Genomic DNA, 115,343 nt, shown 5'->3' with positions numbered 1-115,343 from the left:
AAAGTTCATAATGTTTCCAGCTTGAGCCATATACGAATTCAGGCTGCAGACTGTGTATACGCGCGACTAGCTATCAGGGTTGTTAGCTACTAAATGTATCATAATAGGGACTAAGAAAATGAATGAGCTACTCATCAAAGCTTATGTTAAGGGGTTAAATGGGGCCGAACGTGTCCATAACTACTTTAAAGATGAGCGAGGCGTGACAGCTGTAGAATATGCAATTGTACTCGCTGGCGTTGCAGCTGTGGTTGCGGTGATCTTCGGTAGAGGTGGTACTGTAGAGAATTTGTTAAAAAGCATCTTCTCAACGGTATCGGAACAGGTCATGAGCTCAATTACTTCATAATAAGCATTGAGCTAATGCGGGCAGAAAATATTCTGTCCGCACAGTTTAATAAAGTGAATATTAATAAAATGGTGTGAAAACATCATTTTTTATGTGTAAGCAAAATATGGTAATCCCTTTGTAGGCTTCGCAATCAGCAAAGTCCGTGCGGTAGCTATGTCCTAAATAAATGTATATCATGTACGTATTCCTCAATATACATTTACTTCTATTATAGAACTTAATTCTTATATTCAATTTTCCCATAATATGCGGACGATGATGGCATCATAAATCATAGTTTGCGTCATATAAATTATGACGTCACACATATTAGCCTGATAACGTTGAGGATATCAATGAGCAAAAAATACTCATTAATAATTAATATTGCCATGATCGTTATTGGTATCATTGGTATGCTTTTTTATTATATGGCGAGCAAGAAACCCCAGTACAAGCCCAGTCAGGTGCAGAAAGTTGTTCAAACAAAAGTTATCGAAGCGCCTACGGAAAGTATTACCGTCGCCGTTGCGAAGAAAAATCTGCAAAAAGGGACGCGATTAACCTCTGGGGATTTTCAACTCGAAACCCTCAAGATAAAAGAGGGGGGGAATGAAAAAAGTACACTTTCTGTGGGCGATATTGATAACTGGATGCTGAAAAGTGATATTTCAGAAGGCGCAAAAATTCCCCAGGCAATTTTAGTTAAGCCAGGTAGCGAAGAATATATAAAAATGTCAGCAAAACCTGGAAGTATAGTCTACGGATTCTCTATTAAAAAAAATGATAGCTATCTCTTCAACAATGCGCAAGCTGGCGGCGGAGTAGATATTTATCTGGCCTATAATTTGAGAGTAACAAAAGACGAATCCGGAGAGATAAAGACCACGCCAGTAACAGATGCAACGGATCATATTAATGGTCGGCATTTTAAAATGTTAATGAAAAATAAGAAGATACTGTCCATTCAAACAGTTACATCGAAAGTTAAAGCAGTAGTAAATGAACAAAACCCCATGATAAATGAAGGATATGTTTTAGTGGAGCTTACGCCTGCAGAAGTGATAATGCTAAAAGGTTTAGAGGATGCGAAACTGTATATTTTCCCTACGAGTGAAAATATTGCTGAATTTGATCCTGCTCATTCTGTCTTAGTGGGGGATGAAGGTCAGTGGCCGATTGATAATAGAAATATTTTATCGACAGCGGTTCAAAGTGCGACAACGATTCAAAATGACAGTGAGTTTATAAGAGAGTTTCGCGGTGAGAATAGTGCTAACAGTTCGATAAATAGCAAATAGCGCTAAAAGTATTAATAATACGGATGCTTAAAAATAAGGATAGATTTATGTCGAAAACAGCAAAAGTGCTCGTTTTATTTTGTTTATGTCCATTATTACTATCGTCTGCCTTTGGAGAAGATTTAACACTGAAGGAAGGGCAAGCAAAAAATATTTCATCGCAGCAGAAAATAGAGACTGTTTTCATCTCAAACCCAGAAGTTGCAGATTACAAAGTCATTGATAATAAAAAAATTGTCCTGTTCGCCAAGCAACCAGGTGTGGCTGATCTAACGATTTACGGAGTGAAAGGTAAAGTATTAAAAAAAATCAGCGTTGCCGTTGATGAAATTGGAAGCTCCCTGGCCCAAAAGGTGAATAAAAAATACCCTGGCACCAAAATTAGCATTGAGCGCTACATGAGTAAAGATAAGGCAACTTATATTATTCAGGGTGAAGTGGCGACAGAAGAATTAAGAGATGAGATCTATAACACTGTTGGTAGTCTTGTTGGCAGTGATAAAAAAGAAGAAGACGTCACCTGGAATGAAAACTCGCAAGGCGGCGGCACGGGCGGCACCAAGATCGACCATTTAAGTAAAAAAAGATGGGACAATATCATCGATCGCATGACTGTACTATCATCGCCGCAACAGGTTAATGTGAAGTTAACCGTTGTTGAAGTGACTAAGCAATTCACCGATGCGTTGGGCATTGAATGGAGCAGCTTAACACTTGACAGTATCATCAACGGTGGGAGTACAGCAAACAGCGCGGGAGTCTTCAGCTTAATAGGCTTTAAAGGCGGATTTGATGCAGGAAACATTAGTACTGTTATCAACGCCGTCAAAAACGACAGCATTGCGAAAGTGTTAGCACAACCGAATTTAACCGTTCTCTCAGGAGAGTATGCCAGCTTTTTGGTAGGAGGGGAGATTCCAATTGTTGTCGACAGTGGTGGCAACAGTACGGCATCTGTGGAGTATAAGGAATACGGCATACGTCTTAATATTGGCGCAAAGGTGAATCGCACTGATAAAATCCGTCTTTTCATATCTAACGAATTAAGTAATGTTACAGGGAGCTACACTTACAACTCCTATGCTATCCCGACCATTAACACCAGAAGAACACAATCCACAATAGAATTAGCCGATGGAGATAGTTTTGTCATCGGTGGATTACTGACTGAAACTGACCGAGAGTCTTTATCTAAAGTGCCGTATGCCGGCGATATCCCAATCCTTGGGGCTTTTGCCCGCAGCTCACAGACTGAAAGAGAGAAGAGTGAGCTGGTCGTATTCGCAACTGTAAAATTAGTAAAACCATTTTCAGCAGAAAATAGCTATAAAATCCCCACTCCCCAATACCATAAAACTTCAGTAGACAAACTTTTTTTCAATGTCGGCGTTGCTGATGAACATACTAATAGACTAGAAGAAGACGCAAGAAGTTTCATTTCACGCGGTGGATTTATCCGATAAGGAACGGGAGGGGAAATGCTGGATCTTACTAAAATTAACAAAAGAAATATTGAAAATAAAAATAACAATTCCACCATTGGAACTGTTGCTGTCATCTCATCACGTAGTCATGTTTCTGCTGGGGTAATGACCCAAATACGCGTGAACGGCTGCCATGACATTATCCAGGTAAATAAATTTTTCAATGATATTATCGATGATAAAGAATTAACATCGTCAGAGTATCTCATCGTTGATATTGAAGATTTTAACGATGTAGACGCTATACAGCAAAAGATAAAATATCTCTTTCCAGCTGCAACGAAAAAAATATTTATTGGTGATGTTGATTCAATTACCTTCAGCAATGAGATGAAGCGAATTGGGGCTGTATATTTGCATCTTGATTCACAAATTACATTGCTCGGTGTAACATTGAAGAATTTTGAAACTGATGTTACAAGTGTGAGCTATACACAACGCATCAGTATCCTGGGCTGCAAAGGGGGAAGTGGAACTTCTTTTGTCGCATACCAGTTTTTTAGATCAATTTGTGGATTAAGTCATTTACCTGTATTGCTTGTTCAGGGGCATACAGGCACACCCGATCTTGATCTCATATCAGATACCGCTCTACAACATGACGGTGTAATATCTTATATTGACGCAAATCGCGGAATGAAGATTGCAACTGATGAAGAGCAATGGCAGTTTGATTCGGACGAATACAAAAATTATAATATTGTTGTTTTTGACCATAACGTTACAACACAGGTGAGAGATAAACTTGCCTACATTGTCCCTGGTTCCGATTTTATCTTTATTGTTGTAACCAGAGAACTCTCATCAGTACGCAATGCCCGTCTTATCATTGATGAATTAGAAAGAACAACCACCACGTCAGACAATCAGAAGAAAAATTCAAAAAACATTATCATTCTGAATGAAAATCATCATTCAAGGCCGAATGAGTTGAATAAGGAAGATATAGAAAATTACCTGGGTAAGAAAATTGACATTGTACACCCTTACATTAAAGATGTAAAAAAGACTGATAACAAATCAGAACTTTATTTCTTTACGGCCAAAATGTTGGGTAAAAATATGAAAGGTGAGAAACCTGATGGCAATAAGAAAGGTCTATCACTATTTTCAATATTTAATAAGAAGAAAAATAATTAATGACCAGGTTATCATCGTGGCTATCCCTCGTCAAGGCACTATATTAATCATGGGCCTTATATGAATAAATCAATTTCCTTTATCTATTTCAGACAAGAAGTACTTAAAAACATAGATCTGGAACAAATTGAAAGTATCAAAGAAAACCGTGCGGAACTCATTAACGAAGTTAATACGGTTATTCGTAATGTTATTAATAACAATCGCACAGAGAATTATCTCTCTGCACCGGAGCGACAGGAGCTGTGTGAGTTAGTTGTTGATGAAATTACTGGCTATGGTCCATTGCGCGAGTTAATGGAAGATGAGTCGATTAGCGATATATTGGTCAACGGCCCGGATCGTATCTTTGTAGAACGTAAAGGTCGCCTGGAACTCTCTGATAAGCAGTTCATCAATAATGAGCAGTTAACAGATATTGCCCGACGTTTGGTGGGTAAAGTAGGAAGGCGAATTGATGACGCGCAACCGCTTGTGGATGCGCGTATGCCTGATGGTAGCCGACTCAACGTAGTTATTTCTCCAATATCTATTGATGGCACTTCAATGTCCATTCGTAAATTTGGTAAGGGAAATATAACTCTGGGAGAGCTAATCAAATATGGCAGTATGAATGAAATGATGGCTAATTTCCTGGTAATTGCAAGTCGCTGTAGAGTCAATATCATTGTCTCCGGGGGGACAGGCTCGGGTAAAACAACTCTACTAAATGCGATGTCCCAATATGTTGACGAAACTGAACGTGTCTTGACACTTGAAGATGCAGCGGAACTTCGTTTACAACAAGCACATGTATTAAGACTAGAAACGCGATTGGCAGGTTCAGAAAACCAAGGGCAAATCACGATGCGAAATTTGGTTATCAACTCACTTCGTATGCGCCCGGATCGTATTATTATTGGGGAATGCCGCGGACCAGAAGCCTTCGAAATGCTGCAGGCAATGAACACCGGACATGATGGTTCTATGTCAACGCTGCATGCAAATAACCCGCGTGATGCATTAGCTCGTCTTGAGAGCATGGTAATGATGGCCAATTCAGCATTACCCCTAGTAGCAATACGGAGAAATATTTCAACTGCTGTGAATATCATTGTTCAAGCTTCACGTCTTCCCGATGGGTCCAGAAAAGTAATAAATATATCCGAAGTCATGGGGATGGAAGGTGAGAATATTATTCTACAGGATATCTTTTCTTATGCTGCTAATCCTGAAAGAGATAATAATGGTATGATCACGGGTACATTTACATGTAACGGTCTTTTGCAGCGGTCAGCAGTTTATCGGCAAGCTTTAATTCATGGTTATCTTGATCCGTTACGGCAACTATTTGGGAATAAAGTCTCATGATAATGGCAATGATTTTTATTGTTATCTCTATTTGTGGCGTTCTTCAAATATATTTATCGTTAAAAAAAACGAAAGAAATAAAAGGAAAAATACTCTCAACGAACATCATTGCCAGCCAGGAAGTAGCAAATAAAAAACAACCATTCAAAGATTCAATGGCAGGAGTTTTTATTTTTATTGAAAAGCTTCATGCTAATCTAATTGGAAAAAAAAACGAGCACATTTTTAAGCATGTAGCGATAATACTGGTGGCATGTGCCGCAGCATTATATGTAAACATGGAATATCTGAATTTCAGCAATGTCGTAATAACAAATATAACGTTACTTGCTACCATCTATATTTTGTATATGCGACAAGTAAAAAAGTACCGGCGAGAGTTTGAGAGGGATTTCTCCGAGGCACTCAATATAATTAATAGCGCGGTACGAGTAGGGCGCCCGGTATTGCAGGGCTTTGAAGAATGCTCGCGGGTGATAGACAGCGATTTCGGAAGAGAGTTCAAACGTATTCTCATGCGACTGGATATCGGAGATGATCCTGAGCGCATATTTATGGATTCTTACGAAAAATTTCCCTATAGTGAATATTTTTCATTCGTTATTACGGTACTTATAAATATGAAAGGCGGAGGGCAAGTTAGCGAAGTGATGTCTCGCCTGACAATGTTAATCTCAGCAAGTAAGACGTTGGACAGAAAAAAAATCGCAATGACTGCTGAGGCAAGAATGTCGGTTAAAGTACTTGTCATTATTCCTGTCTTTTTTTTCTTTTTCTTGAAATTTGTGGCACCAGATAACTTTGAAATTCTTATTGGAACAGATGCAGGGAAATATATTCTTTATTACGCATTAACAAGTATATTAATAGGGCTATTTATCGTTTGGTCTATGATGAATAAGGTTGGGTGAAATGATATATATTATTTCTTTTATTGTTTTTCTGACTGGAATGAGAAGTATATTACTCCTTATTTATCGCAAGCAGCGAGCTAATAAAGTTAAGAAGTTAATCAATTTTTCTAAAGTAGATAGTAATAAAAAGAATATATTAACATATGGAACAAATTTGATAGAGACGCAACTGGATAAAACATTCAAGAAAAATAGTAAACTTGTTTCAATTTCATCTGAGTTAGATAAGAATGTTAAAGTTAAGGCATTTTTATTTGTTGTGATAGCTTCACCAGTGCTCATAGCGAATTATATGGGATGGATGAAGCTTGATAATCAGGTGCTAATGATTGCACTGTTAGCTATACTCGGAGTGATTGTTATCGTACCTTCGAGAGTGCAAACAGCTATTTCTCAGCGGCGATTTAGAAGAATATCTAATGACATTCCTTACTGTATAGATCTTTTAGCCGTATGCATCCAGTCAGGTATGACAGTCGAAGCTTCGCTTGCTTATATTTCTCATAAGATGGAAGTGATCAATAAAGATCTGTCTTCGTTGCTTATCCGCACTGTTTTGAGAGCTGATGTTAGTGGCATTAACGCTGCACTTGAACAACTTTCAGGTGAAGTGGTTAATGAAGAAGTAAGAATGATGTGTTCAGCATTATTGCAGAGCACAAAATTTGGCTCGTCGATATATGCTGTACTTATAGATTTATCTAAAGAAATTAGACAGATGCAATTACTTGCAATGGAAGAAAAAGTTGCAGCACTTTCTGCAAAGATGACATTCCCAATGATTGCTTTTATTCTCTTTCCCCTGATCGCAATTGTTGCCGGTCCGGGCCTGATTAAGATGACTTCGACATGGTAAAAAGATTATTACCCCTATTAATGCTTGCTGTGCTATCTGGCTGTACAGGTGGACCTACGAATGCATCTGATGAAGAACAAAAGGAATATATCCTAACTCAACTGAATGATTATCAAGGGCTTATTGAGATATACAGAAATAAACTCAGTGTTAAAGATAATGATGATGAACGATATTATCTATCACAGCTATATAATAAAATTGGCGACTATAACTCATCAAATATTTATCTGGCACCATTGGTAGAAAAAAAAGGAAGTAAAGAATATTTACTGCTTAAGACACAGAATCTGCTTGAGTTAGGAAAGGAAAATGAAGCCCAGACCATTCTAAATGAAATGCTTGCACATGATGACTCAAACGGGGAATTATGGAATTTACAGGGTATTTTACTGGCTCAAACAGGAGACTATCTTAAGGCAACGTTATCTTTTGAAAAAGCAAGAGGGCTTTTTTATGATGAAGAGGTCGTCGTCAATAATCTGGCCATGATGGCTATTCTGCAAGGAGATTATATTACGGCAAGAAATTATCTTCTCCCTCTGTATTCCAGGAAAGAATATAAACCACAAACTGCGTATAACCTAGCCTATGCTCTGGTAAAATCCGATGATTATGAGAGTGCGAAAAAAATTATTATTGATGATAAACTCTCAACATCACAACCTGATGCGCTAATTGCATCTTTGGCAAAATTATCACCGCGAGAACATTTTAAAATAGAAGGACAAAAAAAGATGTTGCAGTGACTGCAAGCACAAGCGTTGGCCTAAATCAAAATAAGCCCCTGACAATACCTGTATCGGATATGCAGAATAATATAAAATCTGATGATTCCTCTCAACTGGTGAACAGTGGAATATCACAGAATTGTACATTTGATAAAAGTATATCTGATGCTGTCCTTCCTTTTGCTGGAGAAATACCACATGCTAAATTAATAGCCAATGTGACATCTGCCAGTATTTCGGGTGGAGATAGAATTGCTCTTTATTCTGCCTATCCACTTAATTATAGTGTGATGCCAAAACGTTATGACAATATAGTCGAAATAGAGATATTTAACGCTCAGCCTATGAAACGTATTTATGATTCGCTCCTCGCAAATATACAAAAACGGCAGAATATTAAAAAAATAGAAATCATGAATAATGGCAATGGGAATTCGAAACTGCAAATAGTAACTAACAAATGTATTACAACTAAAAATGTTTCACGTTTATCAGTTAACGGTCAATATAAAGAGAAAATAATAGTTGATATTAACTATTAGCATATTGCTTACTTAATCTACTCGCTTATGCTTGCGAGGCTGTAGATTGTCTGTCCTGGATATTTAAGAGTTAATAGTCATAGTGCACTCTTTTACTGTCAATATTATTGGGGTAAAGAGTGAATGGAGCGAGTATGGAACATAAAATTAATAATTTGCTTGATACCTTATCTGGGATTGATGGAGTTCTGGGCGTTGCTTTAATAGATAACACAATTAAAGAAATCGTACACAGCAAAAATATCAATGATAGGTTTGGTTTTTTGAGTACAGGTATGAGTGATATTATCAGGGCGAATATAAAATTCAGTAAACTCTCTGCGCAACAAAAGACTATGGAAGATATATTAATTACCTATAGTGATGATATATTTCTTTTAAAACAAGTTCCTGAAGCAGCAAAATATTTTATTTTTATTCGTATTGCGCGTGATGCAAATATTGCATTAACTCGCCTGCGATTAAATGAAAAATTTTCTAATTTGTCTGTGCAATAATCTTTAAAAGTTATTGTTGCATACAGTCCAGGTAATTTGCTTTATCGGAAAGCAAATTGGTGTTGAAAAATTTACGATGGTTAATGACGATGGATAAAATTATGTTACCGTTTGGTATGAATGACGTTGAGTCTGACCCCTCCGAGCCAGAATTAGAAGCGCATGATCAATCCGATTCGATGGAACAGCATAGCGATACAGATGTTAATACTATATCTGATTTGTTGATCAATGAATTAAAAGCCGAGCTTGAACGCTTCTCTGAGGGGAATGCAGTATTAAAAAATTTGCTCATATCTACTGCAGATGGCTTTGAAATTGCCTCTCTTCTTACGGCAGGCTATGAACTCCATATTCGAAAAGTATCAGCATTAACCAGTTCCCTGCTGGGGATCAGCTCTGCGATGTTAACTGAAGTGGGGGGCGGTGAGCAAAATGCCGTTTTTATGGAGAGCGACCAAAACATGATTCTTTTTAATCGCATCCCGGCCGCACAGAAGATGTTATGTTTGATGGCAATAACATCAAAAGATGAGTCAATAGGTCAAATTTTCTGGCGTGTAAGGCAGCTTTCGGAAAATATAATTGAGATTTGTAATAAACATTTATAAACACGGTGAGGTAATGTAATGAATAGTTCGTTTAGCTTTGAAGCCGCAGTAGGCTTGTGCGCTTCTGATTTTATCAGCGGTTTTATTTCAGCGAAGCCTGTCATTGAATCGCGTGAGAATATTACGGTAAATCGAATTTCACAGCTTCATGAGATGGTATCACAGATCAGAAAAGACCTTTTAGATAAAATGTCTGATGAACCTGTCGAGAGAATAGATTATTGCCTAAAGAAGGCTATTCATCTTACTCGTGCTGATATTACCTGTGGTGTTATTGCAATTGAACCGATTCTTTGCGATCGTGACACGCTGATCCGTGACACAATTAGTAACTATTTCAGTATGATATGGTCTCTTTTCGAAAAACACGACATTCGACTCGTTAAGAATGAAAGCATTACAGTTTGTCACCAGCAAATTTCTTCAGCAGAAGTAGCTATTAAACATCAGGATGTGGTTATTCCTGTGTATCACAAAATGAAGAGTGCTAAGAAGAAAAAGGGTAAAAGGTGATTTCTCTTTTTTATCTTGTCTGAAAACAAATTGTCATGGTATGAACTAATGATCTTATTGCAGAGAGGTTTGATAGTATTAATTGCCATTCAATTGATATATTGCTGTTATACGGACATTTTTGAGAGGAAAATTAGAAATAAAGTGGTTTTTACTATTTTGCTTCTCTCGCTTCTTCTCTCATTCGTCGTACAAGATATTAATATAAAAATTCCTCTCTCTATTATGATTGTTGGTTTTTTCATAAATCTTTTAGGGGTAATAGGTGCCGGGGATATAAAACTAATCGCATCTTTATCTTTTAGCATTCCAGCCAGTCAATTTATTGACTTTGCAGTTTTTGTCAGTTTACCCGGCGTATTTTGTGCGCTTTCAATCTTATTGTTCACTCGATGTGTACTACATCATAATGAAACCTCTGTCCCATTTGGTGTTGCGATTACTATTGGTTATATCATGACCATGTGGAGGTTTGTTTATTAAAATGTCAAGACTCAGAAGATTATTTGCAGAGGAAGATGGTGCTGCAGCAATCGAATTTGCATTTGTTATCGTACCATTCATTGTTTCTATTCTTTTTATAATGGAGTTGTGCCGTGTAATTTTTATCATGGCTTCTCTGGACGCTCTCCTGGCAAATAGTGGGAATGCGTCAGCAAATATACAGGATCCCTCAAATCCGGATGTGGTACATGAGTATTTTCAAAATGCAATCAATGAAAGTGCCAACGGGTGGGCTTTATTGACTTTAGGTAAAGAGGTTGAAATAAAGACTGAAATAGCTTCATGTGGTTATGACCACAATGAAAAGGAACCATTTGTTAATTGTAGTGAACTGAGTAACACGAAAAATCCAATTTCCATATATAAAATTGAAGTTCCCTATGAACCGCTATTTTTTGTGTTCCCTGTTGATATTATGCAGGAAAAAATGACTCGACGAATTGTCTATATACAAGAGGCCAATATTGACAGAAGCTTTAAGGATGGTTATTAACGGGAGCGATGTTTGCGCTTTGTGAATCAGTGAACTATTTAGCAAATAATAAACGCTTGCATTAATAATTCTTCTGGTGCAGAAGGTGCGAAAATACTTAGAGCAAGTTTTCATACGTATCATGATAACAATAAATAAAAACAGTTTTACCTATAAATTAGACATAGTCACTCTTGTTAAGTGAATCCTCTATATACAGGATGTTGCGATGAAACGTTACGGTTTATGGAAAAGATTATATTCTGAGAAAGGAACCTCAAGCATCGAGTTTGCTTTTTATTTACTGATTTTCGCTTTGATGTGCGGATTCCTGATTGATATGAGTTTTTCACTCATTAAAAAAAGCCATATGGAGCGCGTTAATTATTCATTAACAATGATTTTTCGTGAGCGAAACGGTCTGTTTGGTGGCGGTAACGCTTCCGATATTAGCAAAAGCGATCTGGATACCTTAAAAGCAACGCTGGACGAGATGTTGCGCCAAAAAGATGGTTCCGTCGAGCCCTATCAGCTCGGTATACAAATTCTACAGCCTACAGCCCAACAATGTAGTATTCAAAGTAGTCCCCTAAATAATTGCCCAAGCTCGCATCCCGTTAAACCAGACGGGCCACTTTCAAGATATACATCAACCTCTTTTAATACCATGTTCATTGAGGGTTGTGATGTTACACGTAAGTATTCCCGTCGTGAGGATCTTGCGAAGCTTTCGGTCTGGGGTCATCGCCCGGATAGATCTCCTGACGCTGATCAAGATTGGTTTCCGGTTTATGAAGTGATTTTGTGTGTTCCCGGAGCAGAAAGTTATTTTAATCGAGCTTTGGGCATCTTTAATAAGGACCTCGGTAGTCTTTATATTCGAAATGTCGCGCTGCCGCGGTAAACAAAGCTATCATTTCTGCTGGTAACTCAGGTAGATATAAAATGAAATATTTAATCAAACGATTTTTGTTATTCATTATTTGCAGGGAAGGCGCTGTAACAATAAGTTATGCGCTTATGTTGCCTACGCTTATCGGTTTCTTTTCATTAGCAATTGATGGGGCTCGATTTATCACTGAGCGGTCTCGTTTATCAGATGCTATTAATCAGGGCGTCTATTCAATTGCGATGTCATATGACAGTGACGATAAAAATGCAGATGCTGAAAAAACAGTAATGTATTTATCTTATTATCTCCCTGGTGAGGAAATAGACAAAAACAAAGTCTATATAAATGTTGATAAAGAAAAGGATAAAAATGGTAAGGTGGTGTCGACAGATTTTTCCTTAGATTCTGATATCATCACCCATCCGTTACTTTCTTTATACAAAGAGGGTTATAGTGGTTTTCATTCGAACATAACTTTGCATGGCGAGCGGTCGTCGGGTCATATCCGCAAATCACTTGAAGATCTTTCCGTCCCTGCAGATTATACGTTTGTACTCGACTTTTCAGGTTCTATGAATAGTAGTTCAGCAGAGAGAGGCTACACTCGTATTGAATTATTAAAAAAAGTGTTTACCGATCTTGGTAACCGAATATTCGATAATGACAATGGTAGTACGATTGGTATTGTACCGTTCTCTACGGGAATTCCTGCCGTATTAGACAAGACGAATTACGCAAGTACGACAAGTAAAGAGGTTGGGTGTACTTATATTGGAAAGCTTCAGGATAAGTATTCAGGGTTAGACTGGAGTTTTTGGTATAACAAACAACCACCGGAACGCACGACAGGTAATACCTTTATAAACAATACAGACGCCTATCTTAATAGTTATTATAAGGATGTAATCGCGAAAGCCAATGGTTATACGACAACCTCTGCGGAGACATGGTTAATTGATGAGGGGTATTGTAGAAAAGATAGTGGCAAGTTAACCTGTGATGCAGACCCTAGTTCTGATATTCATAACCCAGATAATTATGAGGAATTTACCAATAACTTTAATAAGTTTAATTTGCTAACAGCATCAGTAAGTAAATATAATTCTATCGCTAATATTGAAACAATGGATTACGAAGGTACTGTTGCAGACGATTATCTATTTACTGATGATAATGTTGTGACTTTTATTAATTATCTTAATGGTCCCTCTCAGTATTCTTCCGATCATGTTATTCCTTTTGAGTCTCTTTGCGCCTACGCTACTTCGGGGACCCATGATCATGCAAATGTCGCTAAATTTATCAGAACCATCGAAAAGCCCAATTACTATCTGGTGGAGCTTACAGATAACCGTTCCATAATAGACAATTTTAACAACATGGGACCTCCAGGTGGGGGGACGGATAGTATTAGTGGATTATTAAGAGCTGTACCACTCATAACCAAAGGCAAAAATGACGTTAAAATGATATTTGTCATCTCTGATGGTGAGGATGATACCTATTCAAAGAAAAATAGAAAGACACTAATGGATACATATCATCTCTGTGATGTAATCAGAAACGGTCTTAAAAAATATCCTGCTGGAACGACGACGACAGATGTGGAAATATATTATATCTCTTTAATAAGTAATGGTTCTGATTTAGACTGGCAAAACTCTTGTGTCGGTCCTGGACACGCTTTTATAGCAACTAATTACGATGCGCTTTATGATGTCATTGCCGGAGCGATGGCAAGAGAAACGACCCGCTATGTAAACCCGGATGAATAGTCAAAATTCCCGTAGTGCAAATAAACGTCGCTACATTTTTCTCTATTTTCTGAAAGGGTTTGAGAATGTTTGACTTGCCCGCTATTACGGCACAATGCGGTGCGGAAGTGTACACTGAGGCTATACATCGAATTATCAGCGTTGAGTCTTCTTTTAACCCTTATGCCATAGGCGTGGTGGGGGGAAGACTGGCTCGTCAGCCTGTAAATAAGGAAGAGGCTATTGTTACAGCTCGCTATCTTGCTAACGCTGGTTGGAATTTTTCAATGGGGCTGGCGCAGATAAACCGGTATAATTTGTCCAGATATGCCCTTGATTATGAAACTGTATTTGAACCATGTTCAAACCTCCGCGCTGCGGCTTCTATTTATCAGGAATGTTACGATCGCGCGTTAAAAGTATCTGATGCGGAAACCGCCCGGCTGAAAGCGTTCTCCTGTTACTACAGTGGTAACTTTAGTCGGGGTTTCATTGCAGATGCTGGAGGAAGTTCCAGCTATGTGCAACGGATTGCAAATGTGAAGATGGATAATCAGGCAATCAATAACGTGCTGCCTATACCTGTGTTAGGGAACGGAGGTAAGGATAGCCATACTGCTTCGAGCCAACACAAAGGAACACGAGGTAAGTCGAATAAGAATACTGTTGATTCACGACGTATGCGAAGCCTTAATTCTCATCATGATGCAGCTCAGGGAATTAAACAGCTTAGAGGTGATTAATGGGTAATGCGTGGATTTCAGAACAATTTTTAATTCTTTTTTGAGAAAATCAGTAACTCTTGCCTGGATTGTATCTTACCTATTCAATCTGCTCATCATTTAAATGGAAGTATATTATTACAAGCATGTTTTAGTTCTATTGTTTGCCATTTTTTTTTAGTCTGATGAATATTATGCGTATGACCTTTTGGAAGGGCGGTTTATATTCATGTGTCGATGGTGCATTATAATGCTGGCAATTTTTTCTGGTTATTTCCTTTTTTATGCTTATAATGTATTTCATACGGTGAGCCTCTGAATGTTGCAAAAACACACTAATTTGCTATCTGGTGTTTTTATATATGAATGAATTAAAAATAGTGTTCGTGGGTCCAACAGGGGCTGGTAAAACGACAGCCATAAATGCAGTTAGTGAAATATCTGTTGTGAGCACGGAGGTTATGCGTTCCTCATTAGATACGGAGTCTTTGAATAGTCAGCTGGTTCCAAAGAAGACAGTCACTGTTGGCATTGATTATGGTGAGTTTAGCTTTAATAATGATACCCGTGTGAGACTCTATGGTGTCCCTGGTCAGATGAGGTTCGAGTTTCTCTGGGAGTTTATGAGTAAAGGATCAAGAGGCACTGTAATACTTTTTGATATTACCAGCAAGACATTTACAGATGAAATTAATTTTTTCATCAATAGGTTTCGTGATGTGTTGTTGACCAGTAAATGTATTGTAGGAATTAGTAAGTATAGTGAGTCTTATTCCGATAGAGTCATTGAAATATTAGATTTAATTAATGATTCAAATGTTCCTGTTATTGCTGTTGATATCAGGAATAAGGAGGATGTACTGAAGTTATTGGCGTTGTTGATCGAGTAGTTTTATTGGAATTAATCTATTTTTTTATAAAGGACTTATCATGAGTAATATTTCTGAATCATTAAATTCGCTGATGCAGGTTTCTGGTGCGATCGTCGCTTCTGTTGTTGACTCTAATAGCGGTATGATGCTAGGTCAGGCTGGCTCAGGCATTAACCTGGAACTGGCTTCTGCAGGTAACACCGAAGTAGTGCGTGCAAAAATGAAAACGATGGAAACCCTTAAGCTCAACGATAAAATTGATGATATTCTGATTACATTAGGTAAACAGTATCATATTATTTGCCCTATTGATAAGAATCCAGGGCTTTTTATCTATTTTGTTCTTGATAAGGCGAAAGCTAACTTAGCCCTGGCTCGTCACCATGTAAAAGAAGTTGAGTCCCAGTTAGTTGTATGATTATTGATTGAGTAAAGAGTTTTGTCATTGTCATACTATGTCAATGACTGTAGGCTCAACAAATTCATTAATACCCTACCGGCATTTTGCTTGTAGGGTATTTTATTGTTTTATGTTTATAAAAACATTCATTATGAATAATATACTTATGGGAAACAGTTGATAAATAATTTTCTATGACGTCAGCATTTCTAATGCCTGAGATTTAAAAGGATGCGGTTTATTATGGAAATGGGGAATGAGAGTTGGTCTTTTTTAGCAGCATTGCTTTATTTGTCTGCTTTCTTTTTTTTCTTTAAAAGCCACAGTCGAGGTATCGCCGGCTCGATCATTGCTACCTGTTTTATCCTTATTACAATAATTTTTAGTTTATTGACAGGGTGCTATTTAGTCGCTAATTGGTTTACGGGTATAGGTTTTGATGATTCTGTTTTCTACCATCTTCGATTCGGAGTCGAAGGGGGAGATTTTAGTGATTTTTACTTTTTAATATTTTACTTCTTATTGTCGCAAGCTATTTTTGCAGTTCTTATTATTATCTATTTGAGGTCTTTTTTAAAAAGCAAAAATACCAAATTCAAAATTGTGCCGGTGGTTGAAGGCGTGATAATGGTGTTATGCGCATTCTTTTGTACTCCTGCAACCTCAAATTTAATTTCGTATTCGTTGACATCGCAATCCTCAGGTGATTTTTCTGATTATTTTATAAAGCCGCAAGTCATATCATCGACTCAAAAGCCTAAGAATATCATTTATTTTTATCTGGAGAGTCTGGAAGGGAATTATATGGATGAAAGTCTTTTCCCTGGATTACTTCCTGAGTTGCATAAAATTGAAAAGGATAGCGTTACATTCACTAACATTGGTCAAACTATTGGTAGCAGTTGGACAATGGCCGGAATGGTTTCCAGTCAATGCGGTTTGCCGTTATTATCTGTGTTCACCAATGATAATTTCCAGATGAATAATTTTATGCCCAATGCTGTATGTTTAGGGGATATTTTAAAATCGAAAGGCTATCACCTGGAGTTTATGGGCGGAGCCGAAACTGAATTCGCAGGAAAAGGGCAGTTTTATAAGGATCATGGTTTTTCTGATGTGAAAGGTAGGAAAGAGTTTATTGATCAACATGTGGCCAAAGATTACATAAACAACTGGGGGCTGTATGATGATACCCTTTACGAACAATTACTGACGCGCGTTGCTTCTTTGCGACAGACCCAGGCGCCCTGGGGACTCTTTTCAATCAATATCGGAACCCATCAGCCGGAAGGGTATCTGGCACATGAATGCGCGACTATGAAGTATGGTGATGGTAATGATCATCTGCTGAATGCGGCGCATTGTACCGATTTCCTTATTGGTAAAGTGTATCAGTCCTTGAAGAAGAAAGGTCTTCTGGATGATACGTTACTGGTTTTTGGTTCAGATCATCTCGCTCCAGTAATGGTAAAGACACTAGAGACGTTGAAGAAGAAGGAACGCCATAATTTATTGATGATCACTGGCGCGGGTATCAAACCAACTCAAAATCCTCGTCATGGTACAACTCTTGATGTTTCTCCGACCATTCTCAATTATCTGAACTATGGTTCTCACCCTGTAGGGCTTGGCCGTGATTTAAATGGCAATATGGCGACGATCGCGGAAAATTTCTCGGGGCAAATGTTCCTGGACAGAAAACTACTTTCCTGGCGAACGACTATTGATATGGCATTCTGGGGTTACCCTGATATTAATGGCAGCGTTGAAATTGATTCCCACAAAAAGCAAGTTAAGGTAGGCGATAAGTCATTTAAGATCCCTTCTCTTATCCGTTACACGAAAACCGGTAAAATAGAAGATGTTGTCTTTAGCAGCGATAATATCATCTCTGTCGGGAATAACAGCTATCTTCCCGCATTTTTCCTTGTGAACCTTATTAGCAACAATCAAATGTTTTTGTGGATAGATACTTGTCGTGAGTTATCAACACTGAATCCTGAGTTGCGTAGTTTTGGCAATCAGTATTGCTATTACAATGGTTCTCTGGCTTCCGTTCATTCGACATCAGGTCTTATTTCTAAAACACCCATGGCAGTTAAGGTCAATCTGAATGAAGATAATGCTTATTCTTCCTCACGAGCGAATGATTTACGTAATGCGTTGAAGGATAAAAATCTAATGGTCTGGACAGAGACGCTGTTAAAATCTGAAAAAACACATAGTTTTCCGCCTGTTAATATCATGTCTGCCGGACATCATTCACTTATTCAGCCTTCAATACTTGCTAACCGCTTTCTGGAAGGCGATGGTTTGTTTTTGACCCGTTTTACCTATACAAATCTCCCTTCGGTGGGGGTTACCATCTACCCGGAAGTCATTGGAAAACTGGCGGTTTGCGATAAAAAACAGGGGGGAATCTCCCTTTCCCGGATGATTAAAGATGCCTCGCCTGCAAAAGGAAAAACGAATCTGTTTTATGCCATTATGGGTAATGTTGATCCGGAGTGTTCAAAAGGGGTTGCTAACCGCATTGATCTCGATTTGCCTCAGTTCGCTGCATTGACTGCGGAGAAGCCTTATATCGCTATTCTTGATGATAATCTGAGGCCTCTTACTGAGAACGCTGGTCGTCCTGATCAGTCTATAGCCATACAGGTCAAGTTTAATGATGATGAATAACCGCACGAGTCCGCGTAATGCTTGAGCCGTTTACCGCGTCAAGCTACATGATACGCCTGCGTTGACTGCTTTAAGACGAGGCGTATTGATACCTTCTACGCGATATGGTCTGTTCTCGTTGGGTTTAGCTCATCATGCCGGAACTGATTTGATGGGCTACTCAACAGGCCGACCTTTCAGGAGTTTACGGATCCACAGTCGATTCGGGTTCAGTGCAGCCAGTGTCAATTTGTCGAGGGGAAGAGGTTCACTGCTCATTTGGGAAGCCAGAATTTCAGCTGCAAGTGGCCCAGAACAAAGTCCGCGAGCACCCAGGGCACCAATCATATACAGGTCCGGATAATATGGGGCTAAAACGGCATCTTTAGTCTGTTCATTGAGTGTTGCATAGCATGAAAGCGTCGACGCGTAGTCCGGAACGCTTCCTACCATCGGTAAATGATCGCGGGTGGCACAACGCACGCCGCAGCGAGCATCTTTGTCGTTCACATCGACTTCTTTGGCCCAGTCTACCGCCGGGAAGCAGTCAATCAGGCGCTGCCTATTTTGCTGCTGATCGTCTTCCCGATACTGCGTCTCTTCGCTGCCGCGATGGTAGCTGGCGCCGATACAGTGTTGTTGATTCGTCGGATTTTGCGGCGTCAGATAACCGTCATAGCACAGCACCTGACGGATCCCGGAAAGCGCTGGCGTCGTCGGAATATGACTGACCTGGCCGGCGACAGCGTAGACGGGTAACGGCTGCGTTTGGGCAAAATGGTTAATCTGATGACCATTGGCCAGCACTACCGCGGCATGTTCTGCGTGACTGCCGTGCGTAAAGTGCAGATCCCAGCCGGAAGCTGAACGGTGAAGAGCTGCCAGAGAGTGTTGGTAATGGCAGCGTAGCCCCTGCTTTTCCGCGAGTTTCAGCACGGCAGCGGTCAGTTGCGCCGGGCACAGCCAACCGCCTTGCGGATAGGTTATGCCACCGCACCCAGTGTCTACCCCGGTAAGTTTTTGTGCCTGGGTAATATCCACCGCACTTGCCAGCGCAGACGGCAATGCCAGCGACAGCATTTGTTGGATCTTGTGCTGGCTCTTGTCGTCATAGCCAAACTGCGTGACGCCACACCAGTCATGATCAAATTCTACGGGCAGGGCGTCATACAAGCGACGGGCAAAGGTAAATGCCGCCGGGAAGAAAAGGGTGAGCGCCGAGTCGTGCTTGCTGAGCAGGGGATAAAGTGCTCCCTGACGGTTGCCGGATGCGCCCAGGGCGGGGGCGTCATCGGCACAATAGAGTGTCACTTGCCAGCCCCGGCGTAACAACGAAAGCGAAAGCAGTGCACTGGCGATCCCGCCGCCAATGATTGCGACGTCACGTTTTTCGCTTCCCTGACGAGCAAACCACGGCGTTGAGGACGGGATTTTCAGCGTCTGTTCCATGGTTCCGCGCAGCATTTCGCGCTTGCGGCCAAAACCTTTGCATTTCTGCATAGTAAAGCCGGCATCCTGCAAACCACGACGAACAAATCCCGCAGATGTAAAGGTTGCCAGCGTACCGCCAGGACGAGCCAGACGCGCCATGGCGTTAAACAGATTTTGCGTCCACATGTCCGGATTTTTGGCCGGGGCGAAGCCGTCGAGAAACCAGGCGTCAACTTTTTGATTCAGGCTGTCGTCGAGTTGATCGGTGAGTTCATTAATATCGCCAAACCAGAGGTCGAGCGTGACGCGTCCTTCTTCCAGCAGCAGGCGGTGGCAACCCGCCAGCGGCAACGGCCACTGGGCCTGAAGTGGCCCGGCAAATTCGGCCAACTCCGGCCAGTGCTGATGCGCCGCTGTGAGATCGTCACGACTCAACGGAAATTTTTCAAAACTGATGAAATGTAATCTTTGTAGCGTAGCATCGGGCTGAGTGGCGCGAAATGCGGCGAACGCCTGCCAGAGCGTGAGAAAGTTCAGACCCGTGCCGAAGCCGCTCTCAGCCACCACAAACAACGGGCGAGGATGTTCCACAAAGCGTTCAGCGATCCGGTTGCCTCCGAGGAAGACATAGCGCGTCTCTTCCAGACCGTTGTCGTTGGAAAAGTAGACGTCGTCAAAATCTCGGGAAACAGGTGTACCCTCAGCGTTGAATTCGAGGTTGGCGGGTTGTATAGCGTATTGTTTCACGTAAGTTACTCGTCTGACAGGCAGTGTCACGATATTAGCGATGTGTGCCAGGCGGCGCAAATTTCAGTATAAATTGGCTGATCGGACTTGTTCGGCGTACAAGTGTACGCTATTGTGCCAATCGAAACTTACTATAGTGCGACTGACAGAGGTATTGAATGAAACGTGCAGTGATTACTGGCTTGGGCATTGTTTCCAGCATCGGTAATAACCAGCAGGAAGTCCTGGCATCTCTGCGTGAAGGACGTTCAGGGATCACTTTTTCTGAAGAGTTTAAAGATGCGGGAATGCGCAGCCACGTATGGGGTAACGTCAAACTGGACACCACTGGTTTGATCGACCGTAAAGTGGTGCGTTTCATGAACGATGCCTCTATTTATGCCTATCTCTCCATGCGTGAAGCTATCGCAGACGCTGGTCTGAGCGAAGAGGTTTATCAGAATAACCCGCGCGTTGGCCTGATTGCAGGTTCCGGTGGATCGTCTAAAGCGCAGGTTTTCGGTGCTGACGCCATGCGCAGCCCGCGTGGTCTGAAAGCAGTTGGCCCGTATGTGGTCACCAAAGCGATGGGCTCTGCCGTTTCGGCCTGCCTCGCTACACCGTTTAAAATCCATGGCGTAAACTATTCGATTAGCTCGGCCTGTGCGACGTCTTCTCACTGCATCGGCAATGCGGTTGAACAAATTCAACTGGGTAAACAGGACATCGTATTTGCGGGCGGCGGCGAAGAGCTGGGCTGGGAAATGGCCTGTGAGTTCGACGCGATGGGCGCACTGTCCACCAAATATAACGATCAGCCTGCTAAAGCTTCCCGTACCTATGACGCGCACCGTGATGGTTTTGTTATCGCGGGTGGCGGCGGTATGGTGGTGGTTGAAGAACTGGAACACGCCCTGGCGCGTGGCGCGCATATCTACGCGGAAATCGTGGGCTACGGCGCGACCTCTGATGGCGCGGATATGGTGGCTCCGTCCGGCGAAGGCGCAGTGCGCTGCATGCAGATGGCGATGCACGGTGTAGATACGCCGATCGACTATCTGAACTCCCACGGTACTTCAACGCCGGTGGGCGACGTGAAAGAGCTGGGCGCGATTCGCGAAGTGTTTGGCGATAAGAGTCCTGCGATCTCTGCGACCAAAGCGATGACAGGTCACTCTCTTGGCGCCGCGGGCGTACAGGAAGCAATTTACTCTCTGTTGATGCTGGAGCATGGCTTTATTGCACCGAGCATCAATATCGAAGAGATGGACGAGCAGGCTGCAGGCCTGAACATCGTGACCGAAACTGTCGATTGCGAACTGAACACCGTTATGTCTAACAGCTTCGGTTTCGGCGGTACTAACGCCACGCTGGTGATGCGTAAGCTGAAAGCGTAAGACAATTATTGACGGAAAAGGGAGCCATAAGGCTCCCTTTTTACTTTTTAAGCGGTTCGTATTCCGGCGCAATTTCTGCTGACCACGCCCTGGCACGGGCAATGGCACCGGCGCTGTAAATGGGATGTTCAAACTGGTTTCCGACATCCCTGACACGATAGATTTTCCAGTGTTTTTCTTCCCAACGCGTATAGACCTCCAGTTGAACGGGCGCTATGTTGGCGGGTCCACCCAGTTTGACATCCACTTTTTCGCCGCCGAGGAAGGGACGTGCTTGTCCAACCTGTAACAGTGGGATCCACTCAGGGGCATAATCCTGCACATACATAAAGTAGTCTGAGTCGACGATGTCTTGCTCATAATAGCTATCGATCAACGTCAGGCGATCGATAACCTCTTTAGTAACATAACGTTGCATTACCCCGCGGGTATCGTGAGGCTTATCTGGTGCATCGATAAATGCCGCCATCCACGCGAGATAGAATTGTTTAACGTCTTCTGTGCTGTCGTGCCGGGGCGTGGAGCAACTGCAAAGCAGCAGGACAAGTGCTAAAAAAGAGAAGGCTCTCATCGCTATTTCCTGTAGATGATATAGGCCGGTTTTGCCGCCCGGTAACCAGGGCCTGCCCACATGTCGCGTTGTCTGAAATCTGAGTACCACTCTGAACCGTCGTAAATCGCCATATGACCGCTGGGGTTTCCACCGGAATAGGGTTGAATCACGATGACATCACCCGCCTGAGGAGACTCATAGGCACCAATCGGGACAAAACCGGCGTTTTTTAGCATTGGGCCATAATCCTTGGCGTGGTTAGTGTTGCCAAGTAAGACGCCTCCCGCCAGGATCGCTTTACGGGTAAATTCTGCGCAGCGGCTTTGTGAATGCGCGCCTGCATGAGATTTTGCATAACTCACGGCGGCTGTTTTATCCCAACTCATAATAACCTCTGTTAGTGATACGCGTAATAAATTACGAGAAGCATTAACAATATCTATTCGGTCAGGCGTAACTTTTAATGCTATTTTTATCCGTAAGGTTTTTTTTATTTATTAGTCATTCTCGCGGGTGATTAAATATATCTGAAATATACGCTCATATTATTTTTTAAGGCACTCGGTGGCAGATTCTGTCGGCTGGTTGATATAACGGGTTGGCCAAATTTTTTCTGGCGTGGTTTCCAGCGCGTTAGCGATAATTTGTTCGGCGCGAGGCCAGCTACGAGTAAAGACGTTACGCAGCGAGTCTGGTGATAAACCTGCTGCGCGTGAAAGTTCCCTGAGTGTTATTCCCTTTTTTTCGAGTGCGCTTTTAATATCTGCACGATGCCAGTCTTGGCTTTTTTCTCTCATTCTGTAATCCTACGAAGATGTGTTATCGGCGCCGATATTTTTTACGGTTTTAAATGACTGTGACAAAAGAAGGTGTTTTTCTTTTGTCGGATTATTTTCCCACAATAACCCTGAAATTTCGCGCAAAAAAGAAAATTTATTATTATTTCATTGGGGAAAGGAACGAAACGATGTCTAAAGAATGGCTCACGGTACAGGAATGTATTGGTCTGCCGGGTTTTCCCGGTAGCGTTCCCGCTGTTCGTAGTCGACTCAACATCCTGAGTACGGGTAAAGAAGGCGTTAAGCGCAAACGCAGAAAATCGAAGGCATGGGAATACCATATTTCGATTCTCCCCGTGTATGTTCGTCCTTATGTTGCAGACAGCGACCCGGAATCTGCGCGAAATGATGCCTCGGCCTGGGAAGCGGAACCGAAAGAGATTTGGGATATGATGTTCAGACTCCTGACGCCTGAACAGCAGCAGCAGGTGACTTATCTGTTTGGCACGAAAGGGATTGGAGCGGTCCTTCCTTCGCTTTTCGACAATAATCCCCCGTACTGAGCACACGGTACGGTTTGCGGTTGACAACATTAGTCACTCGCAGGCAGACTTCAGGCCCATCATTATCTTCCGGATAATGCGTAAGCGTTTGACGTTATCCAACGCACCTTAATCCTGACGGTCAGGTGGAGGGGGCGTGGCGTTTCCTCGCCTTACTCTGCATTCTGGAGTAACGCATGACAGCAGTAACCCATAAAGAAAAAACATCTGCAGCGAACACATCGCTTTTTCGTATCGCGTTTGCGGTCTTTTTGACCTACATGACGGTCGGCCTGCCGCTACCCGTCATTCCACTTTTTGTTCATCATGAACTGGGCTATGGCAATACGATGGTCGGTATCGCCGTGGGGATTCAGTTTCTCGCAACCGTCTTAACGCGCGGCTATGCCGGGCGACTCGCCGATCAGTACGGCGCCAAGCGTTCTGCGCTGCAGGGCATGTTTGCCTGCGCGCTGGCGGGCGGCGCGTGGCTACTGGCAGCACTCTTACCCGTTTCTGTACCGTTCAAATTCGCGTTATTAATCGTCGGACGGCTGATCCTCGGCTTTGGGGAAAGCCAGTTACTGACCGGAACCCTGACCTGGGGACTGGGTCTGGTGGGGCCGGCACGTTCCGGTAAAGTGATGTCGTGGAATGGGATGGCAATTTACGGTGCGCTGGCGGCAGGGGCGCCGCTGGGTCTGCTGATCCACAGCCATTTGGGGTTTGCGGGTCTTGCGGGCACGGCAATGGTGTTACCGCTGCTGGCATGGGCGTTTAACGGAACGGTGCGTAAAGTACCGGCACATGCGGGCGAGCGTCCCTCACTGTGGAGCGTAGTAGGGCTTATCTGGAAACCGGGTCTGGGCCTCGCGCTGCAAGGCGTGGGATTTGCCGTGATTGGCACCTTTATCTCTCTCTATTTTGCCAGCCACGGTTGGGCGATGGCGGGCTTTACGCTGACTGCGTTTGGCGGAGCCTTTGTGATCATGCGCGTGCTGTTTGGCTGGATGCCGGACCGCTTTGGCGGGGTCAGGGTGGCTATCGCTTCTCTGCTGATCGAGACCGTTGGGCTGGTCTTGCTCTGGCTGGCGCCGACGGCCTGGTTTGCGCTGCTCGGTGCGGCATTAACCGGAGCGGGGTGTTCGCTGATCTTCCCGGCGCTGGGCGTGGAGGTAGTGAAATGCGTACCGTCACAGGTCCGCGGGACCGCGCTAGGGGGGTATGCCGCATTTCAGGATATCTCTTACGCGGTCACTGGCCCGCTGGCGGGGTTGCTTGCCACGTCCTGTGGCTATCCATCCGTGTTTCTTGCCGGTGCGATTTCAGCGGTGCTGGGGATTGTGGTGACGCTACTGTCGTTTCGCCGGCGCTAGATGACCAGCCAGAAAATCAATAACGCGACCAGCAGGGCGATAAACAGCAGTCCTGGACGCGCGGTGAACGAGCGCAGCGTATCGATAACCGGTGTAAACGGACTATAAATCGGTTGAATGTGGCGGGGATCGTTTAATTCCCGATCGCGCTCGACGCGGCGCAGGAAGATCTGATTCAGGAGATCCTGCACTTGCGCGGTGGTCAGCACCGTCTGCGGTTGAATTTGCCAGGTCTGCTGGGCGTAATCTTTCAGGTTGAGCAGTTCATCGGCTTCCAGCGGTTGCTTGAGCGCCGCCTGTAGCGATTGCAGGGTAGGGGCGTGTTGCAGACTCAGGGTTTGACGCGCCTGCAGCCAGGTCGCCAGATGGGTGAACTGTTTTGCCGGGATCAGCTCACCGCTTTTCACGCCAGAAAGTTCCAGCATTGATTGCCAGATCAGCTTGCTGGATTCCCCCGTTGCGGCGGCCAGTTTGGTAACCAGTTGATTTAACGTATTGTGTTCGGCTGGCAGTAGCGGGCGATCGGTCGCCGGGCGCTGCTGCGGCTGCGGGATCGACAACTGTCCCTGCTGTAAAAGCGTTAGCACGTTCTTAAGCTGTTCCGGTTTGAGTTGGCTGAGCGCCGTTTGTCCGTACTGCTGACGAATAAAATCGCTGACCGCCTGGCGGTTATTTCCCTGAGTCAGTAATTCTGTCAACTGTGAAAGCACCTGGCGGTTGGCATGATTTTGTTGGGCCACACCGAGGCGCTGGTTGAGATTTTGTTCCGCCGCAGGGAAATGGCGCGACAGCAGTGGAGTATCGCTTTTTACGCCGAGATCGTGCTTCATACCTGCCCACACTTCCGCACTTTGCTGTTGCGTCAGTGAAATCAGGCGCGTTATCAGGCGTTCCAGTACGGTCCGCTGTTGCGTGGAGAGCGGTTGTTCGCCCGCCGTGGAAACCGCAGGTTGCCCTTCACCGGGAGGGCGTGCGGGAGTACCGGAAATGGGTTGCATCATCACTTATCCTTAAACCATCAATCTTAGCAAAGTATGCCTGGCGGCCAGATTATGGCACACTTGCCCGGTTAACTCTCGTTCTCAAACAGGTACGACAGACGTGAAAATTCTCGTTGATGAAAATATGCCTTATGCCCGCGAATTGTTTAGTCGTCTGGGTGAGGTCAAAGCGGTTCCCGGACGTCCCATCCCTGTCGCTGAGCTGGATGATGCCGATGCGTTAATGGTGCGTTCGGTCACCAAAGTGAACGCGTCGCTGCTGGAAGGGAAAGCCATCAAGTTTGTGGGTACCGCAACTGCGGGTACCGACCATGTGGATGAGGACTGGCTCAGGCTGGCGGGCATCGGATTTTCAGCGGCACCAGGCTGTAACGCCATTGCGGTGGTGGAATATGTGTTCTCCGCGCTACTGATGCTGGCAGAACGTGACGGATTCGCGCTGCGCGATCGTACAGTCGGGATTGTCGGTGTAGGTAACGTCGGTGGACGCCTGCAGGCGCGACTGGAAGCACTGGGGATCCGCACGCTGTTATGCGATCCACCCCGTGCGGATCGCGGGGACGAGGGCGACTTCCGCTCGCTTGATGAACTGGTTCAGGAAGCGGATGTCCTGACATTCCACACGCCGCTGTTTAAAGAAGGGCCTTACAAAACGCTGCATCTGGCCGATGATGCGCTGATTTCTCGTCTGAAACCGGGCTCTATTCTGATTAATGCCTGTCGTGGCGCCGTGGTGGATAACGCCGCGTTGCTGGCGCGTCTTAACGCCGGACAGGATCTGAGTGTGGTTCTGGATGTCTGGGAAGGCGAGCCGGATCTGAATGTCGACCTGCTGAACACGATCGATATCGGCACCGCGCACATTGCGGGCTACACGCTGGAAGGCAAAGCGCGCGGCACCACGCAGGTCTTTGAAGCATATAGCGCATTTATCGGTCATGAGCAGCGTGTCGCGCTGGATACCTTGCTGCCGGCCCCGGAATTTGGCCGTATTACGCTGCATGGTCCGTTGGATCAGCCGACGCTGAAAAGACTGGTGCATTTGGTGTATGATGTGCGCCGCGACGATGCGCCGCTGCGCAACGTTGCCGGAATACCGGGTGAATTTGATAAACTGCGCAAAAATTACCTCGAGCGTCGTGAATGGTCCTCACTGTATGTGATGTGCGACGACGCAGATGCGGCGGCGTTACTGTGTAAACTGGGTTTTAACGCAGTTCATCACCCGACACGTTAATGTCTTCTTAATGCCCCCTGACGAATAATCGGCAGGGAGGCTTATGCTTTTCTGGAGTAAACCACCATGTCTGAAGGCTGGAATATTGCCGTCCTCGGCGCGACGGGCGCCGTTGGCGAAGCGTTGCTTGAAACCCTGGCTGAACGTCAGTTCCCGGTAGGGGAAATTTTTGCGCTGGCACGTAATGAAAGCGCAGGCGAACATCTGCGCTTTGGTGGTAAGTCAGTGATTGTGCAGGATGCGGCCGAATTTGACTGGACGCAGGCGCAACTGGCCTTTTTCGTTGCTGGCGTTGAGGCCACGGCAGCCTGGGTTGAAGAGGCGACAAACGCGGGCTGTCTGGTCATTGATTCCAGCGGTCTGTTCGCGCTTGAACCCGACGTTCCGCTGGTGGTGCCGGAAGTGAACCCGTTCGTGCTGGCGGACTATCGCAATCGCAATGTGATCGCCGTGCCGAACAGCCTGACCAGCCAACTGCTGGCCGCGTTGAAACCGCTTATCGATCAGGGTGGGCTTTCTCGCATCACCGTAACCAGTCTGCTTTCGGCATCTGCGCAGGGTAAAAAAGCGGTCGATGCACTGGCCGGACAAAGCGCGAAACTGCTGAACGGGATCCCCATCGATGAAGATGATTTCTTTGGTCGCCAACTGGCGTTCAACATGTTGCCGTTGTTGCCGGATCGCGAAGGCAGCGTGCGTGAAGAGCGGCGGATCGTCGATGAAGTACGCAAAATCATGCAGGATGATGGATTGTTGATCTCGGCAAACTGCGTACAGTCACCGGTGTTTTACGGTCACGCGCAGATGGTGGCATTTGAAGCGCTGCGTCCACTGGCTGCCGAAGAGGCGCGTGATGCCTTTTCCCGTGGCGAAGACATTGTACTGTCAGAAGAGAGTGAATTTCCGACCCAGGTGGGCGACGCTTCAGGCAGCGCGCATCTGTCTGTGGGCTGCGTGCGTAACGATTACGGCATGCCGGAACAGGTTCAGTTCTGGTCCGTGGCGGATAACGTCCGCTTTGGCGGCGCGCTGATGGCGGTGAAAATTGCGGAAAAACTGGTGCAGGAGTACCTGTACTGATGTCTGACCAGCAACAACTGCCGGTGTATAAAATTGCGCTGGGCATCGAGTATGACGGCAGCAAATATTATGGCTGGCAGCGTCAGAATGAAGTCCGCAGTGTGCAGGAAAAGCTGGAAAAGGCGCTTTCACTGGTCGCCAATGAGCCGATTAACGTCTTTTGCGCCGGGCGCACCGATGCCGGTGTGCACGGCACCGGACAGGTTGTGCATTTTGAAACCACCGCGCTGCGTAAAGATGCGGCCTGGACATTGGGTGTAAATGCGAATTTGCCTGGTGACATTGCGGTGCGATGGGTGAAAGCTGTACCGGAAGATTTTCACGCGCGATTCAGCGCCACGGCTCGCCGATATCGTTACATCATCTACAATCACCGGTTACGTCCGGCGGTGTTAGGCAAAGGGGTGACGCATTATTACGAGCCGCTGGACGCCGAACGCATGCATCGTGCGGCGCAGTGTCTGATTGGCGAGAATGACTTTACGTCGTTTCGCGCCGTCCAGTGCCAGTCGCGCACGCCGTGGCGCAACGTGATGCATATTAATGTGTCGCGCCATGGGGCGTATGTGGTGGTCGATATCAAAGCGAATGCTTTTGTACATCATATGGTCAGGAACATTGTTGGCAGCCTGATGGAAGTTGGCGCCCACAACCAGCCGGAGAGCTGGATAGCAGAGTTGTTAGCGGCAAAGGACAGAACGCTCGCAGCGGCAACGGCGAAGGCCGAAGGACTTTATCTGGTTGCGGTGGACTACCCTGACCGGTTTGACCTTCCTAAACCGCCTATGGGCCCGCTCTTTCTGGCGGACTAATTCGAGTCGTATAAAGGCACAACTATGGACCTGATTTACTTTCTCATCGATTTTATCCTGCACATTGATGTGCACCTGGCGGAACTGGTCGCAGAGTACGGCGTCTGGGTTTACGCAATTTTGTTCCTGATTTTGTTCTGTGAAACCGGACTGGTGGTCACGCCGTTCCTGCCAGGGGACTCCCTGCTGTTTGTGGCGGGAGCGCTGGCGTCGCTGGGCACCAACGATCTCAATGTGCACCTGATGGTGGTGTTGATGCTGATTGCCGCGATTGTCGGGGATGCGGTGAACTACACTATTGGTCGCCTGTTCGGCGAGAAGTTATTCAGTAACCCGGACTCGAAGATTTTCCGCCGTAGCTATCTGGACAAAACACACCAGTTTTACGAAAAACACGGTGGAAAAACCATCATTCTCGCCCGCTTTGTGCCGATTGTCAGAACATTTGCACCGTTTGTGGCGGGAATGGGACATATGTCGTATCGTCATTTTGCGGCGTATAACGTGATAGGTGCGCTGTTGTGGGTTCTGCTCTTTACCTATGCCGGTTACTTCTTCGGCACCATTCCGATGATTCAGAACAACCTTAAGTTGCTGATCGTCGCGATTATTGTGGTATCGATCCTGCCGGGCGTGGTGGAAATTGTTCGCCATAAACGCGCAGCGTCACGTGTAACAAAATAGAAACTAACTCAGCGGTTCGACCACTTTTTTGTCCAAAGTTTCGGGCTGTTATGTTTTAATGTGCAACATTCATGGTCTGTTGGGGGCAAAAATGGCATTATGCGCCCCCACGGCAAAACTGGAACACACCAGGTTCAGGCAGAAAGGTCATAAATGAGCTGGATTGAACGAATTAAAAGCAACATTACTCCCACCCGCAAGGCAAGCATTCCTGAAGGGGTGTGGACTAAGTGTGATAGCTGCGGTCAGGTTTTATACCGTGCTGAGCTGGAACGTAATCTTGAGGTCTGTCCGAAGTGTGACCATCACATGCGTATGTCGGCGCGTAACCGCCTGCATAGCCTGTTAGATGAAGGAACGCTGGTGGAGCTGGGTAGCGAACTCGAGCCGAAAGACGTGCTGAAGTTCCGTGACTCCAAGAAATACAAAGACCGTCTGGCGTCCGCGCAAAAGGAAACCGGCGAGAAAGATGCGCTGGTCGTGATGAAGGGTACGCTTCACGGCATGCCGGTTGTGGCAGCGGCATTTGAGTTTGCTTTCATGGGCGGCTCGATGGGTTCTGTGGTCGGCGCACGTTTTGTCCGTGCCGTTGAACAGGCGCTGGAAGATAACTGCCCGCTGGTATGCTTCTCCGCCTCCGGCGGTGCGCGTATGCAGGAAGCGCTGATGTCGCTGATGCAGATGGCGAAAACCTCTGCAGCGCTGGCAAAAATGCAGGAGCGTGGTCTGCCGTACATCTCCGTGCTGACTGACCCAACAATGGGCGGCGTCTCTGCAAGCTTCGCGATGCTCGGCGATCTCAACATTGCTGAACCGAAAGCGCTGATCGGCTTCGCGGGTCCGCGAGTTATTGAGCAAACCGTACGTGAGAAACTGCCGCCGGGATTCCAGCGCAGTGAGTTTCTGATCGAAAAAGGCGCTATTGATATGATCATCCGCCGTCCGGAGATGCGCCTGAAACTGGCGAGCATTCTGGCGAAGCTGATGAATCTGCCGGCGCCAAATCCGGATACTCCGCGTGAAGGTGTGGTGGTGCCGCCGGTGCCGGATCAGGAACCCGAGGCCTGATAACTGAAAAGGGCAGGGCCACAGGCGCTGCCCTTTTGCTTTTCTCAACGTAACGATTTCACGGGCATCATGAATAACAAACGTATTCCTAAAGCCACGTCGCCCCTGGCCTCGTGGCTTTCTTATCTGGAAAACCTCCACGCGAAAACGATCGATCTGGGCCTTGAGCGCGTAAGCCAGGTGGCTGCGCGACTGGGCGTACTGAAGCCTGCGCCGTTTGTCTTCACCGTGGCTGGCACTAATGGCAAAGGCACGACCTGCCGGACGCTGGAGTCGGTATTGACGGCGGCGGGATATAACGTCGGGGTATACAGTTCGCCACATCTGGTGCGTTACACCGAACGTGTGCGTGTACGTGGCAATGAACTGCCCGAATCGGCTCACACCGAATCCTTTGCCGAGATCGAAGCGGCGCGTGGGGACATCTCGCTGACCTATTTCGAATACGGCACTTTGTCTGCATTGTGGCTGTTTAAGCAGGCACAACTGGATGTGGTGATCCTGGAAGTTGGGCTGGGTGGACGACTCGACGCGACAAATATCGTCGATGCCGATGTTGGCGTAGTCACCAGCATCGCGCTGGATCATTCCGACTGGCTGGGGCCGGATCGTGAAAGCATTGGCCGTGAAAAGGCCGGTATTTTCCGTGCGGGAAAACCGGCGATTGTCGGCGAACCCGAAATGCCTTATACCATCGCCGATGTCGCACTGGAGAAAGGCGCGCGGTTACAGCGTCGTGGCGAGGACTGGCAGTTTACGGTAACGGAGACGGGCTGGTCCTTTAGCGATCGCTACGGTAGCCTGGTGGATTTACCGCTGCCACAGGTGCCTCAACCTAATGCGGCGACTGCGCTGGCGGCACTGCGCGCCAGCGGCCTGAACGTCAGTGAGCAGGCGATTCGCGACGGGATTGCCCGGGCGATTCTACCAGGACGTTTCCAGATTGTGAGCGAGTCGCCGCGCGTCATTCTTGATGTCGCGCATAATCCTCATGCGGCGGAATATCTCACCGGACGGCTGAAAATGTTGCCGAAAAAGGGGCGCGTTCTTGCCGTTATCGGTATGCTACATGATAAGGATATTGCGGGAACGTTGGCCTGGTTGAAAAGCGTGGTCGACGACTGGTATTGTGCTCCGCTGGAAGGCCCCCGGGGCGCAACGGCAGAACAACTGCTGGAACATCTCGGTAAAGGCAGTGTCTATGACAGTGTCGCGCTGGCATGGCATGCGGCGCTGGCAGACGCGAGACCAGAAGATACCGTACTGGTGTGCGGTTCATTTCACACGGTTGCACATGTCATGGAAGTGATGGACGCGGGGAGAATCGGTGGCGAGTAAGTTTCAGAATCGTTTAGTCGGCACGATCGTGCTGGTCGCGCTGGGCGTCATTGTGTTGCCCGGGCTGCTCGACGGGCAGAAAAAACATTATCAGGATGAATTCGCGGCGATCCCGCTGGTCCCGAAACCGGGCGATCGCGATGAGCCGGATATGATGCCAGCGGCAACGCAGGCTTTGCCGACTCAGCCGCCAGAAGGGGCGGCGGAAGAGGTACGGGCAGGTGATGCGGCGGCACCGTCGTTGGATCCGTCACGCTATGCATCAGCGAATAATCCTGAGCTTGATTCGACGCCAGCGCCGGTAGAGCAGCCCAAACCAAAACCGGTTGAAAAGCCGAAGCCGCAACCGAAGCCGCCTGTAGAGGCAACGCCTGCTCCGGTTCCCGCTCCTGCGCCAAAACCGGCGGCAGAAGAGAAACCGGCGCCAACGGGTAAAGCCTACGTTGTGCAGTTAGGGGCGCTGAAAAATGCCGATAAGGTCAATGAGATCGTGGGTAAACTTCGTGCCGCAGGTTTCCGGGTATATACTTCTCCGTCAACGCCAGTACAGGGTAAAATAACCCGTATTCTCGTGGGGCCGGATGCATCACGCGACAAGCTGAAAGGCTCGCTCGGTGAGCTACAGCAAATCTCCGGATTAAGCGGAGTGGTGATGGGGTACAGCCCGAACTAAGTGAGGGTTGCCTGATGACAGCGCTCGGCGTCTTATCAGGCTTCCAATCTTGTTGTATGTCGGCCGGATAAGGCGTTTACACCGCCATCCGGCAGTGCCCGAAGAGGCATAAAACGGTATGGCGTTGAAGTTTTTTTCAGCGCCATTTTTATTTACGCGCGGGAAGGAAATCCCTACGCAAACGTTTTCTTTTTCTGTTAGAATGCGCCCCGAACAGGACGACAGGGCGTAAAATCGTGGGACACATATGGTCTGGATTGATTACGCCATTATCGCGGTGATTGGTTTTTCCTGTCTGGTTAGCCTGATCCGTGGCTTTGTTCGTGAAGCGTTATCGTTGGTGACATGGGGTTGTGCTTTCTTTGTCGCCAGCCATTACTACACTTACCTGTCTGTCTGGTTTTCGGGCTTTGAAGACGAACTGGTTCGAAACGGGATTGCCATCGCGGTGCTGTTTATCGCGACGCTGATCGTCGGCGCCATTGTGAACTACGTGGTAGGGCAACTGGTTGAGAAAACCGGTCTGTCAGGTACCGACCGGGTTCTGGGGGTCTGTTTCGGGGCTCTGCGCGGCGTGTTGATTGTGGCTGCTATTCTGTTCTTTCTCGACACCTTTACCGGCCTGTCGAAAGGTGAGGACTGGAGTAAGTCACGGCTGATCCCGGAGTTCAGTTTCATCATCAGATGGTTCTTTGACTATCTGCAAAGCTCGTCAAGTTTCTTGCCCAGAGCATAAGCGTTGGGTTGTAGCTTAACGAGGAAAAAGACGTATGTGCGGTATTGTCGGTATCGCCGGTGTTATGCCGGTTAACCAGTCGATTTATGACGCCTTAACAGTGCTTCAGCATCGTGGTCAGGATGCCGCTGGCATTATCACCATCGATGCAAATAACTGCTTCCGTTTGCGTAAGGCAAACGGTCTGGTGAGTGATGTTTTTGAAGCTCGCCACATGCAGCGTATGCAGGGCAACATGGGCATCGGTCATGTGCGTTATCCAACGGCTGGCAGCTCCAGCGCCTCTGAAGCTCAACCTTTCTACGTCAACTCCCCGTATGGCATCACGCTTGCCCACAATGGCAACCTGACCAATGCCCACGAACTGCGTAAAAAGCTGTTTGAGGAGAAGCGCCGTCACATCAATACCACCTCAGATTCTGAGATCCTGCTCAATATCTTCGCCAGTGAACTGGATAACTTCCGTCACTACCCGCTGGAAGCAGACAACATTTTTGCCGCGATTGCCGCGACCAACCGCCAGATCCGCGGCGCGTATGCCTGTGTGGCGATGATTATTGGTCACGGTATGGTTGCCTTCCGTGACCCGAACGGTATCCGTCCGCTGGTGTTGGGTAAACGTGATGTCGGCGACGGTCGCACCGAATATATGGTGGCGTCTGAAAGCGTCGCGCTGGATACCCTGGGCTTTGAATTCCTGCGTGACGTTGCGTCGGGCGAAGCGGTTTATATCACGGAGAAAGGGCAGCTATTCACCCGTCAGTGTGCCGAAAACCCGGTCAGCAATCCGTGCCTGTTCGAGTATGTTTACTTCGCGCGTCCGGATTCCTTCATCGACAAGATTTCCGTCTACAGCGCCCGTGTGAACATGGGTACCAAGCTTGGCGAAAAAATCGCTCGTGAGTGGGAGGATCTGGATATCGACGTGGTCATCCCGATTCCAGAAACCTCCTGCGATATCGCTCTGGAAATTGCGCGTATTCTCGGCAAGCCGTACCGTCAGGGGTTTGTGAAAAACCGCTACGTTGGTCGTACCTTTATCATGCCGGGACAGCAGCTGCGCCGTAAGTCCGTACGCCGCAAACTGAACGCCAACCGCGCGGAGTTCCGTGATAAAAATGTCCTGCTGGTGGATGACTCCATTGTGCGCGGCACCACCTCAGAGCAGATTATTGAAATGGCACGTGAAGCCGGGGCGAAAAAGGTCTATCTGGCCTCTGCGGCACCGGAGATTCGCTTCCCGAACGTGTACGGCATCGATATGCCTACTGCAAACGAACTGATTGCGCATGGTCGTGAAGTGGATGAGATTCGCCAGATCATCGGCGCAGACGGTCTTATCTTCCAGGACCTGGACGATCTGATCGACGCGGTCCGTACCGAGAACCCGGATATCCAGCAGTTTGAATGTTCCGTGTTTAACGGCGTATACGTTACGAAGGATGTGGATCAGCAGTATCTCGATTTTCTCGATTCCCTGCGTAATGACGATGCCAAAGCAGTTCAGTTGCAGAACGAAGTTGAAAACCTCGAGATGCACAACGAAGGGTAATCCCTGACCTGCCAGGGGGCGAATCCCGCCCCCTGACTTGCAACTCCCCATAAAATCCTGCAAAGTCAGCCCAGAAGTCAGACAGGGCGATAAATCATGAAGCGACTCATTATTGGTATTTCGGGTGCCAGCGGCGCCATTTACGGCGTGCGGCTGCTCCAGGTGTTGCGCGATGTACCGGATGTTGAAACGCATCTGATCATGAGTCAGGCCGCCCGCCAGACGCTTTCTCTCGAGACTGACTTATCGCTGCGTGATGTTCAGGCGCTCGCGAGCGTGACGCACGATGCGCGCGATATTGCCGCCAGCATCTCCTCCGGCTCTTTTCAGACCGCCGGAATGGTCATTCTGCCGTGCTCAATTAAAACGCTTTCTGGCATTGTCCATAGCTATACCGATGGCCTGTTGACCCGCGCGGCAGACGTGGTGTTAAAAGAGCGCCGCCCACTGGTGCTGTGCGTTCGGGAAACGCCGCTCCATCTGGGGCATTTGCGCTTAATGACCCAGGCAGCGGAAATTGGTGCGGTCATTATGCCACCGGTTCCGGCGTTTTATCATCGTCCTCAGACGCTAGATGATGTGATAAATCAGACAGTTAATCGCGTCCTCGATCAGTTTGATATCGCCCTTCCGCAGGACCTTTTTACCCGTTGGCAGGGTGCATAATATTGCCCCGTCGGCGGGCCTTTTTGCATCAATTGCCCTGAAACAGGGCAATTTTGTAACCGCGATCATATCCTCAACATTTAATTCGCTAAATCCATCTGAAACGCTGCGGTTCATCCGTCAGACCTGCTATCTTCAACATCAGGACAATATTGCAACGTTTTATTAACATATTTAACGTCGAATATCTCGAGCGGCGCGAAAATGGCATAAGACCTGCATGAAAAAGCCTGCAAACGCACAACACAACGTAAAACATAATAAAGTCATTCCACTTGAGGGTTATGTATGAAGAAGTCAATTCTCGCTCTGTCATTGCTGATTGGTCTATCTGCTACTGCATCCAGCTATGCAGCGCTGCCGCAAACGGTGCGCATTGGCACGGATACCACCTACGCTCCGTTCTCTTCAAAAGATGCCAAAGGCGACTTCATCGGCTTTGATATCGATTTGGGCAATGAGATGTGTAAGCGTATGCAGGTCAAATGTACCTGGGTCGCCAGTGATTTCGATGCACTGATCCCGTCGCTCAAAGCGAAGAAAATTGATGCCATTATCTCTTCGCTCTCCATAACCGATAAGCGCCAGCAGGAAATTGCCTTCTCCGACAAACTGTACGCGGCGGATTCGCGTCTGATCGCGGCGAAAGGCTCCCCGATTCAGCCAACGCTTGACGCGCTTAAAGGTAAGCACGTTGGCGTGTTACAAGGCTCCACTCAGGAAGCCTATGCCAATGACACCTGGCGTAGCAAAGGCGTGGATGTGGTGGCCTACGCAAACCAGGATTTGATTTACTCCGACCTGACGGCGGGCCGTCTTGATGCGGCATTGCAGGACGAAGTTGCCGCCAGTGAAGGTTTCCTCAAACAGCCTGCGGGCAAAGACTTTGCTTTTGCCGGCCCTTCCGTGAAGGATAAAAAGTACTTCGGCGACGGTACAGGCGTTGGTTTACGTAAAGACGATACGGAACTGAAAGCTGCCTTTGATAAGGCGCTGGCCGATCTGCGTCAGGATGGCACTTACGACAAGATGGCGAAAAAGTATTTTGACTTTAACGTCTACGGCGACTGATACCTGAATACGGGGGACCTGACTGCACCGTTTGGGTTAGCCATAGCGGTGCGTGACGGGTTGAATGCACCATTATGGTGCAATTATGGCGGGTGAACAGAGCGGAAGTGCATATTTAAGCGCTTTTCATGCAAAATAAACCGGGGACAGGGCAGAATGTTTTGCCTTGTCGACCCGATTAATGGCACGATAACTGCACCTGGTCCTGTAAACATCCCCTATAAAAGACAGTCTGTTGAGGATAGTTATGAAAAAACTGGTGTTATCTCTTTCTCTGGTCCTGGCTTTCTCCAGTGCTACCGCAGCCTTTGCCGCCATTCCACAAAAAGTTCGTATTGGTACCGATCCAACCTACGCCCCGTTTGAGTCGAAGAATGCGCAGGGTGAATTGGTGGGTTTTGATATCGATCTGGCGAAAGAGCTGTGCAAACGTATTAATACGCAATGTACCTTCGTTGAGAACCCGCTGGATGCGCTGATCCCGTCGTTAAAAGCGAAGAAAATCGACGCTATCATGTCCTCGCTTTCGATTACTGAAAAGCGTCAGCAAGAAATCGCCTTCACTGACAAACTTTATGCAGCTGACTCGCGTCTGGTCGTGGCCAAGTCATCAGACATTCAGCCGACCGTTGAGTCGCTGAAAGGCAAACGCGTCGGTGTGCTGCAGGGCACCACTCAGGAGACGTTTGGTAACGAACACTGGGCGCCAAAAGGCATTGAGATTGTGTCGTATCAGGGGCAGGACAATATTTACTCTGACCTGACTGCGGGGCGTATTGATGCTGCATTCCAGGACGAAGTTGCCGCAAGCGAAGGCTTCCTGAAACAACCCGTTGGCAAAGATTACAAATTCGGCGGCCCGTCTGTGAAAGACGAAAAACTGTTTGGTGTAGGGACCGGCATGGGTCTGCGCAAAGAGGATAACGAACTGCGTGAAGCCCTGAACAAAGCGTTTGCAGAAATGCGCGCTGACGGAACTTACGAGAAGCTGGCGAAGAAATACTTTGATTTTGATGTTTATGGCGGTTAATCCCCGCAGGTGCAGATAAAGCCCAGGACGTGATGATGAACCGGTTTTATGCCTGATGGCACTGCGCTTATCCGGCCTACAGGTGATTGCTGTAGGCCGGATAAGGCTACGCCGCCATTCGGCATAACAGGTAGCACCATCACGTCAAAAGAGGCTTCTAACTCGCCACTCACGACAGGACAGGCAGCATGTTGTACGGGTTTTCAGGTGTTATTTTACAGGGCGCAATTGTCACGCTGGAACTGGCTCTCAGTTCCGTGGTGCTGGCCGTTCTGATCGGGCTCGTCGGTGCGGGGGCTAAACTCTCGCAAAACCGGGTGACGGGGCTTATTTTCGAAGCTTATACCACCCTCATTCGCGGGGTGCCGGATCTGGTGCTGATGCTGCTGATTTTTTATGGCCTGCAGATAGCACTCAACACATTAACCGATGCGATAGGCATCAGTCAGATTGATATCGACCCGATGGTCGCTGGTATTATTACGCTCGGTTTTATCTATGGCGCGTATTTTACAGAAACCTTTCGTGGCGCTTTTATGGCGGTACCAATAGGTCATATTGAAGCCGCTACCGCTTTCGGTTTTACCTCTTCACAAATTTTCCGCCGTATTATGTTTCCGGCAATGATGCGCTATGCGCTGCCGGGGATTGGGAATAACTGGCAGGTGATCCTCAAAGCGACGGCGCTGGTCTCGCTGCTCGGTCTGGAAGATGTGGTCAAAGCCACGCAACTGGCCGGAAAGAGCACCTGGGAGCCATTCTATTTCGCCATCGTCTGCGGGCTTATCTATCTGGTATTTACTACGGTTTCCAATGGTGTGCTGCTGTTCCTTGAGCGCCGTTACTCCGTCGGTGTGAAGAGGGCTGACCTGTGATTGAGATAATTCAGGAGTACTGGAAATCCCTGTTGTGGACGGATGGCTACCGGTTTACGGGGGTGGCGATTACGCTGTGGCTGCTGATTTCCTCCGTGGTGATGGGCGGCATTCTGGCCGTTTTTCTGGCCATTGGTCGTGTTTCCAGCAACAAATTCATCCAGTTTCCCATCTGGCTGTTTACCTATATTTTTCGCGGGACGCCATTGTACGTTCAGCTACTGGTGTTCTATTCAGGGATGTACACGCTGGAGATAGTCAAAGGCACCGATTTTCTGAACGCCTTCTTCCGCAGCGGTCTGAACTGTACCGTTCTGGCGCTGACGCTGAACACGTGCGCCTATACCACAGAGATTTTCGCCGGGGCCATTCGCTCGGTTCCGCACGGTGAAATTGAAGCCGCGCGCGCGTATGGCTTCTCCTCATTCAAAATGTATCGTTGCATTATTCTGCCTTCGGCGTTGCGTATCGCGTTACCCGCGTACAGCAACGAGGTTATTTTAATGCTGCACTCCACGGCGCTGGCGTTCACGGCAACGGTTCCGGATCTGCTGAAAATCGCCCGTGATATTAACTCGGCGACCTACCAGCCCTTTACCGCTTTCGGTATTGCCGCCGTGCTGTACTTAATCATATCGTATGTCCTGATAAGCCTGTTCCGCCGTGCGGAAAGGCGCTGGTTGCAGCATGTTTCCTCTAAATAATTCGGGTAACACGATGTCTGAGAATAAATTAAACGTTATCGATTTGCACAAACGCTACGGCGAACACGAAGTGCTGAAAGGGGTTTCACTGCAGGCCAACGCCGGAGATGTGATCAGTATTATTGGCTCATCCGGCTCCGGGAAAAGTACATTTTTGCGCTGCATAAACTTCCTCGAAAAACCGAGCGAAGGGTCGATTGTGGTCAACGGCCAGAACATCAACCTGGTGCGTGATAAAGACGGTCAACTGAAGGTGGCGGATAAAAATCAGCTTCGTTTACTGCGTACCCGCCTGACGATGGTGTTTCAGCACTTTAACCTGTGGAGCCACATGACGGTGCTGGAAAACGTCATGGAAGCGCCAATTCAGGTGTTGGGTCTGAGCAAACAGGAAGCCCGTGAACGGGCGACCAGATACCTGGCGAAAGTCGGCATTGATGAGCGTGCACAGGGGAAATACCCGGTGCATCTTTCCGGTGGTCAGCAGCAGCGAGTGTCGATTGCACGCGCCCTGGCGATGGAGCCGGAAGTGTTGCTCTTTGATGAACCAACCTCGGCGCTGGATCCTGAACTGGTCGGCGAGGTGCTGCGTATCATGCAGCAACTGGCCGAAGAGGGGAAAACGATGGTGGTGGTGACGCACGAAATGGGCTTTGCCCGCCATGTCTCCAGCCACGTGATTTTCTTGCATCAGGGGAAAATCGAAGAAGAGGGCAATCCAGAGCAACTCTTCGGTAACCCCCAAAGTCCACGCCTGCAACAGTTCCTGAAAGGATCGCTGAAGTAACGGGTTCAGGCGTATCGTTAAGGTAAGCCGGGAAAGGCAACAGCCTCCCGGCTTTTTGCGAGTGACTTTCCGTAAGCCCTGAAAATATTGCAGACCAGCGCATTTACCCTGGATTCATCACCGCAAAGCGCAACGTCTGTTGGTGTCGCAGACGATCAAAGCGCGTAACGTCATGTCATCGACTCAAAGGGATGATGGTATGGCCATGACAACAGCTAAGGTTACAGCGCATGATGCGGTGTTTAAAACGTTCATGTGCCACCCGGACACTGCCAGAGATTTCCTGGAATTCCATCTGCCTGTTTCATTGCGGCAACTTTGCGATCTGGACTCGCTGAAACTCGAGTCAGGTAGCTTTATTGAAGAGAATCTCCGTGCGTATTATTCCGATGTTCTTTGGTCGTTAAAGACGGCGGAAGGAGAGGGCTTTATCTATGTGGTGATTGAACATCAAAGTTCACCCGATGCTCATATGGCATTCCGACTGATGCGCTATGCCATGGGGGCAATGCAACGTCATCTCGATGCCGGACATAAAAAACTGCCATTGGTGATCCCGATGTTATTTTATCACGGCGCGGTGACGCCCTATCCCTTTTCCTTGTGTTGGCTGGATGAATTTGCCGATCCCTCTACGGCAAGACAACTCTATACCGCCGCCTTTCCTCTGGTTGATATTACGGTTGTGGCGGATGATGACATTATGCAGCATCGACGGATAGCGCTCCTGGAGTTAATGCAAAAGCATATCCGCAAGCGTGATTTAATGGGCTTGATGGAGCAATTAGTTGCCCTGTTGATTAAGGGTTACGCTAATGACAGCCAGTTGAAAACGCTGTTTAATTATATGATGCAAACCGGTGACGCCGCGCATTTTAGTGAGTTTCTTGCCGAGGTTGCCCAGCGTTCACCCCACCACAAGGAGAGACTAATGACTATCGCCGACAGATTGCGTCAGCAGGGGTTAGATCAGGGGATTCAACAGGGCAAACGCGATGAAGCCCAGCGGATTGCACGTATGATGCTGGCAGATGGGATTGATGCCCACACCGTCGCCAGGATAACCGGTCTTCCCGTTGACGAGCTTACCGCTACGCGCGCCTGAGACTTTCTTGCGTCGATGAACGGTTAACCTCACGCCATCTCCAGACGGTATCCCCAGTCGTCATAGTGGATACCGTTGATCTCAAACGCTTTCTCCAGCACCTGCGTACGCACAAATCCCAGTTTTTCCAGCAGGCGGACTGAACCCCGGTTCTCGGCAAGCACCCAGGCGTTGATGGCTTTCACGCCAGCTTCGCGGAAGGCATAGTCGCAGACGGCACGAACGGCCTCACTGGCGATACCGCGTCCCTGGACGGCGGGGATAACGCAATAACCGATGTCAGCTTCCTGCGGAAAATGATGACTGATTTGTAAGCCAATGTCGCCCAGCGGTGTGGCATCGTGATGCTGGCGGATCACAAAGGTGTGTTTTGAGGTAAGACGACGCGCAAACAGCAAACGCGTTTCGCGTTCCGGGCAGAGGTTGCCCATAAAACGCATGATGTCCGGATTTTCACGAAGCGCGAGGAAAAAGGGCCAGTCTGTGGGTTGAAACGGGGAAAGCGTCAGTCGTTCGGTTGTGAGTCGTGCCATAAAATCGCCATTCCGGGAGCCAGTGAGACTACCTTACCACCGGAACGGCGAGAGTGAACAGGGAAGACGTTAGCGAACGACATCCGACAGCGCTTCTTCAAGGTCATACCAACGGAAGGGAAATCCGGCGGCTTCCAGTCGTTTGGGCAGGGCGCGTTGCCCACCCAGCACCAGTACCGATGATTCGCCCATCAGCAGGCGAATCACGGTGGCTGGTACGCGAAGAATGGCTGGCCGTTGCAGGGCATGTCCCAGCGCATGAGCAAACTGCTCATTGCGTACCGGATAGGGCGAGACCATGTTGAACGGCCCACGCAGGTCGTTATCCAGCAGCCAGAGAATCGCATTGACCATATCATCAATGTGGATCCAGGCCAGATACTGGCGGCCGTTGCCAATGGGGCCACCGAGGCCCAGGCGAAACGGTGGAACCATTTTACCGAGGATCCCGCCCTTTGGTGCCAGCACCACGCCGGTACGCAGCAGGCAAACACGCGTTTTGTCGCTTTGCGCTTCGCAGGCAATTTGCTCCCAGCGTGCGCAAAGTTTATGGGTGAATTCGTTATGCGGCGGTTCTTCCTCAGTGACGACCACTTCGCCCAGATCGCCATAATAACCTGTGGCAGAACCTGAAATCAGGACTGACGGCGGGGTTTCACTGGCATTAATGAGGTCCGCCAGTTTCTGGGTGATGCGCCAGCGGCTCTGACACAAGCGATCTTTTTGCTCCGTCGTCCAGCGCTTGTCAGCAATGGGCTCACCGGCCAGGTTAATCACCGCGTCAAAACCGTCGAGATTTTGCTTATCTCCCAGCGTGTCCCACAGTGTCACCCGGTCATTGAGCTTTTCCCGGGCAGTATCGCGGTGGCGGGTCAGTACGGTCACCTGATGACCCAGTTCCTGCAGGCGCGGGACCAGGTGTCCTCCAATAAGGCCAGTCCCTCCAGTTACCAGTATCTTCATGCAGCCTCCCGTGATGGCGGTTAGCGCTGCCAGCTCAACGTCATGGAGACGGAATCGGCATAACGCAACGCGTGTAGTTTGTCGACTTCCACTTCAGCATAAGTGACCCAGTGGTGTTCGCGTGCGATATCGAGCACATCCTGGGTTAATTTTTCTAACAATGAGAAGCGATTGTTCTCAACGTGCAGGATGATATTTTTAGTGATCGTGCGGTAATTCAACGCATCATTGATATCTTCGCTGACGCGAGCCTTGTCCGCCGGATAGTGAATCGCAACGTTGATGACAATATCCTGTCGGTTATTGATCTCTTCCTCTTTGATGCCAATGAAAGTGCGTAAGCGAAGGTTTTTTATACGAATTATAGCGTCATGATGTGACATTGCAGGTCTCCTCCATGTATGAACTCTCGCATGATACACGAGAACCCGGTCGCGTTATCCTCTTGCTCACGCAGGATCCTGATACGCCAGCATCATTGCGCGTTCTGTGGCGGGCCGACTTCGAATGCGCTCAAACCAATTCTTCACGGCGGGAAACATGTCCAGGTCGACGCGCTGACGCTGCCAGGCGTTCACCCACGGCCAGCAGGCGATATCGGCAATGCTGTAATGCTCGCCGCCCAGCCACGGCGACATCTCCAGCCGTTTATTGAGAACGTTATACAGCCGTTGTGTTTCAACCTGATAGCGCTCAATAGCGTAGGGGATGGACTGTGGAGCAAAATGGTTGAAATGGTGGTTTTGACCAAGCATTGGGCCCAGCCCGCCCACCTGCCAGAACAGCCATTGCAGCGTGCTATGGCGCTCGCGTAATTCACGGCTAAGCAACAGGCCGCTCTTTTCCGCCAGATAGAGCAAAATGGCACCGGACTCAAACAGGCTCAGCGATGTGCCGCCATCGAGCGGGTTATGATCGACGATCGCGGGAATTTTATTGTTGGGTGAAATGGCGAGGAAATCGGGGCGAAACTGATTACCCTTACTGATATCCACTTTAATTAATCGGTAGTCCAGCGCGGCTTCCTCAAGGAAGAGGGTAATCTTGTGCCCATTGGGTGTCGGGGCGTAATAGAGGTCGATCATTTCTGCTCCACAACGTGTTTATCGGATAAGCCAACCACAAGTATAGAAAGCCTGTCGTGCTGTGTGAGTTTTCATCAGGTGACAGCGAGCGAAAGACCCTCTATGTTGGGAGAAAAGCCTAATAAAGACGAGGATGCCATGAGTAAACCCACTATCACGCTGTGGTCCGATGCAAACTATTTCTCCCCCTATGTGCTCTCCGTGTATGTCGCTTTGCAGGAAAAGGGACTGCCGTTTAGTCTGAAAACCGTCGATCTTAACAACGGTGAGCATCTACAACCGGGCTGGCAGGGGTATGCACTGACGCGTCGGGTACCGTTGCTGAACATCGATGGTTTTGAGTTGAGCGAGTCCTCCGCGATTGCTGAATACCTGGAAGACCGCTTTTCGCCACCCACCTGGGAGCGAATCTATCCTCACGACCTGCAAAAACGCGCGCGTGCGCGGCAGATACAGGCATGGTTGCGCAGTGATTTAATGCCCATTCGAGAAGAACGTCCGACAGATGTCGTTTTCGGTGGGGTAAAAAAAGGACCGCTGAGCGAGGTGGGGAAAATCAGCGCAGACAAACTGTTCTCCATAGCGGGGAATCTGCTGGCACATGACATGCCAAATCTTTTCGGTGAATGGTGTCTGGCCGATACTGATTTAGCATTGATGCTCAACCGTCTGGTTCTTAACGGCGACGACGTCCCGGAGCGACTGGCGGAATATGCAGCATTTCAGTGGCAACGCGCCTCTGTCCAGCGTTATATTGCGCTTTCCGCGAAGCGTTCAGGCTGATAAAACGTTTGTAATCCAGTATCATAATGCGGTTTTTGATGACACGGAGCATGTGATGAAACTGATGTTTGCATCCGACATTCATGGGTCCCTGCCCGCTACAGAACGCGTGCTGACCCTGTTTTCACAGAGCGGCGCGCAGTGGCTGGTGATACTGGGCGATATCCTCAACCACGGGCCGCGAAATGCGTTACCCGAAGGCTACGCACCCGCTCAGGTCGCTGAGCGGCTCAATGAACAGGCGTCGCAGATTGTCGCGGTGCGGGGAAATTGTGATAGTGAAGTGGATCAAATGCTGCTGCAGTTTCCAATAACCGCGCCCTGGCAGCAGGTGCTACTGGAAAATCAGCGACTGTTTCTGACTCACGGTCATCTCTTTGGGCCGGAGAACCTGCCGGCACTGCGGGCCGGTGATGTCCTGGTATACGGGCATACGCATCTGCCGGTGGCAGAAAAAAGAGGCGATATTTATCACTTCAACCCGGGTTCAGTAAGCATTCCGAAAGGTGGCTACCAGGCAAGTTATGGCTTGCTGGACGATAATGTTTTGAGCGTTATCGCACTCAATGATCAAAGTATCATTGCGCAGGTGGCGATTAATTCGTAATTTACCCCCACATATGTAAATGCGCCGTAAGAGCGCCAGAAAAAGAAGGTTTCCTGATGGTGGAACAGCGTCGTTTGGCAAGTACGGAATGGGTGGATATTGTGAATGAAGACAACGAAGTCATTGCACAATCCAGCCGGGAACAGATGCGAGCGCAGGGCCTGCGTCATCGTGCGACCTATATTGTTGTACACGACGGAATGGGCAAAATACTGGTGCAACGTCGTACCGAGACAAAAGACTTTTTACCCGGAATGTTAGATGCCACTGCCGGTGGCGTTGTGCAGGCTGACGAACAGTTGCTGGATTCTGCCCGCCGTGAAGCGGAAGAAGAGTTAGGCATCGCCGGTGTGCCATTCGCCGAACATGGTCAGTTCTACTTTGAAGATAAGAACTGTCGCGTCTGGGGTGCGCTGTTCAGCTGTGTGTCGCACGGCCCGTTCGCCTTGCAGGAAGAAGAGGTCAGCGAAGTTTGCTGGCTGACGCCGGAAGAAATTACCGCCCGCTGTGATGAATTCACGCCCGACTCGCTGAAAGCGCTGGCGCTGTGGATGACCCGTAACGCTAAAAATGAAGCGGCAAGGTCAGAGTCGCAACAGGAGAAGCAGGAAGAGGCGGAGTAACGCCCTTTCTGAACTAACCGTAAAAAGGAGCCATAAGCGGCTCCTTTTGTCTTTTAGTGGTATCCCATGATTTGAGCGCCAATCACCACCACGCTGGACATAATGAACAGCAGCCCCAGCAGCGTCGCACCCACTTTCAACCAGTTACGGAAATCCACCCGACAGACGCCTAATGTCGCCATCAGTGATGCAGAGGTCGGATAGATGATGTGGCTAAAGCCATCGCCAAACTGGAACGCCAGTACGGTGACCTGACGGTTAACCCCCACCAGATCGCCGAGCGGCGCTAACAGCGGCATGGTCAGCGCCGCCTGGCCCGATCCCGACGTTACAAAGAAATTAAACACTGCCTGGAAGAGCAGCATAAACCACGCGGCAACGGCGTTGTCCAGTCCGCTGATGCCGTTGGCGATGCTGTGTAACAGCGTATTGAGCACGCTGGCGTCACCCGCTTCGCCGTTGCCTACCAACAGTAAAATGCCTTTGGCAAAACCTACCAGCAGGGCGGGGGCAATCATCATGCGTGCGCCTTCGGTGAATGAGGACGCCATAATATTGACCGTCATGCCGTTAAGACGGAAGACAACGGCGATAATGCCAATGACCAGGCCCATGGTGAAAAACTGACTGGCTATCTCCGGAATAAACCATGCGTTGACGATAACGCCCCAGACCACCCAAACCATCACCCCGGTCAGCACCAGCAGCACCAGCCAGTCGCCGATTGTGAAGCGGCGCTCGACAACATCATCCTGCTGTTCGCGAAAGAAACGGTCAGATTCATGCACGCGTGACAGAAGCGGGTTCTTTTTCACCCGCGAGGCATAGACCAGGGTAAACGTCAGACCGATCAGTGTCGAAATAACCCATACCACGATACGCAGACCGGAACCGGAAAGGACCGGTACGCCGGCAATGCCCTGCGCGACCACCACGCAGAAAGGGTTCATCCACGAACTGGCAAAGCCAATTTGTGTCGCAATATAGGTCACTAACACCGTGGTGATACTGTCATACCCCAGTCGCACCATCAGGGGCGCGATGATGATCGCGAAGGCAACCGCCTCTTCTCCCATGCCGAACACCGCACCGCCCAGCGAGAAGAGAATAAACAGTACCGGGATAAACAGAACCTCGTTGCCTTTGGTATGACGGATGAGCGCAAGGATGCCGTTATCAATAGTTCCCGTGCGCATAACGATGCCAAACGCACCGCCAATCACCAGCATAAACATGATGATACCGACGGCGGTACCGAATTTAGAGCCGGAGGTCAGCCCTTCGAACGGGAAGTTCATCAGTCCCGGGCTTTCATCGCCGGTAGTGAAGAATTTAACCGGATGATACTGCGCTTCACCGGCCTCGTTGGTCAGAATACGGAAAGAGTGGGGGTCAACCACTTTACGGGTTTTTGTCTGACCATCCACCTGGTATTGCACCTCCTGGCTGTCGAACATCCCGACGGGGACAACCCAGGTCGCAAGGCTGGTTAAAATGGCGACAAAGAAAATAATGACCAGCGTATCGGGCATGGCCCATTTTCTGGCTGGCTGTGTTTCGGTTACTGCAGACATGAAAGACTATCCCTGTTGCAAAGCAAAGAGGCTAAGTATGCAAACAGGCGAATGGTTATTCATTGATGCAGCGCAGTTAAGCAAATAAATCCGTTTTTGCATTGCCAGAAACGGCAATAAAAAAGCCGGAAATCAGGGTGATTTCCGGCTTTTGACCGGGCCCGTCTGGACCCAGCGGAGACAACTTACTGCTGTTGTGAAGACTGAATCGCGGTCAGAGCGATGGTGTAGACGATATCGTCAACCAGCGCGCCACGGGACAGGTCGTTCACCGGCTTGCGCATACCCTGCAGCATCGGCCCGATGGAGATCAGGTCGGCAGAACGCTGTACCGCTTTGTAAGTGGTGTTACCGGTGTTCAGATCCGGGAAGATGAACACGGTAGCGCGACCCGCAACCGGAGAGTTCGGCGCTTTGGATTTTGCCACGTCAGCCATCACGGCGGCATCGTACTGCAGCGGACCGTCGATCATCAGGTCAGGACGTTTTTCCTGTGCAAGACGAGTTGCTTCACGCACTTTCTCAACGTCGCTACCCGCACCAGAGGTGCCGGTGGAGTAGGAGAGCATTGCGACGCGCGGTTCGATACCAAAGGCAATGGCAGAGTCAGCAGACTGGATAGCGATTTCAGCCAGCTGTTCAGCGGTCGGATCCGGGTTGATCGCGCAGTCGCCGTAAACGTAAACCTGTTCTGGCAGCAGCATGAAGAAGACGGAGGAAACCAGTGAACTGCCTGGCGCAGTTTTGATAAGCTGCAGCGGCGGACGAATGGTGTTAGCCGTGGTGTGAACAGCGCCTGATACCAGACCGTCAACTTCGTCTTGTTCCAGCATCAGCGTACCGAGAACCACGTTGTCTTCCAGCTGTTCGCGGGCAACGGTTTCGGTCATGCCTTTGCTCTTACGCAGTTCAACCAGACGCGCGACATAGCTTTCGCGAACCACTTCCGGATCCACGATTTCGATGCCAGCGCCGAGCTCAACGCCCTGAGAGGCCGCAACGCGGTTGATCTCTTCCGGGTTACCCAGCAGTACGCAGGTTGCGATACCACGTTCAGCACAGATGGCTGCCGCTTTCACGGTACGCGGTTCGTCGCCTTCTGGCAGCACAACGCGTTTACCGGCTTTACGCGCCAGTTCGGTCAGCTGATAGCGGAAGGCTGGAGGAGACAGACGACGGCTACGCTCAGAGGTCGCGGTCAGGGACTCGATCCAGTCAGCGTTGATGTAGTTCGCCACGTATTCCTGAACTTTCTCGATGCGTGCGTGATCGTCAACCGGCACTTCCAGGTTGAAGCTCTGCAGGCTCAGAGAAGTTTGCCAGGTGTTGGTGTTCACCATGAATACCGGCAGGCCGGTAGCGAAAGCGCGTTCACACAGTTTAGAGATGCGCGCATCCATTTCGTAGCCACCGGTCAGCAGCAGGGCGCCGATTTCAACGCCATTCATCGCGGCCAGACATGCGGCAACCAGCACGTCCGGACGGTCAGCGGAGGTGACCAGCAGGGAACCGGCGCGGAAGTGTTCCAGCATGTGCGGAATGCTACGCGCACAGAAAGTGACAGACTTCACGCGACGCGTATTGATGTCGCCTTCGTTGACGATGGTGGCATTCAGGTGGCGCGCCATGTCGATCGCACGGGTCGCGATCAGCTCAAAGCTCCACGGCACTGCGCCGAGAACCGGCAGTGGGCTGCTCGCGGTGAGCTGTGCCGGATCGACTTTTACGACCTGCGCTTTGGAAGAGTCGTCGAAAATCTCAGACAGATCCGGACGGGTACGACCTTGTTCATCAACCGGAGCGTTCAGTTTGTTCACGATAACGCCGGTGATGTTGGTGTTTTTTGCGCCGCCGAAGCTGCTGCGAGTCAGTTCAATACGCTCGTTCAACTGTTCCGGCGTATCGGTGCCCTGAGACATGACGAAGACGATTTCCGCGTTCAGCGTTTTAGCGATTTCGTAGTTCAGAGACTGCGCGAACTGGTGTTTACGGGTTGGGACCAGGCCTTCAACCAGTACCACTTCTGCGTCTTTGGTGTTCGCATGGTAGTTTGCGATGATCTCTTCCATCAGCACATCTTTCTGATTGCTGGACAGCAGAGACTCTACGTGGCTCATCTTCAGCGGTTCAGCCGCGGTGACAGAAGAGTTTGCACGAACGATAGCGGTGGTCTGGTCTGGCGCATCGCCACCGGCGCGTGGCTGGGCGATGGGCTTAAAGACACTCAGACGAACGCCTTTGCGTTCCATAGCGCGGATGACGCCGAGGCTGACGCTGGTCAGGCCGACGCTGGTTCCGGTAGGGATCAGCATAATAATACGGGACACGGTTTATCCTCTTTCGTTACCGCCCGTTGGGCGGGTTACAAAACAGCACCGCCAGCTTAGCTGGCGGTGTGATATCAGGCAGTCAGACGGCTCGCGTCTTGCGCGATAACCAGTTCTTCGTTGGTTGGGATCACCACCGCAGGACGGGTACCTTCTTTGTTGATGAAACCAGATTTGCCGAAACGGGCAGCCAGGTTACGTTCATGATCAACTTCAAAGCCCAGCACGCCCAGTTTACCCAAGGACAGCTCGCGAACCATGGCCGCGTTCTCACCGATACCGCCGGTGAAGACAACGGCGTCCAGACGACCGTCCATCAGCGCCGTGTAGGAACCGATGTACTTCGCCAGACGGTGGCAGTAAACGTCCATTGCACGTTTCGCGTCTTCTTTGGTGGTGTAGTTGTCTTCAACATAACGGCAGTCGCTGGTCACTTCGGTCAGACCCAGCAGGCCGGATTCTTTGGTCAGCATCTTGTTGATCTGATCAACGCTCATGCCCAGCGTGTCGTGCAGGTGGAAAATGATTGCCGGGTCGATGTCACCAGAGCGGGTACCCATCACCAGACCTTCCAGCGGGGTCAGGCCCATAGAGGTATCAACACATTTACCATTGCGGATAGCAGAAACAGAACCCCCGTTGCCCAGGTGGCACGTGATGATGTTCAGCTCTTCTACCGGTTTGTTCAGCATTTTTGCCGCTTCCTGGGTAACGAAGAAGTGGCTGGTACCGTGCGCGCCATAACGACGAACGCCGTGTTCTTTGTACAGGCTGTACGGCAGGGCATAGAGGTAAGACTCTTCCGGCATGGTCTGATGGAACGCGGTGTCAAACACAGCCACGTTTTTGTCTTTCAACTGCGGGAAGGATTTCAGTGCTTCTGCAATCCCGATCAGGTGAGCCGGGTTATGCAGCGGTGCGAAAGAGGCAGAATCTTTGATGCCCTGAATAACAGAGTCATCGATAACCACGGAGCTGGTATACTTCTCGCCGCCGTGTACGATACGGTGACCGATTGCAGTCAACTGCGCAGACAGTTCTGGTTTTTGTGCCAGAATAGTATTAACGATAAAGTTCAGCGCTTCACTGTGAGCGGCGCCTGCACCTAAAGCCGCTTCTTGTTTACCGCCGTCCATTTTCCATTTGATACGTGCTTCAGGGAGATGGAAACATTCGGCTAAACCAGAAAGGTACTCTTCACCGTTAACTGCATCGATGATTGCAAATTTCAGTGAGGAGCTACCGCAGTTCAGAACCAGTACTAACTTACTCGACATGGAAGTACCTATTATTGATACGTGGCTAAAAAAACGTCAGGGAGCCATAGAGCGTAGCGCAGTGTGACGCTGACATTTATGATTAACATCATGCCAGTTGTCTTTTTTGGCATGATGGAAGAAATACCTTTGAGTCTATGCCATTTTGCGTATTTTTCAGCCAATGGCATACTATATGTAAATTTGACGACTCAATGATTTTGGACTACAGGCCTTTTACAGGCCGCTACAGGATACCCGATAGTGGGTATCAATGACAAAATGTTTTGAACGTTGTCCCGTATAGTTGTTGTTTTGCACAAATATTTGAAATTTTATATGTGAAGTTGAGGTAAGCCATGTCGACGCCGGATCATCGCTCCGTAAATTTTTTTAGCCTTTTTCGTCGGGGGCAACATTACTCAAAGACGTGGCCAATGGAAAAGCGCCTTGCCCCCGTCTTTGTTGAGAACCGCGTGATTCGGATGACACGTTACGCTATTCGCTTTATGCCGCCGATCGCTATCTTTACCCTGTGCTGGCAGATAGCACTGGGCGGCCAGTTAGGGCCTGCCGTCGCCACCGCGTTGTTCGCGCTCAGCCTGCCGATGCAGGGGCTATGGTGGTTAGGGAAGCGTTCCGTCACGCCGCTGCCGCCCTCGATCCTGAACTGGTTCTATGAAGTCAGAGGCAAATTACAGGAGGCGGGGCAAGCGCTCTCCCCGGTTGAAGGGAAGCCGGATTACCAGGCGTTAGCTGACACGCTTAAGCGTGCCTTCAAACAACTGGATAAAACTTTCCTTGATGATTTGTAATTGCCCCCTGATTACGCATATAAAAGAAGGCATATTAATGCCTTCTTTTTTTTCACCGTTGTAGAGTGATACAGGAGTCCCAAATGGAAATGACCAACGCTCAACGTCTTATTTTGTCTAATCAATACAAAATGATGACTATGCTCGATCCGACTAACGCCGAGCGTTATCGTCGTCTGCAGACGATCATTGAACGCGGTTACGGTTTGCAAATGCGCGAACTGGATCGGGAATTTGGCGAGCTGAAAGAGGAAACCTGTCGTACGGTTATCGACATCATGGAGATGTATCACGCTCTGCATGTCTCCTGGGCCAACCTGAAAGATGCGCAAAGTATTGATGAACGTCGGGTAACCTTCCTGGGCTTTGATGCCGCAACGGAAGCGCGCTATCTCGGTTATGTTCGCTTTATGGTGAATGTGGAAGGACGTTACACCCATTTTGATGCCGGCACGCACGGTTTCAACGCGCAGACCCCAATGTGGGAAAAATACCAGCGGATGTTAAGCGCGTGGCATGCCTGCCCGCGTCAGTATCATTTGAGCGCCAACGAAATCAACCAAATCATCAATGCCTGAGGAGGTGAACGTGCAATGCAAGGGCTTTCTGTTTGACCTGGATGGAACGCTGGTTGACTCGTTACCTGCTGTGGAACGTGCATGGTGTAACTGGGCCGATCGTTTTGGGCTGACTCATGACGAAGTGTTAAGTTTTGTTCATGGCAAGCAGGCGATAACCTCTTTGCGCCATTTCATGGTGGGCAAACCTGAGGCGGAAATCGCTGCGGAGTTTACGCGTCTGGAGCAAATAGAAGCGACAGAAACGGCGGGCATCACCGCGCTGCCAGGTGCGGTTGCGCTGCTTAACCATCTGAACAAGGCCGGGATCCCGTGGGCAATTGTAACATCAGGGTCGATGCCGGTTGCGCGCGCACGTCATCAGGTGGCCAACCTGCCAGCCCCGGAGGTTTTCGTGACCGCTGAGCGGGTCAAACGTGGTAAGCCGGAGCCGGATGCTTATCTGCTCGGCGCGCAACTGCTTGGTTTAGCGCCGCACGAATGTGCGGTGGTGGAGGATGCCCCTGCGGGCGTGCTCTCGGGACTCGCCGCAGGCTGCCATGTTATCGCAGTAAATGCCCCGGCGGATACGCCGCGTCTGGATGAGGTCGATTTCACCCTGACCAGCCTGGAGCAGCTTTCGGTGACCAAACAACCGAATGGTGATGTGGTTGTATTAAGAAATACCTGATCATGATTTAGCCCCGGCTTGTCGGGGCTTTTTTATGGCAGAATCATTCCATCTTCTCATCTGACAAGGATAGGTTGTGAACGGTGAATTGATCTGGGTTCTCTCGCTGTTGGCGATTGCTGTGATTTTGTTTGCGACGGGCAGAGTGCGTATGGACGCGGTAGCTCTGTTTGTCATCGTAGCCTTTGTTCTCAGTGGCACACTGACCCTTACTGAGGCCTTTTCGGGATTCAGCGACCCTAATGTGGTGTTGATTGCCGCGCTGTTTATCATCGGTGACGGGCTGGTACGCACCGGCGTGGCGACCGTCATGGGCACCTGGCTGGTGAAAATGGCAGGCAGTAGCGAAATCAAAATGCTGGTCCTGCTGATGCTGACCGTTGCCGGACTGGGCGCGTTTATGAGTTCAACCGGCGTCGTTGCTATCTTTATTCCCGTGGTACTCAGCGTCTCGATGCGTATGCAAACGTCGCCGTCGCGCCTGATGATGCCGCTCAGTTTCGCCGGGCTTATCAGCGGCATGATGACGCTGGTGGCCACCCCGCCAAACCTGGTCGTTAACAGTGAATTGTTGCGTGAAGGCTATGCCGGTTTCAGCTTCTTCAGCGTCACGCCTATCGGCCTCGTCGTGCTGGTGCTGGGCATTATCTATATGCTGCTGATGCGCTTTATGCTCAAAGGCGACAATCCACAACAGCAGCGAGATAGCTGGAAACGTCGCACCTTTCGCGATCTGATCAAAGAATATCGCCTGACAGGGCGCGCGCGTCGACTGGCGATTCGTCCGGGGTCACCGATGATCGGTCAGCGCCTCGACGATCTTAAACTGCGTGAGCGCTATGGCGCCAACGTGATCGGCGTCGAACGCTGGCGGCGTTTTCGGCGGGTGATCGTAAACGTGAATGGGGTATCGGAGTTTCGCGCCCGTGACGTGTTACTGATTGATATGTCCGCCGCCGATGTCGATCTCCGTGAATTTTGTAGCGAGCAATTGCTGGAGCCAATGGTGCTGCGTGGGGAGTATTTCTCTGACCAGGCGCTGGATGTGGGAATGGCGGAAATCTCGCTGATCCCGGAATCGGAGTTGATTGGCAAGTCGGTGCGGGAAATCGGTTTTCGTACCCGTTATGGGCTGAATGTGGTTGGCCTGAAACGTGACGGCGTGGCGATCGAAGGTTCGCTTGCCGATGAGCCGCTGCTGATGGGCGATATCATCCTGGTCGTCGGTAACTGGAAACTGATCGGGATGCTGGCAAAGCAGGGGCGAGATTTTGTCGCGCTTAATCTGCCAGAAGAGGTAAGCGAGGCTTCCCCGGCGCACAGCCAGGCCCCGCACGCGATTTTCTGTCTGGTGCTGATGGTTGCGCTGATGCTGACTGACGAAATTCCTAATCCCATCGCGGCGATTATTGCCTGTCTGTTGATGGGAAAATTTCGCTGTATTGATGCCGAAAGCGCCTACAAAGCCATTCACTGGCCCAGCATCATTTTGATTGTCGGCATGATGCCTTTTGCGCTGGCGCTGCAAAAAACCGGTGGTGTGGATCTGGTCGTGAAAGGATTGATGGACGTGGGCGGCGGTTATGGCCCGTACATGATGCTGGGCTGTCTGTTTGCGCTGTGCGCGACCATTGGTCTGTTTATCTCGAATACCGCGACGGCGGTATTAATGGCGCCGATTGCGTTGGCGGCGGCGAAGTCGATGGGCGTTTCTCCCTATCCCTTTGCGATGGTGATCGCGATGGCGGCCTCGGCGGCCTTTATGACGCCGGTTTCATCACCGGTCAACACGCTGGTGTTAGGACCAGGGAATTACAGCTTTAGCGATTTTATTAAGTTGGGCGTACCGTTCACCATTATCGTTATGGCGGTATGCGTGGTGATGATCCCGATGTTGTTTCCGTTTTAATGTTGTATCGCATTGCCGGATGGTGCTGACACGCATCCGGCAAACCGTTACAGCGGAGAGTCCTGGCTAATTTCATCGAGAGACAGGTGAAAACTGGGGACGAAGACTTCCATAAAGTAATCCATCTCTGGGCTGCGGCGTGACTCCAGCGTTTTTTCCAGTCGCGTCTTTGCCAGCAGGAATTCATTATTCCCTGCCGACAACTCTTCCAGACACTTCAGATACGCACACAGCGCATCGGCCTGTTTCACAATCGACTTTTCATCTTCGCTATATGCATGCTCATCAATCAGCGGGGCAAAAATATCCCGCAGCTCATCGGGCACCATATCGACCAGTTTCTGCTGAGCGATTTTCTCAATAGCCTTATATTCCTGGGCGATTTGCGAATTGAAATATTTTACCGGCGTGGGCAGATCCCCGGTCAGCACTTCTGACGCATCGTGATACATCGCCAACAGCGCAATGCGTTCGGCATTAACCTGACCGGCAAACTTACGGTTTTTGATCGCCGCCAGCGCGTGGGCCACCATCGCGACCTGGAGACTGTGCTCAGAGACGTTTTCTGTGCGCACATTGCGCATTAAAGGCCAACGGTTAATGAGTTTGAGGCGGGAGAGGTGGGCAAAAAAATGGCTCTGCTTCATAGTGACCTTTTCATGATGACAACCTGGAGGTCATTGTGCGCAGAGAAGGCCGCCGGATGCAAATGCTCGTCATACTTCACGTTGCAGGACAAAACACCCTGGGTGTTTTGTCCTGCAACGCATTTTGGATTAAAGCTGGTGATATCCCGACAAGAAACGTGCAAATTTGCTCAGCGACATCTCTATGTCGTCGATGCGGGGCAGGGTGACGATGCGCACGTGATCCGGCCACGGCCAGTTAAATGCCGTCCCCTGAACCAGCAGGACTTTTTCCTGTAACAGAAAATCGAGCACCATTTTCTGGTCGTCATGAATATTGAAGCGCTTCGCGTCAATTTTCGGGAACATATACAGCGCACCGCGCGGCTTCACGCAGGAGACGCCCGGAATATCGTTGATCAATTCCCAGGCGCGATTGCGCTGCTCATACAGACGACCGCCGGGCATGATGAATTCACTGATACTCTGGTAACCGCCCAGCGCCGTCTGAATGGCATGCTGTGCCGGCACGTTGGCGCAAAGACGCATCGATGCCAGCATTTCCAGCCCTTCGATATAACCTTTCGCATGCTTCTTCGGCCCGTTGAGAACCATCCAGCCCTGACGGAAACCGGCCACGCGATAGGTTTTGGACAGGCCGTTAAAGGTCACGGTCAGTAGATCCGGTGCCATCGCGGCGATGGAATGGTGCTCGGCGTCGTCATACAGGATCTTATCGTAGATCTCATCGGCAAAAATAATGAGATCATTCTGCCGCGCGATCTCGACGATCTCCATCAACAGCTCTTTGGAATAAACCGCGCCGGTCGGGTTGTTCGGGTTAATGATGACGATCCCACGGGTACGCGGCGTGATTTTGGCGCGGATGTCATCAAGGTCCGGGAACCAGTCGGATGATTCATCGCACAGGTAATGCACCGCATTGCCGCCGGAAAGCGCGACCGCCGCCGTCCACAGCGGATAATCCGGCGCGGGCACCAGCATTTCGTCCCCACTGTTCAGTAATGCCTGCATCGCCTGCACGATCAGTTCTGAAACGCCATTACCGATGTAGATATCTTCGACGGTGACGTCACGCATGCCACGCGCCTGATAGTGCTGCATGATGGCTTTACGCGCGGAATAGAGGCCTTTGGAATCGGAATAACCTTGTGCAGTAGGCAGATTACGGATGACATCCACCAGAATTTCATCGGGGGCGTCAAAGCCAAAAGGGGCGGGGTTACCAATGTTCAGTTTCAGAACCTTATTGCCTTCTTCTTCAAGGCGTTTCGCTTCCTTCAGAACAGGACCGCGGATGTCATAACAGACGTTATCTAATTTGCTGGATTTCTCAATGGGGGACATGAACCTTGACCTTTATGCTGTTATCACCACTTCCTGCCGTGGAAGTCAGTTTGGAACAATGTACTCCCCCAGCGGGGCGTTTTGAAGGCTTTGCAGAAGAAGATTTTGCTGAATGGTGACGTGCTATTGTGCTGTCATTGACTGATTTTTGCGTAATATATAGAGATAAAAATAGGTTATTCCGATTTTTATAGCATGATATTGCGATTTTTACGTTCGAGGGTGGCCGATTCTCTTGCTTACAAAAAGGTTCAGCGCCCGTGAAATTTCGGGGAGAATTCTGACGTCATTTAATAATTCGTAAATACTGAAAGATTAATCACTGCCCGTGTTATCGGGATGTACGGGAACCCTGGCGGTGTAAATCTAATGTTAAGCAGGATTTATGAATGACCTGGAATCTCATTAATTATTATTTAATAATTAAAAAGGCTTTACGCAAGGCGCGAATAATAGCGAGTTGATTTGAGAAACATAACAAAACTTTGCATCAGATTATTCGCATTAATGCTTATAAATAAAAAGGTTTTAGGTTAAGATACGCATGATGAAATGACATGTGGCCGCATGATTTGTTAATATCCCGAATGGGTTTTTGTGGCTAACTTACTGCCATGTATGCTTATTTCTCGTTGATGTATGCCCGGTTCCATTCTTTACATTTACACTTTTTACATCCAGAAAATGGCAGAAATCTACATAGGCTTTAATAGGTCAGCCCGTTCTTAACGAAATAACCTGAGAGTTCGCGTAAGGTATTATTACGTAAGAAAGAGGGTAGCATTTCGCCAGTCACATGATATACCTATTTACTTTCACCTGCTGTCAGCGGGTGACTCTGCTAAGGAAGCGCATTACAAACGGAATTGCTTGATTTTGTATGCACAGCATTAACAAGCTCAGTATGAGCCGCCAGTAAGTGAAAAATTATGATAAATGCAAATCGTCCGATAATTAACCTCGACCTCGATCTGCTGAGAACATTTGTTGCTGTTGCCGATCTGAACACATTTGCAGCAGCAGCTGCAGCGGTGTGTCGTACTCAGTCTGCGGTGAGCCAACAGATGCAGCGCCTCGAACAGCTCGTGGGAAAAGAACTCTTCGCTCGTCACGGTCGTAACAAACTGTTGACTGAACACGGCATTCAGCTTTTGGGTTACGCCAGAAAAATCCTACGTTTCAATGATGAGGCCTGCTCATCATTGATGTTCAGCAATCTTCAGGGAGTATTAACTATCGGGGCTTCGGATGAATCCGCCGATACGATACTGCCTTTCCTCCTGAATCGCATTAGCTCGGTTTATCCGAAGCTTGCGCTGGATGTCAGAGTGAAGCGAAATGCCTTCATGCTCGATATGCTGAAATCGCAAGAGGTGGATCTGATCGTCACCACTAACCGTCCCGGACCGTTTGAGAGCCTGACGCTGCGTACCTCGCCGACACACTGGTACTGTGCCGCAGAGTATGTGCTGCAAAAGGGCGAACCGGTTCCGCTGGTGTTGTTGGATGATCCCAGTCCGTTCCGTGATGTGGTTCTTGCCACCCTGAATGCGGCGAACATCCCCTGGCGACTGGCCTATGTGGCGTCGACATTGCCGGCCGTGCGCGCGGCGGTGAAAGCTGGTCTTGGCGTGACGGCGCGTCCGGTAGAAATGATGAGCCCGGATCTACGCGTGCTAGGGGCAGTTGACGGATTACCGCCGTTGCCGGACACCGAATACCTGCTGTGCCGTGACCCGGCCTCGAAGAACGATCTGGCGCAGGTTATCTATCAGGCGATGGATACCTGGCAGAATCCGTGGCAGTACAGCCCAATTACCCCAGAAGGGGGAGATGATTCCGTGCTGGTCCAGGGAGACTATGAGTAACGGGTCACAAAAAAAGCATTAAAAAGGGCAAGTGTAAAAAAGAGCCACTGGAGATTAAAAAACATCCAGTGGTTCTTTTTTTGTACTAATATCCTTAACGGGCAGGAGGAAAAAGGTAAAAATCCTCATAAATCAGCGAGTAGACGTTGCGATTAAAAAATGCGTAAAAAAGAAGCGAAATTCGCAGGTCAACCCTCTCATGTTAAAAAACGAGAGAAATTGTTGCTGTTTTTTGAGGTGGATTAACAAAAGCGTGTCACAGATCAAGAAAATACTCCCTTTTAGGGGAAGGCTTTTGGATCAATTCCTGTCAAAATAGGCGCGTTTTTTTCTACTTACTTCACAACGGACACGATTCAACAACATCCCCATTTAGCCTGTGAATCGATCGACACGGTGCTAAAGCGCATTAAATGTTAAGGGTGTTGTTATCATGTAAATTAATGTGAGGAAACTTTTGTTAAAGTTGACAAAAGGTTATAGAAAGGAGTAAAAAACCCCATCAATTGGCTGTCTAAAACATTTTCTGCAGCGATTGTAAGGTTTTTTTTATTCCTCCCCATGAATCGATGTGGCGTTCATCTGCCGAAAAGAGCAGAGAATTTGGCGCTACTTTTGATGAGTAAGCAATGAGTATGTCAACATCCACTGAAGTCATCGCTCATCACTGGGCATTCGCTATCTTTCTTATTGTTGCCATTGGCCTGTGCTGCCTGATGCTTATCGGCGGTTGGTTTTTAGGCGGTCGCGCACGCGCGAGGTCAAAAAACACCCCGTTTGAATCAGGTATCGACTCGGTCGGCACCGCCCGCTTACGCCTGTCTGCCAAGTTTTATCTGGTAGCCATGTTCTTCGTTATCTTCGACGTTGAAGCGCTGTATCTGTTCGCATGGTCGACCTCTATCCGCGAAAGCGGTTGGGTAGGCTTTGTGGAAGCTGCAATTTTTATTTTTGTGTTACTGGCAGGTCTGGTTTATCTGGTGCGTATTGGCGCGCTGGACTGGACGCCCGCGCGTTCACGCCGCGAGCGTATGAACCCGGAAACGAACAGTATCGCTAATCGTCAACGCTAACCGCGAGGCATTAAGATGGATTATACGCTCACCCGCATAGATCCTAACGGTGAGAATGACCGTTACCCCCTGCAAAAACAGGAGATCGTAACCGACCCCCTGGAACAGGAAGTTAACAAGAACGTGTTCATGGGCAAACTGCATGACATGGTTAACTGGGGTCGCAAAAACTCAATCTGGCCTTATAACTTCGGCCTTTCCTGCTGCTACGTAGAGATGGTGACCTCGTTCACCGCCGTACATGACGTGGCGCGCTTTGGCGCGGAAGTCCTGCGTGCTTCACCACGTCAGGCTGACTTGATGGTGGTAGCGGGGACCTGCTTTACCAAAATGGCGCCGGTCATTCAGCGTCTTTACGATCAGATGCTGGAGCCGAAATGGGTCATTTCCATGGGCGCATGTGCCAACTCCGGCGGTATGTACGATATTTATTCGGTAGTGCAGGGCGTTGATAAGTTTATCCCTGTGGATGTTTACATCCCGGGTTGCCCGCCGCGTCCGGAAGCGTACATGCAGGCGTTAATGCTGTTGCAGGATTCCATTGGCAAAGAACGTCGTCCGCTCTCCTGGGTGGTTGGCGATCAGGGCGTTTATCGCGCCAACATGCAGTCAGAGCGCGAGCGTAAACGCGGCGAACGCATTGCAGTAACGAATCTGCGTACACCAGACGAGATTTAATTTGCGCCTGTCGGCAGCAGCATTTTACTTCGCCTATCACTACATAAATCGCGCGAAGCTCTGTCGACAGTCACCACGGACCATTTGCAATGGTGAACAATATGACCGACTTAACCGCGCAAGAAGCCGCATGGCAGACCCGGGATCACCTTGATGACCCGGTCATCGGCGAACTGCGCAACCGTTTTGGGCCGGATGCCTTTACCGTTCAGGCGACTCGCACCGGGGTACCCGTTGTTTGGGTCAAGCGTGAACAATTACTGGAAGTGGGCGATTTCTTAAAGAGGTTGCCGAAACCTTACGTCATGCTGTTTGACTTACACGGCATGGACGAACGTCTGCGCACACACCGCGAAGGGTTACCCGCCGCGGATTTTTCCGTTTTCTACCACCTGATTTCCATTGAACGCAATCGCGATATCATGCTCAAGGTGGCCTTGTCTGAAAACGACCTGCGTGTACCGACCTTCACCAAACTGTTCCCGAACGCTAACTGGTATGAGCGTGAAACCTGGGACATGTTTGGTATTGAATTTGACGGACACCCGCACCTGACGCGTCTGTTGATGCCGCCAACCTGGAAAGGCCATCCGCTGCGTAAAGACTACCCGGCGCGTGCTACCGAATTCGATCCGTTTGAGCTGACCAAAGCGAAGCAGGATCTGGAAATGGAAGCGCTGACCTTCAAACCGGAAGACTGGGGCATGCAGCGTGGTACCGAAAACGAGGACTTTATGTTCCTCAACCTCGGCCCGAACCACCCGTCTTCACACGGTGCATTCCGTATTGTTCTTCAGCTTGATGGTGAAGAGATTGTCGACTGTGTGCCTGACATCGGTTACCACCACCGTGGTGCTGAAAAGATGGGCGAACGTCAGTCCTGGCATAGCTACATTCCGTATACCGACCGTATCGAATACCTCGGCGGCTGCGTCAACGAGATGCCGTACGTGCTGGCAGTGGAAAAACTGGCGGGCATTACCGTACCGGATCGCGTTAACGTTATCCGCGTGATGCTCTCCGAGCTGTTCCGCATTAACAGCCATCTGCTGTATATCTCGACGTTTATCCAGGACGTCGGCGCCATGACGCCGGTCTTCTTTGCCTTTACCGACCGTCAGAAAATCTACGACATCGTAGAAGCGGTCACCGGCTACCGTATGCACCCGGCCTGGTTCCGTATTGGCGGCGTGGCGCATGACCTGCCGCGCGGCTGGGACAAACTGCTGCGTGAATTCCTCGACTGGATGCCGAAGCGTCTGGCGTCTTACGAGAAAGCCGCACTGCAAAACACCATTCTGAAAGGGCGTTCGCAGGGCGTTGCCGCTTACGGTAAGAAAGAAGCGCTGGACTGGGGCTGCACCGGCGCGGCGCTGCGTGCGACCGGTATTGATTTCGACGTGCGTAAAGCGCGCCCTTACTCTGGCTACGAAAACTTTGACTTTGAAGTGCCGGTTGGCGGCGGGGTTTCCGACTGCTACACCCGCGTAATGCTGAAAGTGGAAGAGCTGCGCCAGAGTCTGCGCATCCTTGAGCAGTGCCTCAACAACATGCCGGAAGGCCCGTTCAAAGCGGATCACCCGTTGACGACGCCGCCGCCGAAAGAGCGCACGCTGCAACATATCGAAACCCTGATCACCCACTTCCTGCAAGTGTCGTGGGGCCCGGTTATGCCGGCGAATGAGTCCTTCCAGATGGTGGAAGCGACTAAGGGTATCAACAGTTACTACCTGACCAGCGATGGCAGCACCATGAGTTATCGTACCCGTATTCGTACCCCGAGCTACGCGCATTTGCAGCAGATCCCGGTGGCAGTACGTGGCAGCCTGGTGTCCGACCTGATCGTCCATCTGGGTAGTATCGATTTTGTTATGTCAGATGTGGACCGCTAATTATGCACGAGAATCAACAACCACAAACCGAGGCTTTTGAGCTGAGTGCGGCAGAGCGTGAAGCCATTGAGCACGAGAAGCACCACTACGAAGACCCGCGTGCGGCGTCCATTGAAGCGCTGAAAATCGTTCAGAAGCAGCGTGGCTGGGTGCCGGACGGTGCGATCCACGCGATCGCCGATGTGCTGGGGATCCCGGCAAGCGATGTCGAAGGTGTTGCGACGTTTTACAGTCAGATCTTCCGCCAGCCGGTGGGTCGCCACGTGATCCGCTATTGCGACAGCGTGGTGTGCCATATCAACGGTTACCAGGGGATTCAGGCTGCGCTGGAGAAAAAGCTCAACATCAAGCCGGGGCAGACGACCTTCGACGGTCGCTTTACGCTGCTGCCGACCTGTTGCCTTGGGAACTGCGACAAAGGGCCGAACATGATGATCGATGAGGATACTCACGCTCACCTGACCCCGGAAGGCATTCCTGAACTGCTGGAGCGGTATAAATGAAAGACATTATCCGTACTCCCGAAACGCATCCGCTGACCTGGCGTCTGCGTGATGATAAACAGCCCGTGTGGCTGGACGAATACCGTAGCAAGAACGGCTACGAAGGTGCGCGTAAGGCGCTGACTGGTCTGTCCCCGGACGAAATCGTCAACCAGGTCAAAGACGCTGGCCTGAAAGGGCGCGGCGGCGCAGGCTTTTCCACCGGTCTGAAGTGGAGCCTGATGCCAAAAGACGAATCCATGAACATCCGCTACCTGCTGTGTAACGCGGATGAAATGGAGCCGGGCACCTATAAAGACCGTTTGCTGATGGAACAGCTGCCGCATCTGCTGGTGGAAGGCATGCTGATCTCCGCGTTTGCGCTAAAAGCGTACCGGGGCTACATCTTCCTGCGCGGTGAATACATTGAAGCCGCCGTGCATCTGCGCCGTGCGATTGCGGAAGCGACCGAAGCCGGTCTGCTCGGCAAAAACATCATGGGCACCGGTTTTGATTTCGAACTGTTTGTTCACACCGGGGCAGGGCGCTACATCTGCGGTGAAGAAACGGCGCTGATCAACTCCCTTGAAGGCCGTCGCGCTAACCCGCGTTCGAAGCCGCCGTTCCCGGCGACCTCCGGCGCATGGGGTAAACCGACCTGCGTCAACAACGTGGAAACGCTGTGTAACGTTCCGGCGATCCTCGCCAACGGCGTGGAGTGGTACCAGAACATTTCGAAGAGCAAAGATGCTGGCACCAAGCTGATGGGCTTCTCGGGTCGCGTGAAGAATCCGGGACTGTGGGAATTGCCGTTCGGTACCACCGCACGTGAGATCCTCGAAGATTACGCGGGCGGCATGCGCGATGGACTGAAGTTCAAAGCCTGGCAGCCTGGCGGCGCGGGAACTGACTTCCTGACCGAAGCGCACCTCGATCTGCCAATGGAATTTGAGAGCATTGGTAAAGCCGGAAGCCGTCTGGGTACCGCGCTGGCAATGGCAGTTGACCATGAGATAGGCATGGTGCCTCTGGTGCGTAACCTGGAAGAGTTCTTTGCTCGTGAATCCTGCGGATGGTGTACGCCATGTCGTGACGGCCTGCCGTGGAGCGTCAAAATTCTGCGTGCGCTGGAGCGTGGCGAAGGCCAGCCTGGGGATATCGAGACACTTGAGCAACTGTGTCGTTTCCTCGGCCCGGGTAAAACCTTCTGTGCACACGCACCGGGCGCGGTTGAGCCGCTACAGAGCGCCATTAAATATTTCCGCGAAGAATTCGAAGCTGGCATTAAGCAGTCGTTCAGCAATACCCACGCGATTGGTGGTATTCAGCCGAACCTGCTGAAAGAGCGCTGGTGATTACAGGCCTCTGAGCCTGTATCGCGATATGAATTTCGATTAACGCTTAGTCTCTGACTAAGCCAACTGGAAGCATGCTGACTATGGCTACGATTCATGTAGACGGCAAAGAATATGAGGTCAACGGAGCGGACAACCTGCTGGAAGCTTGTCTGTCTCTCGGCCTTGATATTCCGTACTTTTGCTGGCATCCGGCGCTGGGAAGCGTTGGTGCTTGCCGCCAGTGTGCGGTGAAGCAATACCAAAACGCGGAAGACACGCGTGGTCGCCTGGTGATGTCTTGTATGACACCGGCAACCGAAGGCACGTTTATTTCGATTGACGACGAAGAAGCGAAACAGTTCCGCGAAAGCGTGGTGGAGTGGTTGATGACCAACCACCCGCACGACTGTCCGGTCTGTGAAGAGGGCGGTAACTGCCACCTTCAGGATATGACCGTGATGACCGGCCACAGTTTCCGTCGCTATCGTTTCACCAAACGTACTCACCGCAACCAGGACCTGGGGCCGTTCATCTCTCATGAAATGAACCGCTGCATCGCCTGTTATCGCTGTGTGCGTTACTACAAAGATTATGCAGACGGTCAGGATCTGGGCGTGTATGGCGCGCACGATAACGTCTACTTCGGACGTCCGGAAGACGGTACCCTGGAGAGTGAATTCTCCGGTAACCTGGTGGAAATCTGCCCGACCGGCGTATTCACCGATAAAACGCATTCCGAACGCTATAACCGTAAATGGGACATGCAGTTTGCGCCGAGCATCTGCCAACAATGTTCCATCGGCTGTAACATCAGCCCGGGTGAGCGTTACGGCGAACTGCGTCGTATCGAAAACCGTTATAACGGGACCGTTAACCACTACTTCCTCTGCGACCGCGGTCGTTTTGGCTATGGTTACGTGAACCTGAAAGACCGTCCGCGTCAGCCAGTACAGCGTCGTGGCGATGACCTGATCACCCTCAACGCCGAACAGGCAATGCAGGGCGCGGCAGATATTCTGCGTCAGTCGAAGAAAGTGATTGGCATCGGCTCACCGCGCGCCAGCGTTGAGAGCAACTTCGCGTTGCGTGAACTGGTCGGGGCGGAAAACTTCTATACCGGGATTGCACAATCCGAGCAGGAACGTCTGCAACTGGCACTGAAGGTGCTGCGTGAAGGCGGTGTGCATACCCCTGCGCTGCGTGATATTGAATCTTACGATGCGGTACTGGTGCTGGGCGAAGACATCACTCAGACCGGCGCTCGCGTTGCACTGGCCGTGCGTCAGGCGGTGAAAGGCAAGGCACGCGAAATGGCGGCAGCCCAGAAAGTGGCTGACTGGCAGATTGCGGCGATCCTCAACATCGGCCAACGCGCGAAGCACCCGCTGTTCGTGACCAATGTGGATAACACCCGTCTGGATGATATCGCGGCCTGGACCTACCGTGCGCCGGTTGAAGATCAGGCGCGTTTAGGCTTCGCGATTGCCCATGCGCTGGACAACAATGCGCCAGCCGTTGACGGCATCAGCAGTGACCTGCAAAACAAAATCGACGTGATCGTCCAGGCGCTGGCCGGGGCGAAAAAACCGCTGATCATTTCCGGTACCAACGCCGGTAGCGCAGAAGTGATTCAGGCGGCTGCCAACGTGGCGAAAGCGCTGAAAGGTCGCGGTGCGGACGTCGGCATCACGATGATTACCCGTTCGGTTAACAGTATGGGTCTGGGCATTATGGGCGGTGGTTCGCTCGACGATGCGCTGACCGAACTGGAAACCGGTCGTGCTGACGCGGTGGTCGTGCTGGAAAACGATCTGCATCGTCATGCGTCGGCAACGCGCGTGAATGCTGCGCTGGCAAAAGCGCCGCTGGTGATGGTGGTTGACCATCAGCGTACGGCGATCATGGAAAACGCCCATCTGGTGCTTTCCGCCGCCAGCTTTGCCGAAAGCGACGGCACGGTCATCAACAACGAAGGCCGTGCTCAGCGTTTCTTCCAGGTTTACGATCCGGCGTACTACGACAGCAATACCATCATGCTGGAAAGCTGGCGCTGGTTGCATTCACTGCACAGCACCGTACAGAACCGCGAAGTGGACTGGACGCAGCTTGACCACGTGATCGACGCGGTCGTCGCCGCGATGCCTGAACTGGCCGGTATTAAGGATGCTGCGCCGGATGCCACCTTCCGCATTCGTGGACAAAAACTGGCGCGTGAGCCGCACCGTTACAGTGGTCGTACGGCGATGCGCGCGAACATCAGCGTTCATGAACCGCGTCAGCCGCAGGACAAAGACACGATGTTTGCCTTCTCAATGGAAGGGAACAACCAGCCGTCTGCGCCGCGTTCACAGATTCCATTTGCCTGGGCGCCGGGCTGGAACTCTCCACAGGCGTGGAACAAGTTCCAGGATGAAGTGGGCGGGAAACTGCGCCATGGCGATCCGGGTGTGCGTCTGATTGAAGCCTCGGAGGGCAGTCTGGATTACTTCACGACGGTTCCTGCAAGCTTCCAGGCCCAGGACGGTCAGTGGCGTATCGCGCCGTACTACCATCTGTTTGGTAGCGATGAACTGTCTCAGCGTGCGCCGGTCTTCCAGAGCCGCATGCCGCAACCGTACATCAAACTCAACCCGGCCGATGCCGCGAAGTTGGGAGTGAATGCCGGTACCCGCGTCTCCTTTAGCTACGATGGCAATACGGTCACGCTGCCGGTTGAAATCGCCGAAGGGCTGACGGCAGGGCAGGTTGGCTTGCCGATGGGCATGCCGGGCATTGCCCCTGTTCTGGCGGGTGCGCGTCTTGAGGATCTGCAGGAGGCACAACAATGAGTTGGATTACACCGGATCTGATCGAAATCCTGCTGACCATCCTCAAAGCGGTGGTGATTCTGCTGGTGGTGGTCACCTGCGGGGCATTCATGAGCTTTGGCGAACGTCGTCTGCTGGGTCTGTTCCAGAACCGTTACGGACCGAACCGTGTAGGCTGGGGTGGTTCGCTCCAGCTGGTTGCGGACATGATCAAGATGTTCTTTAAAGAAGACTGGATCCCGAAATTTTCGGATCGCGTCATCTTTACCCTTGCGCCAATGATCGCCTTTACCTCGCTGCTGCTGGCGTTTGCCATCGTGCCGGTGAGTCCGGGTTGGGTGGTCGCGGATCTGAACATCGGGATCTTGTTCTTCCTGATGATGGCGGGTCTGGCGGTGTATGCGGTGCTGTTCGCCGGTTGGTCGAGCAACAACAAATACTCGCTGTTGGGTGCGATGCGTGCGTCTGCGCAGACGCTCAGCTACGAAGTGTTCCTCGGGCTTTCCCTGATGGGCGTGGTGGCGCAGGCCGGTTCCTTTAACATGACCGACATCGTCAACAGCCAGGCTGATATCTGGAACGTTATTCCGCAGTTCTTTGGTTTTGTCACCTTCGCTATCGCGGGCGTGGCGGTGTGTCACCGTCATCCGTTTGACCAGCCGGAAGCCGAGCAGGAACTGGCCGATGGTTACCACATTGAATACTCCGGGATGAAATTCGGTCTGTTCTTTGTGGGCGAGTACATCGGTATCGTCACCATTTCTGCGCTGATGGTTACCCTGTTCTTCGGTGGCTGGCAGGGCCCGTTCTTACCGCCATTCATCTGGTTCGCGATTAAAACCGCGTTCTTCATGATGATGTTCATTTTGATTCGTGCGTCGTTACCGCGTCCTCGTTATGACCAGGTAATGTCCTTCGGCTGGAAAATCTGCCTGCCGCTGACGCTCATCAACTTGCTGGTAACGGCGGCTGTCATTCTCTGGCAGGCGCAATAAGGGGCACAAAGACCATGACCTTAAAAGAATTGTTAGTAGGCTTCGGCACCCAGGTACGCAGTATCTGGATGATCGGCCTGCATGCGTTCGCCAAACGCGAAACGCAGATGTACCCGGAAGAGCCGGTCTATCTACCGCCCCGTTTTCGTGGTCGCATTGTTCTGACGCGCGACCCGGACGGTGAGGAGCGCTGCGTTGCCTGTAACCTGTGTGCGGTAGCGTGTCCGGTAGGCTGTATCTCTCTGCAAAAAGCAGAGACCAAAGATGGTCGCTGGTATCCGGAGTTTTTCCGCATTAACTTCTCACGCTGCATTTTCTGCGGTCTGTGCGAAGAAGCCTGTCCAACAACCGCGATTCAGCTTACGCCAGATTTCGAACTGGGTGAGTACAAGCGCCAGGATCTGGTTTACGAGAAAGAGGATCTGCTGATCTCCGGTCCGGGCAAATACCCGGAATATAACTTCTACCGGATGGCAGGTATGGCAATCGACGGCAAAGATAAGGGCGAAGCAGAGAACGAAGCCAAGCCTATCGACGTCAAGAGCCTGTTACCGTAAGGAGAGGGGCAATGGAGTTCGCTTTTTATATCTGTGGCCTGGTCGCCATTCTCGCAACCTTGCGGGTGATCACCCATACCAATCCGGTGCACGCGCTGCTGTACCTGATTATTTCGCTGCTGGCGATTTCCGGGGTGTTCTTCTCGCTGGGCGCTTATTTCGCGGGTGCGCTGGAAATCATCGTTTACGCGGGCGCCATTATGGTGCTGTTCGTGTTTGTGGTGATGATGCTCAACCTGGGCGGTTCTGAAATCGAACAGGAACGTCAGTGGCTGAAGCCGCAGGTGTGGATTGGCCCGGCAATTCTGTCGGCTATCATGCTGGTGGTGATTGTTTACGCCATTCTGGGGGTTAACGATCAGGGTATCGACGGTACGCCAATCAGCGCGAAAGCGGTAGGTATTACCCTGTTCGGGCCTTACGTACTGGCGGTTGAACTGGCATCCATGCTGCTGCTGGCAGGTCTGGTTGTTGCCTTCCACGTTGGACGCGAAGAGCGTTCAGGTGAAGTGCTGAGCAACCGTAAAGACGATAGCGCGAAAAGAAAAACGGAGGAGCACGCATGATCCCCTTACAACATGGACTGATCCTCGCTGCGATTTTATTCGTTCTGGGTTTAACCGGTCTGGTTATCCGCCGCAATCTGCTGTTTATGCTGATTGGCCTGGAAATCATGATCAACGCTTCCGCGCTGGCCTTTGTGGTTGCCGGTAGCTACTGGGGCCAGACCGATGGTCAGGTGATGTATATTCTCGCCATCAGCCTTGCGGCTGCCGAAGCGAGTATAGGGCTTGCGCTGTTGCTGCAACTTCATCGCCGTCGCCAGAACCTGAACATCGATTCAGTAAGTGAGATGCGTGGATGAACATGCTTGCCTTAACCATCATTCTGCCATTGATTGGCTTTGTCCTGCTGGCGTTCTCTCGCGGACGCTGGTCAGAAAATCTCTCCGCAACCGTGGGCGTAGGCTCCATTGGTCTGGCGGCGCTGGTCACTGCCTTTGTCGGGATGGACTTCTTCGCCAACGGCAAGCAGGCGTTCAGCCAGCCGCTGTGGACGTGGATGTCTGTCGGTAATTTCAACATTGGTTTCAACCTGGTACTGGACGGCCTGTCGCTGACCATGCTGTCGGTTGTCACTGGTGTCGGTTTCCTGATCCACATGTTCGCCTCCTGGTACATGCGCGGTGAAGAGGGCTACTCCCGCTTCTTCGCTTACACGAACCTGTTTATCGCCAGCATGGTTGTTCTGGTGCTGTCCGATAACCTGCTGTTGATGTACCTCGGCTGGGAAGGCGTGGGCCTGTGCTCTTACCTGCTGATCGGTTTCTATTACACCGATCCAAAGAATGGCGCTGCGGCGATGAAAGCGTTCGTCGTGACCCGTGTGGGTGACGTGTTCCTCGCGTTCGCACTGTTCATTCTGTACAACGAGCTGGGTACCCTGAACTTCCGTGAAATGGTTGAACTGGCGCCAGCACACTTCGCCGCAGGCAACAATATGTTGACGTGGGCGACGCTAATGCTGCTGGGTGGTGCTGTGGGTAAATCGGCACAGTTGCCGTTGCAGACATGGCTGGCTGACGCGATGGCGGGCCCGACGCCTGTCTCCGCGCTGATCCACGCCGCAACAATGGTGACCGCCGGTGTTTACCTGATTGCCCGTACGCATGGCCTGTTCCTGATGACCCCGGAAGTTCTGCATCTGGTCGGTATCGTGGGTGCGGTGACGCTGGTGATGGCAGGTTTTGCCGCACTGGTGCAAACCGACATCAAGCGCGTACTCGCTTATTCCACCATGAGCCAGATCGGCTACATGTTCCTGGCGCTGGGCGTTCAGGCATGGGATGCGGCGATTTTCCACCTGATGACGCACGCCTTCTTTAAAGCGCTGCTGTTCCTGGCGTCCGGTTCCGTCATTCTGGCCTGCCATCACGAACAGAACATCTTCAAGATGGGTGGCCTGCGTAAGTCCATTCCGCTGGTTTATCTCTGCTTCCTGGTGGGCGGTGCGGCGCTGTCGGCGCTGCCGCTGATTACCGCAGGCTTCTTCAGTAAGGATGAGATTCTGGCAGGCGCGATGGCGAATGGTCATATCAATCTGATGGTGGCAGGACTGGTCGGTGCGTTCATGACCTCCCTGTATACCTTCCGTATGATTTTCATCGTGTTCCACGGTAAAGAACAAATTCATGCTCATGCAGGGAAGGGGATTACTCACCACCTGCCGTTGATTGTCCTGATGATCCTGTCCACCTTCGTAGGCGCGCTGATTGTGCCGCCGCTGCAGGGTGTACTGCCACAGACAACTGAACTTGAGCATGGCCGCGTGATGACCCTGGAAATGACTTCTGGCGTGGTAGCGATTGCGGGCATCCTGATTGCCGCATGGTTGTGGCTGGGTAAACGTACTCTGGTGACCTCGATTGCCAACAGTGCGCCGGGTCGTCTGCTGGGCACCTGGTGGTATAACGCCTGGGGCTTCGACTGGCTGTACGACAAAGTGTTCGTTAAGCCGTTCCTTGGCGTCGCCTGGCTGCTTAAACGCGACCCGCTCAATGCCCTGATGAACGTGCCAGCTATCCTTTCCCGCTTTGCAGGTAAAGGCCTGCTGTTCAGCGAGAACGGTTATCTGCGCTGGTATGTCGCATCAATGAGCATTGGCGCCGTAGTGGTGCTGGCACTGCTGATGGTACTGCGTTGAGTTTGCGGGCTGGATGAACGACTGCCGGATGGCGCTACGCTTATCCGGCCTACACGCTCAAAGAGAATTTTTAGAAAATTCGTTGAAAATCAGGTCCAACTGGACAGGCGTTATCGGCGAAGTCAGAGTGAGCACCGCCTGTGCACCGCAACCGGAGCGTACTGAGGTATGTGAGGATTGCGAGCACTGTCGGGGTTCGCTATGACGAGTGAGATAGCCTGAACCGGACTTAAACAAGGAACAAAGATCACCATGTTATTACCTTGGTTGATATTAATCCCCTTTATCGGTGGCTTCCTGTGCTGGCAGACCGAACGCTTTGGCGTGAAGGTGCCGCGCTGGATCGCGCTGATCACCATGGGACTGACGCTCGCGCTTGGCCTGCAACTGTGGCTACAGGGCGGTTATTCGCTGACGCAGTCTGCTGGCATTCCGCAGTGGCAGTCTGAATTTGTCCTGCCGTGGATCCCGCGCTTTGGCATCTCGATTCACCTGGCAATCGACGGTTTGTCGCTGCTGATGGTGGTGCTGACCGGTCTGCTTGGCGTTCTGGCGGTGTTGTGTTCCTGGCGAGAAATCGAAAAATACCAGGGCTTCTTCCACCTGAACCTGATGTGGATCCTGGGCGGCGTGATCGGTGTGTTCCTTGCCATCGACATGTTCCTGTTCTTCTTCTTCTGGGAAATGATGCTGGTGCCGATGTACTTCCTGATCGCGCTGTGGGGCCACAAGGCGTCCGACGGTAAAACGCGTATCACGGCGGCAACCAAGTTCTTCATTTACACCCAGGCGAGCGGTCTGGTGATGCTGATTGCCATCCTGGCGCTGGTGTTCGTTCACCATAATGCGACCGGCGTGTGGACCTTCAACTATGAAGACCTGCTGAAAACGCCGATGTCGCATGGCGTCGAATATCTGCTGATGCTGGGCTTCTTCATCGCGTTTGCGGTGAAAATGCCGGTGGTTCCACTGCACGGCTGGCTGCCAGATGCGCACTCCCAGGCACCGACCGCGGGTTCTGTTGACCTCGCCGGTATTTTGCTGAAAACCGCCGCTTACGGTCTGCTGCGTTTCTCTCTGCCGCTGTTCCCGAACGCGTCAGCGGAGTTCGCGCCTATCGCGATGTGGCTGGGCGTTATCGGTATCTTCTACGGTGCATGGATGGCGTTCACGCAGTACGACATTAAACGTCTGATCGCCTACACCTCGGTTTCACACATGGGTTTCGTGCTGATTGCCATCTACACCGGCAGCCAACTGGCGTACCAGGGGGCGGTGATTCAGATGATTGCGCACGGCCTGTCCGCTGCGGGTCTGTTCATTCTGTGTGGTCAACTGTACGAACGTCTGCACACCCGCGACATGCGTATGATGGGCGGCCTGTGGGGCAAAATGAAATGGTTACCGGCGCTGTCGATGTTCTTCGCCGTGGCGACGCTGGGTATGCCTGGCACCGGTAACTTCGTTGGCGAATTCATGATCCTGTTTGGCAGCTACCAGGTGGTTCCGGTCATCACCGTGATTTCGACCTTTGGTCTGGTGTTTGCCTCTGTTTACTCGCTGGCGATGCTACATCGCGCTTACTTCGGTAAAGCGAAGAGCCAGATTGCACAACAAGAACTGCCAGGGATGTCGCTGCGTGAGCTGTTTATCATCCTGTTGCTGGTCGTGCTTCTGGTACTGCTTGGCTTCTATCCGCAGCCGATTCTGGATACCTCGCATTCTGCGATGAGCAACATCCAGCAGTGGTTTGTTAATTCCGTTACTACTACAAGGCCGTAAATCGCCATGACAATAACTCCACAACACCTGATTGCGCTGCTACCGCTGCTGATCGTCGGCTTGACGGTGGTGGTTGTGATGCTCTCCATTGCGTGGCGACGCAATCACTTCCTCAATGCCACGCTGTCGGTCATTGGGCTTAACGCCGCGTTGGTTTCGCTCTGGTTTGTTGGCCAGGCTGGCGCGATGGACGTGACCCCGCTGATGCGGGTTGACGGTTTCGCAATGCTCTACACCGGACTGGTTCTGCTGGCGAGTCTGGCGACCTGTACTTTTGCCTACCCGTGGCTGGAAGGCTATGACGATAACCGGGAAGAGTTCTACCTGCTGGTGTTGATTGCCGCGCTGGGTGGCATTCTGCTGGCGAACGCCAATCATCTGGCGGCGCTGTTCCTTGGTATCGAACTGATCTCCCTGCCGCTGTTTGGTCTGGTGGGCTATGCCTTCCGTCAGAAACGTTCGCTGGAAGCCAGTATCAAATACACCATCCTGTCTGCTGCCGCCTCATCATTCCTGCTGTTTGGTATGGCGCTGGTGTACGCGCAGTCTGGCAACCTGTCGTTTGTTGCGCTCGGTAAGAGCCTCGGCGACGGTATGTTGAACGAGCCGCTGCTGCTGGCGGGCTTCGGGATGATGATTGTTGGTCTGGGCTTTAAACTCTCTCTGGTTCCGTTCCACCTGTGGACGCCAGACGTATACCAGGGCGCACCGGCTCCGGTTTCCACCTTCCTGGCGACGGCGAGCAAAATCGCTATCTTCGGCGTGGTGATGCGTCTGTTCCTGTACGCGCCGGTTGGCGACAGTGAAGCGGTTCGCGTGGTGCTTGGCGTGATCGCCTTTGCTTCCATCATCTTCGGTAACCTGATGGCGCTGAGCCAGACTAACATCAAGCGTCTGCTGGGTTATTCGTCTATCTCTCACCTCGGCTACCTGTTAGTGGCGCTGATTGCTCTGCAGAGCGGCGAGATGTCCATGGAAGCGGTCGGCGTTTACCTTGCCGGTTACCTGTTCAGCAGCCTCGGCGCGTTCGGCGTGGTCAGCCTGATGTCCAGTCCGTACCGTGGTCCGGATGCCGATTCTCTGTTCTCCTACCGTGGGCTGTTCTGGCATCGTCCGATCCTCGCGGCAGTGATGACGGTAATGATGCTGTCTCTGGCGGGTATCCCGATGACGCTGGGCTTTATCGGTAAATTCTACGTGCTGGCAGTCGGTGTGCAGGCGAACCTATGGTGGCTGGTTGCTGCTGTGGTGGTTGGTTCCGCGATTGGTTTGTATTACTACCTGCGTGTTGCCGTGAGTCTGTACCTGAGCGCACCGCAGCAGCTTAACCGCGATGCGCCGTCTAACTGGCAGTACAGCGCAGGCGGTATTGTGGTACTGATCTCCGCACTGCTGGTGCTGGTGCTGGGTATTTACCCGCAGCCGCTGATCAGTATTGTGCAGTTAGCCGCACCGCTGATGTAAGCGACAAGCAAAAACGAAAAACCCGCCGAGGCGGGTTTTTTTATGGATGAAGAATCTTCAGGCAATCAACTGACGACTGACCAGCGGGCCGCTGATGTTTTGCGCCGCGCGGTCCATCACTTCCTGAATAACGGATGACAGTTCATTCACTTCAAACTTCGCCACGTAGCCATCGGCTTTCACTTTGCGGACGTGATCTTCATTGGCACTACCGGAAAGAGAAGAGTGGATCACCACCGGAATTTTCTTCAGCCGCTCGTCGGTTTTGATTTTTCGGGTCAGGGTGAAACCATCCATCTCCGGCATTTCCAGATCGGTTAACACCAGTGCGATCTTCTCGCTAATCGCTTTACCTTCCGCTTCCGCTTCCTGCGCCAGTTGCTGAATTTTGTCCCAGGCATCTTTACCGGTGACGTGCATTTGATGGGGAATGTCCATGGCCGTCAGACCTTTCTCCAGCATCGCACGGGCTACGCGGGAGTCTTCCGCGACAATAGCCACGGCACCGGGAGTGATGTTGAACTTATTGGTTTTCAGTTCCGTTGCGCGCAGGTCGTGATTCGATGGCACGATGTCATACAGAATCTGTTCTACGTCGAGCACCAGCGCCAGGTTGTTGGTCTCTTTGTCTTCATCCAGACAGGCGATACTGGTGATGTAGCGGCCGTTCACCGCTTTCTCTGCGGTGTGTACCTGCTTCCAGTCCAGGCGCATGATGTTTTCGACCGACTCGACGGCGAAGGCCTGCACGCTACGGGCATATTCGGTGATTAACAGAATGTTGAGTCCATTCTCCGGCTTGCAGCCGGCTACGGCGGGGAGGTCAATAACCGGAATCACCTGATCGCGAATATTGACCATTCCCAGCAATGGCGCCTTCATCCCTGCCGGACGAGTAAAGGCAGGCATAGGTACAATTTCGCGCAACTTGAACACGTTAATGCCAAACAGCTCAGATTTCTGTTCGTGCAGGGAGTTTCCCAGACGAAACAGCAGCAGTTCAAAGCGGTTGGACAGGGTCAGATTCGCCCTGTCATCGATATCTTTCTGGAAATTGTCCATGCTGTCCTCAGTGTGAATACTGCGTTTTTACTGTTATCGGCACTGAGAGCAAAAAATGGAGCCCTAAACCGTGAAAATGGCGAAATCGTCGGCAAGTTCAGTGGAAGGGAAGATAGCCTGACACTCTGCCAGCAGTCGCTGGCAACCTGCGGCGTCATAGCGCGAACTGACGTGCGTTATGATGAGCTTTCCGACTGCAGCCTCCCGTGCCAGCAGTGCCGCCTGGCGGGTGGAACTGTGTCCACGGCTGTTGGCCTTTTCTTCCATTGACGTATCCAGCGTGGTTTCGTGAATCATCACGTCGACCCCTTTCGCCAGATCAAGCGCGGATGCGCAGGGCGCGGTATCGCCAAAAATCGCGACCGTTTTACCGGGCGTCGCTGGGGCAAGAAAATCGGCCCCGCGTATCACGCTGCCGTCTTCCAGGGTGACCGTTTTGCCTGCTTTCAGATCCTGAAACCAGGGACCGGCCTTCACCCCAGCGGCTTTCAGCGCTTTGGCGTTGAGCGCGCCGGGTTTATCATGCTCCTCAACGCGGTAACCGTAACATTCCAGCGGGTGTTCAAGCGGGTAAGCCGTTACTTTTCGCAGCCCGTCATCAAGAATTTCCCCGGCGGTGATTTCGACGATTTCCAGCGGATAGTCAGTCCATGAGCCGCTCAGACGCAGCGCGGTTTCAGTAAACTCACGCAGCCCCTTCGGCCCGTAAAGCGTTAGCGGATGAGCATTGCCCGCCATCGAACGACTGCACAGTAAACCCGGCAAACCGAACAGATGATCGCCGTGCAGATGGCTGATGAAAATCCGCTCAATTTTGCCGGGATGATATGCCGTGCTCAACATCTGATGTTGCGTACCTTCACCACAGTCAAACAGCCATAGCGCGGGCTGCGTCGGGTGTTGATGATGTAGCAAAATGGCTGTCACGTTGCGCGTACGCGTGGGCACGCCAGCTGAGGTACCCAGAAAGAGAAATTCCATTATTTCATTACACTTTTGAAAAATAATCTGGCTAGTATAAATCGTTTACGGAAAAGGAGCGCACGATGATTACCTGGCAAGACCTGCATCATTCGCAATTAACCGTCCCACAGCTCTATGCGCTGTTAAAACTGCGCTGTGCGGTGTTTGTTGTAGAGCAGAACTGTCCCTATCTCGACGTAGACGGTGACGATCTGGTGGGTGAGAACCGCCATATCCTGGGCTGGCATGACGGCGAGCTGGTGGCGTATGCGAGGATTCTGAAAAGCACTGAAGATCTGGAGCCCGTCGTGATTGGACGGGTGATCGTCAGTGAAGCGTTACGCGGTGAAAAGCTGGGCCAAAATTTGATGGCGCAGACGCTGGCGTCTTGTCAGCGACACTGGCCGGAGAAGGCGCTGTATCTGGGCGCACAGGCGCATTTGCAGGCATTCTATGCACGATTTGGTTTTGCTCCGGTCACCGAAGTCTATGAGGAAGATGGCATCCCACATGTGGGGATGGCGCGCGAAGCGATTCGGGCGGGATCCTGAGTCGTTGTCTATAGTTAGGGGCAGGTTTACTAACATGGAGAACGAGAATGTCTTATCAATTTGGTGATTCGCGTATTGATGACGACCTGACGTTGCTGAGTGAAACGCTGGAAGAGGTGCTGCGTTCCTCAGGGGATCCCGCCGATCAGAAATACATTGAGCTGAAAGCGCGGGCTGAAAAGGCGCTGGATGAGGTCAAAAATCGCGTAAGTCAGGCTTCAGATAGCTATTATTATCGTGCCAGACAGGCCGTTTATCGTGCAGATGATTATGTGCACGAAAAACCCTGGCAGGGGATTGGCGTTGGCGCGGCGGTCGGACTGGTGCTCGGCTTACTGCTGGCACGACGCTAATCTGCAAGCGAGATCGCATTGACTCCCTAAACTGGGGTACTGCTTTTTTTGTGCAGTACCCCGTATAATGTGAGGTTTTTAACAGGGAGAGGTCCGCGTGCATTCACTCACTACTGCGCTGGAAGGTCTGACGCGTCTTTTGTCGCAGGCAATCCCGGCGGCACCAGGCATTCGGGTTCTCGATGTTCCTTTTCCCCTTAATGACGCTTTCGATGCGTTAAGCTGGCTGGCAAGTCAGTCCATTTATCCGCAATTTTACTGGCAGCAGCGCAACGGTGATGAAGAGGCCGCCGTGCTGGGCGTCGTTGCGCCATTTTCTTCTCTCGATGAGGCGCAATGCTTTCTTCGCCAACATCCGCAGCAAACCGACCTGCGTATCTGGGGACTGAATGCGTTTGATCCAGAGCAGGGTAACCTGGTGTTACCGCGTCTTGAGTGGCGGCGCTGTGCGGGCGTGGCTGTGCTGCGTCTGCATTTGTGGAGTGATGTTTCTCTGCGCGAGGATGCTGACCGGGCGCTGACCTTTCTCGCCTCGCTGGCGAGTGTAAAACCGCTGCCGACATTACGTCTGAGCAAAACCGCTGAACAGCACTGGCCCGAAAAAGCAGGCTGGATCACCCTGATTGAGCAGGCCACGCAGACGATTGCCGAAGGTGAACTGGATAAAGTGGTGCTGGCGCGCGCCAGCGATCTGCACTTTTCTCGCCCGGTGAATGCCGCTGCTGTGATGGCTTCAAGTCGCCGTTTGAACCTGAACTGCTACCATTTTTATATGGCTTTTTCTGCGCAGAGTGCGTTCCTGGGTTCGTCTCCGGAACGTCTCTGGCGACGTCGCGATACCGCGCTCCGTACCGAGGCGCTCGCCGGGACGGTAGCGAATCACCCGGATGATTATAAGGCCTGGCAACTGGGCGAATGGCTGATGAAGGACGACAAAAATCAGCGCGAAAATATGCTGGTGGTCGAGGATATCTGTCAGCGCCTGCAGGACTACACGCATACACTGGACGTTTTGCCGCCGCAGGTGCTGCGGTTGCGAAAAGTGCAGCATTTGCGACGCTGCATCTGGACGGCGCTGAATCAGGCGGATGACACGCTCTGTTTACTGCAGTTGCAGCCCACGGCCGCCGTGGCCGGGATCCCACGCGAACGGGCACGGGCATTTATTCAGCAGCGTGAACCTTTTGCGCGGGAATGGTACGCCGGGTCGGCGGGCTATCTGTCATTACAGCAAAGCGAATTTTGTGTTTCGCTGCGGTCGGCGAAAATCAGCGGTAACGTGGTTCGGCTGTATGCCGGTGCGGGTATTGTTCGTGGGTCAGACCCTGAGCAGGAGTGGCAGGAAATCGATAATAAAGCCGCTGGTCTGCGATCTTTGTTACAGATGGATGGATAATGAGTTACATATTCCCGACTCATATCAATAATCCCTTTTTTCCGTTCTTTATACTGAGTCGCAATATTGATACCGGACAATCTCATGTCAGTAAGCGCATTTAACCGACGCTGGGCGGCGGTCATTCTGGAAGCATTAACTCGCCATGGCGTCAGGCATGTTTGCATTGCCCCTGGCTCTCGTTCCACGCCGCTCACCCTGGCGGCGGCGGAAAATTCGGCTTTTATTCACCACACGCATTTTGATGAGCGTGGTCTTGGCCATCTGGCGCTGGGACTGGCGAAGGTGAGTAAACAGCCTGTTGCCGTGATCGTGACCTCCGGTACGGCGGTCGCTAACCTCTATCCGGCGCTGATTGAAGCGGGGCTGACCGGTGAAAAACTGATCCTTCTGACGGCCGATCGTCCTCCTGAACTGATTGACTGCGGCGCGAATCAGGCGATTCGTCAGGCGGGCATGTTTGCGTCACACCCGTCACAAACGCTTTCGCTTCCGCGCCCGACGCAGGACATTCCGGCCCGTTGGCTGGTGTCGACTATCGATAATGCGCTGGCCTCGCTGCATGCCGGCGCGGTCCATATCAACTGTCCGTTTGCCGAGCCGTTATATGGCGAGATGGACGAAACCGGTCTGGCCTGGCAACAGCGTCTCGGTGACTGGTGGAAGGATGACAAACCCTGGCTGCGCGAAGCGCGTCGGCTGGAGAGCGACAAACAGCGCGACTGGTTCTTCTGGCGGCAAAAACGCGGCGTTGTTGTTGCCGGGCGAATGGGTGCAGAAGAGGGCAAGAAAGTTGCGCAATGGGCGCAGACGTTGGGCTGGCCGCTGATTGGCGATGTGCTGTCGCAAACCGGACAGCCGCTTCCCTGTGCCGACCTCTGGCTCGGCAATCCGAAGGCGGTGACGGAACTGCAGCAGGCACAGATTGTGGTGCAGCTGGGCAGCAGTCTGACCGGAAAACGCTTACTGCAATGGCAGGCAAACTGCGAGCCGGAGGAGTACTGGATTGTCGATAATATCGAAGGGCGGCTGGATCCGGCGCATCATCGCGGTCGTCGTCTGGTGGCAAAAATCGGCGACTGGCTGGAACTGCATCCTGCGGAAAAACGGCAACCGTGGTGTGTAGACATTCCGCGTCTGGCGGAGCAGGCCTGGCAGGCCGTGGCGGCGCGGCGTGATACTTTTGGCGAGGCGCAACTGGCGCATCGCATTCGCGACTATCTGCCCGAGCAGGGGCAGCTTTTTGTCGGCAACAGCCTGGTGGTACGCCTGATTGATGCGCTGTCGCAGCTTCCGGCAGGTTACCCGGTTTACAGCAATCGCGGCGCAAGTGGTATTGATGGTCTGTTATCGACCGCTGCGGGCGTGCAGCGCGCCAGCGCGAAATCGACGCTGGCGATCGTGGGCGATTTATCGGCGTTGTACGATCTCAATGCGTTAGCCCTGTTACGGCAGGTCTCCGCGCCGTTCGTACTGATTGTGGTGAACAATAACGGCGGGCAGATTTTCTCGCTGCTGCCCACGCCGCAGAGCGAACGTGAACGCTTTTACCTGATGCCGCAAAATGTCCATTTTGAACACGCGGCTGCAATGTTTAACCTCAAGTATCATCGCCCGGAAAGCTGGGATGAACTGGAGGCGGCGCTGGCTGGCGCGTGGCGTACGCCTGCGACCACGGTGATTGAACTGGTGGTCAACGACACCGACGGCGCGCAGACGCTACAACAGCTGCTGGCGCAGGTGAGCCAATTATGATCCTGCACGCGCAGGCAAAAGCCGCGCAGTCAGACTCACCCTGGCTGGTTTTCCTGCACGGTTTTTCCGGCGATAGCCAGGAATGGCAACCGATCGGCGAGCGGCTTTCCGGCTTTTCACGCTTGTACATCGATCTGCCTGGTCACGGTGGATCGGCGGAGATCCGCGTCAGCGGATTTACCGATGTGATCAGCTTGCTGCGTGATACTCTCCTTAGTTACAACATACTGAAATACTGGCTGGTGGGATATTCCCTCGGCGGCAGAGTGGCGATGATCGCGGCCTGTCAGGAAATGCCGGGGCTTTGCGGCCTGGTGGTTGAAGGCGGGCATCCGGGACTGCAAAGCGACGCCGAACGCGACACGCGCCGGGATTCTGACCATCACTGGGCGGAACGTTTTCGCCATGACGCGCTGACTGAGGTGTTTACTGACTGGTATCAGCAGCCGGTTTTTGCTTCGCTGAACGCGCGGCAACGAGAAGCGCTGGTCGCGCTGCGTAGTCAGAATAACGGCGAAACGCTGGCGGCAATGCTGGAAGCCACTTCGCTGGCGGTCCAGCCTGATTTACGCGCTGCGCTCACCGCGCGCGCCTTTCCGTTTTATTATTTATGTGGTGAACGTGACAGCAAATTCTGCGCCCTGGCGACGGAATTAGCGGCGACCCGCCATGTGATTCGTAACGCCGGACACAATGCGCACCGGGAAAATCCCGCAGGCGTGGTGGACTGTCTGGCTCAGATTCTGCGTCTCTGACTAAAGGACACACTATGATCTATCCTGATGAAACAATGCTTTACGCACCGGTAGAATGGCACGATTGCTCGGAAGGCTACACCGACATTCGCTATGAGAAATCGACCGACGGTATCGCAAAAATCACCATTAATCGTCCGCAGGTGCGCAACGCATTCCGTCCTCTGACCGTCAAAGAGATGATTCAGGCGATGGCGGATGCCCGTTACGACGATAACGTGGGCGTGATTATTCTGACTGGCGCAGGCGATAAAGCCTTTTGTGCCGGCGGCGACCAGAAGGTTCGCGGCGACTACGGCGGCTATCAGGATGACTCTGGTGTGCATCACCTGAACGTGCTGGATTTCCAGCGCCAGATCCGTACCTGTCCGAAGCCGGTCGTGGCGATGGTGGCGGGTTATTCCATTGGCGGTGGTCACGTGCTGCATATGATGTGCGACCTGACGATTGCGGCGGAAAATGCCATCTTCGGGCAGACCGGCCCGAAAGTCGGCTCCTTTGACGGCGGCTGGGGGGCGTCTTACATGGCGCGGATCGTGGGGCAGAAGAAAGCGCGTGAAATCTGGTTCCTGTGCCGTCAGTACGATGCCAAACAGGCGCTGGATATGGGGCTGGTGAACACCGTTGTCCCATTGGCTGAACTCGAAAAAGAAACCGTGCGCTGGTGTCGTGAAATGCTGCAAAACAGCCCGATGGCGCTGCGTTGCCTGAAAGCGGCGCTGAACGCCGACTGTGATGGTCAGGCCGGTTTGCAGGAGCTGGCGGGTAACGCCACCATGCTGTTCTACATGACGGAAGAAGGTCAGGAAGGCCGTAACGCCTTCAACCAGAAACGTCACCCTGATTTCAGCAAATTCAAACGGAATCCGTAATGCGTAGCGCGCAGGTATACCGCTGGCAGATCCCCATGGACGCGGGGGTGGTTCTGCGCGACAGGCGGTTAAAAACGCGTGACGGGCTGTATGTTCGCCTGCACGACGGCGAGCGTCAGGGATGGGGAGAGATCTCCCCACTGCCGGGATTCAGTCAGGAAACCCAGGAAGAGGCGCAGGTTGCGCTGCTGGCCTGGGTTGACGGCTGGCTGCAGGGAGAAGATGCATTGCCTGACATGCCTTCTGTGGCCTTTGGCGTCAGTTGTGCGCTGGCGGAAATAGCCGGAACGCTGCCTGAAGCCGCAGACTATCGGGCGGCGCCGCTGTGTACCGGCGATCCGGACGATCTGGTGCTGCAACTGGCGGATATGCCCGGCGAAAAAGTCGCGAAGGTGAAGGTCGGACTGTACGAAGCGGTTCGCGACGGCATGGTGGTCAACCTGCTGCTGGAGGCGATCCCGGAATTGCGGCTGCGGCTGGATGCCAACCGCGCCTGGACGCCGTTGAAGGCGCAGCAGTTCGCGAAGTACGTGAACCCGGACTACCGTAACCGCATCGCTTTCCTCGAAGAACCGTGCAAAACGCGGGACGACTCGCGAGCCTTTGCCCGTGAAACCGGGATTGCTATCGCCTGGGACGAAAGCCTGCGTGAGGCGGATTTTGTCTTTGAAGCAGAAGAGGGCGTACGTGCAGTGGTGATCAAACCGACGCTGACCGGGTCGCTGGAAAAAGTGCGTGAGCAGGTACAGGCCGCGCATACACTGGGGCTGACGGCGGTGATCAGTTCATCCATCGAGTCGAGCCTGGGTCTGACCCAACTGGCGCGCATTGCCGCGTGGCTGACGCCGGACACCATTCCGGGACTGGATACGCTGAGCCTGATGCAGGCGCAGCAGATTCGCCACTGGCCGGGAAGTCCATTACCACTGATTGACGAATCAGCCCTGGAACGCCTGCGATGACCTTTCCTGACTGGCCGTGGCGATACTGGCGGCAGGTTCAGGGAGACGCGCCAGCCTTACGCCTGAATGATGAGGTGCTAAGCTGGCGCACGCTCTGTACGCGTATTGATGCCCTGGCGAGCGGTTTTGCCGCACAGGGGGTTACCGAAGGCTGCGGCGTGATGCTGCGCGCCTGGAATCATCCGCAGACACTGCTGGCATGGCTGGCGCTGTTGCAGTGTGGGGCACGGATCCTGCCGGTCAACCCGCAGCTTCCTCACGCCTTACTGGCAACATTGCTGCCCGATCTCACGCTGCAGTTTGCGTTGGACCTGGAGGGGGAGAACGCCTTTCCCTTTCTGATCCCGCTGAACTGCCTGAACGCGAACGGGCAGCATGCCGTCGACTGGCAGCCGCAGCGTCTGTGTTCCATGACGCTGACCTCCGGTTCGACCGGTCTACCGAAAGCGGCAGTTCATACCTGTCAGGCGCATATTGCCAGTGCTGACGGTGTGCTGTCGCTGATGCCGCTGGCAACAGAGGACGACTGGCTGCTCTCTCTGCCGTTGTTTCATGTCTCCGGACAGGGGATTCTGTGGCGCTGGTTAGTGGCCGGGGCGCGGATGACGGTACGGGAAAAACAGCCGCTGGAACAGATGCTGGCCGGATGCACCCATGCTTCGCTGGTGCCAACGCAACTCTGGCGACTGCTGGTGAACCAGACGCCGGTGGCGCTGAAAGCCGTTTTGCTGGGTGGCGCGGCGATTCCGGTGGCGTTAACCGAGCAGGCGCGCGCGCAGGGCATTCGCTGCTGGTGCGGATACGGCCTGACGGAATTTGCCTCAACGGTATGTGCAAAAGAGGCGGACGGTCTGGTTGATGTCGGTATGCCTTTACCGGGACGAGAAGTCAGAATCGTAAATGATGAAGTCTGGCTGCGGGCGGCCAGTATGGCGGAAGGCTACTGGCGAGACGGTAAACTGGTTTCGCTGGTTAACGATGAAGGCTGGTTTGCCACACGCGATCGCGGCGTGCTGAATGACGGAAAACTGACCATCGCCGGACGTCTGGATAATCTCTTTTTTAGCGGCGGAGAGGGGATACAACCCGAAGAGGTGGAACGGGTCATTGTTACGCATCCTCACGTGCTGCAGGCGTTTATCGTGCCGATCGAGGACGCCGAATTTGGTCATCGACCGGTGGCGGTGGTGGAATGTGACGCAGACGTCGCAGAGACAGAACTTAACGAATGGGTGAAAGACAAACTGGCACGTTTCCAGCAGCCGGTACATTGGCTTTCTCTGCCTGCCGAACTGAAAAATGGGGGGATCAAGATATCCCGGCGTGCCGTCGTTGATTGGGTGAATGAAACATTAGGAAAACATTAATTTCACTTCGCAGTTTTACCAATTGATGCCCATTGCCACTTTGTTTATCTGCTACTGTGTAACGTAATGTAAAAGTTCCCGATACGTAAAGGTACGCAATGGAGTGGCAGGTGAAGAAGTCGTGCTATGACAAAAGGTCAGGGAAGCATGCATTAGTGTTAAGTGATGCCGGCGGTTCACTGAAAATGATCGCTGAAGTCCAGTCTGACATTGTGGTGAATGCCGGTGATATCCTTTCCCCGCAGAAGGATGCGCTGTATTCCGTCAACCGTGACAGCGGGCGGACGGTGAAGATTCTGGATGCCAGAAATTATACCTGCGACGAGTGGGAGCGCCTGAAGACGTTGTTGGGGAACAAATAAACGTCAGCGCGTTTTCCGCGGTGCGGGCAGAAAAATGAACATCAGTCCGGCCATGATACACAGTACGCCCAGCAGTGCTTTCAGAGAAAACGTGCCCTGCCAGCCGGGTAAGATTATCGACGCCACCCACACCAGCACATAACTCAGGCTGAGCAGCGCGTAAGCCTTGCTCAGCGCGAGGTGATGCAGCGCGTTATGCCAGCAGAAAACCGACAGCAGATAGCCCACTAAACTGGTGAATAGCACGAGCGTACCGGTATGGAGGGAGAACAGCACCGGGATAAACGTCTGCCACTGTGTCATCGGCGGCAGGTTTGCCATCGCAAAGCTCAGGCCCAGTTGCGCGACGGATGTGATGATCACGCTGCACAGTCCCCAGAGTAATCCCATTACGCCGCACTCCCCAGAATAAAAATACCGCTGATGATCAAGACGATGCCCAGCCAGTGACGAAGCGCCACCGGTTCACGCCAGATTTTCCATGCCAGCAATGTGACCCAGACAAAGTTGAGACTGAGCATCGGGTAAGCGATACCCACGGGAATGTTCTGCAATACCAACAACCACAGGATCATCGCCAGGCCAAGGCAGGCGATCGCCAGCCCCAGCCACAGGGCAACATGGCGTCTTCGCGCGCGGGTCGGCACGGGGAGCGTTGCCTGTTTCTGGCATAATTGCCCTGCAACGCTGAGCAGGCTGGCGAGTACTAATACCAGCCAGATCATTTGGGACGATACTGAATCAGCACCAGACGCCCCTGATTATCGATACTGTCAGCAGGGGGAATGGCAAGGCGGTTGATGTCTTCATCCTTCGCGATGGTGAGCACGAGCGTAATAATACCCTCCTGACGGTGCTGGCTGAGCCAGTCCGCAAAATCGCCGTAGCGAATGAACCGGCCTTTAGCATCGGGATAGTTAAGGCCATATTTCAACTCGCCGGTTTGCCCGTACATTAAAATGTCGTCGCGCTTCAGGCTCCAGGCCAGCCCGGCGGCGACGCCTACGCTGTCGGTAAGAATGTAGCGGCTTGGCGCCAGGTTTTCCCGGGTCATCTCGACAAAAAACTGTGGCTGTTTGGATTCCATGACCCGATCGGGCACGGAAAAACCAAACAACAGCGCCAGCGCCACGGGACACAGCGCGGCATAAATCCAGCTCTTTTCGGTGTTAGTCAGCGTATACCAGCCGAAAAAAGTCCACAGAGCAAACATCCCCAGCGTGCAGAAAACCTTATACACCTCAATGTGCATCCAGACCGGCGATTTCAGCGGTCCCCACGGCGAGACAACCAGCGTAGCGATAATCCCGATGACGCCGAACAGAATATTGATCCAGCCGTTGATGCGCAGCGCGGCAAAGCCCTTTTCCGCTGCGTTCAATCCGTATCTCGCCATCAGTATGGCGAGCGGGGCGAAACAGGACAGAATATAGGTCGGTAATTTGCCTTTCGCGATGCTGAAAAACACCAGCGGCATTACGATCCAACCGAGCAGATAGAATGCGCTGCGCGATTCATCTCGCGTCTGCCAGCCGGTCTTTAAGGCTCCGGGAAGCAGCGCAAGCCACGGCAGGCTTCCGGCGATCAGCACCGGCAGATAGTACCAAAACGGCGCTTTGTGCTGGGCGTCATCCATCGCGAAACGCTGGATGTGTTCGACCCAGAAAAAGTAGTGCCAGAAATCGGGTTCACGTTGGGCGATTGCCAGTCCCCACGGCAGAATGACGACGACACAACTGATGACCGCTAATCCGCCAAAGAGGAACAGATCTTTCCAGCGTTTCTGCGCGGCGACCCACGGCAGAACGCTGAGCACCGGTACCGCAAGCGCCAGAAAACCCTTGGTCATCACGCCCATCCCGCAGGTGACGCCCAGCAGCAGGAATCCTGCACTTTTCCCTTGCCAGGTGGTTGCCTGCATCGCCTGCCAGAAGCAGCACAGTCCCGCCATTAGCCAGAGCGCAATCAGCGGATCGAGCACCGCATAGGTGCCAATCCCGTAGACAATAAACAACGACAGGAAGATGATGGCCGACAGCAGGGCGGTACGCGTATCGCGCCATAGGCGCATGGCAAGCCATGCCACCAGCACGGCGGTGACCAGCGTCGCAAAAATGGCGCCCGCGCGAACGCCGAAATTGTTCGCACCAAACAATCCCTGCCCGATGCTGTTGATCCAGTACCCGGCAATGGGTTTTTCAAAGTAACGGACGCCAAGAAAATGAGGAACAAGCCAGTCGCCGGAGGCCAGCATTTCACGACTGATCTCGGCATAGCGTGTTTCATCAGGTTGCCACAACAGACGCAGGTTGATGGGGATGATGTACCAGAACGCGATTAGCGCGGCCAGTATCTGATAATAACGGGTGTTTTTCATCGTATGACACTCATTGCTTGCTGGCAGCCTAACCATCCTTCTCTTCCCGCGATGTGACCGCGAATAATCTCTCCCGGCGGCAAGGTGTTGCGATCCTCAGGCAGGAGATCGCCAAGTGGGCAGAAGGTGATGCCCGCATCGGCCGCACGCTGGAGCAGTTCCTCAAACTGGCTGTGCCAGGCACCGCCTTCGACTTCGGCATGAATGGTATACACCGGCGTACCGGTATCCCGCTGTATTCGGGAGAGGATCCAGTCGTTGAAATCCTCTGCCTGAACCTCACGACCCACCGCTTCATCCCACGTGGGCAACGTGACCGGAATTTGTGGCGTAGCGAACGCATCAGCCCCGAGAACCGGACGGAACGGCGCCCAGCCGCGGCAGTCGCTGTTGTATCGCAGAGGAAATGCCTCTTTGACGAGCACCACACGCTGGTCAGCGCGCCAGCCCGCGACGGCTGAACAGGTCACGGGCTGGCCGGTGATGGCCTCAAGGGCGGCTATTCCATGTGAAATATCGGCGATCAGTTGCTGTTCGCTCCACTGAGGACTTCGGGACTGCCAGGCGTGGTGATCCCAGGCGTGCAGCCCCGTTTCATGCTGGCGTGCCGCTTCACGGATAATCTCGGCGTTTGCGCGACCGATTTCTTTTCCCGGCCAGGCGGTACCGGCCAGCAAAATATCCCAGCCGTAAAGAGATGCGGCGTTTGAGCGCAGCATTTTCCACAGAAACTGCGGTTTAATCAGGCGCCAGAGATGGCGCCCCATGTTGTCAGGCCCAACGCTGAAGAAAAAACTTGCCCGAATGTGGTATCGGCTCAATGACGCTAACAGGCGCGGCACGCCTTCGCGGGTGCCGCGGAAGGTATCGACATCAATACGCAAGCCGACTTTTGTCATGATGAATGTTCCGTGAGATCTACACTGCGCAGGAAGAAATCCAGCGTCTCGTCAACCGTTTCGCGCATATCGATGGTAGGCTCCCAGTCCAGGCAACGTTTTGCATTACGGATGTTGGGCTTACGGTGCTCCACATCCTGATAGCCTTTGCCATAATAGCTGCTGCTTTCAACCACCCGTAACCCGGCAAACGGTGGAAAATGATGGCGCAGTGGATGTTTGTCGAAACTCTCCAGCAGCATTTCCGCCAGTTCCTTGATGCTGGCTTCGTTTTCCGGGTTGCCGATGTTGATGATTTCACCGTCGCAGCGACCCCCCGCATTTTCAATGATCCGGTACAGCGCTTCGATGCCGTCGCGGATATCCGTAAAGCAGCGTTTCTGTTTTCCGCCTTCGATAAGCTTAATCGGCGAGCCTTCCACCAGGTTAAGGATCAACTGTGTGATGGCGCGTGAGCTGCCAATTCGCGCAGAATTCAGGCTGTCGAGTCGCGGCCCCATCCAGTTGAAGGGGCGAAAGAGGGTAAAGCGGAGCCCGTCTTTTTCGCCATAGGCCCAAATGACACGGTCGAGAAGCTGTTTGGACACCGAGTAAATCCAGCGGGGTTTATTGACCGGCCCGACAATCAGATTCGAGCTGTCTTCATCAAACACTTTGTCGGTACACATCCCGTACACTTCAGAAGTCGAGGGGAAAATGATCCGCTTACGGTATTTCACGCAGTAGCGAATGATTTTCAGGTTTTCTTCAAAATCCAGTTCAAAGACGCGCAGTGGGTTGCGGGTATATTCAATTGGCGTGGCAATGGCCACCAGCGGCAGCACCACGTCGCATTTCTTAACGTGATATTCGATCCATTCAGAGTGAATGCTGATGTCGCCTTCCACAAAATGAAAACGCGGGTGGTTGAGGAAGCGGCCAATCGCATCGCTGCCGATATCCAGACCATAGATTTCGTAGTGGTCTTCGCGCAGCAGGCGTTCGGTAAGATGGTTGCCAATAAAACCATTCACGCCGAGGATCAGCACGCGGGTACGGCGCTTGCTGGTGGCCAGTGACTGACTGTTTAAACGAGACCCCGCAACCAGGCCGAGAACCTGCGCTAACTGTTCACCCTGCATGGTGATGCCGTTACCCGCCTGTCCGGTCATTACCTCCAGTGCGCCTTCGGAACAGGCGATCAGCAGGGGCGCGACGGAAATCACGGTACCCGGTTGCGCGGTCTGGGGCTGTGAGTGGACGCGGGATGACCAGATGGTGAATTTTTGCGTGCCGGAATAGCTGAACGCGCCCGGCCAGGGGGCCGCGACCGCCCGCACCATGTTATACAGCGTCGTTGCCGGTCGGTTCCACGTCAGGAAACTGTCTTCAGGCGTGCGACGACCAAAGTACGTTGCGTCGCTCTCGTTTTGCAAAACGTCACGCGTCTCTCTTCGTTTGATAACGGGTAGTGCCTGTTCCAGCACCTGTCGGGCGGTCTGGCAAAGCTTATGATGTAGCGTAAGGGCCGTATCGTCAGGCGAAATAGCGACACGCTGTTGCCCGATAATGGCGCCTGCATCGGCGCGGTTGACCATGCGATGCAGCGTCACGCCGGTTTCGCTTTCGCCATTCACCAACACCCAGTTCAACGGGGCGCGACCGCGATACTTTGGCAGGAGTGAACCGTGCAGGTTGAATGCACCAGCCGGAGCCTGTTCCAGAATTGCATCGCTGAGCAGATGACGGTAATAGAAAGAGAAAATAACGTCAGGAGCGAGTTGGCTGATACGCTCAGCCCAGATTGGATGGTTCACGTCATCCGGGGCGTAGACCGGGATCCCCGCCTCAGCGGCCAGGCGAGAAACGGAGCCAAAAAACGTGTTTTCTCCTGGATTATCCGCATGTGTAAAAATGGCGGCAATGTCATAGCCGGCGTCGAGCACGGCCTGAACGCCCAGACAGCCCATATCGTGATACGCGAAGACAACGGCTTTCATTATTGATTTTCCTTTGTAGAGAGCGGGCTTTCCGGACGAATAACTTGCTGGACGAAATAGCGGGGGCGGGCGCGAACATCGTTGTAAATTCGACCGATATATTCACCGAGTAATCCCATGCCGATGAACTGCGCGCCGATAAAGGTAAACAGAACGGCAAACAGCATGAATACCCCTTCAGCCGCCCATTGTGGCCCCAGCGTCAGGCGGAGAATGACGAGGAGTATCGACAGAGTAAATCCGGTAACGGCGATGACGCTGCCGAGCAGGCTCAACATGCGCAAAGGCGTCGTCGTCAGGCAGGTCACCAGGTCGTACATCAGGTTAATCAGCCGCATAAAGCTGTATTTGGAATCACCAAATTCACGTTCCGCGTGATGAACGGGGATCTCCGTGGCGCGCCGGGCAAAAATATTCGCCAGAATCGGGATAAATGTGCTGCGCTCATGACAATGCAACATGGCATCGATAATGTGCCGGCGATAGGCGCGAAGCATGCAGCCGTAGTCGCCCATGGCTTTGCCCGTGGTGCGCTGAATCAGATGGTTGATCATCTTCGAGGCGGTTTTACGGAACAGACTGTCCTGACGATTCTGGCGTACGGTGCCAACGACGTCATACCCTTCATCGGCTTTTGCCACCAGACGCGGGATCTCTTCCGGCGGGTTTTGCAGATCGGCATCGAGCGTAATGATCAGGTCGCCAGTAACGTGACTGAATCCCGCCATGATGGCGGAATGCTGCCCGTAGTTGCGATTGAGTAAAATCGAAACGATGTGGCTGCCTTCAGCTTCTGATGCGTCGATCAACAACCGGGCAGAATGGTCGCTGCTACCGTCATCAATCAACAGGATTTCATAGTCTTTTCCCAGACTCTCGCAGGCCGCAGTGGTTCGCCTGAACAGTTCCGGCAGGCTTTCCTGTTCGTTATAGACAGGGATCACCACCGACACTTTCGTAATCGGAAGAGCTTCAAACATGGTTATTTACCTGCAATCTGGCGAAGTGCGGTGATGACACGAGCGGTATCCGCCGGGGTCATATCAGGAAACAGCGGTAGCGAGCAGATACGTGCGCTGTTCCATTCGGTATGGGGGAGCGACAGGGTGTTAAAGCGCTCGCGGTAATATTTCTGCGTGTGTGCCGCGCGAAAATGCAAACCGGTCCCGATTCCCTGGGCTTTGAGTGCCTCCATCAGCGCGTCACGACTGATGCCACAGCGATCTTTGTCGGTACGAATAATAAACAGATGCCATGCATGGACGTGGGGCCATGACGGCAGGCTCAGCGGTTGAAACGGCAGATCGGCCAGCGCTTGTTGGTACGCGTGGGCGATAGTTGCCCGGCGACGGTTTAGTGTCTCTAGTTTGTCTAACTGAACCAGCGCCATCGCTGCGTTAATATCGGTTAGATTGTATTTGTAACCTGGTGTCAGTACCTCGGCCTGAGGCGCGCGACCCCAGGTCTGGCGATCGTAGGCATCCACGCCGAGTCCGTGGAATTTCAGGGCGCGTAACTGCCGGGCGAGTGGCTCATCATCGGTGACGATCAGTCCTCCCTCTGCGCAGGTGACATTCTTGATGGCGTGAAAGGAGAAAATCGCGGTACCTCGTGCGCCGACGTGACGACCCTGATAATAAGTCCCGACCGCGTGGGCGGCATCTTCGATAACCGCAATGCCGTGACGTTCCGCAAGGGCGTAAATGGCATCCAGATCGGCCGGTGCGCCGGCGTAATGGACGGGAATAATGGCTTTCGTGCGCGGCGTTATGGCAGCTTCAATGTGCTCAGCGGTGACCATCAGCGTGTCGCGGTCGACATCCACCAACACTGGGGTGGCGCCCAATAGCACAATCATGTTCAGGGTGGAAACCCAGGTCATTGACGGGGTGATGACTTCATCACCGGCACCGATTCCCAGCGCCATGAGGGCGATATGCATACCTGCCGTGGCGGAGCTGACAGCAATAGCGTGGTGGTTTCCCGTCAGCTGGCAGAAGGCCTCTTCCAGTTGCTGATTTTTCGGGCCGGTCGTAATCCATCCGGAATCAAGAACCGCTTTGATTGCGGCAAGTTCTTCCGTACCTATCGCCGGGCGAGAGAAAGGCAGAAAATCAGACATTATATTTCCTTTAGCCATTTGGATACTGCGATCCTCTTATTTATTAAGTCATAAACAGGAGGCTAAATGAGGATTATCCAGTTAAAGCCAAATAATAGTGGCTGAATATTAATTTAACCTTAAGAACTTAACGTTAAGAAAATATATCCGTTTTTCTCTATATTGCATTTGCATTGGCCAGGGTTTTCAGGCATTTTGCCCACTTAAATGATCATGCCTTTGATTAAGCAGTACGCCGTAAAGTGATATTTCTGTTCGCCGGTAACGGGTGGAGTTTATTGTGTTTATCGTGTCCCAGTATTTCATTAAATCCAAAAAATATACGGTTATCCTGTTATCAGCGCTGGTGATAATGGTAGGGCTGGGCAGTCATTTCGCCTGGAGTAGTAACGGATTGCCGCGAATCGATTCCCGTACCCTGGCGGTACTGGCAAAACAGCATCCGGTGGTGGTGTTGTTTCGTCATGCCGAGCGCTGCGACAGATCAGACAATCTCTGCCTGTCGGATAAAACCGGCATTACCGAGCATGGCGCGAAGCAAGCCCGTGCGTTGGGTGCCGCGTTTGGTAAAGAGATAAAAGACTACGATTTGTATGCCAGCGATACGGTACGCACCATTCAGTCAGCGACCTGGTTTTCTGCGGATAAAAAACTGACGGTAGATAAAGGCATGCATGCCTGTGGGCGGGGGACTTATCAGGCCATTGAGCGTTTAGCCAATAAGTCGGAAAATAAAGATGTGGTAATTTTTACCCACAATCATTGTTTGACATATCTGGCAAAAAATATGCGGGGTGTAAAATTGACCCCGGATTATCTGGACGGCCTGGTGATGCATGTCGATAAGGGAAAATTATTCCTTGATGGCAAACTGGTATCACTCTAACCCCTATTATGAATAAAAAATGACAGCCGTAATGGCTGTCATCAAATATTACAATAACCCTTTCAGTGTTAAGGTTTTCACCGTCGCAACGTTCAGATCGTATTTCGCTAAATCTTCCGGCTTGACCCAGGCAAACGCCTGAAACTCGTCATTGATATGTACCTCACGATTGGCAGCGATGCAGTCGAAAATCAGGTAAATCATATAAATCTCTTCCTGACGGCCATCGGGGTAGGTTTTGGTACGGATATCATCGCTGAAGGTCCAGGGTTTGATATCAGTCAGAACCAACTCAGTACCCAGTTCTTCGTGAATCTCACGGCGCAGGGCCTCTTCAATGCGTTCCCCTGGTTCAACGCCACCACCAGACAGTGCCCATTGGCCCGGGAAAACGCCCCGGTCGTCGGCCATCTGGCACAGGAGATAACTTCCAGCATTCTGTATTAAGGGGCAAACAATAGTCCTTTGACGCACGGTAATGTTCCTTGAAGCAGAGGGAGTGTTAGCAGGGAAAAGTTTATCCCCTGGCAACAGGGGAGAAAATGTTTATTTTCTATTCATATGAGAAATGTACTTTGATGGATTGCTATGAATAAAAAATAGTATCCTGGCGCTTTTCCGGACGGTAAAGAGGGTTAATGGGACTCTTCTTGCCTTTGAACAGTATTATTTAGTTACAAAATGCTGCACGATCGCTTTTTTAGCTCATTGATTCCTTTAGCGCTGGCAGTACAATCCTGCGGCTTTGGGGAACTTTACGTATTTGCTTGCTGGAAAGGGTAAAAATGAAAAAAAGCGTATTATTTGGCATAGCGGGAATGCTGTTCGTTTCCGCCTCTGCGAGTGCAATGAGCATCAGCGGACAGGCGGGTAAGGAATATACCAACGTTGGCGTCGGCTTTGGCACCGAGTCCACGGGACTGGCGCTGAGCGGTAACTGGATGCATAGCGATGACGACGGCGACGTCGCGGGTCTGGGGCTGGGGCTAAATCTACCGCTCGGTCCGCTGATGGCGACGGTGGGCGGCAAAGGGGTCTATACCAACCCGAACGACAGTGATGAAGGCTATGCTGCTGCGGTTGGCGGTGGATTACAGTGGCCAATAGGCGACAGTTTCCGCCTGTTCGGCGAGTACTACTACTCACCGGACTCGTTATCCAGCGGGATCCAGAGCTATGAAGAGGCGAATGCCGGCGCGCGTCTGACGATCATGCGTCCGCTCAGCATCGAAGCGGGTTATCGCTACCTCAACCTGGCGGGTAAAGACGGCAATCGTGATAACGCCATTGCGGACGGCCCGTATGTTGGGGTCAATGCCAGCTTCTGATTTTGGTGGCGCGGTCTTCTGCCGCGCCACTTTTGTTACCTTCCTGATATTTCTCTACCACGCCACTTCCCCCTTTGCGTTATAGTGTTTTCATCATAAAAGCAGGAGAACACGATGTTAAACGTGGAGATGTTATCCACCGGGGATGAAGTGTTGCACGGGCAAATCGTCGACACGAATGCAGCCTGGCTGGCCGATTTTTTCTTTAATCAGGGATTGCCCTTAACCCGTCGTAATACGGTGGGCGATAACCTCGATTGCCTGGTCGCCATTCTGCGCGAGCGGAGTCAGCATGCTGACGTACTGATCGTCAACGGTGGACTGGGGCCGACCAGTGACGATCTCAGCGCGCTTGCTGCGGCGACGGCGAAAGGGGAAGGGCTGGTTCTGCACGAAGCCTGGCTTGCCGAGATGGAACGATTCTTCCGAGAGCGCGGCAGAGTGATGGCGCCCAGCAACCGCAAACAGGCGGAACTGCCCGCCAGCGCTGAATTCATCAATAATCCTGTCGGCACCGCCTGTGGTTTCGCGGTACAGCTTAATCGCTGTCTGATGTTCTTTACGCCGGGTGTACCGTCAGAATTTAAGGTGATGGTAGAACATGAGATCCTGCCGCGTCTGCGCGAGCGCTTCTCTCTCACTGAACCGCCGCTGTGTCTGCGTCTGACCACCTTTGGTTGTTCGGAAAGCGATCTGGCGCAAAGCCTCGACTCGCTTTCATTACCAGAAGGGGTGACGCTGGGTTACCGTTCTTCGATGCCGATTATCGAACTGAAATTAACCGGACCGTATGCCCAGCGCGAAGCGATGCGCAGTCTGTGGCAGGAGGTCAAACGCGTTGCTGGCCAAAGCCTGATTTTTGAAGGTACCGAGGGACTTCCGTTGCAAATCGCCCGCGAGTTGCAGAAAAGGCAGCTCAGCCTGACGCTGAGCGAGCAGTTCACCGGCGGGTTGGTGGCACTGCAGCTCTCCCGCGTGGGCGCGCCGCTGCTGGCCAGTGAAGTGGTGCCTTCGCAGGAAGAGACGCTGGCGCAGACTGCGCACTGGACGACAGAACGGCGCGATAACCATTACGCCGGACTGGCGCTGGCGATCTCCGGGCTGGAAAACGATCACCTGAATTTTGCGCTGGCGACCCCCGACGGGACGTTTGCCCTGCGCGTGCATTTCAGCGTGACCCGTCACAGTCTGCTGGTCCGTCAGGAGGTCTGTGCGATGATGGCGCTAAACATGTTACGTCGCTGGTTCAACAAGCAGGATATTGCCAGCGAACACGGCTGGATTGAGGTGGTTGAATCCCTGACGCTGTAGTCTTTACCTCGCCCGAAGGCATTGCGCTTTTCGGGCTGATTCTTTTTTTGTCCAACCCATTGTACTCCCCACGAAAAAATCCGTGCGCCACCTCACATTCCTGCACGTAATTTCTCCATTCTGCTGGAAGAAAGGCGCGACATGACGCGCTTCACAAATTTACCTGGCGCGACCGATCACACTGATTCCAGTATCTCAGACTGGAGTCCAGTATGTTGGAATCAAGCAAAGTCCCGGCGCTCACCCGCGCCATCGATATTCTCAATCTGATTGCGCGGATTGGCCCCTGTAGCGCCGCCACGATTATCGAAACGCTGGGTATTCCCAAAAGCACGGCGTACCTGCTGTTGAGTGAACTGAAGCGTCAGCGGTTTATCAGTGTCGATCACCAGGAGAACTTTTGTCTGTGGACCAAACTGGTAGAACTCTCCGGCCATGCGCTCAGCAAAATGGATCTGCGTGAACTGGCGCGACCACGCCTGACGCAACTGATGGATGAAACGGGGCTGCTCTGCCATTTGGGGATCATTGACCATGAAAGCGCGTATTACATCCTGAAGGTGGAATCGTCTTCGACCATCAGCGTGCGCTCTCACGAAGGGAAAAGCCTTTCGTTGTATCGCTCTGGTATTGGTAAGTGCCTGTTGGCCTGGCAGCCCGCCGCCGTGCGTAACGCCATTATTGAACAGTTGGTGTGGGAGCAGACGACCCCCACCACGATCACCCAACCTCAGCAACTTAGCGATGAACTGGAACGCATCCGTCAGCGCGGCTGGAGCTTCGACAACGGAGAGGATTATCCGGATGTACGCTGTGTTGCTGCCCCTGTATTTAATGCCAATAACGAACCCGCCGCCGCCATTTCGGTGGTTGGCACTCGCTTAGAAATTAACGAAGAGAATCGTGATTATCTTGCCGGCAAAGCCATTGCCTGCGCGAAGGATATTTCACGTCTGTTGGGATGGAAAAGTCCCTTCGATTCACTCGCATCATAATAATGGAGAACATCATGACCCTACCCAAAATTAAACATGTCCGCGCCTGGTTTACCGGTGGCGCTACCGCAGAAAAAGGCGCTGGCGGCGGTGATTATCATGACCAGGGGGCGAATCACTGGATTGACGATCATATCGCCACGCCGATGAGCAAATATCATGAATACGAACAGTCACGCCAGTCCTTTGGGATTAACGTGCTGGGTACGTTGATTGTCGAAGTTGAAGCCGAAAACGGACAGACGGGATTTGCGGTCTCTACGGCAGGGGAGATGGGGTGCTTTATTGTTGAAAAACACCTCAATCGCTTTATCGAAGGAAAATGCGTCAGCGATATCAAACTCATTCACGATCAGATGCTCGGTGCGACCATGTATTACTCAGGCTCTGGCGGTCTGGTGATGAACACCATCTCCTGCGTTGATTTGGCGCTGTGGGATCTTTTTGGCAAGGTGGTCGGCCTGCCGGTCTACAAACTGCTGGGCGGCGCGGTGCGCGATGAAATTCAGTTTTACGCCACGGGTGCTCGTCCGGATCTGGCAAAAGAGATGGGCTTCATTGGCGGCAAAATGCCGACGCACTGGGGACCACACGACGGCGATGCGGGGATCCGCAAAGATGCCGCGATGGTGGCGGAGATGCGTGAGAAGTGCGGCCCGGATTTCTGGTTGATGCTGGACTGCTGGATGAGTCAGGACGTGAATTACGCCACGAAGCTGGCTCACGCCTGCGCGCCATCTAACCTGAAGTGGATCGAAGAGTGTTTACCGCCACAGCAGTATGAAGGCTATCGCGAACTGAAACGCAATGCGCCGACAGGCATGATGGTCACCAGTGGTGAACACCACGGCACACTGCAGTCCTTCCGTACGCTGGCGGAAACCGGTATCGATATCATGCAGCCGGATGTCGGCTGGTGCGGCGGCCTGACCACGCTGGTCGAGATTGCTGCGATTGCGAAATCGCGCGGACAACTGGTGGTACCGCACGGCTCGTCGGTCTACTCACATCATGCGGTGATTACCTTCACCAACACGCCGTTCAGTGAGTTCCTGATGACCAGCCCGGACTGCTCAACCATGCGTCCGCAGTTTGACCCGATTCTGCTTGATGAACCGGTACCGGTACAGGGCCGCATTCATAAGTCCGTGCTGGATAAACCAGGATTCGGCGTGGAGCTTAACCGCGACTGCAATCTGAAACGGCCTTATAGCCACTAATGACCTGTGCGTTGCCGCAGCGTCGGCAACGCCCTCATCTCTTTGAGGATCTTGCTATGAGTACCACTCTTCTTGATGGCGTGGTGAAGAAAAACCGCGCACGTTTAATCCCGTTTATGCTGGCACTGTATGTACTGGCGTTTCTGGACCGTTCGAACATTGGCTTTGCCAAAGAGACCTATCAGATTGATACCGGGCTGAGCAACGAAGCCTATGCGCTTGGCGCGGGGATTTTCTTTGTGGTCTACGCCTTTCTTGGCGTGCCCGCTAACCTGCTGATGCGCAAGCTGGGGGCCCGAACCTGGATTGGCACCACCACGCTGTTGTGGGGATTCCTCTCCGCCGCGATGGCGTGGGCGGATACCGAGGCGAAATTCCTGATTATCCGTACCCTGCTGGGAGCGGCGGAAGCCGGTTTCTTCCCCGGCATGATCTATCTCACCTCGCAATGGTTCCCGCAGCGTAACCGCGCCAGCATTATGGGGCTGTTTTACATGGGGGCGCCGCTGGCGTTGACGCTGGGATCGCCGCTGTCCGGCGCGCTGCTGGAGATGCACGGTTTCATGGGGCATCCTGGCTGGTTCTGGATGTTCGTTATCGAAGGTTTGCTGGCAGTTGGTGCCGGGGTCTTCACCTTCTTCTGGCTGGATGATACCCCGCAGCAGGCCCGTTTCCTCAGCGCAGAAGAGAAAGCGGCGCTCATAAGCCAACTGGCGAGTGAAGAAGAGAAGAAGACCACGTCAAAACTGACGGATGCCCTGCGTAACGGACGCGTCTGGCAACTGGCGATTATCTATCTGACGATTCAGGTGGCGGTGTACGGACTGATTTTCTTCCTGCCGACTCAGGTTGCTGCACTGCTGGGCACCAAAGTCGGCTTCACGGCGTCGGTGGTGACTGCCATTCCATGGGTTGCCGCACTGTTCGGGACCTGGCTGATCCCTCGCTACTCAGACCGTACGGGTGAACGTCGTAATGTCGCTGCGCTGACGCTGCTGGCGGCGGGGATTGGCATCGGCGTATCCGGGCTGGCGTCTCCGGTGGTGGCGATTCTGGCGCTTTGCGTAGCGGCTGTCGGTTTTATCGCCGTACAACCGGTGTTCTGGACCATGCCGACGCAATTACTTTCCGGCACCGCGCTGGCGGCGGGGATCGGCTTCGTGAACCTGTTTGGCGCGGTGGGCGGGTTTATTGCGCCAATCCTGCGCGTGAAGGCGGAAACGATGTTTGCCAGCGATGCCGCAGGACTGTTGACGCTGGCGGGCGTCGCCATCATCGGCTCATTGATTATTTTCACCCTGAGCGTAAATCGTCCCGCGTCGCAACCGGGTGCTGCGCATCAATAAGTTTATCCATGTTGTAAGGATCATTATGAACGCATTGTTAGCAAACCCTTTTAAGGACGCACTCCGCAAAGGGGAAGTACAAATCGGACTGTGGCTGAGTTCGACCACCTCTTATATGGCGGAAATTGCCGCGACGTCGGGTTATGACTGGCTGCTGATCGACGGCGAACACGCGCCGAACACGATGCAGGATCTCTATCATCAGTTGCAGGCGATAGCCCCTTACGCCAGCCAGCCGGTGATTCGTCCGGTAGAAGGCGCTAAGGCATTGATCAAGCAGGTACTGGATATCGGCGCGCAGACGCTGTTGATACCGATGGTCGATAGCGCAGAACAGGCGCGGCAGGTGGTTGCTGCGACCCGTTACCCGCCGGTGGGGGAGCGCGGCGTCGGCGCCAGCGTGGCGCGGGCAGCGCGCTGGGGACGCATTGAAAACTATATGGCGCAGGCCAATGAGTCACTTTGTTTACTGGTGCAGGTTGAAAGTAAAGCCGCGCTGGATAATCTGGATGCGATCCTCGATGTAGACGGGATTGACGGCGTGTTTATTGGTCCCGCCGATCTTTCGGCTTCGTTGGGGTATCCGGACAACAGCGGGCACCCGGAGGTGCAGAGGATTATCAAAGAGAGCATCCAGCGCATTCGTGCGGCCGGAAAAGCGGCGGGTTTTCTCGCCGTCGATCCGCTCATGGCGCAGAAATGTCTGGAATGGGGGGCAAACTTTGTCGCCGTGGGCGTTGATACTATGTTGTATACCGACGCGCTGGATCAGCGGCTGGCAATGTTTAAGCCCGGTCAGACGATGCCGAAACTGAAAAGCAGTTACTAAATCCATAGCCCGGCGGCGCTGCACCGCCGGGCCATCTGTCAGACTTTACGGACTGTTTGCCATGATATCGTCGAGTGACAGTCCGGTTATCATCAACACCTTGTCGCGTTCGATCCCGCTCTTCAGCATCATCCGCGCGATACGTAATGCCTCCTTCCTGGTGCCTTTTTGTAATCCTTCCTGTCGTCCCTTCTGTAGCCCCGTGTCGTGGCCTTCCTGCCGAAGCCTTTCTGCAATCGTCATCAATTTCTCCTTGTGATGGGGAACTCGCTCAGCGACGTTACGGATAAAGTCACTGAAGCGGGACACATCGCCGTACTGCACCAGATAATTAAACAGTGTATGCAACTGGCTGTCATTAGCAGTACCTGTAATTAACAGCGTGACCAGTCGATCAACCAGCCCCATCAAATCACGATCGCGGATATGTTTTTGCATCAGTTCCAGCAGAGCTATGCGCTTATGCTGCATGATTTCGTCGTCAGAGATGACCGTGATATCGATCAACGGAAAGGCTTCCGTGTAGAGTTGCCGCGCCAGCTGTGGGTCGTTAAATTCGTCCAGCCAGTTCAGTGAGAAAGGGTATGGGCTTTGTTCGCCATGATAAAACAGCATCGGGATCACCAGCGGCAGGGTTTTATTTCCGCTATCAAGGTGGTGTTGCATCGCGGCAGTGGCATAGCGCATCAAACGAAAGGCCATGTGCGGCACGGCGGTACTCTGATGTTCGATAACGCAGTAAATATAACCCTCACCCTCGCGTGTTTTCAGCGACCACAAAACATCGGAATAGTAGGTTCTCAGGTCGTCTTCAATGAAGGTGGTGGATTCCAGTTTGAGCGTGGTTAACTCGCAAAGTTTGCATAATGACTCAGGAAGATGAATCTTAAGAAAATCCTGCGCAATTTCAGGATGGGTCATCATCTTTTTAAACACGGCATCGTGCGGTGTTGACGTCGTTGATTTCACCATGGTTGTCCATCACCAAAGAATCCAGTGACGTGACGATACGAGGTTACATTAAGGGCTGCATGCCCGAAATTCAGTCTTTGCGAAGAGGGACGGGAGATAAATACGTACGACGGTAACGTATTCAATTTTGTGGAAGGCTAAACGCAAAAACGCCCGGGGCACCGTGCCGCCGGGCGAGTCATTTAGCCTAATGCTTTCGCCAACAGGGTGATCGGATGTTCGCAGCGTTTGCTGGTGGACATCTCGATTTGCCATTTGCAGGTCTCGCAGTCGGTCACCACAATATCCGCGCCGCTGTCTTCAATCTGTTTAAACAGCGGTGCGCCGATGGCTTGCGAGGTAGGATAGTTCTCTTTTTTAAAGCCGTAGGTACCAGCTATTCCGCAGCACTGAGAATCCAGCACCATGAGTTCCAGCCCCGGAATGCGGCGTAACAGTTCAAGGGTGTACAGCGTCCAGCCCATTTTTTCCATATGGCACGGCGTGTGATACACCACTTTTAACGGTAACGGCTTCAGCGGCAGGGTTTTTCCTTCGTCCAGTTTTCGCCACAGCCAGCGGGTTGCCAGTTCGATATGTTCCCGCAGACCGCTGTTGTCGACGTCCAGCACTTCCGGGTACTCGTCACGCAGCGCAAAAGTACAGGTCGAGGAAGTGGCAATGACCGGAATCCCCTTCACGCCAATCGCTTCACGCAGTGATTCGACGTTAGTCACCGCCTGTTTACGCGCCTTGTCGGTGAACCCGTTGGCAATCAGCGGCACGCCGCAGCACTTCTCTTTACTCAATAACTGGACGCCGGTGCCCATCGCGTTCAGCACTTTGATCAAATCTTTGCCGAGCTGCGGATGGTTGTAATTCACAAAACAACCGTGGAAGAAGGCAACCTGATCGTTGTACTGTGCCTGCTGGGCCGCCACGCTGCGATACCAGCGGCGGAAGGTGCCGAAAGAGTATTTTGGCAACGTCCGGCGATGGTCGATTTTCAGCGCGTAATCGAGCAACTGGCGCACCGGTTTCAGTGACGTTGCCGTGTTGACCACCGGCGCGAACGGGGTGGAAACACTGCCCATCAGATCGGTGTGGCTTAAGATAAAGTTACGCAGCGACGGGGTGGAGGTGTCATATTTTGCCCGCGCGCGCTGAATGATATCGCCGATTTTGACGTCAGACGGGCAGGCCACTTCGCAGCGTTTGCAGTTAATGCAATATTTCAGCGCGTCGTCGTACAGCGCGCCATCTTTCAGACGCAGGCGCTCGCCGTCGGGACCGGCCTGTTTGGGGCCCGGGTAACCTGGATTCACACGGCTGACCGGACAGGCGGTAGTACAGACCGTGCATTTGATGCAACTTTCAAAACTCGTATCGCTCATTGCTCACCTCCTGCACGTGCTGCAATGTGATGGGCGGCATGTAACGCGGTGACTGCGCAGACGCCGCCTCCGCATCCCTGGGCAATGGGGTCGAATCCGCCGAGAACCGAGCCAATCGCATAGAGGTTGTCTACGGTTTGTCCGGCCAACGACGGGCGCAGCGCCTCATCAGTGGTGACGCCAAACTGTTGCCAGGGTTGCGCGTCAAAGAAATCGCGTTGATACCATTCGGCGCGGGTCGCCGTTTGCTGAACATCCAGTCCCAGAATCGGTTCGCGGATCCCTTCACGTTCGGCAAGCAGGCCGCTGCTAAAGAAACTCCCGCTGGCAAGCACCGCGAAACGCGGGCGTAGCGGAATGTCCGCGTGGTTGCGCGTCCAGATTTCGCTCACCACGCCATTTTTGCAGGTGACTTTCTTCACCTCATCGCCTGGCATCCAGATCCCGCCCTGACGGACGAACTGACGCTGCAACTGGTTATGCAGACGGATCCCCAGCACCGATGGCGGTAGCGTAGGCAGTAGCATGAGCGAGCATGGCAGACGCTCGTTGAGCCAGCGCCAGAGGCGGTCATCCGCCAGACCAAAGCAGGCGGGCATGATGATCATTTCGCAGGTTTTTGCGATCGGCAACAGCGCGTCATACAACAAGGGCCATTTATCTTCGTTATCCAGAAAACGCGCAATATTCACCGCCCGAAATTCGGTGGCGTTGTCACGCAACACGTCCAGTTCCGGCAGGTCGATTTCGGCGGTTTCAACCGTCAGATCCTGTTGACGTAAAGAGGCCGCCGCCAGGTGCGCCTGAAAATCGAGTAAGCCGCTAATGCCCACCACACAAAGGCGTTTTGCCGCCAGCGGCCAGACAGGGACTTCCGGTGAACTGAGCCAGGTCGAACGCAGTGTGCCGAGCGGGGTGACCCGCTGATGTGACTGCCGAACCTCGCCTTGCAAATGCGCGCCGGAGGCTTCCAGCAGCGCCTGTGTCTGTTCAGCGAGTGTCAGAACGCGTTGTGTACCCAGCGTGGCGTAGGGATGTGTTGGGGCCTGTTCGCGCAGGGCGTCCAGACCGGCAGTGATGTCATTCACTGGTTGCCCGTCCGGTAGCGCGCTGAGCAGATCCAGCGAGCCGGAAGAGAAGTGCAGCGCGCTCTGACCGCGAGTGACCACCGCACAGCGTAATCCGCTCTTTTGCAACTGCAGTCCGCACAGCAGTCCGGCGAGACCGCCGCCCATAATGACCGTATCAAATCTCATCGCGAGGCTCCTTTTCCAGACCACATAATCCCTGGTATACCCAGCGGGTAAATTCGCTTTCGCGCAGGGCATCACCCCAGGCGATCGGTTGTACGCCTTTCCAGCGTTCGTTGAGGAAGTCTGACAACTGGGTAATGGACTGCGCAGCGGTGGTGATGTTAAAGCGTTGCAGCAACCCGGCGGCACGGCAGGCGCAGAGCTCGCCCTGACAGGTGCCCATCCCCACGCGGGTGCGACGACGGAGATCAAGCAGGCTGTTGACGTTTAAATTTTCGACGGCGTACTGCACTTCACCCGCGGTGACGGCTTCACATTCACAGACCAGACTGCGGTGCTGACGACCATGACTCAGCCATGCTGGCGTACGGTCGCCGTGGCGATACACCGCGGAGCCTCGCAGTGGGGCTGGCAGAGAGATCACGCGCTTCAGCGTGCTTTCCGTGGGTTCCTGCGAGCCCGGTAGCGGCGTGTCTGCAGTGATGCAAGGACGCGTGTTACCCAGTTTCCGGCAGACCGCGTCGGTGGCCCATTCCGCCATAAGACGATAAGTCATCAGTTTGCCGCCGGTAATCGTGATAAACCCGTCCAGACCGTCGCGTTTCGCGTGATCGAACAGCACAATGCCGCGACTGACGTTACGACCGCTGGGATCGTCATCGCTTGCCACCAGTGGACGCACCCCGGAGTAGGCGCGCAGAATGCGCGTTTTCGCCATGATCGGCGCCAGCTTTTCACCTTCGCGCAGCAGAATATCGACCTCATCGGCGGTGACGCGGTTGCTGTCGATATCATTGTAATCAATGTGGGTTGAGGTGGTGCCAATCAGCGAAATGGTATCGCCGGGTACCAGAATATCGGCGTCGGAAGGCTTGCGGCAGCGGTTAATGACGTGCTGGTTGATGCGGTGGTCCATAATGAGCAGCGACCCTTTCGCCGGGAACATGCGGATACTCAAATCGGCATATTCCGCGATCCGCTGTCCCCAGATCCCGGCGGCGTTCACCACCACCGGCGCATGCAGCGTTTGCGTTTCGCCATTGAGATGGTTGCGCACATGGACACCGCTAACGGTCGCGCCTTCACGGATCAACCCCGTCACTTCGTGGGCGGTCAGGATAATGGCACCGTGCTCTTTCGCATCAAGCATGTTGGCTGCAGTCAGGCGGAACGGATCGACCGTTCCGTCCGGCACTTTGACCGCGCCGATCAGCTGTGGATTCACCGACGGTTCGATAATCCGCGCCTGTTGCGGATCGATCGCTTCTGCCCGAATGCCCGCTTCTTCACAGGCACGGATAAAGGTGGCCTGAAAGGAAAGCTCATCTTCGGGCAGGGTAATAAACAGACCGTCTGTCGGCTCAACGCAGTGGCGGGCGATACGTTTCAGAATTTGGTTTTCGCTGATGCATTCGCGGGCAGATTCGGCGTCAGTCACCGCATAACGTGCGCCGCTGTGCAGCAGCCCGTGGTTACGACCGGTCGCTCCGGTCGCAATATCATGACGCTCGACTAAAATAACACGGAGTCCACGCAGCGCGCAGTCGCGGGCAATCCCTGCGCCAGTGGCACCACCCCCAATGATAATCACGTCACTGGTTTGCGAGTCGCGAGTTTTCATTGTTTTCCCTCACAGTTCGTTTTTTATCATTTAGCCACATAAAAAGCATGGTTTGTTTGATTTCGCGCATATTCGCTCATAATTCGAAAATGAAACGTGATTTCGTGCGCCTTTCTGAACATTCATCATAAATCTGTAACAATATGTGCTGTAATTCACATTCACGGCATGTATCTTTGCATAACATCGCGACCAACACTGGAAGCAGCGGGGGTTGCGTGTACCACCTGCGGTGTTTACTACTTATAAAAGACGGGCCACGGAGGCTACATTATGTTGAGTATTTTTAAACCAGCGGCGCATAAAGCTCGCTTGCCTGCAGCGGAGATCGATCCGACATACCGCCGGCTTCGCTGGCAAATATTCCTGGGGATATTCTTTGGCTATGCCGCGTACTATCTGGTACGCAAGAACTTTGCCCTTGCAATGCCTTACCTGGTCGAGCAGGGGTTTTCACGCGGTGATTTAGGTTTTGCCTTGTCGGGGATCTCTATTGCCTACGGATTTTCGAAATTCATCATGGGGTCGGTTTCGGATCGCTCGAATCCGCGCGTTTTCCTGCCAGCCGGTCTGATTCTGGCCGCGGCAGTGATGCTGTTCATGGGCTTTGTACCGTGGGCGACATCGAGCATTGCCATTATGTTCGTGCTGTTGTTCCTCTGCGGATGGTTCCAGGGAATGGGCTGGCCGCCGTGCGGACGTACCATGGTGCACTGGTGGTCGCAGAAGGAACGTGGCGGGATTGTCTCCGTCTGGAACTGTGCGCATAACGTCGGTGGCGGGATCCCTCCGCTGCTGTTCCTGCTCGGGATGGCCTGGTTTAACGACTGGAAAGCTGCCCTGTATATGCCAGCGTTCGGCGCCATTCTGGTGGCTATTTTCGCTTTCGCGCTGATGCGTGATACGCCGCAATCCTGTGGCCTGCCGCCCATCGAAGAGTACAAAAACGACTATCCGGACGACTACAACGAGAAAGCGGAAGAAGAGCTGACCGCGAAGCAGATCTTCATGCAGTACGTTCTGCCGAATAAACTGTTGTGGTACATCGCGATTGCGAACGTGTTCGTTTATCTGCTGCGTTACGGCATTCTCGACTGGTCTCCAACCTATCTGAAAGAAGTGAAGCACTTTGCGCTGGATAAATCCTCCTGGGCCTACTTCTTCTATGAATATGCAGGGATCCCTGGCACGCTGCTGTGCGGCTGGATGTCGGACAAAGTGTTCCGTGGTAACCGTGGCGCGACCGGTGTGTTCTTTATGACCCTGGTGACGATCGCTACCATCGTTTACTGGATGAACCCGGCAGGTAACCCGACCGTCGATATGGTTTGTATGATTGTGATCGGCTTCCTGATTTACGGTCCGGTGATGCTGATTGGTCTGCATGCGCTGGAACTGGCACCGAAAAAAGCCGCAGGGACGGCAGCGGGCTTTACCGGCCTGTTTGGTTATCTCGGCGGTTCCGTGGCGGCCAGCGCCATCGTCGGCTACACCGTGGACTTCTTCGGCTGGGACGGCGGTTTCATGGTGATGATCGGCGGCAGCATTCTGGCGGTGATTCTGTTGATTGTGGTGATGATCGGCGAAAAACGCCACCATGCTGAGATGCAACTGAAACGCAACGGGGGCTAAGTGAATGAAAAAAACACTGAAAAACCTGAGCCTGACGCTGATGATGGCGGGCGCGGTAATGGGAAGTCATGCCCTGGCCGCCAGCAACACGGATAAAGTTGTGATTGCCCACCGTGGCGCGAGCGGCTACCTACCGGAGCATACGCTGCCCGCGAAAGCGATGGCCTACGCGCAGGGGGCGGATTATCTGGAACAGGATCTGGTGATGACCAAAGACGACCAACTGGTCGTCCTGCATGACCACTATCTTGATCGCGTGACGGATGTCGCCGAGCGTTTTCCGGATCGTGCGCGCAAAGACGGTCGTTATTACGCCATCGACTTTACGCTGGACGAAATCAAATCTCTGAAATTTACCGAAGGGTTTGATCTGGAAAATGGCAAGAAGGTGCAAACCTATCCTGGCCGTTTCCCGATGGGTAAATCGGATTTCCGCGTGCATACCTTTGCTGAAGAGATCGAGTTTGTTCAGGGACTGAACCATTCTACCGGCAAGAACATCGGTATCTATCCGGAGATCAAAGCGCCGTGGTTCCATCATCAGGAAGGGAAGGACATTGCGACGAAGACCCTGGAAGTGCTGAAACAGTACGGTTACAGCGACAAGCAGGACAAAGTCTATCTGCAAAGTTTTGATGTAGCAGAACTCAAGCGCATCAAAAATGAGCTGGAACCTAAAATGGGGATGGATCTGAACCTGGTGCAGTTGATTGCCTATACCGACTGGAATGAAACCCAGGAGAAGCAGCCGGACGGCAGTTGGGTCAATTACAACTACGACTGGATGTTCAAACCCGGGGCGATGAAACAGGTGGCGGAATATGCGGACGGCATCGGTCCGGATTACCACATGCTGATTGACGAGAAGTCGACGAAAGGCAATATCGTCCTGACAGATATGGTGAAAGAGGCCCACCAGAATAAGATGGCGGTTCATCCTTATACGGTGCGCGCCGATCAGTTGCCGGAGTACACGACGGATGTGAATCAGCTGTACGACATCCTCTACAACAAAGCGGGCGTGGACGGGCTGTTCACCGACTTCCCCGACAAAGCGGTGATGTTCTTACGTAAAGAGTAACAACCGCGTTATCCCTCTCCACTGCACCCCAAAGGCGGGCAACCGCTGAGTAAGGTGCAGTTTTTTTTATCTCTTTTCCTGCCGGTTTAATGCAAAAAAGCACACGTCAGATCAAGAAGTCCGTAGCCGATCATGAATTTCTTAAGATTTCCTTAAGAAGAAGATTTATATTTGTTCGATAAATAATTTATGTCGTTACTGTAACGGATGGTCACAATGGCGCAGGCAGCAGTGCAGGATGAGTTTGAGAGCTGGTGGGCAACGGAAGGCGATTGGGTCGAAGAACCGAATTATCGACGCAAAGGGATGAGCGGTGTGCAATGCATCGAACGTGACGGGAAGAAATTGTATGTGAAGCGGATGACACAACACCTGTTTCACTCGGTACGCTATCCTTTCGGACGTCCGACGATTGTGCGCGAAATTGAGGTGATCAACGAACTGGCCCGCGCGGGCGTTATCGTGCCGAAAATTGTCTATGGCAACGCGACAAAAGTTAACGGTGAGTGGCGTGCGCTGCTGATCACCGAAGATATGAAAGGCTTTGTGAGCATCGAGGAGTGGTATAAACAGCATGCAGTGACGCCGTATCCTGATGAGGTGCGTGATGCAATGCTAAACGCGGTCGCGCTGGCCTTTAAAAAGATGCACAGCGTCAATCGTCAGCACGGCTGCTGCTACGTAAGACATATCTATGTGAAAACGGAAGGGACGGTAGAAGCCGGGTTTTTAGATCTGGAAAAAAGCCGTCGTCGTTTGCGCCGCCATAAAGCGGCGCACCATGACTTCTCTCAGCTTGAGAAGTACCTGAGTCCCATCCCGAAAGCGGACTGGGAACAGGTGAAAGCGTATTACTACGCGCTGTAACGCGCGCTACATCTCAATTTCGATGTCGCCTTTTGCCCTGCAACAGCAGGGCAAAATTTCGCCGGGCTGAATGAATGCTAACGGCTCGGCGATCCAGTCCACTTGACCTGCAACCAGACGGCAGCGGCAAGAGCCGCAATAGCCTTCGCGGCACTGATATTCCACTTCAACGTTGTGCGATTCAAGCGCGGCGAGCAGGGAAGGGTGTTCATCCTGGCACAGCAACTGTGTGCCAGTGATGCGCAGCGTGACGCGTCCCATCAGAGCTGGAAGTTACTCAGATCGTCGGTATCGACTTCAGAGTCGATCTGCCCGACCAGATAAGAACTCACTTCCACTTCCTGCGGGGCCACCTGAACGTTATCGGACACCAGCCAGGTGTTGATCCACGGGATCGGGTTGGAACGGGTCTGGAACGGCAGATCCAGACCGACCGCCTGCATACGAATGTTGGTGATGTATTCGACGTACTGGCACAGAATGTCTTTGTTCAGGCCGATCATTGAACCGTCGCGGAACAGATAGTCTGCCCACTCTTTTTCCTGCAGGGCGGCCTGCACAAACAGGTCATAGCACTCCTGCTTACACTCTTCGGCAATTTCCGCCATTTCCGGATCGTCAACGCCGCTGCGCAACAGGTTCAGCATGTGCTGAGTGCCAGTCAAGTGCAGCGCTTCGTCACGGGCAATCAGGCGAATGATTTTAGCGTTGCCTTCCATCAGTTCACGCTCGGCGAAAGCGAATGAGCAGGCGAAGCTGACGTAGAAGCGGATTGCTTCCAGCGCGTTGACGCTCATCAGGCACAGATACAGTTTTTTCTTCAGCGCACGCAGGTTCACGGTGACGGTTTTGCCGTTCACGGTGTGCGTCCCTTCGCCCAGCAGGTGCCAGTAGCTGGTCATCTCAATCAGCTCATCGTAATAGCTGGAAATGCCTTCCGCACGTTTCTGGATCTGCTCGTTGGTGACGATGTCATCAAACACAATAGCCGGATCGTTAACGATATTACGAATGATATGGGTGTAAGAGCGCGAGTGAATGGTCTCGGAGAAGGCCCAGGTTTCGACCCAGGTTTCCAGTTCCGGAATGGAGATCAGCGGCAGCAGTGCCACGTTCGGGCTACGCCCCTGAATGGAATCCAGCAGCGTCTGGTACTTCAGGTTGCTGATAAAAATGTGTTTTTCATGCTCCGGCAGCGCCTGGTAGTCGATGCGGTCGCGTGAAACGTCAACCTCTTCAGGACGCCAGAAGAAGGAGAGTTGTTTTTCGATCAGCTTTTCGAAGATGTCATATTTTTGCTGATCGTAGCGGGCCACGTTAACCGGCTGACCAAAAAACATCGGCTCCAGCAGTTGATCGTTTTTCGTCTGTGAAAATGTGGTGTATGCCATTGAAGTGAGTCCTGTCAGCTGTGTAATGCCGGATGGCGCTTCGCTTATCCGGCCTACAACATCCGATTGATTTTGTAGGCCGGATGAGGCTTTTCGCCGCCATCCGGCAACAGATTAAATCTTACATGCGCCGCTTTCGCAGCCATCGTCCTGAATGGATGGCACCAGATCGTCCTGGGCATCTTCCGCGCCGTCGCGGGTGTTCTGATAATACAGCGTTTTGACCCCGAACTTATAGGCGGTGAGCAGGTCTTTGAGCAACTGCTGCATCGGCACTTTTCCGGACGGGAAGCGCGACGGATCGTAATTGGTGTTGGCTGAAATCGACTGATCGATAAACTTCTGCATAATCCCGACCAGTTGCAGATAACCGTCATTCCCCGGCATTTCCCACAGCAGCTCATAGGCGTTGCCCAGGTGCTCGTAGTCCGGCACGACCTGACGCAGGATGCCGTCTTTCGATGCTTTAATACTGACGTAACCGCGCGGCGGCTCAATACCGTTAGTGGCGTTCGAGATCTGCGAAGAGGTCTCGGACGGCATCAGGGCAGAGAGCGTTGAGTTACGCAGACCGTGGGTCTTGATGGACTCACGAAGCGCTTCCCAGTCATGATGCAGCGGTTCACTGGTGATGGCATCCAGATCTTTCTTGTAAGTATCGATCGGCAGAATGCCCTGTGCGTAGGTGGTTTCGTTAAACCATGGGCAGGCGCCTTGTTCAATCGCCAGTTCGTTAGAGGCCTTCAGCAGATAGTACTGAATGGCTTCAAACGTTTTGTGCGTCAGGTTGTTGGCGCTGCCGTCGGAGTAACGTACGCCGTGCTTCGCCAGATAGTAAGCGTAGTTAATCACGCCAATACCCAGCGTACGACGCCCCATCGCACCACGTTTGGCGGCCGGGATCGGGTAGTCCTGATAATCTAACAGCGCATCAAGGGCACGAACGGCCAGTACCGCCAGCTCTTCCAGTTCCTCGAGGCTGTTGATTGCTCCCAGGTTGAACGCGGAGAGCGTACACAGGGCGATTTCACCGTTTTCGTCGTTCACATCCATCAGCGGTTTGGTTGGCAGCGCGATTTCCAGACATAAGTTGGACTGGCGCACCGGCGCGACCTGCGGATCGAACGGGCTATGGGTGTTGCAGTGGTCAACGTTCTGAATATAGATACGACCCGTAGAGGCGCGTTCCTGCATCATCAGCGAGAACAGTTCAACGGCTTTGACACGCTGTTTGCGGATGCTGTCGTCTTTCTCATATTTCGTGTACAGACGCTCGAACTCGTCCTGATCGGCGAAGAACGCATCATACAGGCCAGGGACGTCGGACGGGCTGAACAGGGTAATGTCTTCCCCTTTCAGCAGACGGGTGTACATCAGTTTGTTGATTTGTACGCCGTAGTCCATGTGACGCACGCGGTTGCCTTCCACGCCACGGTTGTTTTTCAATACCAGCAGGCTTTCCACTTCCAGATGCCACATCGGGTAGAACAGCGTGGCCGCACCACCGCGTACACCGCCCTGAGAGCAGGATTTCACGGCGGTCTGGAAGTGCTTGTAGAACGGGATACAGCCGGTGTGGAACGCTTCGCCGCCGCGAATCGGGCTGCCCAGCGCACGGATACGACCGGCGTTGATACCGATACCAGCACGCTGGGAAACGTATTTCACAATCGCGCTGGAGGTGGCGTTGATCGAGTCCAGGCTGTCGCCGCACTCGATCAGCACGCAAGAGCTGAACTGACGCGTCGGGGTACGAACGCCAGACATGATCGGCGTCGGCAGAGAAATTTTGAACGTCGACACCGCGTCATAAAAACGTTTGACGTATTCCAGACGGGTTTCGCGCGGGTAATTCGAGAACAGGCAGGCTGCTACCAGAATATAGAGGAACTGGGCGCTTTCGTAGATCTCACCGGTGACACGGTTTTGTACCAGATATTTCCCTTCCAGCTGCTTAACGGCGGCGTAGGAGAAGGTCATATCACGGTCGTGTACGATGAACGAGTCCATCTGCTTGAACTCTTCTTCCGTGTAGTCTTCCAGCAGATGATTGTCGTATTTGCCCATTTCAACCATTTTCACCACATGGTCAAACAGTTTCGGCGGTTCAAATTCGCCGTAGGCTTTTTTACGCAGATGGAAAATCGCCAGACGCGCAGCCAGATACTGATAATCCGGCGCATCGCGGGAGATCAGGTCCGCCGCCGCTTTAATGATCGTTTCATGGATATCGGAGGTCTTGATACCGTCATAAAACTGGATGTGGGAGCGCAGTTCGACCTGAGAGATCGATACGTTATTCAGTCCTTCTGCCGCCCAATCCAGAACCCGATGGATTTTGTCGAGATTGATGCGCTCTGTACTACCATCACGCTTTGTCACCAGCAGACTCTGATTCATGTGGTTTTTTACCTGTCCGTGAAAGAAAAAATATCCCCTGCATTATCCACAATGCCACCTTGTGACTAACTCTGTGGATAAATACTACATGTAGGGGTTGAGTGTTAAAGTAAACGCTATATGGTGAGTATTCTAGTAGGGATTCTTTTCAGCACAAGAGTTGATTTTGAGGTTAAATTGAGGTTGCAAAAGGGTAAGAAAGGCTAAGTGCACGTCGCATAAGGCCTGGCGGGGATGTCAATAATTCATAAAAAAAATAGATAATTTGATCGAGTGCTGATTTCTTCAACGAAGGTGTAGAAAGTTCTCATGATCTGGCGCAATTTTTGTAAGCCGGATGGCGACAGTAATGTTGTATCCGGCCTACAGGCACATCTTTGTAGGCCTGATAAGCGAAGCGCCATCAGGCAGGGGGCTTATTCCGCTTTTGCGGTGGTATGCACCATATAGTTCACATCAACGCCAGGGCCAAGCTTGAAGGTGTTGGTGATAGGGTTGTAGTGCAACCCGGTCATATGGCGCTCCTGCAAGACCGTCTGATCCACCCAACCTAGCAGCTCCGCAGGTTTAATAAATTTCTTCACATCATGGGTCCCTTTCGGCACCATGCGTAAAATATATTCCGCACCGACAACCGCCATCAACCAGGATTTGCCATTACGGTTGAGCGTTGAGAAGAACACCTCGCCGCCGGGTTTCACCAGTTGTGCGCAGGCGCGAACCACCGATTGCGGATCGGGCACATGTTCCAGCATCTCCATACAGGTTACCACGTCATACTGATGGGCATGTTTTGCCGCGTGTTCTTCCACGGTTTCCTGCACGTAATCCACCTGAATACCACTTTCCAGCGCATGCAGTTTTGCTACCTGCAAGGGCTCAAACCCCATGTCCAGACCGGTCACTGTGGCGCCTTCACGCGCCATGCTCTCTGCCAGAATGCCGCCGCCGCAGCCGACGTCGAGCACCTTTTTACCAAACAGGCCGCCTGAGCGTTCAGCAATATAACCCAGCCGCAGCGGGTTAATGCGATGCAACGGCTTAAATTCGCCTTCCAGATCCCACCAGCGCGACGCGACTGCTTCAAACTTGGCAATTTCTTCATGGTCAACGTTGTGGTTTACCGGTGGTTTTACGGCATTCATCGGGGCTTTTACTCCTTATAGGGCTAGTGACAGGAGTATATCAGTCCACGCGGGTGAATAAAGCTTATTGGTTTACCTCAATCTCTGCGGTTGTGTTATAATTTGCGACCTTTGAATCCGGGATACAGTAGAGGGATAGCGGTTAGATGAGCGACCTTGCGAGAGAAATTACACCGGTCAACATTGAGGAAGAGCTGAAGAACTCTTATCTGGATTATGCGATGTCGGTCATTGTTGGCCGTGCGCTGCCGGATGTCCGAGATGGCCTGAAGCCGGTACACCGTCGCGTACTTTACGCCATGAACGTATTGGGCAATGACTGGAACAAAGCCTATAAGAAATCAGCCCGTGTCGTTGGTGACGTAATCGGTAAATACCACCCGCATGGCGACTCTGCGGTATACGACACCATTGTCCGTATGGCTCAGCCGTTCTCGCTGCGATATATGCTGGTGGATGGCCAGGGGAACTTCGGTTCCATCGATGGCGATTCCGCGGCGGCGATGCGTTATACGGAAATCCGTCTGGCGAAGATTGCCCATGAGTTAATGGCCGATCTGGAAAAAGAGACGGTTGATTTTGTCGACAACTATGACGGCACGGAAAAAATCCCTGACGTTATGCCGACCAAAATCCCGAACCTGTTGGTAAACGGTTCGTCCGGTATCGCAGTAGGGATGGCGACCAACATCCCGCCACACAACCTGACGGAAGTGGTTAACGGCTGCCTGGCGTATATCGACAATGAAGACATCAGCATTGAAGGGCTGATGGAATACATCCCGGGTCCGGA

At 51.9% G+C, this 115,343-nt stretch carries 112 protein-coding genes (1 of these 112 cut by a window edge); 80 read left to right on the top strand and 32 right to left on the bottom strand.

Annotated features, from left to right (window positions below):
- Positions 1-118: 118 nt before the first annotated feature.
- The 20 genes from HVX64_RS16015 to HVX64_RS15920 all read left to right on the top strand — a co-directional run bounded on the left by HVX64_RS16015 (position 119) and on the right by HVX64_RS15920 (position 18,568).
- Positions 119-349 carry a Flp family type IVb pilin gene (locus tag HVX64_RS16015; protein ID WP_052443929.1) on the top strand — a complete coding sequence of 77 codons (231 nt, stop codon included), beginning with the start codon at positions 119-121 and terminating at the stop codon, positions 347-349.
- 338 nt (positions 350-687) lie between these two features.
- Positions 688-1,632 (top strand): hypothetical protein, encoded by a 945-nt coding sequence (locus tag HVX64_RS16010; RefSeq protein ID WP_044258462.1) that lies wholly within the window; start codon positions 688-690, stop codon positions 1,630-1,632.
- Positions 1,633-1,679: 47 nt separating this feature from the next.
- Positions 1,680-3,095, top strand: coding sequence for a pilus assembly protein N-terminal domain-containing protein (locus HVX64_RS16005; protein ID WP_042999972.1), 1,416 nt, complete (start codon positions 1,680-1,682; stop codon positions 3,093-3,095).
- A gap of 15 nt (positions 3,096-3,110) precedes the next feature.
- On the top strand, positions 3,111-4,256 hold the full coding sequence (locus HVX64_RS16000) for a hypothetical protein (RefSeq protein ID WP_044258464.1): 1,146 nt from the start codon (positions 3,111-3,113) through the stop codon (positions 4,254-4,256).
- 60 nt (positions 4,257-4,316) lie between these two features.
- Positions 4,317-5,606 (top strand): CpaF family protein, encoded by a 1,290-nt coding sequence (locus HVX64_RS15995; RefSeq protein ID WP_042999974.1) that lies wholly within the window; start codon positions 4,317-4,319, stop codon positions 5,604-5,606.
- An 8-nt stretch (positions 5,607-5,614) separates the two neighbouring features.
- Positions 5,615-6,517 (top strand): type II secretion system F family protein, encoded by a 903-nt coding sequence (locus HVX64_RS15990; RefSeq protein ID WP_172740605.1) that lies wholly within the window; start codon positions 5,615-5,617, stop codon positions 6,515-6,517.
- A gap of 1 nt (position 6,518) precedes the next feature.
- Complete coding sequence (locus tag HVX64_RS15985) at positions 6,519-7,376, top strand: type II secretion system F family protein (protein ID WP_044258466.1); 858 nt, start codon at positions 6,519-6,521, stop codon at positions 7,374-7,376.
- Positions 7,370-8,125 (top strand): hypothetical protein, encoded by a 756-nt coding sequence (locus HVX64_RS15980; protein ID WP_181825052.1) that lies wholly within the window; start codon positions 7,370-7,372, stop codon positions 8,123-8,125. The genes HVX64_RS15985 and HVX64_RS15980 overlap by 7 nt, the downstream gene beginning before the upstream one ends.
- On the top strand, positions 8,122-8,649 hold the full coding sequence (locus tag HVX64_RS15975) for a hypothetical protein (protein ID WP_181825051.1): 528 nt from the start codon (positions 8,122-8,124) through the stop codon (positions 8,647-8,649). Before HVX64_RS15980 ends, HVX64_RS15975 begins: the two co-directional genes overlap by 4 nt.
- A 134-nt stretch (positions 8,650-8,783) precedes the next feature.
- The gene (locus tag HVX64_RS15970) at positions 8,784-9,146 is read left to right on the top strand and encodes a hypothetical protein (protein WP_042999976.1); all 363 of its coding nucleotides are present in this window, start codon (positions 8,784-8,786) and stop codon (positions 9,144-9,146) included.
- An 89-nt stretch (positions 9,147-9,235) separates the two neighbouring features.
- Complete coding sequence (locus HVX64_RS15965; protein ID WP_125340012.1) at positions 9,236-9,757, top strand: hypothetical protein; 522 nt, start codon at positions 9,236-9,238, stop codon at positions 9,755-9,757.
- Between the two features lie 18 nt (positions 9,758-9,775).
- The gene (locus HVX64_RS15960) at positions 9,776-10,270 is read left to right on the top strand and encodes a hypothetical protein (RefSeq protein WP_061069819.1); all 495 of its coding nucleotides are present in this window, start codon (positions 9,776-9,778) and stop codon (positions 10,268-10,270) included.
- Positions 10,271-10,318: 48 nt separating this feature from the next.
- Positions 10,319-10,753: a prepilin peptidase gene (locus HVX64_RS15955; protein WP_044258468.1), complete on the top strand. Its 435-nt coding sequence runs from the start codon at positions 10,319-10,321 to the stop codon at positions 10,751-10,753.
- A 1-nt stretch (position 10,754) separates the two neighbouring features.
- Entirely contained in the window at positions 10,755-11,267 is a 513-nt protein-coding gene (locus HVX64_RS15950) for a TadE/TadG family type IV pilus assembly protein (RefSeq protein WP_044258470.1), read from the top strand.
- Positions 11,268-11,475: 208 nt separating this feature from the next.
- Positions 11,476-12,150: a tight adherence pilus pseudopilin TadF gene (gene tadF, locus HVX64_RS15945; RefSeq protein ID WP_044258472.1), complete on the top strand. Its 675-nt coding sequence runs from the start codon at positions 11,476-11,478 to the stop codon at positions 12,148-12,150.
- Between the two features lie 41 nt (positions 12,151-12,191).
- Complete coding sequence (locus HVX64_RS15940; protein WP_044258474.1) at positions 12,192-13,913, top strand: VWA domain-containing protein; 1,722 nt, start codon at positions 12,192-12,194, stop codon at positions 13,911-13,913.
- A gap of 65 nt (positions 13,914-13,978) precedes the next feature.
- Positions 13,979-14,635, top strand: coding sequence for a lytic transglycosylase domain-containing protein (locus HVX64_RS15935; protein ID WP_042999983.1), 657 nt, complete (start codon positions 13,979-13,981; stop codon positions 14,633-14,635).
- A 341-nt stretch (positions 14,636-14,976) separates the two neighbouring features.
- Positions 14,977-15,504, top strand: a complete 528-nt coding sequence (locus HVX64_RS15930; protein WP_042999984.1) for an ATP/GTP-binding protein — start codon at positions 14,977-14,979, stop codon at positions 15,502-15,504.
- A gap of 40 nt (positions 15,505-15,544) precedes the next feature.
- Positions 15,545-15,904 (top strand): hypothetical protein, encoded by a 360-nt coding sequence (locus HVX64_RS15925; protein WP_042999985.1) that lies wholly within the window; start codon positions 15,545-15,547, stop codon positions 15,902-15,904.
- Between the two features lie 225 nt (positions 15,905-16,129).
- A complete protein-coding gene (locus HVX64_RS15920; protein WP_181825050.1) occupies positions 16,130-18,568 on the top strand; it encodes a sulfatase-like hydrolase/transferase in 2,439 nt (812 codons plus the stop codon).
- A gap of 156 nt (positions 18,569-18,724) precedes the next feature.
- Here the strand turns inward: HVX64_RS15920 and mnmC are convergent, their stop codons facing one another.
- Positions 18,725-20,725: a bifunctional tRNA (5-methylaminomethyl-2-thiouridine)(34)-methyltransferase MnmD/FAD-dependent 5-carboxymethylaminomethyl-2-thiouridine(34) oxidoreductase MnmC gene (gene mnmC / locus HVX64_RS15915; RefSeq protein ID WP_044258477.1), complete on the bottom strand. Its 2,001-nt coding sequence runs from the start codon at positions 20,723-20,725 to the stop codon at positions 18,725-18,727.
- Positions 20,726-20,883: 158 nt separating this feature from the next.
- Between mnmC and fabB the strand changes: the two genes are divergently transcribed.
- The gene (gene fabB, locus HVX64_RS15910; protein WP_044258478.1) at positions 20,884-22,101 is read left to right on the top strand and encodes a beta-ketoacyl-ACP synthase I; all 1,218 of its coding nucleotides are present in this window, start codon (positions 20,884-20,886) and stop codon (positions 22,099-22,101) included.
- A gap of 40 nt (positions 22,102-22,141) precedes the next feature.
- Here the strand turns inward: fabB and HVX64_RS15905 are convergent, their stop codons facing one another.
- The 3 genes from HVX64_RS15905 to HVX64_RS15895 form a co-directional block, all read right to left on the bottom strand.
- Positions 22,142-22,672, bottom strand: coding sequence for a YbjP/YqhG family protein (locus HVX64_RS15905; RefSeq protein WP_042999989.1), 531 nt, complete (start codon positions 22,670-22,672; stop codon positions 22,142-22,144).
- 2 nt (positions 22,673-22,674) lie between these two features.
- Positions 22,675-23,040, bottom strand: a complete 366-nt coding sequence (locus HVX64_RS15900) for a hypothetical protein (protein ID WP_044258479.1) — start codon at positions 23,038-23,040, stop codon at positions 22,675-22,677.
- A gap of 159 nt (positions 23,041-23,199) precedes the next feature.
- Positions 23,200-23,451 carry a helix-turn-helix domain-containing protein gene (locus HVX64_RS15895; protein WP_044258482.1) on the bottom strand — a complete coding sequence of 84 codons (252 nt, stop codon included), beginning with the start codon at positions 23,449-23,451 and terminating at the stop codon, positions 23,200-23,202.
- A gap of 170 nt (positions 23,452-23,621) precedes the next feature.
- On the opposite strand from HVX64_RS15895, the gene HVX64_RS15890 reads away from it, so the two are divergent.
- The gene (locus tag HVX64_RS15890) at positions 23,622-23,996 is read left to right on the top strand and encodes a DNA-binding protein (protein WP_044258484.1); all 375 of its coding nucleotides are present in this window, start codon (positions 23,622-23,624) and stop codon (positions 23,994-23,996) included.
- Between the two features lie 176 nt (positions 23,997-24,172).
- Entirely contained in the window at positions 24,173-25,351 is a 1,179-nt protein-coding gene (locus tag HVX64_RS15885) for an MFS transporter (RefSeq protein ID WP_044258486.1), read from the top strand.
- Here HVX64_RS15885 and flk read toward each other — a convergent pair.
- Entirely contained in the window at positions 25,348-26,349 is a 1,002-nt protein-coding gene (flk, locus tag HVX64_RS15880) for a flagella biosynthesis regulator Flk (RefSeq protein WP_043001872.1), read from the bottom strand. The two genes, HVX64_RS15885 and flk, sit on opposite strands and share 4 nt — an antisense overlap.
- Before the next feature lie 103 nt (positions 26,350-26,452).
- Between flk and pdxB the strand changes: the two genes are divergently transcribed.
- From pdxB to HVX64_RS15800, 16 genes are all read left to right on the top strand, one after another.
- Positions 26,453-27,589, top strand: a complete 1,137-nt coding sequence (gene pdxB / locus HVX64_RS15875) for a 4-phosphoerythronate dehydrogenase PdxB (protein WP_044258488.1) — start codon at positions 26,453-26,455, stop codon at positions 27,587-27,589.
- Between the two features lie 66 nt (positions 27,590-27,655).
- Entirely contained in the window at positions 27,656-28,669 is a 1,014-nt protein-coding gene (locus HVX64_RS15870; protein WP_042999992.1) for an aspartate-semialdehyde dehydrogenase, read from the top strand.
- A complete protein-coding gene (gene truA, locus HVX64_RS15865) occupies positions 28,669-29,481 on the top strand; it encodes a tRNA pseudouridine(38-40) synthase TruA (protein ID WP_044258491.1) in 813 nt (270 codons plus the stop codon). Before HVX64_RS15870 ends, truA begins: the two co-directional genes overlap by 1 nt.
- Positions 29,482-29,505: 24 nt before the next feature.
- Complete coding sequence (locus HVX64_RS15860; protein WP_044258492.1) at positions 29,506-30,165, top strand: DedA family protein; 660 nt, start codon at positions 29,506-29,508, stop codon at positions 30,163-30,165.
- Between the two features lie 153 nt (positions 30,166-30,318).
- Positions 30,319-31,233, top strand: coding sequence for an acetyl-CoA carboxylase, carboxyltransferase subunit beta (accD, locus tag HVX64_RS15855; RefSeq protein ID WP_042999995.1), 915 nt, complete (start codon positions 30,319-30,321; stop codon positions 31,231-31,233).
- Positions 31,234-31,302: 69 nt separating this feature from the next.
- Positions 31,303-32,571, top strand: coding sequence for a bifunctional tetrahydrofolate synthase/dihydrofolate synthase (gene folC, locus HVX64_RS15850; protein ID WP_181825049.1), 1,269 nt, complete (start codon positions 31,303-31,305; stop codon positions 32,569-32,571).
- Positions 32,561-33,244: a cell division protein DedD gene (dedD, locus tag HVX64_RS15845; RefSeq protein ID WP_042999997.1), complete on the top strand. Its 684-nt coding sequence runs from the start codon at positions 32,561-32,563 to the stop codon at positions 33,242-33,244. The genes folC and dedD overlap by 11 nt, the downstream gene beginning before the upstream one ends.
- 247 nt (positions 33,245-33,491) lie before the next feature.
- The gene (gene cvpA, locus HVX64_RS15840) at positions 33,492-33,980 is read left to right on the top strand and encodes a colicin V production protein (RefSeq protein ID WP_042999998.1); all 489 of its coding nucleotides are present in this window, start codon (positions 33,492-33,494) and stop codon (positions 33,978-33,980) included.
- A gap of 34 nt (positions 33,981-34,014) precedes the next feature.
- Positions 34,015-35,532, top strand: a complete 1,518-nt coding sequence (gene purF / locus HVX64_RS15835; protein WP_042999999.1) for an amidophosphoribosyltransferase — start codon at positions 34,015-34,017, stop codon at positions 35,530-35,532.
- 96 nt (positions 35,533-35,628) lie between these two features.
- Positions 35,629-36,198 (top strand): UbiX family flavin prenyltransferase, encoded by a 570-nt coding sequence (locus HVX64_RS15830; protein ID WP_044258495.1) that lies wholly within the window; start codon positions 35,629-35,631, stop codon positions 36,196-36,198.
- Between the two features lie 288 nt (positions 36,199-36,486).
- A complete protein-coding gene (gene argT, locus HVX64_RS15825; RefSeq protein WP_043000001.1) occupies positions 36,487-37,269 on the top strand; it encodes a lysine/arginine/ornithine ABC transporter substrate-binding protein ArgT in 783 nt (260 codons plus the stop codon).
- Positions 37,270-37,516: 247 nt separating this feature from the next.
- Positions 37,517-38,299: a histidine ABC transporter substrate-binding protein HisJ gene (gene hisJ, locus HVX64_RS15820; protein WP_044258497.1), complete on the top strand. Its 783-nt coding sequence runs from the start codon at positions 37,517-37,519 to the stop codon at positions 38,297-38,299.
- 188 nt (positions 38,300-38,487) lie between these two features.
- Positions 38,488-39,174, top strand: a complete 687-nt coding sequence (locus tag HVX64_RS15815) for a histidine ABC transporter permease HisQ (RefSeq protein WP_043000003.1) — start codon at positions 38,488-38,490, stop codon at positions 39,172-39,174.
- Entirely contained in the window at positions 39,171-39,878 is a 708-nt protein-coding gene (gene hisM, locus HVX64_RS15810) for a histidine ABC transporter permease HisM (protein ID WP_043000004.1), read from the top strand. Before HVX64_RS15815 ends, hisM begins: the two co-directional genes overlap by 4 nt.
- Before the next feature lie 13 nt (positions 39,879-39,891).
- Positions 39,892-40,665 carry a histidine ABC transporter ATP-binding protein HisP gene (gene hisP / locus HVX64_RS15805; RefSeq protein WP_044258500.1) on the top strand — a complete coding sequence of 258 codons (774 nt, stop codon included), beginning with the start codon at positions 39,892-39,894 and terminating at the stop codon, positions 40,663-40,665.
- Positions 40,666-40,864: 199 nt separating this feature from the next.
- Positions 40,865-41,770 (top strand): Rpn family recombination-promoting nuclease/putative transposase, encoded by a 906-nt coding sequence (locus HVX64_RS15800; protein WP_181825437.1) that lies wholly within the window; start codon positions 40,865-40,867, stop codon positions 41,768-41,770.
- 29 nt (positions 41,771-41,799) lie between these two features.
- On the opposite strand, the gene HVX64_RS15795 is transcribed toward HVX64_RS15800, so the two are convergent.
- From HVX64_RS15795 to yfcG, 4 genes are all read right to left on the bottom strand, one after another.
- On the bottom strand, positions 41,800-42,303 hold the full coding sequence (locus HVX64_RS15795; RefSeq protein ID WP_043000005.1) for a GNAT family N-acetyltransferase: 504 nt from the start codon (positions 42,301-42,303) through the stop codon (positions 41,800-41,802).
- Between the two features lie 69 nt (positions 42,304-42,372).
- Complete coding sequence (locus tag HVX64_RS15790) at positions 42,373-43,266, bottom strand: TIGR01777 family oxidoreductase (RefSeq protein ID WP_044258503.1); 894 nt, start codon at positions 43,264-43,266, stop codon at positions 42,373-42,375.
- Positions 43,267-43,286: 20 nt separating this feature from the next.
- Positions 43,287-43,649 carry a dihydroneopterin triphosphate 2'-epimerase gene (folX, locus tag HVX64_RS15785; protein ID WP_043000007.1) on the bottom strand — a complete coding sequence of 121 codons (363 nt, stop codon included), beginning with the start codon at positions 43,647-43,649 and terminating at the stop codon, positions 43,287-43,289.
- 66 nt (positions 43,650-43,715) lie between these two features.
- Positions 43,716-44,351, bottom strand: coding sequence for a GSH-dependent disulfide bond oxidoreductase (yfcG, locus tag HVX64_RS15780; RefSeq protein ID WP_044258505.1), 636 nt, complete (start codon positions 44,349-44,351; stop codon positions 43,716-43,718).
- 138 nt (positions 44,352-44,489) lie between these two features.
- Between yfcG and yfcF the strand changes: the two genes are divergently transcribed.
- From yfcF to yfcD, 3 genes are read left to right on the top strand one after another with little or no spacing between them, the layout of a single operon-like run.
- Positions 44,490-45,134: a glutathione transferase gene (gene yfcF / locus HVX64_RS15775; RefSeq protein ID WP_044258731.1), complete on the top strand. Its 645-nt coding sequence runs from the start codon at positions 44,490-44,492 to the stop codon at positions 45,132-45,134.
- A gap of 55 nt (positions 45,135-45,189) precedes the next feature.
- Complete coding sequence (gene yfcE, locus HVX64_RS15770; RefSeq protein WP_044258506.1) at positions 45,190-45,741, top strand: phosphodiesterase; 552 nt, start codon at positions 45,190-45,192, stop codon at positions 45,739-45,741.
- 56 nt (positions 45,742-45,797) lie between these two features.
- Positions 45,798-46,364: an NUDIX hydrolase YfcD gene (gene yfcD / locus HVX64_RS15765; protein WP_042317782.1), complete on the top strand. Its 567-nt coding sequence runs from the start codon at positions 45,798-45,800 to the stop codon at positions 46,362-46,364.
- 53 nt (positions 46,365-46,417) lie between these two features.
- Here yfcD and yfcC read toward each other — a convergent pair whose 3' ends face one another.
- The 3 genes from yfcC to ackA form a co-directional block, all read right to left on the bottom strand.
- Complete coding sequence (gene yfcC, locus HVX64_RS15760; protein WP_043000011.1) at positions 46,418-47,938, bottom strand: putative basic amino acid antiporter YfcC; 1,521 nt, start codon at positions 47,936-47,938, stop codon at positions 46,418-46,420.
- A 185-nt stretch (positions 47,939-48,123) separates the two neighbouring features.
- Complete coding sequence (gene pta / locus HVX64_RS15755; RefSeq protein WP_043000012.1) at positions 48,124-50,265, bottom strand: phosphate acetyltransferase; 2,142 nt, start codon at positions 50,263-50,265, stop codon at positions 48,124-48,126.
- Positions 50,266-50,339: 74 nt separating this feature from the next.
- Positions 50,340-51,542 (bottom strand): acetate kinase, encoded by a 1,203-nt coding sequence (gene ackA / locus HVX64_RS15750; protein ID WP_042317795.1) that lies wholly within the window; start codon positions 51,540-51,542, stop codon positions 50,340-50,342.
- A gap of 338 nt (positions 51,543-51,880) precedes the next feature.
- Between ackA and yfbV the strand changes: the two genes are divergently transcribed.
- From yfbV to HVX64_RS15730, 4 genes are all read left to right on the top strand, one after another.
- The gene (gene yfbV, locus HVX64_RS15745) at positions 51,881-52,336 is read left to right on the top strand and encodes a terminus macrodomain insulation protein YfbV (RefSeq protein ID WP_042317796.1); all 456 of its coding nucleotides are present in this window, start codon (positions 51,881-51,883) and stop codon (positions 52,334-52,336) included.
- 83 nt (positions 52,337-52,419) lie between these two features.
- The gene (locus HVX64_RS15740; protein WP_042290698.1) at positions 52,420-52,914 is read left to right on the top strand and encodes a YfbU family protein; all 495 of its coding nucleotides are present in this window, start codon (positions 52,420-52,422) and stop codon (positions 52,912-52,914) included.
- The gene (locus tag HVX64_RS15735; RefSeq protein ID WP_044326791.1) at positions 52,907-53,584 is read left to right on the top strand and encodes a sugar phosphatase; all 678 of its coding nucleotides are present in this window, start codon (positions 52,907-52,909) and stop codon (positions 53,582-53,584) included. The genes HVX64_RS15740 and HVX64_RS15735 overlap by 8 nt, the downstream gene beginning before the upstream one ends.
- Positions 53,585-53,660: 76 nt before the next feature.
- On the top strand, positions 53,661-55,493 hold the full coding sequence (locus HVX64_RS15730; RefSeq protein WP_043000014.1) for an SLC13 family permease: 1,833 nt from the start codon (positions 53,661-53,663) through the stop codon (positions 55,491-55,493).
- Positions 55,494-55,540: 47 nt separating this feature from the next.
- Here the strand turns inward: HVX64_RS15730 and yfbR are convergent, their stop codons facing one another.
- Positions 55,541-56,140, bottom strand: a complete 600-nt coding sequence (gene yfbR, locus HVX64_RS15725; protein WP_043000015.1) for a 5'-deoxynucleotidase — start codon at positions 56,138-56,140, stop codon at positions 55,541-55,543.
- Between the two features lie 129 nt (positions 56,141-56,269).
- Entirely contained in the window at positions 56,270-57,487 is a 1,218-nt protein-coding gene (gene alaA / locus HVX64_RS15720) for an alanine transaminase AlaA (protein WP_043000016.1), read from the bottom strand.
- 929 nt (positions 57,488-58,416) lie between these two features.
- Between alaA and lrhA the strand changes: the two genes are divergently transcribed.
- The 14 genes from lrhA to nuoN all read left to right on the top strand — a co-directional run bounded on the left by lrhA (position 58,417) and on the right by nuoN (position 75,125).
- Positions 58,417-59,355 (top strand): transcriptional regulator LrhA, encoded by a 939-nt coding sequence (gene lrhA / locus HVX64_RS15715; RefSeq protein ID WP_043000017.1) that lies wholly within the window; start codon positions 58,417-58,419, stop codon positions 59,353-59,355.
- A gap of 629 nt (positions 59,356-59,984) precedes the next feature.
- Positions 59,985-60,428 (top strand): NADH-quinone oxidoreductase subunit NuoA, encoded by a 444-nt coding sequence (nuoA, locus tag HVX64_RS15710; RefSeq protein ID WP_042317806.1) that lies wholly within the window; start codon positions 59,985-59,987, stop codon positions 60,426-60,428.
- A 15-nt stretch (positions 60,429-60,443) separates the two neighbouring features.
- The gene (gene nuoB, locus HVX64_RS15705; RefSeq protein WP_003028075.1) at positions 60,444-61,106 is read left to right on the top strand and encodes an NADH-quinone oxidoreductase subunit NuoB; all 663 of its coding nucleotides are present in this window, start codon (positions 60,444-60,446) and stop codon (positions 61,104-61,106) included.
- Positions 61,107-61,195: 89 nt separating this feature from the next.
- The gene (nuoC, locus tag HVX64_RS15700; RefSeq protein WP_080343264.1) at positions 61,196-62,998 is read left to right on the top strand and encodes an NADH-quinone oxidoreductase subunit C/D; all 1,803 of its coding nucleotides are present in this window, start codon (positions 61,196-61,198) and stop codon (positions 62,996-62,998) included.
- 2 nt (positions 62,999-63,000) lie between these two features.
- A complete protein-coding gene (gene nuoE, locus HVX64_RS15695; protein ID WP_042317807.1) occupies positions 63,001-63,501 on the top strand; it encodes an NADH-quinone oxidoreductase subunit NuoE in 501 nt (166 codons plus the stop codon).
- Positions 63,498-64,835: an NADH-quinone oxidoreductase subunit NuoF gene (gene nuoF / locus HVX64_RS15690; protein ID WP_042317808.1), complete on the top strand. Its 1,338-nt coding sequence runs from the start codon at positions 63,498-63,500 to the stop codon at positions 64,833-64,835. The genes nuoE and nuoF overlap by 4 nt, the downstream gene beginning before the upstream one ends.
- Positions 64,836-64,918: 83 nt before the next feature.
- On the top strand, positions 64,919-67,645 hold the full coding sequence (nuoG, locus tag HVX64_RS15685; RefSeq protein WP_044258732.1) for an NADH-quinone oxidoreductase subunit NuoG: 2,727 nt from the start codon (positions 64,919-64,921) through the stop codon (positions 67,643-67,645).
- The gene (gene nuoH / locus HVX64_RS15680) at positions 67,642-68,619 is read left to right on the top strand and encodes an NADH-quinone oxidoreductase subunit NuoH (protein WP_043000018.1); all 978 of its coding nucleotides are present in this window, start codon (positions 67,642-67,644) and stop codon (positions 68,617-68,619) included. Before nuoG ends, nuoH begins: the two co-directional genes overlap by 4 nt.
- Positions 68,620-68,633: 14 nt before the next feature.
- Positions 68,634-69,176: an NADH-quinone oxidoreductase subunit NuoI gene (gene nuoI / locus HVX64_RS15675; protein WP_005129470.1), complete on the top strand. Its 543-nt coding sequence runs from the start codon at positions 68,634-68,636 to the stop codon at positions 69,174-69,176.
- Between the two features lie 11 nt (positions 69,177-69,187).
- Complete coding sequence (gene nuoJ / locus HVX64_RS15670; RefSeq protein WP_043000019.1) at positions 69,188-69,742, top strand: NADH-quinone oxidoreductase subunit J; 555 nt, start codon at positions 69,188-69,190, stop codon at positions 69,740-69,742.
- Positions 69,739-70,041, top strand: a complete 303-nt coding sequence (gene nuoK, locus HVX64_RS15665) for an NADH-quinone oxidoreductase subunit NuoK (RefSeq protein WP_000612644.1) — start codon at positions 69,739-69,741, stop codon at positions 70,039-70,041. Before nuoJ ends, nuoK begins: the two co-directional genes overlap by 4 nt.
- Entirely contained in the window at positions 70,038-71,879 is a 1,842-nt protein-coding gene (gene nuoL / locus HVX64_RS15660; protein WP_043000020.1) for an NADH-quinone oxidoreductase subunit L, read from the top strand. The genes nuoK and nuoL overlap by 4 nt, the downstream gene beginning before the upstream one ends.
- A gap of 252 nt (positions 71,880-72,131) precedes the next feature.
- Positions 72,132-73,661 (top strand): NADH-quinone oxidoreductase subunit M, encoded by a 1,530-nt coding sequence (nuoM, locus tag HVX64_RS15655; protein ID WP_043000021.1) that lies wholly within the window; start codon positions 72,132-72,134, stop codon positions 73,659-73,661.
- A gap of 6 nt (positions 73,662-73,667) precedes the next feature.
- Complete coding sequence (gene nuoN, locus HVX64_RS15650; protein ID WP_043000022.1) at positions 73,668-75,125, top strand: NADH-quinone oxidoreductase subunit NuoN; 1,458 nt, start codon at positions 73,668-73,670, stop codon at positions 75,123-75,125.
- Between the two features lie 57 nt (positions 75,126-75,182).
- Here nuoN and HVX64_RS15645 read toward each other — a convergent pair whose 3' ends face one another.
- Complete coding sequence (locus tag HVX64_RS15645) at positions 75,183-76,187, bottom strand: chemotaxis protein (protein WP_044258510.1); 1,005 nt, start codon at positions 76,185-76,187, stop codon at positions 75,183-75,185.
- A 63-nt stretch (positions 76,188-76,250) separates the two neighbouring features.
- Positions 76,251-77,168, bottom strand: coding sequence for a ribonuclease BN (gene rbn / locus HVX64_RS15640; RefSeq protein WP_044258512.1), 918 nt, complete (start codon positions 77,166-77,168; stop codon positions 76,251-76,253).
- 65 nt (positions 77,169-77,233) lie between these two features.
- Here rbn and HVX64_RS15635 point away from each other — a divergent pair, with 65 nt between their 5' ends.
- The 9 genes from HVX64_RS15635 (at position 77,234) to pmrD (ending at position 85,523) form a co-directional block, all read left to right on the top strand.
- Positions 77,234-77,701, top strand: a complete 468-nt coding sequence (locus HVX64_RS15635) for a GNAT family N-acetyltransferase (protein WP_044258515.1) — start codon at positions 77,234-77,236, stop codon at positions 77,699-77,701.
- Positions 77,702-77,748: 47 nt separating this feature from the next.
- Positions 77,749-78,054: a stress response protein ElaB gene (gene elaB / locus HVX64_RS15630; RefSeq protein WP_043000026.1), complete on the top strand. Its 306-nt coding sequence runs from the start codon at positions 77,749-77,751 to the stop codon at positions 78,052-78,054.
- A 97-nt stretch (positions 78,055-78,151) separates the two neighbouring features.
- The gene (menF, locus tag HVX64_RS15625) at positions 78,152-79,450 is read left to right on the top strand and encodes an isochorismate synthase MenF (RefSeq protein ID WP_044258518.1); all 1,299 of its coding nucleotides are present in this window, start codon (positions 78,152-78,154) and stop codon (positions 79,448-79,450) included.
- Positions 79,451-79,534: 84 nt separating this feature from the next.
- Positions 79,535-81,205, top strand: coding sequence for a 2-succinyl-5-enolpyruvyl-6-hydroxy-3-cyclohexene-1-carboxylic-acid synthase (gene menD / locus HVX64_RS15620; protein ID WP_044258520.1), 1,671 nt, complete (start codon positions 79,535-79,537; stop codon positions 81,203-81,205).
- On the top strand, positions 81,202-81,960 hold the full coding sequence (menH, locus tag HVX64_RS15615; RefSeq protein WP_044258521.1) for a 2-succinyl-6-hydroxy-2,4-cyclohexadiene-1-carboxylate synthase: 759 nt from the start codon (positions 81,202-81,204) through the stop codon (positions 81,958-81,960). The genes menD and menH overlap by 4 nt, the downstream gene beginning before the upstream one ends.
- 14 nt (positions 81,961-81,974) lie before the next feature.
- A complete protein-coding gene (gene menB / locus HVX64_RS15610; RefSeq protein WP_181825048.1) occupies positions 81,975-82,832 on the top strand; it encodes a 1,4-dihydroxy-2-naphthoyl-CoA synthase in 858 nt (285 codons plus the stop codon).
- A complete protein-coding gene (gene menC, locus HVX64_RS15605; protein ID WP_044258525.1) occupies positions 82,832-83,794 on the top strand; it encodes an o-succinylbenzoate synthase in 963 nt (320 codons plus the stop codon). Before menB ends, menC begins: the two co-directional genes overlap by 1 nt.
- Positions 83,791-85,161 carry an o-succinylbenzoate--CoA ligase gene (menE, locus tag HVX64_RS15600; protein ID WP_044258527.1) on the top strand — a complete coding sequence of 457 codons (1,371 nt, stop codon included), beginning with the start codon at positions 83,791-83,793 and terminating at the stop codon, positions 85,159-85,161. Before menC ends, menE begins: the two co-directional genes overlap by 4 nt.
- A 98-nt stretch (positions 85,162-85,259) precedes the next feature.
- On the top strand, positions 85,260-85,523 hold the full coding sequence (gene pmrD, locus HVX64_RS15595) for a signal transduction protein PmrD (protein WP_044258528.1): 264 nt from the start codon (positions 85,260-85,262) through the stop codon (positions 85,521-85,523).
- A 3-nt stretch (positions 85,524-85,526) separates the two neighbouring features.
- On the opposite strand, the gene arnF is transcribed toward pmrD, so the two are convergent.
- From arnF to arnB, 7 genes are read right to left on the bottom strand one after another with little or no spacing between them, the layout of a single operon-like run.
- Complete coding sequence (gene arnF / locus HVX64_RS15590) at positions 85,527-85,913, bottom strand: 4-amino-4-deoxy-L-arabinose-phosphoundecaprenol flippase subunit ArnF (RefSeq protein ID WP_043000034.1); 387 nt, start codon at positions 85,911-85,913, stop codon at positions 85,527-85,529.
- The gene (gene arnE / locus HVX64_RS15585) at positions 85,913-86,248 is read right to left on the bottom strand and encodes a 4-amino-4-deoxy-L-arabinose-phosphoundecaprenol flippase subunit ArnE (protein WP_044258530.1); all 336 of its coding nucleotides are present in this window, start codon (positions 86,246-86,248) and stop codon (positions 85,913-85,915) included. The genes arnF and arnE overlap by 1 nt, the downstream gene beginning before the upstream one ends.
- Positions 86,245-87,900: a lipid IV(A) 4-amino-4-deoxy-L-arabinosyltransferase gene (gene arnT, locus HVX64_RS15580; RefSeq protein WP_044266224.1), complete on the bottom strand. Its 1,656-nt coding sequence runs from the start codon at positions 87,898-87,900 to the stop codon at positions 86,245-86,247. The genes arnE and arnT overlap by 4 nt, the downstream gene beginning before the upstream one ends.
- A complete protein-coding gene (arnD, locus tag HVX64_RS15575; RefSeq protein WP_044258536.1) occupies positions 87,897-88,799 on the bottom strand; it encodes a 4-deoxy-4-formamido-L-arabinose-phosphoundecaprenol deformylase in 903 nt (300 codons plus the stop codon). Before arnD ends, arnT begins: the two co-directional genes overlap by 4 nt.
- Positions 88,796-90,778, bottom strand: a complete 1,983-nt coding sequence (gene arnA / locus HVX64_RS15570) for a bifunctional UDP-4-amino-4-deoxy-L-arabinose formyltransferase/UDP-glucuronic acid oxidase ArnA (RefSeq protein ID WP_130098089.1) — start codon at positions 90,776-90,778, stop codon at positions 88,796-88,798. Before arnA ends, arnD begins: the two co-directional genes overlap by 4 nt.
- Complete coding sequence (gene arnC, locus HVX64_RS15565; RefSeq protein ID WP_104446747.1) at positions 90,778-91,758, bottom strand: undecaprenyl-phosphate 4-deoxy-4-formamido-L-arabinose transferase; 981 nt, start codon at positions 91,756-91,758, stop codon at positions 90,778-90,780. The genes arnA and arnC overlap by 1 nt, the downstream gene beginning before the upstream one ends.
- 2 nt (positions 91,759-91,760) lie before the next feature.
- Positions 91,761-92,900: a UDP-4-amino-4-deoxy-L-arabinose aminotransferase gene (gene arnB, locus HVX64_RS15560; RefSeq protein ID WP_044258542.1), complete on the bottom strand. Its 1,140-nt coding sequence runs from the start codon at positions 92,898-92,900 to the stop codon at positions 91,761-91,763.
- A gap of 280 nt (positions 92,901-93,180) precedes the next feature.
- Here arnB and HVX64_RS15555 point away from each other — a divergent pair, with 280 nt between their 5' ends.
- Complete coding sequence (locus HVX64_RS15555) at positions 93,181-93,786, top strand: histidine phosphatase family protein (RefSeq protein WP_043000041.1); 606 nt, start codon at positions 93,181-93,183, stop codon at positions 93,784-93,786.
- 48 nt (positions 93,787-93,834) lie between these two features.
- Here the strand turns inward: HVX64_RS15555 and nudI are convergent, their stop codons facing one another.
- On the bottom strand, positions 93,835-94,260 hold the full coding sequence (gene nudI / locus HVX64_RS15550) for a nucleoside triphosphatase NudI (protein WP_044258544.1): 426 nt from the start codon (positions 94,258-94,260) through the stop codon (positions 93,835-93,837).
- Between the two features lie 311 nt (positions 94,261-94,571).
- Here nudI and HVX64_RS15545 point away from each other — a divergent pair, with 311 nt between their 5' ends.
- The 6 genes from HVX64_RS15545 (at position 94,572) to yfaU (ending at position 100,815) form a co-directional block, all read left to right on the top strand.
- A complete protein-coding gene (locus HVX64_RS15545) occupies positions 94,572-95,114 on the top strand; it encodes a YfaZ family outer membrane protein (protein ID WP_043000043.1) in 543 nt (180 codons plus the stop codon).
- Between the two features lie 114 nt (positions 95,115-95,228).
- On the top strand, positions 95,229-96,425 hold the full coding sequence (locus HVX64_RS15540) for a nicotinamide mononucleotide deamidase-related protein YfaY (protein ID WP_044258546.1): 1,197 nt from the start codon (positions 95,229-95,231) through the stop codon (positions 96,423-96,425).
- Positions 96,426-96,637: 212 nt separating this feature from the next.
- On the top strand, positions 96,638-97,420 hold the full coding sequence (locus HVX64_RS15535) for an IclR family transcriptional regulator (protein ID WP_044258548.1): 783 nt from the start codon (positions 96,638-96,640) through the stop codon (positions 97,418-97,420).
- Between the two features lie 14 nt (positions 97,421-97,434).
- The gene (gene rhmD, locus HVX64_RS15530; RefSeq protein ID WP_044258737.1) at positions 97,435-98,640 is read left to right on the top strand and encodes an L-rhamnonate dehydratase; all 1,206 of its coding nucleotides are present in this window, start codon (positions 97,435-97,437) and stop codon (positions 98,638-98,640) included.
- Between the two features lie 56 nt (positions 98,641-98,696).
- The gene (locus HVX64_RS15525) at positions 98,697-99,986 is read left to right on the top strand and encodes an MFS transporter (RefSeq protein ID WP_044258550.1); all 1,290 of its coding nucleotides are present in this window, start codon (positions 98,697-98,699) and stop codon (positions 99,984-99,986) included.
- Positions 99,987-100,011: 25 nt separating this feature from the next.
- Positions 100,012-100,815 carry a 2-keto-3-deoxy-L-rhamnonate aldolase gene (yfaU, locus tag HVX64_RS15520; protein ID WP_044258552.1) on the top strand — a complete coding sequence of 268 codons (804 nt, stop codon included), beginning with the start codon at positions 100,012-100,014 and terminating at the stop codon, positions 100,813-100,815.
- 45 nt (positions 100,816-100,860) lie between these two features.
- On the opposite strand, the gene HVX64_RS15515 is transcribed toward yfaU, so the two are convergent.
- From HVX64_RS15515 to glpA, 4 genes are all read right to left on the bottom strand, one after another.
- Complete coding sequence (locus tag HVX64_RS15515; protein WP_044258553.1) at positions 100,861-101,787, bottom strand: Rpn family recombination-promoting nuclease/putative transposase; 927 nt, start codon at positions 101,785-101,787, stop codon at positions 100,861-100,863.
- Between the two features lie 182 nt (positions 101,788-101,969).
- A complete protein-coding gene (glpC, locus tag HVX64_RS15510; RefSeq protein WP_044258556.1) occupies positions 101,970-103,160 on the bottom strand; it encodes an anaerobic glycerol-3-phosphate dehydrogenase subunit GlpC in 1,191 nt (396 codons plus the stop codon).
- Positions 103,157-104,416 (bottom strand): glycerol-3-phosphate dehydrogenase subunit GlpB, encoded by a 1,260-nt coding sequence (gene glpB / locus HVX64_RS15505; RefSeq protein ID WP_044258557.1) that lies wholly within the window; start codon positions 104,414-104,416, stop codon positions 103,157-103,159. Before glpB ends, glpC begins: the two co-directional genes overlap by 4 nt.
- Entirely contained in the window at positions 104,406-106,034 is a 1,629-nt protein-coding gene (glpA, locus tag HVX64_RS15500; RefSeq protein WP_043000051.1) for an anaerobic glycerol-3-phosphate dehydrogenase subunit A, read from the bottom strand. Before glpA ends, glpB begins: the two co-directional genes overlap by 11 nt.
- Positions 106,035-106,307: 273 nt before the next feature.
- Here glpA and glpT point away from each other — a divergent pair, with 273 nt between their 5' ends.
- From glpT to inaA, 3 genes are all read left to right on the top strand, one after another.
- Positions 106,308-107,666, top strand: a complete 1,359-nt coding sequence (gene glpT, locus HVX64_RS15495) for a glycerol-3-phosphate transporter (protein ID WP_044258558.1) — start codon at positions 106,308-106,310, stop codon at positions 107,664-107,666.
- A gap of 4 nt (positions 107,667-107,670) precedes the next feature.
- Positions 107,671-108,747 (top strand): glycerophosphodiester phosphodiesterase, encoded by a 1,077-nt coding sequence (gene glpQ, locus HVX64_RS15490; RefSeq protein ID WP_043000052.1) that lies wholly within the window; start codon positions 107,671-107,673, stop codon positions 108,745-108,747.
- Positions 108,748-108,963: 216 nt separating this feature from the next.
- Complete coding sequence (gene inaA, locus HVX64_RS15485) at positions 108,964-109,614, top strand: lipopolysaccharide kinase InaA (RefSeq protein WP_043000053.1); 651 nt, start codon at positions 108,964-108,966, stop codon at positions 109,612-109,614.
- Positions 109,615-109,620: 6 nt separating this feature from the next.
- Here inaA and yfaE read toward each other — a convergent pair whose 3' ends face one another.
- The 4 genes from yfaE to ubiG all read right to left on the bottom strand — a co-directional run bounded on the left by yfaE (position 109,621) and on the right by ubiG (position 114,550).
- Positions 109,621-109,875: a ferredoxin-like diferric-tyrosyl radical cofactor maintenance protein YfaE gene (yfaE, locus tag HVX64_RS15480; RefSeq protein WP_043000054.1), complete on the bottom strand. Its 255-nt coding sequence runs from the start codon at positions 109,873-109,875 to the stop codon at positions 109,621-109,623.
- Positions 109,875-111,005, bottom strand: coding sequence for a class Ia ribonucleoside-diphosphate reductase subunit beta (gene nrdB, locus HVX64_RS15475; RefSeq protein ID WP_042317865.1), 1,131 nt, complete (start codon positions 111,003-111,005; stop codon positions 109,875-109,877). Before nrdB ends, yfaE begins: the two co-directional genes overlap by 1 nt.
- A 114-nt stretch (positions 111,006-111,119) precedes the next feature.
- Positions 111,120-113,405, bottom strand: coding sequence for a class 1a ribonucleoside-diphosphate reductase subunit alpha (gene nrdA / locus HVX64_RS15470; protein ID WP_044258561.1), 2,286 nt, complete (start codon positions 113,403-113,405; stop codon positions 111,120-111,122).
- Between the two features lie 416 nt (positions 113,406-113,821).
- Positions 113,822-114,550, bottom strand: a complete 729-nt coding sequence (ubiG, locus tag HVX64_RS15465; RefSeq protein ID WP_044258562.1) for a bifunctional 2-polyprenyl-6-hydroxyphenol methylase/3-demethylubiquinol 3-O-methyltransferase UbiG — start codon at positions 114,548-114,550, stop codon at positions 113,822-113,824.
- Positions 114,551-114,696: 146 nt separating this feature from the next.
- Here ubiG and gyrA point away from each other — a divergent pair, with 146 nt between their 5' ends.
- A protein-coding gene (gyrA, locus tag HVX64_RS15460; protein WP_044266198.1) for a DNA topoisomerase (ATP-hydrolyzing) subunit A crosses the window boundary here: on the top strand, positions 114,697-115,343 show its beginning. It continues 1,990 nt past the right edge of the window; 647 of the gene's 2,637 nt are visible here — the first part of the coding sequence; the start codon lies at positions 114,697-114,699; the stop codon falls past the right edge of the window.

Source organism: Citrobacter sp. RHB20-C16, assembly GCF_013890155.1.
Lineage (GTDB): Bacteria > Pseudomonadota > Gammaproteobacteria > Enterobacterales > Enterobacteriaceae > Citrobacter_A > Citrobacter_A amalonaticus.
The sequence above is the reverse complement of the archived record's forward strand: the minus strand, read 5'-3'. Positions and strand labels throughout refer to the sequence as shown.

What these genes read in the sequence shown, in the direction of transcription:
- HVX64_RS16015 (WP_052443929.1), top strand. Translation starts at nt 119, where the DNA reads ATGAATGAGCTACTCATCAAAGCTTATGTTAAGGGGTTAAATGGGGCC.
- HVX64_RS16010 (WP_044258462.1), top strand. Translation starts at nt 688, where the DNA reads ATGAGCAAAAAATACTCATTAATAATTAATATTGCCATGATCGTTATT.
- HVX64_RS16005 (WP_042999972.1), top strand. Translation starts at nt 1,680, where the DNA reads ATGTCGAAAACAGCAAAAGTGCTCGTTTTATTTTGTTTATGTCCATTA.
- HVX64_RS16000 (WP_044258464.1), top strand. Translation starts at nt 3,111, where the DNA reads ATGCTGGATCTTACTAAAATTAACAAAAGAAATATTGAAAATAAAAAT.
- HVX64_RS15995 (WP_042999974.1), top strand. Translation starts at nt 4,317, where the DNA reads ATGAATAAATCAATTTCCTTTATCTATTTCAGACAAGAAGTACTTAAA.
- HVX64_RS15990 (WP_172740605.1), top strand. Translation starts at nt 5,615, where the DNA reads ATGATTTTTATTGTTATCTCTATTTGTGGCGTTCTTCAAATATATTTA.
- HVX64_RS15985 (WP_044258466.1), top strand. Translation starts at nt 6,519, where the DNA reads ATGATATATATTATTTCTTTTATTGTTTTTCTGACTGGAATGAGAAGT.
- HVX64_RS15980 (WP_181825052.1), top strand. Translation starts at nt 7,370, where the DNA reads ATGGTAAAAAGATTATTACCCCTATTAATGCTTGCTGTGCTATCTGGC.
- HVX64_RS15970 (WP_042999976.1), top strand. Translation starts at nt 8,784, where the DNA reads ATGGAACATAAAATTAATAATTTGCTTGATACCTTATCTGGGATTGAT.
- HVX64_RS15965 (WP_125340012.1), top strand. Translation starts at nt 9,236, where the DNA reads ATGGATAAAATTATGTTACCGTTTGGTATGAATGACGTTGAGTCTGAC.
- HVX64_RS15960 (WP_061069819.1), top strand. Translation starts at nt 9,776, where the DNA reads ATGAATAGTTCGTTTAGCTTTGAAGCCGCAGTAGGCTTGTGCGCTTCT.
- HVX64_RS15955 (WP_044258468.1), top strand. Translation starts at nt 10,319, where the DNA reads ATGATCTTATTGCAGAGAGGTTTGATAGTATTAATTGCCATTCAATTG.
- HVX64_RS15950 (WP_044258470.1), top strand. Translation starts at nt 10,755, where the DNA reads ATGTCAAGACTCAGAAGATTATTTGCAGAGGAAGATGGTGCTGCAGCA.
- tadF (WP_044258472.1), top strand. Translation starts at nt 11,476, where the DNA reads ATGAAACGTTACGGTTTATGGAAAAGATTATATTCTGAGAAAGGAACC.
- HVX64_RS15940 (WP_044258474.1), top strand. Translation starts at nt 12,192, where the DNA reads ATGAAATATTTAATCAAACGATTTTTGTTATTCATTATTTGCAGGGAA.
- HVX64_RS15935 (WP_042999983.1), top strand. Translation starts at nt 13,979, where the DNA reads ATGTTTGACTTGCCCGCTATTACGGCACAATGCGGTGCGGAAGTGTAC.
- HVX64_RS15930 (WP_042999984.1), top strand. Translation starts at nt 14,977, where the DNA reads ATGAATGAATTAAAAATAGTGTTCGTGGGTCCAACAGGGGCTGGTAAA.
- HVX64_RS15925 (WP_042999985.1), top strand. Translation starts at nt 15,545, where the DNA reads ATGAGTAATATTTCTGAATCATTAAATTCGCTGATGCAGGTTTCTGGT.
- HVX64_RS15920 (WP_181825050.1), top strand. Translation starts at nt 16,130, where the DNA reads ATGGAAATGGGGAATGAGAGTTGGTCTTTTTTAGCAGCATTGCTTTAT.
- fabB (WP_044258478.1), top strand. Translation starts at nt 20,884, where the DNA reads ATGAAACGTGCAGTGATTACTGGCTTGGGCATTGTTTCCAGCATCGGT.
- HVX64_RS15905 (WP_042999989.1), bottom strand. Translation starts at nt 22,672, where the DNA reads ATGAGAGCCTTCTCTTTTTTAGCACTTGTCCTGCTGCTTTGCAGTTGC.
- HVX64_RS15900 (WP_044258479.1), bottom strand. Translation starts at nt 23,040, where the DNA reads ATGAGTTGGGATAAAACAGCCGCCGTGAGTTATGCAAAATCTCATGCA.
- HVX64_RS15895 (WP_044258482.1), bottom strand. Translation starts at nt 23,451, where the DNA reads ATGAGAGAAAAAAGCCAAGACTGGCATCGTGCAGATATTAAAAGCGCA.
- HVX64_RS15890 (WP_044258484.1), top strand. Translation starts at nt 23,622, where the DNA reads ATGTCTAAAGAATGGCTCACGGTACAGGAATGTATTGGTCTGCCGGGT.
- HVX64_RS15885 (WP_044258486.1), top strand. Translation starts at nt 24,173, where the DNA reads ATGACAGCAGTAACCCATAAAGAAAAAACATCTGCAGCGAACACATCG.
- flk (WP_043001872.1), bottom strand. Translation starts at nt 26,349, where the DNA reads ATGCAACCCATTTCCGGTACTCCCGCACGCCCTCCCGGTGAAGGGCAA.
- HVX64_RS15870 (WP_042999992.1), top strand. Translation starts at nt 27,656, where the DNA reads ATGTCTGAAGGCTGGAATATTGCCGTCCTCGGCGCGACGGGCGCCGTT.
- truA (WP_044258491.1), top strand. Translation starts at nt 28,669, where the DNA reads ATGTCTGACCAGCAACAACTGCCGGTGTATAAAATTGCGCTGGGCATC.
- HVX64_RS15860 (WP_044258492.1), top strand. Translation starts at nt 29,506, where the DNA reads ATGGACCTGATTTACTTTCTCATCGATTTTATCCTGCACATTGATGTG.
- accD (WP_042999995.1), top strand. Translation starts at nt 30,319, where the DNA reads ATGAGCTGGATTGAACGAATTAAAAGCAACATTACTCCCACCCGCAAG.
- folC (WP_181825049.1), top strand. Translation starts at nt 31,303, where the DNA reads ATGAATAACAAACGTATTCCTAAAGCCACGTCGCCCCTGGCCTCGTGG.
- cvpA (WP_042999998.1), top strand. Translation starts at nt 33,492, where the DNA reads ATGGTCTGGATTGATTACGCCATTATCGCGGTGATTGGTTTTTCCTGT.
- purF (WP_042999999.1), top strand. Translation starts at nt 34,015, where the DNA reads ATGTGCGGTATTGTCGGTATCGCCGGTGTTATGCCGGTTAACCAGTCG.
- HVX64_RS15830 (WP_044258495.1), top strand. Translation starts at nt 35,629, where the DNA reads ATGAAGCGACTCATTATTGGTATTTCGGGTGCCAGCGGCGCCATTTAC.
- argT (WP_043000001.1), top strand. Translation starts at nt 36,487, where the DNA reads ATGAAGAAGTCAATTCTCGCTCTGTCATTGCTGATTGGTCTATCTGCT.
- hisJ (WP_044258497.1), top strand. Translation starts at nt 37,517, where the DNA reads ATGAAAAAACTGGTGTTATCTCTTTCTCTGGTCCTGGCTTTCTCCAGT.
- HVX64_RS15815 (WP_043000003.1), top strand. Translation starts at nt 38,488, where the DNA reads ATGTTGTACGGGTTTTCAGGTGTTATTTTACAGGGCGCAATTGTCACG.
- hisP (WP_044258500.1), top strand. Translation starts at nt 39,892, where the DNA reads ATGTCTGAGAATAAATTAAACGTTATCGATTTGCACAAACGCTACGGC.
- HVX64_RS15800 (WP_181825437.1), top strand. Translation starts at nt 40,865, where the DNA reads ATGGCCATGACAACAGCTAAGGTTACAGCGCATGATGCGGTGTTTAAA.
- HVX64_RS15795 (WP_043000005.1), bottom strand. Translation starts at nt 42,303, where the DNA reads ATGGCACGACTCACAACCGAACGACTGACGCTTTCCCCGTTTCAACCC.
- HVX64_RS15790 (WP_044258503.1), bottom strand. Translation starts at nt 43,266, where the DNA reads ATGAAGATACTGGTAACTGGAGGGACTGGCCTTATTGGAGGACACCTG.
- folX (WP_043000007.1), bottom strand. Translation starts at nt 43,649, where the DNA reads ATGTCACATCATGACGCTATAATTCGTATAAAAAACCTTCGCTTACGC.
- yfcG (WP_044258505.1), bottom strand. Translation starts at nt 44,351, where the DNA reads ATGATCGACCTCTATTACGCCCCGACACCCAATGGGCACAAGATTACC.
- yfcF (WP_044258731.1), top strand. Translation starts at nt 44,490, where the DNA reads ATGAGTAAACCCACTATCACGCTGTGGTCCGATGCAAACTATTTCTCC.
- yfcE (WP_044258506.1), top strand. Translation starts at nt 45,190, where the DNA reads ATGAAACTGATGTTTGCATCCGACATTCATGGGTCCCTGCCCGCTACA.
- yfcD (WP_042317782.1), top strand. Translation starts at nt 45,798, where the DNA reads ATGGTGGAACAGCGTCGTTTGGCAAGTACGGAATGGGTGGATATTGTG.
- yfcC (WP_043000011.1), bottom strand. Translation starts at nt 47,938, where the DNA reads ATGTCTGCAGTAACCGAAACACAGCCAGCCAGAAAATGGGCCATGCCC.
- ackA (WP_042317795.1), bottom strand. Translation starts at nt 51,542, where the DNA reads ATGTCGAGTAAGTTAGTACTGGTTCTGAACTGCGGTAGCTCCTCACTG.
- yfbV (WP_042317796.1), top strand. Translation starts at nt 51,881, where the DNA reads ATGTCGACGCCGGATCATCGCTCCGTAAATTTTTTTAGCCTTTTTCGT.
- HVX64_RS15740 (WP_042290698.1), top strand. Translation starts at nt 52,420, where the DNA reads ATGGAAATGACCAACGCTCAACGTCTTATTTTGTCTAATCAATACAAA.
- HVX64_RS15735 (WP_044326791.1), top strand. Translation starts at nt 52,907, where the DNA reads ATGCCTGAGGAGGTGAACGTGCAATGCAAGGGCTTTCTGTTTGACCTG.
- yfbR (WP_043000015.1), bottom strand. Translation starts at nt 56,140, where the DNA reads ATGAAGCAGAGCCATTTTTTTGCCCACCTCTCCCGCCTCAAACTCATT.
- alaA (WP_043000016.1), bottom strand. Translation starts at nt 57,487, where the DNA reads ATGTCCCCCATTGAGAAATCCAGCAAATTAGATAACGTCTGTTATGAC.
- lrhA (WP_043000017.1), top strand. Translation starts at nt 58,417, where the DNA reads ATGATAAATGCAAATCGTCCGATAATTAACCTCGACCTCGATCTGCTG.
- nuoA (WP_042317806.1), top strand. Translation starts at nt 59,985, where the DNA reads ATGAGTATGTCAACATCCACTGAAGTCATCGCTCATCACTGGGCATTC.
- nuoB (WP_003028075.1), top strand. Translation starts at nt 60,444, where the DNA reads ATGGATTATACGCTCACCCGCATAGATCCTAACGGTGAGAATGACCGT.
- nuoC (WP_080343264.1), top strand. Translation starts at nt 61,196, where the DNA reads ATGGTGAACAATATGACCGACTTAACCGCGCAAGAAGCCGCATGGCAG.
- nuoE (WP_042317807.1), top strand. Translation starts at nt 63,001, where the DNA reads ATGCACGAGAATCAACAACCACAAACCGAGGCTTTTGAGCTGAGTGCG.
- nuoF (WP_042317808.1), top strand. Translation starts at nt 63,498, where the DNA reads ATGAAAGACATTATCCGTACTCCCGAAACGCATCCGCTGACCTGGCGT.
- nuoG (WP_044258732.1), top strand. Translation starts at nt 64,919, where the DNA reads ATGGCTACGATTCATGTAGACGGCAAAGAATATGAGGTCAACGGAGCG.
- nuoH (WP_043000018.1), top strand. Translation starts at nt 67,642, where the DNA reads ATGAGTTGGATTACACCGGATCTGATCGAAATCCTGCTGACCATCCTC.
- nuoI (WP_005129470.1), top strand. Translation starts at nt 68,634, where the DNA reads ATGACCTTAAAAGAATTGTTAGTAGGCTTCGGCACCCAGGTACGCAGT.
- nuoJ (WP_043000019.1), top strand. Translation starts at nt 69,188, where the DNA reads ATGGAGTTCGCTTTTTATATCTGTGGCCTGGTCGCCATTCTCGCAACC.
- nuoK (WP_000612644.1), top strand. Translation starts at nt 69,739, where the DNA reads ATGATCCCCTTACAACATGGACTGATCCTCGCTGCGATTTTATTCGTT.
- nuoL (WP_043000020.1), top strand. Translation starts at nt 70,038, where the DNA reads ATGAACATGCTTGCCTTAACCATCATTCTGCCATTGATTGGCTTTGTC.
- nuoM (WP_043000021.1), top strand. Translation starts at nt 72,132, where the DNA reads ATGTTATTACCTTGGTTGATATTAATCCCCTTTATCGGTGGCTTCCTG.
- nuoN (WP_043000022.1), top strand. Translation starts at nt 73,668, where the DNA reads ATGACAATAACTCCACAACACCTGATTGCGCTGCTACCGCTGCTGATC.
- HVX64_RS15645 (WP_044258510.1), bottom strand. Translation starts at nt 76,187, where the DNA reads ATGGACAATTTCCAGAAAGATATCGATGACAGGGCGAATCTGACCCTG.
- rbn (WP_044258512.1), bottom strand. Translation starts at nt 77,168, where the DNA reads ATGGAATTTCTCTTTCTGGGTACCTCAGCTGGCGTGCCCACGCGTACG.
- HVX64_RS15635 (WP_044258515.1), top strand. Translation starts at nt 77,234, where the DNA reads ATGATTACCTGGCAAGACCTGCATCATTCGCAATTAACCGTCCCACAG.
- elaB (WP_043000026.1), top strand. Translation starts at nt 77,749, where the DNA reads ATGTCTTATCAATTTGGTGATTCGCGTATTGATGACGACCTGACGTTG.
- menD (WP_044258520.1), top strand. Translation starts at nt 79,535, where the DNA reads ATGTCAGTAAGCGCATTTAACCGACGCTGGGCGGCGGTCATTCTGGAA.
- menH (WP_044258521.1), top strand. Translation starts at nt 81,202, where the DNA reads ATGATCCTGCACGCGCAGGCAAAAGCCGCGCAGTCAGACTCACCCTGG.
- menB (WP_181825048.1), top strand. Translation starts at nt 81,975, where the DNA reads ATGATCTATCCTGATGAAACAATGCTTTACGCACCGGTAGAATGGCAC.
- menC (WP_044258525.1), top strand. Translation starts at nt 82,832, where the DNA reads ATGCGTAGCGCGCAGGTATACCGCTGGCAGATCCCCATGGACGCGGGG.
- menE (WP_044258527.1), top strand. Translation starts at nt 83,791, where the DNA reads ATGACCTTTCCTGACTGGCCGTGGCGATACTGGCGGCAGGTTCAGGGA.
- pmrD (WP_044258528.1), top strand. Translation starts at nt 85,260, where the DNA reads ATGGAGTGGCAGGTGAAGAAGTCGTGCTATGACAAAAGGTCAGGGAAG.
- arnF (WP_043000034.1), bottom strand. Translation starts at nt 85,913, where the DNA reads ATGGGATTACTCTGGGGACTGTGCAGCGTGATCATCACATCCGTCGCG.
- arnE (WP_044258530.1), bottom strand. Translation starts at nt 86,248, where the DNA reads ATGATCTGGCTGGTATTAGTACTCGCCAGCCTGCTCAGCGTTGCAGGG.
- arnT (WP_044266224.1), bottom strand. Translation starts at nt 87,900, where the DNA reads ATGAAAAACACCCGTTATTATCAGATACTGGCCGCGCTAATCGCGTTC.
- arnD (WP_044258536.1), bottom strand. Translation starts at nt 88,799, where the DNA reads ATGACAAAAGTCGGCTTGCGTATTGATGTCGATACCTTCCGCGGCACC.
- arnA (WP_130098089.1), bottom strand. Translation starts at nt 90,778, where the DNA reads ATGAAAGCCGTTGTCTTCGCGTATCACGATATGGGCTGTCTGGGCGTT.
- arnC (WP_104446747.1), bottom strand. Translation starts at nt 91,758, where the DNA reads ATGTTTGAAGCTCTTCCGATTACGAAAGTGTCGGTGGTGATCCCTGTC.
- arnB (WP_044258542.1), bottom strand. Translation starts at nt 92,900, where the DNA reads ATGTCTGATTTTCTGCCTTTCTCTCGCCCGGCGATAGGTACGGAAGAA.
- HVX64_RS15545 (WP_043000043.1), top strand. Translation starts at nt 94,572, where the DNA reads ATGAAAAAAAGCGTATTATTTGGCATAGCGGGAATGCTGTTCGTTTCC.
- HVX64_RS15540 (WP_044258546.1), top strand. Translation starts at nt 95,229, where the DNA reads ATGTTAAACGTGGAGATGTTATCCACCGGGGATGAAGTGTTGCACGGG.
- HVX64_RS15535 (WP_044258548.1), top strand. Translation starts at nt 96,638, where the DNA reads ATGTTGGAATCAAGCAAAGTCCCGGCGCTCACCCGCGCCATCGATATT.
- rhmD (WP_044258737.1), top strand. Translation starts at nt 97,435, where the DNA reads ATGACCCTACCCAAAATTAAACATGTCCGCGCCTGGTTTACCGGTGGC.
- HVX64_RS15525 (WP_044258550.1), top strand. Translation starts at nt 98,697, where the DNA reads ATGAGTACCACTCTTCTTGATGGCGTGGTGAAGAAAAACCGCGCACGT.
- yfaU (WP_044258552.1), top strand. Translation starts at nt 100,012, where the DNA reads ATGAACGCATTGTTAGCAAACCCTTTTAAGGACGCACTCCGCAAAGGG.
- HVX64_RS15515 (WP_044258553.1), bottom strand. Translation starts at nt 101,787, where the DNA reads ATGGTGAAATCAACGACGTCAACACCGCACGATGCCGTGTTTAAAAAG.
- glpC (WP_044258556.1), bottom strand. Translation starts at nt 103,160, where the DNA reads ATGAGCGATACGAGTTTTGAAAGTTGCATCAAATGCACGGTCTGTACT.
- glpB (WP_044258557.1), bottom strand. Translation starts at nt 104,416, where the DNA reads ATGAGATTTGATACGGTCATTATGGGCGGCGGTCTCGCCGGACTGCTG.
- glpA (WP_043000051.1), bottom strand. Translation starts at nt 106,034, where the DNA reads ATGAAAACTCGCGACTCGCAAACCAGTGACGTGATTATCATTGGGGGT.
- glpT (WP_044258558.1), top strand. Translation starts at nt 106,308, where the DNA reads ATGTTGAGTATTTTTAAACCAGCGGCGCATAAAGCTCGCTTGCCTGCA.
- glpQ (WP_043000052.1), top strand. Translation starts at nt 107,671, where the DNA reads ATGAAAAAAACACTGAAAAACCTGAGCCTGACGCTGATGATGGCGGGC.
- inaA (WP_043000053.1), top strand. Translation starts at nt 108,964, where the DNA reads ATGGCGCAGGCAGCAGTGCAGGATGAGTTTGAGAGCTGGTGGGCAACG.
- yfaE (WP_043000054.1), bottom strand. Translation starts at nt 109,875, where the DNA reads ATGGGACGCGTCACGCTGCGCATCACTGGCACACAGTTGCTGTGCCAG.
- nrdB (WP_042317865.1), bottom strand. Translation starts at nt 111,005, where the DNA reads ATGGCATACACCACATTTTCACAGACGAAAAACGATCAACTGCTGGAG.
- nrdA (WP_044258561.1), bottom strand. Translation starts at nt 113,405, where the DNA reads ATGAATCAGAGTCTGCTGGTGACAAAGCGTGATGGTAGTACAGAGCGC.
- ubiG (WP_044258562.1), bottom strand. Translation starts at nt 114,550, where the DNA reads ATGAATGCCGTAAAACCACCGGTAAACCACAACGTTGACCATGAAGAA.